99 protein-coding genes, 2 tRNA genes and 3 pseudogenes are annotated in these 114227 nt (G+C 38.0%); 69 read left to right on the top strand and 35 right to left on the bottom strand.

The window, feature by feature from the left end:
- Positions 1–275: 275 nt before the first annotated feature.
- Positions 276–458, top strand: a complete 183-nt coding sequence (locus tag I6E72_RS15240) for a hypothetical protein (RefSeq protein ID WP_010552629.1) — start codon at positions 276–278, stop codon at positions 456–458.
- A 39-nt stretch (positions 459–497) separates the two neighbouring features.
- On the opposite strand, the pseudogene I6E72_RS19935 reads toward I6E72_RS15240, so the two are convergent.
- A pseudogene (locus I6E72_RS19935) lies at positions 498–842 on the bottom strand (transposase); the annotation flags it as partial.
- A gap of 31 nt (positions 843–873) precedes the next feature.
- Here I6E72_RS19935 and I6E72_RS19930 point away from each other — a divergent pair.
- The 3 genes and pseudogenes from I6E72_RS19930 to I6E72_RS15230 form a co-directional block, all read left to right on the top strand.
- Positions 874–1004: pseudogene (locus I6E72_RS19930) on the top strand (transposase); the annotation flags it as partial.
- A 219-nt stretch (positions 1005–1223) separates the two neighbouring features.
- A complete protein-coding gene (locus tag I6E72_RS15235; protein WP_197112923.1) occupies positions 1224–1655 on the top strand; it encodes a hypothetical protein in 432 nt (143 codons plus the stop codon).
- A 108-nt stretch (positions 1656–1763) separates the two neighbouring features.
- A complete protein-coding gene (locus tag I6E72_RS15230) occupies positions 1764–2294 on the top strand; it encodes a hypothetical protein (RefSeq protein WP_197112922.1) in 531 nt (176 codons plus the stop codon).
- Positions 2295–2362: 68 nt separating this feature from the next.
- Here I6E72_RS15230 and I6E72_RS19765 read toward each other — a convergent pair.
- Positions 2363–2500, bottom strand: a pseudogene (locus I6E72_RS19765) (PQQ-dependent sugar dehydrogenase); the annotation flags it as partial.
- 179 nt (positions 2501–2679) lie between these two features.
- Between I6E72_RS19765 and I6E72_RS15225 the strand changes: the two are divergent.
- The gene (locus I6E72_RS15225; protein ID WP_197112921.1) at positions 2680–3099 is read left to right on the top strand and encodes a hypothetical protein; all 420 of its coding nucleotides are present in this window, start codon (positions 2680–2682) and stop codon (positions 3097–3099) included.
- Between the two features lie 117 nt (positions 3100–3216).
- Entirely contained in the window at positions 3217–3648 is a 432-nt protein-coding gene (locus I6E72_RS15220; protein ID WP_197112920.1) for a hypothetical protein, read from the top strand.
- 196 nt (positions 3649–3844) lie between these two features.
- Here I6E72_RS15220 and I6E72_RS15215 read toward each other — a convergent pair whose 3' ends face one another.
- Positions 3845–5035, bottom strand: coding sequence for a PQQ-dependent sugar dehydrogenase (locus I6E72_RS15215; protein ID WP_197112919.1), 1191 nt, complete (start codon positions 5033–5035; stop codon positions 3845–3847).
- Here I6E72_RS15215 and I6E72_RS15210 point away from each other — a divergent pair.
- A complete protein-coding gene (locus I6E72_RS15210) occupies positions 5020–5472 on the top strand; it encodes a hypothetical protein (RefSeq protein WP_197112918.1) in 453 nt (150 codons plus the stop codon). The two genes, I6E72_RS15215 and I6E72_RS15210, sit on opposite strands and share 16 nt — an antisense overlap.
- A 99-nt stretch (positions 5473–5571) precedes the next feature.
- Here I6E72_RS15210 and I6E72_RS15205 read toward each other — a convergent pair whose 3' ends face one another.
- From I6E72_RS15205 to I6E72_RS15190, 4 genes are all read right to left on the bottom strand, one after another.
- Positions 5572–6771, bottom strand: coding sequence for an Nramp family divalent metal transporter (locus I6E72_RS15205; protein ID WP_197112917.1), 1200 nt, complete (start codon positions 6769–6771; stop codon positions 5572–5574).
- A gap of 503 nt (positions 6772–7274) precedes the next feature.
- Positions 7275–8537 carry a valine--pyruvate transaminase gene (locus I6E72_RS15200; protein ID WP_197112916.1) on the bottom strand — a complete coding sequence of 421 codons (1263 nt, stop codon included), beginning with the start codon at positions 8535–8537 and terminating at the stop codon, positions 7275–7277.
- Positions 8538–8672: 135 nt separating this feature from the next.
- Positions 8673–9332 carry a glutathione S-transferase gene (locus tag I6E72_RS15195; protein ID WP_197112915.1) on the bottom strand — a complete coding sequence of 220 codons (660 nt, stop codon included), beginning with the start codon at positions 9330–9332 and terminating at the stop codon, positions 8673–8675.
- A 13-nt stretch (positions 9333–9345) separates the two neighbouring features.
- Positions 9346–11640, bottom strand: a complete 2295-nt coding sequence (locus I6E72_RS15190; RefSeq protein ID WP_197112914.1) for a peptidase U32 family protein — start codon at positions 11638–11640, stop codon at positions 9346–9348.
- 259 nt (positions 11641–11899) lie between these two features.
- Here I6E72_RS15190 and I6E72_RS15185 point away from each other — a divergent pair, with 259 nt between their 5' ends.
- The 6 genes from I6E72_RS15185 (at position 11900) to I6E72_RS15160 (ending at position 19437) form a co-directional block, all read left to right on the top strand.
- Positions 11900–13084 carry a phosphoribosyltransferase-like protein gene (locus I6E72_RS15185; RefSeq protein ID WP_197112913.1) on the top strand — a complete coding sequence of 395 codons (1185 nt, stop codon included), beginning with the start codon at positions 11900–11902 and terminating at the stop codon, positions 13082–13084.
- Positions 13085–13315: 231 nt separating this feature from the next.
- A complete protein-coding gene (locus I6E72_RS15180) occupies positions 13316–14386 on the top strand; it encodes a reverse transcriptase family protein (protein WP_197112912.1) in 1071 nt (356 codons plus the stop codon).
- A gap of 11 nt (positions 14387–14397) precedes the next feature.
- Positions 14398–14820, top strand: coding sequence for a hypothetical protein (locus I6E72_RS15175; RefSeq protein WP_197112910.1), 423 nt, complete (start codon positions 14398–14400; stop codon positions 14818–14820).
- 281 nt (positions 14821–15101) lie between these two features.
- Complete coding sequence (locus I6E72_RS15170; protein ID WP_197112926.1) at positions 15102–16211, top strand: endonuclease/exonuclease/phosphatase family protein; 1110 nt, start codon at positions 15102–15104, stop codon at positions 16209–16211.
- Positions 16212–16440: 229 nt separating this feature from the next.
- Positions 16441–18828, top strand: a complete 2388-nt coding sequence (locus tag I6E72_RS15165) for a tetratricopeptide repeat-containing diguanylate cyclase (RefSeq protein ID WP_197112908.1) — start codon at positions 16441–16443, stop codon at positions 18826–18828.
- 189 nt (positions 18829–19017) lie between these two features.
- On the top strand, positions 19018–19437 hold the full coding sequence (locus I6E72_RS15160; protein ID WP_002963227.1) for an MAPEG family protein: 420 nt from the start codon (positions 19018–19020) through the stop codon (positions 19435–19437).
- 130 nt (positions 19438–19567) lie between these two features.
- Here I6E72_RS15160 and I6E72_RS15155 read toward each other — a convergent pair whose 3' ends face one another.
- A complete protein-coding gene (locus tag I6E72_RS15155; RefSeq protein ID WP_101216234.1) occupies positions 19568–21415 on the bottom strand; it encodes an ABC transporter ATP-binding protein in 1848 nt (615 codons plus the stop codon).
- Positions 21416–21564: 149 nt separating this feature from the next.
- A complete protein-coding gene (locus tag I6E72_RS15150; protein WP_197112900.1) occupies positions 21565–22401 on the bottom strand; it encodes a hypothetical protein in 837 nt (278 codons plus the stop codon).
- Between the two features lie 411 nt (positions 22402–22812).
- Between I6E72_RS15150 and I6E72_RS15145 the strand changes: the two genes are divergently transcribed.
- Positions 22813–23280, top strand: a complete 468-nt coding sequence (locus I6E72_RS15145) for a GFA family protein (RefSeq protein WP_231620565.1) — start codon at positions 22813–22815, stop codon at positions 23278–23280.
- A 6-nt stretch (positions 23281–23286) separates the two neighbouring features.
- Here the strand turns inward: I6E72_RS15145 and I6E72_RS15140 are convergent, their stop codons facing one another.
- Positions 23287–24084, bottom strand: a complete 798-nt coding sequence (locus I6E72_RS15140; protein ID WP_101216237.1) for a hypothetical protein — start codon at positions 24082–24084, stop codon at positions 23287–23289.
- 149 nt (positions 24085–24233) lie between these two features.
- On the opposite strand from I6E72_RS15140, the gene I6E72_RS15135 reads away from it, so the two are divergent.
- From I6E72_RS15135 to I6E72_RS15125, 3 genes are all read left to right on the top strand, one after another.
- Complete coding sequence (locus tag I6E72_RS15135) at positions 24234–24626, top strand: hypothetical protein (RefSeq protein WP_024589167.1); 393 nt, start codon at positions 24234–24236, stop codon at positions 24624–24626.
- Between the two features lie 118 nt (positions 24627–24744).
- A complete protein-coding gene (locus I6E72_RS15130; protein WP_101216239.1) occupies positions 24745–26148 on the top strand; it encodes a M28 family peptidase in 1404 nt (467 codons plus the stop codon).
- A 117-nt stretch (positions 26149–26265) separates the two neighbouring features.
- A complete protein-coding gene (locus I6E72_RS15125) occupies positions 26266–26712 on the top strand; it encodes a DUF4826 family protein (RefSeq protein ID WP_007580192.1) in 447 nt (148 codons plus the stop codon).
- Between the two features lie 62 nt (positions 26713–26774).
- Here the strand turns inward: I6E72_RS15125 and I6E72_RS15120 are convergent, their stop codons facing one another.
- The 5 genes from I6E72_RS15120 to mnmA form a co-directional block, all read right to left on the bottom strand.
- Positions 26775–27233, bottom strand: coding sequence for a GNAT family N-acetyltransferase (locus I6E72_RS15120; protein ID WP_165722978.1), 459 nt, complete (start codon positions 27231–27233; stop codon positions 26775–26777).
- Between the two features lie 153 nt (positions 27234–27386).
- On the bottom strand, positions 27387–28544 hold the full coding sequence (locus I6E72_RS15115) for a ribosomal protein uL16 3-hydroxylase (RefSeq protein WP_169060879.1): 1158 nt from the start codon (positions 28542–28544) through the stop codon (positions 27387–27389).
- Between the two features lie 88 nt (positions 28545–28632).
- The gene (gene purB, locus I6E72_RS15110; RefSeq protein ID WP_010552649.1) at positions 28633–30003 is read right to left on the bottom strand and encodes an adenylosuccinate lyase; all 1371 of its coding nucleotides are present in this window, start codon (positions 30001–30003) and stop codon (positions 28633–28635) included.
- 31 nt (positions 30004–30034) lie between these two features.
- Positions 30035–30637: a high frequency lysogenization protein HflD gene (gene hflD, locus I6E72_RS15105; RefSeq protein WP_101216242.1), complete on the bottom strand. Its 603-nt coding sequence runs from the start codon at positions 30635–30637 to the stop codon at positions 30035–30037.
- Positions 30637–31737 (bottom strand): tRNA 2-thiouridine(34) synthase MnmA, encoded by a 1101-nt coding sequence (gene mnmA / locus I6E72_RS15100; protein ID WP_165722975.1) that lies wholly within the window; start codon positions 31735–31737, stop codon positions 30637–30639. Before mnmA ends, hflD begins: the two co-directional genes overlap by 1 nt.
- Before the next feature lie 360 nt (positions 31738–32097).
- On the opposite strand from mnmA, the gene I6E72_RS15095 reads away from it, so the two are divergent.
- On the top strand, positions 32098–33369 hold the full coding sequence (locus I6E72_RS15095) for a sensor domain-containing diguanylate cyclase (protein WP_101216243.1): 1272 nt from the start codon (positions 32098–32100) through the stop codon (positions 33367–33369).
- Between the two features lie 45 nt (positions 33370–33414).
- Here I6E72_RS15095 and I6E72_RS15090 read toward each other — a convergent pair whose 3' ends face one another.
- From I6E72_RS15090 to I6E72_RS15060, 7 genes are read right to left on the bottom strand one after another with little or no spacing between them, the layout of a single operon-like run.
- Positions 33415–33852: an NUDIX hydrolase gene (locus I6E72_RS15090; protein ID WP_197112898.1), complete on the bottom strand. Its 438-nt coding sequence runs from the start codon at positions 33850–33852 to the stop codon at positions 33415–33417.
- Positions 33845–34531 carry a pseudouridine synthase gene (locus I6E72_RS15085; protein ID WP_197112896.1) on the bottom strand — a complete coding sequence of 229 codons (687 nt, stop codon included), beginning with the start codon at positions 34529–34531 and terminating at the stop codon, positions 33845–33847. Before I6E72_RS15085 ends, I6E72_RS15090 begins: the two co-directional genes overlap by 8 nt.
- Positions 34531–34860 (bottom strand): TusE/DsrC/DsvC family sulfur relay protein, encoded by a 330-nt coding sequence (locus tag I6E72_RS15080; RefSeq protein ID WP_007580207.1) that lies wholly within the window; start codon positions 34858–34860, stop codon positions 34531–34533. Before I6E72_RS15080 ends, I6E72_RS15085 begins: the two co-directional genes overlap by 1 nt.
- A 3-nt stretch (positions 34861–34863) precedes the next feature.
- Positions 34864–35130, bottom strand: coding sequence for a DsrH/TusB family sulfur metabolism protein (locus I6E72_RS15075; RefSeq protein WP_007580209.1), 267 nt, complete (start codon positions 35128–35130; stop codon positions 34864–34866).
- Positions 35127–35483: a sulfurtransferase complex subunit TusC gene (gene tusC / locus I6E72_RS15070; RefSeq protein WP_002962696.1), complete on the bottom strand. Its 357-nt coding sequence runs from the start codon at positions 35481–35483 to the stop codon at positions 35127–35129. The genes I6E72_RS15075 and tusC overlap by 4 nt, the downstream gene beginning before the upstream one ends.
- Complete coding sequence (gene tusD / locus I6E72_RS15065) at positions 35480–35833, bottom strand: sulfurtransferase complex subunit TusD (RefSeq protein ID WP_165735216.1); 354 nt, start codon at positions 35831–35833, stop codon at positions 35480–35482. Before tusD ends, tusC begins: the two co-directional genes overlap by 4 nt.
- A gap of 55 nt (positions 35834–35888) precedes the next feature.
- Complete coding sequence (locus tag I6E72_RS15060; protein WP_007580214.1) at positions 35889–36554, bottom strand: Bax inhibitor-1/YccA family protein; 666 nt, start codon at positions 36552–36554, stop codon at positions 35889–35891.
- A gap of 251 nt (positions 36555–36805) precedes the next feature.
- On the opposite strand from I6E72_RS15060, the gene I6E72_RS15055 reads away from it, so the two are divergent.
- The 24 genes from I6E72_RS15055 to I6E72_RS14940 all read left to right on the top strand — a co-directional run bounded on the left by I6E72_RS15055 (position 36806) and on the right by I6E72_RS14940 (position 68303).
- Positions 36806–36896, top strand: a tRNA-Ser gene (locus tag I6E72_RS15055).
- 83 nt (positions 36897–36979) lie between these two features.
- A tRNA-Ser gene (locus I6E72_RS15050) sits at positions 36980–37070 on the top strand.
- Between the two features lie 383 nt (positions 37071–37453).
- Positions 37454–38338 (top strand): LytTR family DNA-binding domain-containing protein, encoded by an 885-nt coding sequence (locus I6E72_RS15045; protein ID WP_080671220.1) that lies wholly within the window; start codon positions 37454–37456, stop codon positions 38336–38338.
- A gap of 118 nt (positions 38339–38456) precedes the next feature.
- Entirely contained in the window at positions 38457–39269 is an 813-nt protein-coding gene (locus I6E72_RS15040) for a CPBP family intramembrane glutamic endopeptidase (protein ID WP_007586924.1), read from the top strand.
- A gap of 13 nt (positions 39270–39282) precedes the next feature.
- Positions 39283–39528, top strand: a complete 246-nt coding sequence (locus I6E72_RS15035) for a hypothetical protein (protein WP_197112894.1) — start codon at positions 39283–39285, stop codon at positions 39526–39528.
- A gap of 174 nt (positions 39529–39702) precedes the next feature.
- Positions 39703–40083, top strand: a complete 381-nt coding sequence (locus I6E72_RS15030; protein WP_007586920.1) for a hypothetical protein — start codon at positions 39703–39705, stop codon at positions 40081–40083.
- Between the two features lie 128 nt (positions 40084–40211).
- Positions 40212–40670, top strand: a complete 459-nt coding sequence (locus I6E72_RS15025; RefSeq protein WP_007586917.1) for a GAF domain-containing protein — start codon at positions 40212–40214, stop codon at positions 40668–40670.
- Positions 40670–40948 (top strand): hypothetical protein, encoded by a 279-nt coding sequence (locus I6E72_RS15020; RefSeq protein WP_002961910.1) that lies wholly within the window; start codon positions 40670–40672, stop codon positions 40946–40948. The genes I6E72_RS15025 and I6E72_RS15020 overlap by 1 nt, the downstream gene beginning before the upstream one ends.
- Before the next feature lie 15 nt (positions 40949–40963).
- Positions 40964–41614, top strand: coding sequence for an RNA chaperone ProQ (proQ, locus tag I6E72_RS15015; protein WP_007586916.1), 651 nt, complete (start codon positions 40964–40966; stop codon positions 41612–41614).
- A gap of 26 nt (positions 41615–41640) precedes the next feature.
- Positions 41641–43665, top strand: coding sequence for a carboxy terminal-processing peptidase (gene prc, locus I6E72_RS15010; RefSeq protein WP_007586913.1), 2025 nt, complete (start codon positions 41641–41643; stop codon positions 43663–43665).
- A 181-nt stretch (positions 43666–43846) separates the two neighbouring features.
- A complete protein-coding gene (nhaC, locus tag I6E72_RS15005) occupies positions 43847–45310 on the top strand; it encodes a Na+/H+ antiporter NhaC (RefSeq protein ID WP_007586912.1) in 1464 nt (487 codons plus the stop codon).
- Positions 45311–45357: 47 nt separating this feature from the next.
- A complete protein-coding gene (pepN, locus tag I6E72_RS15000; protein ID WP_101216250.1) occupies positions 45358–47952 on the top strand; it encodes an aminopeptidase N in 2595 nt (864 codons plus the stop codon).
- The gene (locus tag I6E72_RS14995; RefSeq protein ID WP_010552655.1) at positions 47953–48174 is read left to right on the top strand and encodes a DUF2835 family protein; all 222 of its coding nucleotides are present in this window, start codon (positions 47953–47955) and stop codon (positions 48172–48174) included.
- Between the two features lie 252 nt (positions 48175–48426).
- On the top strand, positions 48427–50526 hold the full coding sequence (locus tag I6E72_RS14990) for a DUF1302 domain-containing protein (protein WP_024607861.1): 2100 nt from the start codon (positions 48427–48429) through the stop codon (positions 50524–50526).
- 13 nt (positions 50527–50539) lie between these two features.
- A complete protein-coding gene (locus tag I6E72_RS14985; protein ID WP_101163782.1) occupies positions 50540–51904 on the top strand; it encodes a DUF1329 domain-containing protein in 1365 nt (454 codons plus the stop codon).
- 126 nt (positions 51905–52030) lie between these two features.
- Positions 52031–53026 (top strand): WD40/YVTN/BNR-like repeat-containing protein, encoded by a 996-nt coding sequence (locus I6E72_RS14980; RefSeq protein ID WP_165721953.1) that lies wholly within the window; start codon positions 52031–52033, stop codon positions 53024–53026.
- Positions 53026–55347 (top strand): efflux RND transporter permease subunit, encoded by a 2322-nt coding sequence (locus I6E72_RS14975; RefSeq protein WP_007586903.1) that lies wholly within the window; start codon positions 53026–53028, stop codon positions 55345–55347. Before I6E72_RS14980 ends, I6E72_RS14975 begins: the two co-directional genes overlap by 1 nt.
- Before the next feature lie 208 nt (positions 55348–55555).
- The gene (locus I6E72_RS14970) at positions 55556–60397 is read left to right on the top strand and encodes an NAD-glutamate dehydrogenase (protein ID WP_033027177.1); all 4842 of its coding nucleotides are present in this window, start codon (positions 55556–55558) and stop codon (positions 60395–60397) included.
- 120 nt (positions 60398–60517) lie between these two features.
- Entirely contained in the window at positions 60518–61528 is a 1011-nt protein-coding gene (gene pyrD, locus I6E72_RS14965; RefSeq protein ID WP_010552659.1) for a quinone-dependent dihydroorotate dehydrogenase, read from the top strand.
- A 117-nt stretch (positions 61529–61645) separates the two neighbouring features.
- Complete coding sequence (locus tag I6E72_RS14960) at positions 61646–62176, top strand: cell division protein ZapC (RefSeq protein ID WP_007586900.1); 531 nt, start codon at positions 61646–61648, stop codon at positions 62174–62176.
- A gap of 91 nt (positions 62177–62267) precedes the next feature.
- Complete coding sequence (gene rlmKL, locus I6E72_RS14955; protein WP_007586899.1) at positions 62268–64385, top strand: bifunctional 23S rRNA (guanine(2069)-N(7))-methyltransferase RlmK/23S rRNA (guanine(2445)-N(2))-methyltransferase RlmL; 2118 nt, start codon at positions 62268–62270, stop codon at positions 64383–64385.
- The gene (locus I6E72_RS14950) at positions 64378–64617 is read left to right on the top strand and encodes a glutaredoxin family protein (RefSeq protein WP_007586898.1); all 240 of its coding nucleotides are present in this window, start codon (positions 64378–64380) and stop codon (positions 64615–64617) included. Before rlmKL ends, I6E72_RS14950 begins: the two co-directional genes overlap by 8 nt.
- Before the next feature lie 15 nt (positions 64618–64632).
- The gene (uup, locus tag I6E72_RS14945) at positions 64633–66546 is read left to right on the top strand and encodes an ATP-binding cassette ATPase Uup (protein WP_024607750.1); all 1914 of its coding nucleotides are present in this window, start codon (positions 64633–64635) and stop codon (positions 66544–66546) included.
- Positions 66547–66557: 11 nt separating this feature from the next.
- Positions 66558–68303 carry a DUF3466 family protein gene (locus I6E72_RS14940; protein WP_024589193.1) on the top strand — a complete coding sequence of 582 codons (1746 nt, stop codon included), beginning with the start codon at positions 66558–66560 and terminating at the stop codon, positions 68301–68303.
- Between the two features lie 121 nt (positions 68304–68424).
- Here the strand turns inward: I6E72_RS14940 and I6E72_RS14935 are convergent, their stop codons facing one another.
- The gene (locus I6E72_RS14935; RefSeq protein WP_007586895.1) at positions 68425–68931 is read right to left on the bottom strand and encodes a DUF2062 domain-containing protein; all 507 of its coding nucleotides are present in this window, start codon (positions 68929–68931) and stop codon (positions 68425–68427) included.
- On the opposite strand from I6E72_RS14935, the gene I6E72_RS14930 reads away from it, so the two are divergent.
- The 7 genes from I6E72_RS14930 to tcdA are packed head-to-tail and all read left to right on the top strand — an operon-like array spanning position 68911 to position 76372.
- Positions 68911–71178, top strand: a complete 2268-nt coding sequence (locus I6E72_RS14930; protein WP_197112892.1) for a DNA internalization-related competence protein ComEC/Rec2 — start codon at positions 68911–68913, stop codon at positions 71176–71178. The two genes, I6E72_RS14935 and I6E72_RS14930, sit on opposite strands and share 21 nt — an antisense overlap.
- Positions 71179–71238: 60 nt before the next feature.
- The gene (msbA, locus tag I6E72_RS14925; RefSeq protein ID WP_033027175.1) at positions 71239–72984 is read left to right on the top strand and encodes a lipid A export permease/ATP-binding protein MsbA; all 1746 of its coding nucleotides are present in this window, start codon (positions 71239–71241) and stop codon (positions 72982–72984) included.
- Positions 72981–73961: a tetraacyldisaccharide 4'-kinase gene (lpxK, locus tag I6E72_RS14920; protein ID WP_197112890.1), complete on the top strand. Its 981-nt coding sequence runs from the start codon at positions 72981–72983 to the stop codon at positions 73959–73961. Before msbA ends, lpxK begins: the two co-directional genes overlap by 4 nt.
- Entirely contained in the window at positions 73951–74148 is a 198-nt protein-coding gene (locus I6E72_RS14915; RefSeq protein ID WP_002961789.1) for a Trm112 family protein, read from the top strand. The genes lpxK and I6E72_RS14915 overlap by 11 nt, the downstream gene beginning before the upstream one ends.
- Entirely contained in the window at positions 74136–74897 is a 762-nt protein-coding gene (gene kdsB / locus I6E72_RS14910) for a 3-deoxy-manno-octulosonate cytidylyltransferase (RefSeq protein ID WP_197102985.1), read from the top strand. The genes I6E72_RS14915 and kdsB overlap by 13 nt, the downstream gene beginning before the upstream one ends.
- Entirely contained in the window at positions 74894–75574 is a 681-nt protein-coding gene (locus I6E72_RS14905) for a TIGR01621 family pseudouridine synthase (RefSeq protein WP_024604817.1), read from the top strand. The genes kdsB and I6E72_RS14905 overlap by 4 nt, the downstream gene beginning before the upstream one ends.
- Positions 75575–76372: a tRNA cyclic N6-threonylcarbamoyladenosine(37) synthase TcdA gene (gene tcdA, locus I6E72_RS14900; RefSeq protein ID WP_024603405.1), complete on the top strand. Its 798-nt coding sequence runs from the start codon at positions 75575–75577 to the stop codon at positions 76370–76372.
- Between the two features lie 6 nt (positions 76373–76378).
- On the opposite strand, the gene I6E72_RS14895 is transcribed toward tcdA, so the two are convergent.
- From I6E72_RS14895 to I6E72_RS14885, 3 genes are all read right to left on the bottom strand, one after another.
- The gene (locus I6E72_RS14895; RefSeq protein WP_007586879.1) at positions 76379–76795 is read right to left on the bottom strand and encodes a SufE family protein; all 417 of its coding nucleotides are present in this window, start codon (positions 76793–76795) and stop codon (positions 76379–76381) included.
- Positions 76796–76828: 33 nt separating this feature from the next.
- Positions 76829–78055 (bottom strand): SufS family cysteine desulfurase, encoded by a 1227-nt coding sequence (locus I6E72_RS14890; RefSeq protein ID WP_197112889.1) that lies wholly within the window; start codon positions 78053–78055, stop codon positions 76829–76831.
- Positions 78056–78170: 115 nt separating this feature from the next.
- Positions 78171–79457, bottom strand: a complete 1287-nt coding sequence (locus tag I6E72_RS14885; protein WP_007586875.1) for a citrate synthase — start codon at positions 79455–79457, stop codon at positions 78171–78173.
- Between the two features lie 420 nt (positions 79458–79877).
- Between I6E72_RS14885 and sdhC the strand changes: the two genes are divergently transcribed.
- The 8 genes from sdhC to sucD all read left to right on the top strand — a co-directional run bounded on the left by sdhC (position 79878) and on the right by sucD (position 89744).
- Positions 79878–80255: a succinate dehydrogenase, cytochrome b556 subunit gene (gene sdhC / locus I6E72_RS14880; RefSeq protein ID WP_076914908.1), complete on the top strand. Its 378-nt coding sequence runs from the start codon at positions 79878–79880 to the stop codon at positions 80253–80255.
- Positions 80246–80593: a succinate dehydrogenase, hydrophobic membrane anchor protein gene (sdhD, locus tag I6E72_RS14875; protein WP_007586873.1), complete on the top strand. Its 348-nt coding sequence runs from the start codon at positions 80246–80248 to the stop codon at positions 80591–80593. The genes sdhC and sdhD overlap by 10 nt, the downstream gene beginning before the upstream one ends.
- Positions 80594–82366 carry a succinate dehydrogenase flavoprotein subunit gene (gene sdhA, locus I6E72_RS14870; protein ID WP_007375750.1) on the top strand — a complete coding sequence of 591 codons (1773 nt, stop codon included), beginning with the start codon at positions 80594–80596 and terminating at the stop codon, positions 82364–82366. It begins immediately after the preceding gene.
- A 10-nt stretch (positions 82367–82376) separates the two neighbouring features.
- Positions 82377–83093: a succinate dehydrogenase iron-sulfur subunit gene (locus tag I6E72_RS14865; RefSeq protein ID WP_007375751.1), complete on the top strand. Its 717-nt coding sequence runs from the start codon at positions 82377–82379 to the stop codon at positions 83091–83093.
- Positions 83094–83187: 94 nt separating this feature from the next.
- Positions 83188–86007 (top strand): 2-oxoglutarate dehydrogenase E1 component, encoded by a 2820-nt coding sequence (gene sucA, locus I6E72_RS14860; protein ID WP_010552673.1) that lies wholly within the window; start codon positions 83188–83190, stop codon positions 86005–86007.
- Positions 86008–86010: 3 nt separating this feature from the next.
- Positions 86011–87528, top strand: a complete 1518-nt coding sequence (gene odhB, locus I6E72_RS14855) for a 2-oxoglutarate dehydrogenase complex dihydrolipoyllysine-residue succinyltransferase (RefSeq protein WP_007586871.1) — start codon at positions 86011–86013, stop codon at positions 87526–87528.
- 177 nt (positions 87529–87705) lie between these two features.
- A complete protein-coding gene (gene sucC / locus I6E72_RS14850) occupies positions 87706–88872 on the top strand; it encodes an ADP-forming succinate--CoA ligase subunit beta (RefSeq protein WP_007586870.1) in 1167 nt (388 codons plus the stop codon).
- Positions 88872–89744 carry a succinate--CoA ligase subunit alpha gene (gene sucD / locus I6E72_RS14845; protein WP_010552674.1) on the top strand — a complete coding sequence of 291 codons (873 nt, stop codon included), beginning with the start codon at positions 88872–88874 and terminating at the stop codon, positions 89742–89744. Before sucC ends, sucD begins: the two co-directional genes overlap by 1 nt.
- Positions 89745–89804: 60 nt before the next feature.
- Here sucD and I6E72_RS14840 read toward each other — a convergent pair whose 3' ends face one another.
- A complete protein-coding gene (locus I6E72_RS14840; RefSeq protein WP_024592581.1) occupies positions 89805–90875 on the bottom strand; it encodes a DUF3083 family protein in 1071 nt (356 codons plus the stop codon).
- 218 nt (positions 90876–91093) lie between these two features.
- On the opposite strand from I6E72_RS14840, the gene glnS reads away from it, so the two are divergent.
- Entirely contained in the window at positions 91094–92752 is a 1659-nt protein-coding gene (gene glnS / locus I6E72_RS14835; RefSeq protein WP_165721945.1) for a glutamine--tRNA ligase, read from the top strand.
- A 305-nt stretch (positions 92753–93057) separates the two neighbouring features.
- Here glnS and fur read toward each other — a convergent pair whose 3' ends face one another.
- The 5 genes from fur to I6E72_RS14810 all read right to left on the bottom strand — a co-directional run bounded on the left by fur (position 93058) and on the right by I6E72_RS14810 (position 95595).
- Entirely contained in the window at positions 93058–93501 is a 444-nt protein-coding gene (gene fur, locus I6E72_RS14830; protein WP_007586857.1) for a ferric iron uptake transcriptional regulator, read from the bottom strand.
- Between the two features lie 186 nt (positions 93502–93687).
- Positions 93688–94215 carry a flavodoxin FldA gene (gene fldA, locus I6E72_RS14825; protein WP_007586856.1) on the bottom strand — a complete coding sequence of 176 codons (528 nt, stop codon included), beginning with the start codon at positions 94213–94215 and terminating at the stop codon, positions 93688–93690.
- Between the two features lie 14 nt (positions 94216–94229).
- Positions 94230–94508, bottom strand: a complete 279-nt coding sequence (ybfE, locus tag I6E72_RS14820; protein ID WP_002962928.1) for a LexA regulated protein — start codon at positions 94506–94508, stop codon at positions 94230–94232.
- Positions 94509–94510: 2 nt separating this feature from the next.
- Complete coding sequence (locus I6E72_RS14815) at positions 94511–94732, bottom strand: DUF2788 domain-containing protein (RefSeq protein WP_002962930.1); 222 nt, start codon at positions 94730–94732, stop codon at positions 94511–94513.
- A 95-nt stretch (positions 94733–94827) separates the two neighbouring features.
- The gene (locus I6E72_RS14810; RefSeq protein ID WP_007586854.1) at positions 94828–95595 is read right to left on the bottom strand and encodes an alpha/beta fold hydrolase; all 768 of its coding nucleotides are present in this window, start codon (positions 95593–95595) and stop codon (positions 94828–94830) included.
- Positions 95596–95815: 220 nt separating this feature from the next.
- Between I6E72_RS14810 and seqA the strand changes: the two genes are divergently transcribed.
- The 7 genes from seqA (at position 95816) to I6E72_RS14775 (ending at position 103797) form a co-directional block, all read left to right on the top strand.
- On the top strand, positions 95816–96412 hold the full coding sequence (gene seqA / locus I6E72_RS14805; protein ID WP_165721944.1) for a replication initiation negative regulator SeqA: 597 nt from the start codon (positions 95816–95818) through the stop codon (positions 96410–96412).
- A 9-nt stretch (positions 96413–96421) separates the two neighbouring features.
- Complete coding sequence (gene pgm / locus I6E72_RS14800) at positions 96422–98059, top strand: phosphoglucomutase (alpha-D-glucose-1,6-bisphosphate-dependent) (protein WP_007586850.1); 1638 nt, start codon at positions 96422–96424, stop codon at positions 98057–98059.
- 121 nt (positions 98060–98180) lie between these two features.
- A complete protein-coding gene (astE, locus tag I6E72_RS14795; protein ID WP_197112888.1) occupies positions 98181–99233 on the top strand; it encodes a succinylglutamate desuccinylase in 1053 nt (350 codons plus the stop codon).
- Between the two features lie 265 nt (positions 99234–99498).
- A complete protein-coding gene (locus I6E72_RS14790) occupies positions 99499–100713 on the top strand; it encodes a thiamine pyrophosphate-dependent dehydrogenase E1 component subunit alpha (protein WP_197112887.1) in 1215 nt (404 codons plus the stop codon).
- On the top strand, positions 100713–101690 hold the full coding sequence (locus tag I6E72_RS14785; protein ID WP_008171214.1) for an alpha-ketoacid dehydrogenase subunit beta: 978 nt from the start codon (positions 100713–100715) through the stop codon (positions 101688–101690). The genes I6E72_RS14790 and I6E72_RS14785 overlap by 1 nt, the downstream gene beginning before the upstream one ends.
- An 8-nt stretch (positions 101691–101698) precedes the next feature.
- Positions 101699–103282, top strand: a complete 1584-nt coding sequence (locus I6E72_RS14780) for a dihydrolipoyllysine-residue acetyltransferase (RefSeq protein ID WP_197112886.1) — start codon at positions 101699–101701, stop codon at positions 103280–103282.
- Between the two features lie 149 nt (positions 103283–103431).
- Positions 103432–103797 carry a DUF805 domain-containing protein gene (locus tag I6E72_RS14775; protein WP_024607762.1) on the top strand — a complete coding sequence of 122 codons (366 nt, stop codon included), beginning with the start codon at positions 103432–103434 and terminating at the stop codon, positions 103795–103797.
- A 68-nt stretch (positions 103798–103865) separates the two neighbouring features.
- On the opposite strand, the gene I6E72_RS14770 is transcribed toward I6E72_RS14775, so the two are convergent.
- Positions 103866–105041 (bottom strand): putative manganese transporter, encoded by a 1176-nt coding sequence (locus tag I6E72_RS14770; protein WP_197112885.1) that lies wholly within the window; start codon positions 105039–105041, stop codon positions 103866–103868.
- Between the two features lie 160 nt (positions 105042–105201).
- Positions 105202–106827 carry a M28 family metallopeptidase gene (locus I6E72_RS14765; protein WP_197112884.1) on the bottom strand — a complete coding sequence of 542 codons (1626 nt, stop codon included), beginning with the start codon at positions 106825–106827 and terminating at the stop codon, positions 105202–105204.
- Positions 106828–106940: 113 nt separating this feature from the next.
- On the opposite strand from I6E72_RS14765, the gene I6E72_RS14760 reads away from it, so the two are divergent.
- From I6E72_RS14760 to I6E72_RS14745, 4 genes are all read left to right on the top strand, one after another.
- The gene (locus I6E72_RS14760; RefSeq protein WP_024607764.1) at positions 106941–107753 is read left to right on the top strand and encodes a DUF3025 domain-containing protein; all 813 of its coding nucleotides are present in this window, start codon (positions 106941–106943) and stop codon (positions 107751–107753) included.
- Positions 107750–108538 carry an ABC transporter ATP-binding protein gene (locus I6E72_RS14755; protein ID WP_165735190.1) on the top strand — a complete coding sequence of 263 codons (789 nt, stop codon included), beginning with the start codon at positions 107750–107752 and terminating at the stop codon, positions 108536–108538. Before I6E72_RS14760 ends, I6E72_RS14755 begins: the two co-directional genes overlap by 4 nt.
- Positions 108531–109739, top strand: a complete 1209-nt coding sequence (locus tag I6E72_RS14750) for an ABC transporter permease (RefSeq protein WP_008171197.1) — start codon at positions 108531–108533, stop codon at positions 109737–109739. The genes I6E72_RS14755 and I6E72_RS14750 overlap by 8 nt, the downstream gene beginning before the upstream one ends.
- Before the next feature lie 321 nt (positions 109740–110060).
- A complete protein-coding gene (locus tag I6E72_RS14745; protein WP_033027746.1) occupies positions 110061–113072 on the top strand; it encodes an ATP-binding protein in 3012 nt (1003 codons plus the stop codon).
- 25 nt (positions 113073–113097) lie between these two features.
- On the opposite strand, the gene I6E72_RS14740 is transcribed toward I6E72_RS14745, so the two are convergent.
- Positions 113098–113931 carry a UDP-2,3-diacylglucosamine diphosphatase gene (locus I6E72_RS14740; protein ID WP_024607766.1) on the bottom strand — a complete coding sequence of 278 codons (834 nt, stop codon included), beginning with the start codon at positions 113929–113931 and terminating at the stop codon, positions 113098–113100.
- Positions 113932–114227: the final 296 nt, after the last annotated feature.

Below are 114227 nucleotides of genomic sequence, written 5' to 3'. Positions count from 1 at the left end.
GCAGCCAAAGCTTGGGCCTCACATTACCCGAACTTGGTTAAAGTATTAATTAATTTATGGGTTTATTATCCATACAAGCCCATCAAGCTGATTCGCAACGCTGTTGCAAAGAACAAAGGCGCAACAAATTGTGCCAGCACAGCTCACGGCTTATGGGAGCGTTAGCTGTATTGTCGTACTGTTGTGATTATATAATGTTACAGATTTGCCCTTGCTCAAAAAATATTCTGCACATATATTTAATTGGTACTTAATTGTTTTAATAAGAGGGATTTATGAAAATATTACACAAATGGATAATTTTGGCGGGTTTATTATTAGCCGCTCTTATTTCGTATGGCTACGGATTTTCTCAAGGCATAGTTATCTTTGTTGTTTTAGGTGTGGCTTTGGAACTTACATTTTGGTTTGGTGTTTTTGGTAAAAAGCAGCAATGTAACGAACACCCCCGCAACTAATCTACAGCTAACAACACGCCCTGAGGTGGACAGCAAGCGCTAAAGCTCACTTTCCACCGCAAATTTTAACAGCGGTGATCCTTTACTTTTCAATGCAGTTAAGTAAGTTGATTCATCGTATGGCGTATGTGTTTTCCAGCACCTAAATAGTATTCGTGTCCACTTAAACGTCAATGATTTGATGATGGTATTATGGGGCTTTCCTTTGGCTTCTTGCTGCCGATAATATGCTTTTGCCCAAAATGAATAGCGCACAGATAATCCTGCCCATTCCACAAACGTTTACCTTAACAACTTAGTGCATGATTACCGCCAGTGTATCCATTCCTTTTTGCCACTGCGTTCGGTTACTGGAGCAATGCCTGCGTATTGTTGTATGTCAGCGACGGAAAATTAATTAGACACCCATCCTAAAATTACTGTCAATAAAGACATGAATAAACTGGCCTTATGAGGTCAAACGAAAGTGAATACCTTTAGTTTACGCTGGGGCAACTGTATTGTATTGTTCATAATATAGAAAAACTGCAAAACACGATGCATTAAGAAGGGGAAGCCCTTTTAACCTAAATAAAAGCCACTCAACCACTCGTAATCACTTCCAAAACGCCAATTTAAACAACACCAAACACTTCTTTATATTCTGCGTAAAAATACAGTAATCAATTGAACCAAAATAGGAACTCAGCTATGGTTAATGCATCAATAAAAATAAATTTAAAACGAGTTAATCTACAGGCTCGTTAGGGCTTTCTGGAGTCACGGATGAAATTTAAACTACTTTTTATTTTCCTCGTATTTATTTCAACATTCGCGTATTCGAATGAAATTGATGAATTCTGGAATACAGAAGCTGCATATAAAAACAAAGCTGAAAGTTATATTTCTCTGCTGTACAGTAACAAGCCTGAACTTCTTGTTATTGAATTTTCTATTAAACGCAACCCAACGAAAATTGAATCTGAATTAGAGCACTATGTATTTTTTAAGGCGCTCGACAAAGCGAGTATCGTTGATACTAAAGATCCTGCTATTCTAGAATGGGCTAAATCTAATGGTACAAGTGCTAAAGATATAACCGTCTATGACGTAGTTTTCGAGTTGCCTAAAACTAATAATATCAGTCCAGTAATAATGTCAGTTGGGCAAGAGACTGGCATTTTAAACAACAAATGGGCAGAATTAATAAAACCCTAACAAGCATTTCAAACGGAACAAATACAGTTGGTTAGGTTCCGCTTCGATTCACATTTTAACCAACTATTTTTGTCCGCTTAAGTGGGCGTTTATATTGCAAGGATAAGTATGAAGCTAGCATCTAGATTTATGCCTGAATACAAACCGCAAAAGGGAGGGAAAATAGCTCTCTTTCTAACGGCTTGTTTATTTCTTGCTACATTTTATTATTCGCCAATTGTTTTGGTAGTTTTTGCAGGTATCGCGATTTTAGCGTTTGTCTGGAGTTACTTCGAACAATCAAAGATTGATGCTTACTTTGCAAAACTGTGCACAGACCGAAACGGTATTACTATTTGCAACTTCGCAAGAGAGTTCGATGCTCGCGAAGTAGATACTTGGATAATTCGCGCTACATATGAGGAAGTTCAACGAGCTATATGTTCTGATCAATTAGTACCGCTAAAAGCGACAGATCATTTATTCGATACGCTCAAGTTCGATGGAGATGATTTAGATTTGGATCTAATAGAAATTATAGCTCAGCGAACTGGTCGCAGTTTAGACGGATATGAAGAAAATCCATTTTATGGCAAAGTAACTACGGTTCGTAATTTAGTTCTTTTTTTTAATTACCAACCTGTGGTAAATGCAACATAACAACAAAATACCATGGGGTCAGGTCTTTCTTTTTGCCATTAGCTTTATTATTGGTTATTTCATGTAAATTAATTCGGTATCACCAATATAAGCTTTGAATCTTCCCCATCGGTTAATATAGCTATATTTTCCTCAGTTGTTACAAACACATCTCTTAATCGTCCTGCGGTCTCTGGGAATATGTGAGACTGCGTAAACTCACCATTAGGGCCAGATTAATTTACAATTGGAGTGGCTGTCTAGTTTAATGCGAGCTTTGATATCACGCGTAAACATTCAACAATCGATTGTACCCAGGTAGAAACCCGGCTATGGTTTGTTTATCAAGATAAATAAACCAGCTAATTTACATGTTCGTTATGTCTCACGGAGGTTTTATCGCTCTATGAATGTTTTTCTAATAATTGCAGGTACATTAAGTGCTGTTGTAGCAACTTTGCATTTGGGTTGTATCTATTTTGGAGGTTCTTGGTATCGGTTCTTCGGTGCAGGAGAGCAAATGGCATTACTTTCTGAGCAAGGAAGTATTAAACCAACTCTTATTACTAGTGTAATTGTTCTGATTCTATCAACTTGGTCATTGTATGCATTTTCAGCCGCAGGTGTTATTTTTAAACTTCCATTCATCCGCCTAGCTCTTGTATTAATAACTTTTATTTATTTAGCCCGAGGTGTTGCAGGGTTCTTTCTAATAAATAACCCTATGGGGCGTTCGCCTGAGTTTTGGATTTGGAGTTCTATTATTTGTTTATCTTTTGGTATTATTCACCTTGTTGGTTTAAAACAGCAATGGGCAAGCTTGTGAGTGAAGTGTAATCTAATAAAGAATCAAACAAGGGCTATTACAATTGGCTTTTGGTAAAGCATTATATTTATAGTTAACCACTGGTCGCTAATAATTGACGGAACAAGGAATATTAAAATGGATAAAATGTCAGTTCACATAACCTCTAAACCTTTAGATACTTACCCGCAAAAACAAATTTTAAAGGTGGTAGCTGATGAAGTAACCGAAAAAGCGACTGTGCACAAAGCAGCGGTTCAAAGTGACCAAGTGGATATATCCGAAGAAGGAAAAGAAAAAAGTCTGGAAGATCAAAATCGTGAAGCGTTACGTAAATTATCAGGCAATGAAGATGCAAGTCAGGCATCACAATCAGAAGGTGACCCTATTGATGAACAGATTGCTGAAATACAAGAAAAGATAGAAAAACTATTACAGGAAACTGCATTATTACGCAGTAAAGATGATGAAGAGTCGCAGGCTAAAGTGAGGGTACTAGAAGCAGAAATTACCGGGCTTAACACTCAACTTATTGAATTATTGAGACAGCAATTAGAATCGGGTAAATAACAAGCACAGTAAGTATATGCAAAGGCAATTGGAGACAAGAACGTTATTAATAACATAATGAAGACGCTCACCTTAATCTTAAAACTAAAGGGGTTAACCCCTGATCTTACTGATCAAATTACTTAATTAACCAAAGTGGCTTATTGAAAGCCGCTACTTACTTTAAAAGCGCAGCGGCTTTTATTTGCTTTATGAATTAGTTTGCTGTCATCAACATTAGCTTTGCCTCTTTACCGTCTGTTAATACTGCGACGTTACCTTTATCAGTTATAAACACATCTCTTAACCTGCCTGCGGCCTTGGGAAATACGTGAGACTGCGTAAATTCACCACTTACCAGATTAACGCTGTAGAGCTTTTTATCAACAAGAGTAGTGATAAGCACATGTTGTTGTAATGAAGGAAAAGCTGCATGTTTAGAGCCGTAATACGCCATGCCTGATGGCGCTATTGATGGCGTCCAATTAACACTTGGTTTTTGCATGCCTTTATATTCGGTAAAGGGTGAAATACGCGCTTGCGAGTAATCTTTGCCATAGGTGATTACCGGCCAGCCATAATTAGTGCCAGCGGTTAAATAGTTTAGTTCGTCACCGCCTGCAGGGCCGTGTTCGTTGCTAATAATTTGCTGCGTATCGTAATCATAAACTAAGCCTTGAGGGTTACGATGACCGAGTGAGTAAACAGCATGCGCATTTGGGTTTTTGTGATTAATAAATGGGTTGTCTATTGGAATGGTGCCATCTAGGTTTATACGTAATATTTTACCAAGTTGGCTGGTGATAACTTGTGCTTGCTCTCTAAAGTCAAACCCATCGCCCGTTGAAACTAATAACGTATTGTCGGGTAGGACAAGGGCGCGTCCTGCGTAATGTTGCGGTGTGTTTTTATCAGTCGCTACTTTATAAATAATGTTAGGTTTTGAAAAGTCAGTGCCATTAAACGTGGCTTTGGCAACAACAAGCCTGTTTGCGCTTGCACCACCTTGGGCATAAGTAAAAATAATTTCTTTTGAGTCGTTATAATCTGGTGATAACACAATGTCGAGTAAACCACCTTGGCCTGCTACGTATAAACCTGTTAGGTTTAATTTTACTCTTGATTGCACATTGTTTTTAACTATAACTACGTGGCCATCACGCTCTGTAATTAACCATGTGCCGTTTGGTAGTTCAACCATGCTCCACGGAGACTGTAATTGCGTAGCCAGTGTTTGTGTACTGTATTGCTCCTTTGGTAGCGCAGCATCTGCATTAACAGAAAACGAAAAAAGCGAAAGCAAAGTAAAAAAAGAGATACATTGTTTACGGAGCAAGCCTTTGCTAGCATGGCTTGCATAAGAGAAAAGCTTTATTTTAAGTTGAGATAACCATGTCGTTTTTAACACGTATATTGCCTTCATTTTTAGTTTCTTGGTTACTTACATTCACACTTGCTAGCTTGTTTCATAGCCAATACGTTGTCAATCAATTAGTTAATGTAGGTGTAGTGGTGGGCTTTAGTGATCGTGCTAGTTTAACGTTTGATGATTGGTTAGGCCTATTACCTACCTACGGCGCTATTATTGCCGTAGCACTTGCCATCGCTTTTTTTGTTACCGCAAAGCTTAATAAAAAGGTTCAAAAATACAGTACTCAGCTATTTGTTATTGCTGGCATTGTGGCATTTGCTATTGTGTTAATTGCCATTGAATCAATTATGAATATTCATATTATAGCGGGCGCAAGAGGCTGGGGTTTTTATGCTCAACTGCTTGCAGGCGCGGTAGGTGGTTTGGCGTTTTCGCAATTAGTTAAGGCAACTAAAGCCCAAAAAGAATATTAGATATGTGAATATAAGTACGACTTATGCGTTATTTGGTGATTAATAAAGGCCGCTGTTTATTATAAACAGCGGCCTTTAAATATGGTTTTTAGAGTTTAATTAAAAAATTAAACTAATTAGTTTGTAGCTACTTAGCCCAAAAATTAGGATTAAAACGGGTAGGGTGACTAGGTTTAAAGCCAAAGAGTTAGTGTAGTTTCCCATAACCCCTTTTTGATTAACCAGCCACACAAGGTAGGTGCTAACAATAGGGAGTAATAACCCGTTAGCCGCTTGTGCGAATATAATCACCGCTACTGGGTCTAAACCTAATGAGGCCACCGCAGCACCAAACAATAAAATAACAATAGCGACGCCTTTAAAGCGCGTGTTACCCATATCGTTTGACCAACCTAACATGCCACACACAGCATAAGCACCGGCAAGTGGCGCTGTAATAGCACTTGTTAAACCTGCAGCAAATAAACCAATAGCAAAAAAGTAATGAGCGGCGTCACCAAGCAATGGCTCTAGCTGCACGGCCATATTGGCCGCACTAATTTGCCCCGCATCGGTGCCATAAAATGCAACTGAAGCTGTAGATAAAATAGCTAAAGTGATCACACCGCCTAAAGTGATTGATAGGCCTGTATCAACATTTGTTTGTTTAATCACTTTTTGCATGTCGCTGTTACTGTCGTGTCTAGCAGCGAGCACGCCGGAGTGCAAAAATAAGTTATACGGCACAATGGTAGTGCCAACTAAAGCTAGTATGGTTGTAATCGAACCCTCAGGCATACTAGGAATAAAACCAGCAAATACATCACCCAGTGAAGGGGCTGCCATTACAAGTGTTGAGATAAACACTAAGCTCATTAAAATAACGAGTAAAATTAGCGCGTTTTCAACCACTTTATGTTTGCCGCTATATAGTAAAGCTGCACTTAAAAAAGCAATAAGTGGTGTCCATAGTTGAGGACTAACTTGAGGGAATATTTCAATTAATCCCATGCTAGCCCCACTTAAGTTACCCGCTTCATAAGCTGCACTGCCCACGCCAATGGCGCTAATGACTAAAAATATAGCTAAAGATTTAAATAAAGGCGTTTGAATATGTGCTCTGAGCGCTTGAGCTAAATCTTGCCCGGTAGCAACGCCAAGGCGTGCCGCCATAGATTGTAATAATATAGTGGCAACTACTGAAAACAGTAATGTCCATATAAGTGCAAAACCAAAGTTTGCACCTGCCACGCTGGCGGTAGTAATGGTCCCTGGTCCAATGAAGGCAGCGGTGACGAGTAGTCCTGGTCCTAATCGCATAATTGGCCTTAATAGTGCTATTGCATGTTGCTATTTAAAGTTACATCTAACGTTTAAAACCGATATTTATACGCGATGCCGATTGTGTTATTGCTGCCACTTAAACTAAGTGCCCTGCAGCGATAGTCGCCCCTTGACTGGTTCTTTTTTAATAAGCATATGTTATACCAATCCGAAATAATACTTAATCAATTTGAGGGATTAAATTTGACGCTAACTGCGTTAAAAATTTCTGCTATACGACTGCATGGATGCAGGAGGTAGAGCAATGCAGGAGCAATTAATGATAACAACTAAATAACGAAATTTTTGCCTGGTTATCGACACGATTTTCTCACCTCTGATAGATCACTTAATTAAGCGAATTGCTATTAAAAAAGGTTGCGTAGGATACCAACTTGTATATAAATTTAAAGGGGATACAGTGCGTTTGCATGAATTTTAAACGAATATATAAGCGAGTTAAATGACTTATGCCGATATTAATATCGGCATCAGTATATTTACTTTATTAAGTTTTTAATCGCTTCTAAGCCTTTTTTTAGGGTATCTGCATCGGTAGCATAGTTAATACGAATACACTCGTGCTTGTGCGCCCAGCTGTCGTCAATGCCGATAAAAAAGTTGTGACCTGGGATCACATACACGTCTTGCTCTTTAAGCTTTTGATACAACACCTCGCTTGTCATTTTTGCATCTTTAAACCACAGCCACATAAAAAATGCGCCTTCAACTTTGTGCAAATAAACAGGCAGTTCGGCAAATACTTCATCAAACAACTCAATCGCTATGTGTGCTTTATTACGATAAAAAGGCAGTACAACGTTGCGGCACAGTGGCAGTAGTTCGTTGTCGTTAATTAAGCGTGTCACTAAGCTTGGACCAATACTATTTGGCGATAACACCATGCTGCCATTTACGCGGCCAATTGCTTTAATAATCTCATTGTTTGCAACCACAATACCGCTGCGTAAACCCGGTAGGCCAAGTTTTGAAAGTGACATACATAAAATAATGTTTGAGTTCCACGTTAGGTTTGCGTCGGTGTAAATACAACCTGGGAACGGATCGCCGTACGCGTTATCAATAATGAGTGGAATGCCATATTGCTTAGCGAGCAAATCAAGGTGTTTTACTTCATCGTCAGTAATTACATTACCTGTTGGATTGGTAGGGCGTGATACGCACAGCGCGCTTATGCTGCTGTCGTTTGCTAGTACTTTTTCAACTGCTTTAAAATCAATTACGTATTTAAACTGTTTTGATGCGCTACCTGTATTTAAAATTTCGATATCAGGCTTTATGGCAATAAACATATCAGCCGATAAACCTTGATCGGCATAACCTATGTACTCTGGCGCAAGGGGAAATAAAATCTTTTTATGGCTGTCATCCGGCATTTCGCCTGCCAACATATTAAACAGTACAAAAAAGTTAGCTTGGCTGCCATTACCAAGTGCTACGTTATCGGCGCTAATATCCCATGCATACTCTTTATTTAGCTGGCCTGCTAATGCCGCTCTAAACTCGTCGTTACCGGTTGGGCCGTCGTAAAGGCCAAATACTTGCGATACCTTGTTACTGGCAACGAGTTTTTGTAATTCACTTAAAAAAACCTCATTTACTTGTGGTACTAATGCGGGGTTACCGCCACCGAGCATAACAATATTAGGATTACTGCTGTTTTTAGCACCCCCTAAATCTTCCATTAACTGAGTAATGCCGTTGGGTTGTGTAAATTTAGTGCCAAAGTTTGAGTAGTTCATAATGCATAGCGTTTGTTAGTAATGGGGAGGGCAGTATAGCGTAAATAAAAGGCTTAAATTCGATGATGAGAATAATTCAATGCTGAGATTTACAGGTAGCTATAGTAATGTAATTTCTTATAAAAAAAGGCTAAGTTAAGGTTTTTTAACGCCGTATAAAAACTCTTCGCCGCAGTCCATATACAAATCAAATTTGGTCATAACTTTGGTAAACATGGGGGCGTGCAAAAACTCGTTTAACCATGCGCGTACATGCGTGTATTCACTTTGTAAGTACCAGTGTTTATCTACGCGGGCAAACTGTCTAATAAATGGCAGCAGAGCATAATCGGCTAGGCTTTTTTCATTGCCTATTAGGTATTTATGGGTAGTTAGCTTTACTTCAAATTGTTTAATAAACTCTTCGCAGGCTTTTTGATAATAAATTTGTGCCATGTCTTTTGTGCGAGCATAAAATTTGTACTTTTCGAGCACTGGCTTAAATTGTGTGTCGTTTAGCTTAATTAATTCAAGCATGCGCTCAAGTGCTAATGGGTCTTGAGTATGCAGTAAATTATGCGGATCGTTTTGCTTTAAGACCCACAGCATAATATCTAGGCTTTCATCTATAACTTGATTATTCGGCAGTAATAAAACAGGCACCGTGCCTTTTGGCGATATTTGCAAAAGATGCGGTGGCTTATTTTTAGTTTTTATAGCGCGTAGAAGCACGTGTTGCTCTGCCATTAAAATACCCATTCGTGCGCGCATTGCATATGGGCAGTGTTGTAATGAATATAATAATGGCAATGTCATTTTAATACTTACCTTAGCTATTTAAGCCTTCAACATATTGCTGACGTGTTTTTACTTTTACCATGTGATTTAACTGATCAGCAGCGTGTGTTTGCCCGCTAATTAAATCCTGAAAATGCGCAAGTAACACCGCTTTATCGAGTTTTTCTTTATCGCCTGAGCCAATGTCGGTTAAATCAATCATAAACTCGTCAAACTTGTCGGCATAATCGGTCACAATATCCATATTTAAAAATTGCTCATGGTTATAGATGCTCGGGTAGCCGCCTTTTTGTTTATCAATAGCAAAGCTAATGCCTTTTACATTGGTAACGGTTGTTTCTTTTTTACAGCTCAACATACAGCTTGCGTCAATACGTGGTTTTTTACAGCCTACAGTTTGCTGGAAAAAACACTGACGGCTGGTCATCATTAGTATTGGATGATAAATGCTGTACATCATTTTAAAGTTGTTAGGGCGTTTAATACTACGTATTTGTGGTTTGTTTATTTCGTTTGAAATAAACGCGCCTTTTGCGTTTAAGTCTTCTTGTAGTGTTAGTAACGCATAAGAGTTTGTAGTGTTTAATAATGGACCGGCAATCCAGTCAAGACCCATTTGCACTGCTTTAAATGCAACGCCTGTGTTGTTACTAATAATAAGCTTAGGTTTTACAACCTCGAGCAAACGTACCGCTTCTTCAAAATCTTTACCAATTAACACCGCCGGAAACCACGGAATTAACTGCGGGTGCTCTAAAAATACGTTGATGTATTTATCGTTATCGGTTCTAAAGCTCTCAGGTAATTTAAAGTAAACATCGCCATCTGTTAAATCACATAGGTGAACGTCTTTTATGTCCGATATTAAAATAGAGAGTGTTGTTTTGTTTTTATCTGCTTTTTCGTGGTTTACTAGTTTAGGCAGTTCAACAGGCGCGAGTACATCTTTGCCTTCGTTTAATAAAAACGCGACTTGCTTTTTAATACGGGCGAGCTCTTTAAACGGAATGCTTAAGTTGTTGCCTAAGTTTGAGTAATCCATATTTTTAATTTCAAAATTAGCATTACTAAAGCTTTTAAAGCGTTTATCAATAGCAGCAATATCAACAACCGATTTATCGGCGGTTTGCATAGGCATTTGCGATTGAACTTCAAAGCGTAGGGGCTCTTTTTCGTTTTTATTCGAAAGCGTAATATCGTTTTTATCTTCAATAATTATGTTTACAGTGAATGGCTGATTTAATTGCCCTGTAAATTCTAATGTAAGCTCGCGCTTTGAAATATCTAAAAATTCAATTTTCTTTTTGACTAACGAATCAATTTCACTTTTTTGAGTGGAAAGCTCTTGCTGTGCATCGTAAATTTGTACTACCGAAATTGCGTTGTTTTTTTCATTTGCGTGATCAAAGCTATGGTCGCGCGGGTTATCGGTAAACATGTTTTTGGTCATGTCGCCGGTTAAAAACTTATTAGTAAAGTTACGGTTAAATACTTTGTATAAGCTTGAATCGTCTTCAATTAGGTTACCGGTTTGCACAAACGTGTCTATTTGTTTGCGCCAGCTATCAATAACCGTATGTACGTAGTTAGCGCCTTTAATACGGCCTTCTACCTTTAACGAATCAACACCTGCGGCTACAAGCTCTGGTAAATCAAAATAAGCTGAATTGTCTTTTAAGTTTAACGGATGTTTGTTACCCATCGCCGTTGGCTCGTATTCATCACGACAGGCTTGCGAGCAGCGACCACGATTTCCCGAGTTACCCACACTTACTGAGCTTGAATAACATTGCCCTGAAAACGCAATACATAATGCGCCGTGCACAAATACTTCGGTTAATACGTCGCACTTATGCGCTACGTCGGTCAGTATTTTAATTTCAGTTAAGTTAAGCTCGCGCGATAAATTTACGCGTGTAGCGCCAATGCGCGCTAAAAACTCAACCTGTGATTCGTTATGCGTAGTTAACTGAGTTGATGCGTGAATATGCAAAGTAGGAAAGTGCTTTTTAACTATATTGAATAACCCTAAATCTTGCACAATAATACCGTCGAGCGTGGTATTTACTAGCTGATTTAATAGCTTAAATAGCGCACCCATTTCGTGCTCTAATATAACTACATTTAGCGTTAAAAATATCTCACAGCCGTATTCATGGGCTAGGCGAAGTGCACCGTTAAGCTCATCAAACGAAAGATTAGACGCTCGGTTACGTGCATTAAAGGTATCTAACCCACAATAAACCGCATTAGCACCGGCTACAATGGCGGCTTTTACCGCGTTTACATCACCGCCTGGGGCTAATAGTTCAATCTTTCTACTCATGACAACTTCACTTCGCTCATATTTAATTGCCGCGAATTTTATCTGTTTAAGCACGTTAATGCTATTTATTGAGGGATATAAAGTATTATAAAATCTCTTACTGTCTATTGACCTAGGGTATGTAATGGGTAATTCTCTAAATATCGTGGTTAAATCAGTAGCTCAGATAAACTATTTAAAAACGAAAAATATATAAAGGTTTAAAAGAGCTAGTTATATACATTTTATAATAAATAGCCAAAATTTAGATGTGAGAAGTATGGTGAGTAGCATAAAGAAATCTAATTTACCTTCATGCCAAAGTTGGATAGAACAATTTAATCCGGAAGATAGGACTGATGCTAGGGACTTGATTGATGAATTGATTTATATAGAGACTAGTAGTGTAATTGATGATCTTACCAGTGAGATTAAAAAAATCATAAAAGATGAAGAAAAAGTTTCAATTATTCCAGTTAGAGAAGTTTCTAAAGATGAAGTTTCTTATTTTGACCTTATTGATAAAAGTAAGAACCCGGTTTTTAATATGCCAAACGAACCTTTAGGTAGTGAAGCGATAACATCGAATTTAGTAACAAGATTAAGGCGAGGTTATGGTAAGTCGGTGGTTTTAGAACACAATCAAAAGACTAAAACTTATAATACTCCATCACTTTCCTGCATGAGAGCAGAAAAAGTGAAAGCTATAATTTTAGTAGATGATGTCATTGGAAGTGGGAAGAGAACATTAGAGTTTTTTAACTTTGTCTATAAACATAAAACAATAAAAAGCTGGGTATCTAGTGGAGTAATCAAAATATATATTTTAAGTTATATGGCTACAAATAAAGGTATTACTTTTTTATCTGAAAACATAAATAAGAATTTAGTCAAAATAATAAAAATAAATAAGTGCCCTACATTTTATGACTCACTAAATAGTTCGAAATTCATTCAGCTATGTAAAAGATATGCGAACAAAAACGAATTATACCCGTTAGGCTTTAAAGATTCTTTTGTCAAAGTTTTCTTTGAACACTCAGCACCAAATAACATGCCTTCTATCTTACATAAAAATATTAAAATATATAAAGGAAAAGATGAAAATTTGTTGATGCTACCGAATCAGTGGAAAGCTTTGTTTCCTAGTAGAGGTATTCCAAGATCATTGATAGTAGAGTTATCATCATCTAAAAACACTAAAAATATGAAACAGGCTCTTAGAAGCTTACTTAAAATAATGATTAGTCTTGAAATCACTACCTTAGCTAACTTAATTAAGTTAACAAAAATAGAAAAAGTACACTTAAAACAGTACATCAAGATCTGTGTTGGTTTGGATATTTTAAAAGTTCAAGGTAACAACGTATCAATTACAAATCGTACAAAGAACGAATATAGTGCGTTATGCATAAGTAACAAAGGTATTGATATTAATGAAAGTTTTTATTACCCTAATCGATGAGTAGTGTTAATTGTACTTGATTTTAGTGTTCTTGCCGTATTTCGGCTTGGCATCTTTCGAGATGTTTCGGACTTTATGTGGGAAGTTTTACTTTCAAATATTTAATATCTTTAAATATTTTGAATTAGGTAAACATATGTCAGTTTTAAACGACTTTACTCCTAGTGCGATGACTTCGTCGTCGTAAAGTCTAAAGTCTAAAGATTAAAAGATAAAACTATAGGTATTATCATGACGATTAACTCTACTCACTCTTATATAGCCACCGGACTAAGTAAAAATATAGACTTAACTTTCCTCGAAAATATTATTTCAGAATCGAATAGTCAAAAGTTCAATAATCGTACTTATATTCATGGATTGAACCATATTAGCCATTTGACGGGCGTGGATTATTTTTTTCTACACGACATAATGACAAGGAAAGAAAACCCTTATAAAATTTTTTTCATTAGGAAAAATTTAGGGAATAGGGAAATAAAAGAACCGAATCAAAGATTAAAGTTGGTTCAAAGAACCATAAATCAACAAGTCCTATCTAAAATCCCCGTTCATTGGAGATGTTTTTCATATCATAAAGGAGCTTCTATAGTAAAATGTGCAAGTGAGCATTTAGGGGCAAAATCTTTAGTTAAATTCGACATATCAGACTTCTTTGGCAACATCAACGAGTTATTAGTTTACAAGTCATTGATAAAATTAAAATATAGTGGTTCCTCATCTTATGCAATGGCTCGATTGTGTACGCATCCAAATTCGGAAAATGATAATTTTGGAGTATTACCTCAGGGAGCACCAACAAGCCCAAGTCTCTCAAATTTAGTCTTCTTTGATGTTGATTGTAAATTACAAAGATTAGCGCATAAAAATAATTTAATTTATTCAAGATATGCTGACGATATAACATTTTCATCATTCAATGATTTGAGTAGACAAGAATTTTTGGATTTGAAATTATCAGTAGTTAAGATTCTAAAGTATCACAACTTCGAGCTGAATAGAGATAAAATAAAATTTATTTCGTCAAGCACTCCAAAATTTGTGCTTGGAATAAATGTTGGAGGAGAAACTTTAAAATTGTCTAAAAGATATAAGAATGATATAGATTGTCATATTTATGGACTTAAAAAGTATGGACTTGTTGAACATATGCGACATAGAGAATTCACTTCAGTATTTGGTATGATTCAGGAGTTATTTGGTAAAATAAATCATGCTAAAAGTGTCGAAGAAAGCTTCGGGCTTAGCCGAGAGTCGGAGTTAAGAAATTTTATTCAAACTAAAGGTTTGTTTTTTAATTAAAGGAAGTATTCATGGAACAACCAACTTTTTTAACGGCATTTTTGGCTGGTGGTATTTTTGGAACAATTCTTACAGCTTTTTCAAGTATTTTTATTGCTTATCTAACCCATAAGTTAACAGGTAAACGCGAACTAGATAAGTGGCGTTTGGCTGAAAAACACAAAGCATCTATCGAGATTCTTAATATACTTTTACAAAATCCAAAAAATGAAGATATAAATGACTGGACATATAAGCTACGAGGTTCTTCCATAAAGTTGCAACTTCTTTTTGAATCTGGTTCAGCTCCAAAGCCTTTAGAGGATAGTTTAGAGGCTGTATTCAAATTGGTTCAGTCAAAAAAAGATGGTGTAGAGCTAGCCGATTGGTCTATTCAATTGAGGGAAAACATAAAAATGCTAAGGTTTGAATTGGCAAGTTGTTGTCAGGGTTAGTATTTTTGTGAATTACTTAATTGTAAAATACATTGTCTTTTAAGTTGTTGATATTCCTACTAAATATAGGGTTGATTCAACAGTACTTTACACATCATCAAAAATAGTAAATTAACAGGTATAGTCTACATACCTTACATTTTAGTTAGGCTAATTTTATCCAAAAAATTGAATTTAAAATACAACGATTAGTTCAATTAACTAATCAAATAAACACAAGCACAGAAAGCAACGTTGCTCATTTCGTTAAAAACACCCAACTAAAAATAGCTACATTTAACCTGTTTAACTATCTTGAGCCACCCAATGCGTATTATGAGTTTGAGAAAATTTATACCGCGCAACAGTGGGCTAAAAAGCAGCGTTGGATTGCTGATTACTTAACAGAACATGCGCCTGATGTGATTGGTTTTCAGGAAGTGTTTAGTATTGATTCGTTAAAAAAGCTAGTTGCTGAGCAAGGCTATAATTACTTTGCAGTAGTTGATACGCCCGAGGTGATTGATGACTTTATTTATAAACGCCCCGTGGTAGCAATTGCCTCTAAATATCCCATAGTTGAAGTAGCAGCGGTTGAGCATGATAGTGAGCTTGCAAGTACGCTTGGCCTTAATAGTGAGTTTACTTTTAGTCGTAAGGTATTGAGAGCGACCGTTACTTTGCCGCACATAGGCAATACTGATTGTTATGTGGTGCATTTTAAATCTAAGCGCCCGATGATTAATGTTGATGAACACAACAAAGAGCTAGCGCCCGAGCAAAACATAATTGAGATTTTAAAAGCAAATGTAGCAGGAGGGTGGGGCTCAACTATTCAGCGTGGCAGTGAAGCTACATTGCTAATGATACAGATGATTACTCGCCGCGAAGCTACGCAACAACCCATGCTATTAATGGGGGACTTCAATAATGAACTTGCGGATGGCGTATTAAGCCATTTACTGACGAGTACGCTACGCTTTGCACCTGCGTTTGATGCTAAAACCTACTTAGCTAAATATTGTCTAAATGATTCATGGGATTTGTTTGTTAAGTCGCAGCTAAGTAATGATGAGGTTTTTAGCGATGAAGCAATAACAAACGATGAACAAAGTGATTGTGATCGCAATAACAGCGAGATTGTTGATTCAGCGGATAAAAGCCAAGTAAAAAATATAAATATAACAAAGACAGCACCGTTAAGGCCGCCAACACATTATTATGGCGCGAGCAGCTCTGTGCTTGATTACATTTTATTGTCGTGTGAGTTTGACGCTAGTTACGATGACAGCTTTTTTGAAGTAAGCGCTTATAACACTTACGACAGGCACTTAATAAACCCCGAGTATGAGCGTGATGATTTAACTACCGACCACGGTGTTGTATTGGTTACCCTTAAACTAAGAAGCTAGGTTTTCTCATTTAATAACTTACAGCGTACGATTAAGCTAAAAAAGAATTAAGCTGCAATATGCATAATTATGCTAAAATCATAAATTAACAATTACCCATATTGCAGCGAAACTTGACCTGCAGTCTTTATGTGTATATTTTATCGCCAGAATTTTTGCATTAAATTAATAACAAATCACTAAAATGGTAAATATGGAATTTTACACTTACTCGTATCACACGCGAAAGATGGACTTAACTTCGCAAGTACACACTTTCTTCGTAAATCGAATTTATAATTCTAAATTGTTAGTGAAAGCTTTGCTTTTTGCTTTGTTTATTAGTTTAAGTAGCGCTTACGCGCAAGAAACCACCTCATACAGTTTAATCAATGAATCTAATGCAGGGCTGCTAAAAAGAGCCGAATTACTTATGGATACTGACGTTATAACAAGTATCGAACTAAGTAAGGCGTTGTTGTTACAAGCGCAAAGTGCTGATGACACGTTACTCAGCGCAAAATTACATAACTTATTAGGTAAAGCGAATAAAAAAAATAACAATATTAATGAGTCGCTTCATCATTTTTCACAATCCTCGGCTTATTACAGTAAATTAAATGATTCACGCAACCAAATAAAGGCGTCTATTAATTATATAAAAATATTATCAGATGAAAAACGTTATGACGAACTTGCTAACCGCATTGAAACTTTATTACCAACAACGCTTGTGTATGGCGATGAGTTTTTTATAGCACAAGTACTCCTAACAAAGGGGGATTCGTTTTATGAACAAAAAAAATACAATGACGCGATCACGCAATATTCATCTGCTTTAAAATACCTTGTAAATAAAGACGAACAAATACAAAAACAGTTAGGTGAAACGTATAAAAAATTAGCTCAGTCGTATAAGCGCCTTGAAAATAGAGAGCAAACAGCTCATTTTTATACCAAAGCTTTAGAGATATATACTAATTTAGATGATTTAAAGTTGATGGCGCGTACATTAAATACACTAGCAGAAGCGCAGCGCTATTTAGACAACTTAGTTTTAGCCCTTGATTACAGCACTCGTGCATTAGAAATACATAAAGAAATTGACGATCCTGTGGGCTTGGCTAAAGCATTATTAGGTGCTGGTATTATTTATCGACATATCAACCTTTATGAAAAATCACTTAAGCATATAAATGAGGCATATTTATATTATAAAAAAGTAAATAACGTGCTTGGGATTGCTAAAACATCCAATCAAATGGGGCTGCTATACACACGATTAAAGCAGTTTGATCAGGCCGAGATTTTCTATCAAATAACCATTGATTTACCAAAAGGTGTGGTCGAGGAAAAAACGCTCGCGTCGGCCTTAAGAGAAATGGCTGTTATTAACTATGAGTCTGGCGACTTAGAATCAGCGATGAAATTTGCTCAGAAAGCTTACGTAACTTATAAAACCAAAAATCTTACATCCTACATTTCTATAACAGCGCGTATTATTGCTAATATCTATCGTGCCCAAGGGAATAAAAACAAGGCTATAGAGTATTACAAAGAGTCGTTGTCGTTCGCCAGAGAAACGGGCAGTAAGCTTTATGAGATAAAGTCGCTAACAGCGCTTGCGGCGATTTTAATTGGTATTGATACAAATGAGGCGATTTCTTTACTAAAAAGGTCACTCGCTTTATCAACCGAAATAGATGATAAGTTACATATGCTATACGCTTATCGTGAAATTCGAATAGCAGAAAAACAGCGTGGACGAATAAATGAATCACTACGTTACGCGGAAGAAGAAATAGCCCTGACCGGAATCATTCAATACGAAAGAGACGAAAGTAAGCTTGCTCTTGAAAAAGCACATTTGCATTCTCACAAAATGGAAATAGAGCTGGAGACGTTAAGAGAAAAAGAAAAACTCCATCAACTTGAGCTTGAAAAGAAAAACAATGAAATTGAAATATCAGGCCAAGCTAGGGTTATATCAGAGCTAGAGCTTGCAAAAAACAAATACGCGAGTATTGCGCTCGCATTTTTATTAGCCGCTTGTTTAGCTATTGTTTTATTGGTTTATCGAAGCTTTATTGCCTCTAAAAAACGTAATGAAGAGTTAGACTATTTGGCCGCGAGAGACCCTTTAACCAATTGTTATAACCGCCGCATTTTATTTGAGATTATGAATCGCGACTTTTTGAATTTACCTCAGATTGAAGAATATTGTATTTTAATGGTCGATATTGACCATTTTAAAAGTGTTAACGATACTTATGGGCACAGCATTGGCGACACCGTACTTTGTGGCGTTGCCAGTCTTTTACAAGCCAATATACGTACGAGCGATAGCGTTGCCCGTTTTGGTGGCGAGGAATTTTGTATTATTTTACCCAATACGACTCAAGAGCAAGCAATACGTATTGCTGAAGCTATTCGTATTAAAGTAGAAAAAGCGATATTTGATGATATTCCTGTTACGTGTAGTTTTGGGGTTACGTCTATTAAATTTAAAGCCAGAACACCTTCTGAGTTAATTGAACAGGCCGATTTAGCACTTTATGAGGCTAAGTCTTTGGGTCGTAATCAAGTTGTGTTGTGGGATTGTGCGTTTGAAGAGTTTAAGCTTTTTAGATCGGAGTAAATCCAGCAGTATACAGCTCAGTTTTGATGTTATTTTTAAAATCATAACAAGTAAACTTTATACAACGTCGTGAGTTACTTACACATGTAATCAGGCTTATTAAATTAACCCTTTAAATATCAGTGTATTAACTTAGGCTTTAAAATTGCATTCTAAACTAAGTTAAAAAACAAAATAAGGGATTTAGTAATGACTGAAGTTGCACTTTCGGCCTATTTGGCTTTTTACCTCTATTTAATTATGTTGCTTGTACAGTGGGCTGTGGCTACGTTTAGCAAAGCTAAAGAGCCAAATGCTGTACCAGGTAAAATTGACGAGGATTTATCGCACGATAGCTTTATATTTAGAGCGCATCGTACGTTTCATAATACGCTTGAAAACAGCGCATTATTTATAGGTACGGTGTTATTTGCGTTTGTAATTAATTATCAAAGCCCGATTTTTGCTATGTGTATTTGGGTGTACTTAATTGCGCGTTTAATTCACATGGCGCTGTACTACGCTATAGCAACGGAGAAAAACCCAAGCCCGCGTAGTTACTTTTTTTTAATCGGCGTACTTGCTAATGTGGTTATGCTGATAATGATAGGGTTAAGACTAATCTCTTAATTTATAAAAAAGTTATAAACTCTATTTATAACTTTAAACAAAAAAGCGAAGAGCCTTTAAGGCATCTTCGCTTTTTTGTTTAGGTAGCAGCAGAATATAAACCACGTCTACAGTAAGGTAATATTAATGGCTAATCGACGCCTATAAACCCGCCTGTTTGATGTGTCCACAGGGCTGCGTAAATCCCGCCCTTAGCGATTAGTTCTTCATGAGTGCCTTGCTCAACTACGCCGCCGTCATCAAGTACAATTAATCTGTCCATTTGTGCAATGGTTGAGAGCCTATGCGCTATCGCGATTACTGTTTTGCCTGTCATTAAATCATCAAGGCTTGCCTGAATTGCTGCTTCTACTTCTGAGTCGAGTGCGCTGGTGGCTTCGTCGAGTATAAGTATGGGTGCATTTTTAAGTAGCACACGTGCAATAGCAATACGTTGGCGCTGACCGCCCGAAAGAGTAACACCGCGTTCGCCCACTTGAGCATCAAAGCCTTTGTTGCCTTTGCTATCTACCAAGTCGTTTATAAACTCAAGTGCTTTGGCTTGTTTGGTGGCGTTGATCATCTCAGCTTGCGTTGCATCGGGGCGACCATACAAAATATTGTCTTTTACTGAGCGATGAAGCAGGGAAGTGTCTTGCGTAACCATCGCTATGTAGCGGCGTAGGCTTTCTTGGCTAACGTCAGTGATGTTTTGCCCATCAATTTTTATTGTTCCTGAGTCGGTATCGTAAAAACGCAGTAACAAGTTAACAAGTGTTGATTTACCTGCACCAGAGCGGCCGACTAAACCAATTTTTTCGCCAGGCTTAATGTTTAAGTTTAAACCGTCCATTACTGGGCTTCGATTAGTCTCGTTTGCAGCTTTTCCGTAGTTAAAGTGTACATTGTTAAACTCAATGGCACCTTGGCTTACGTTAAGCGTATCGGCATTTTGTTTATCGGCAACTTCAATAGGGTTAGACAGTGTTTTCATGCCATCGGCTACGGTGCCAATGTTTTCGAACAAGCTGCTTATTTCCCACATGATCCACTGCGCCATACCGTTTAATCTAAGCGCTAAACTAACAGCAACTGCAATGGCACCTGCGCTAATTGCACTAAGCGACCATAAATAAAGTGATACAGCGGTAACTGAAAATACTAATAAATAATTTAAGCTTTGAATAACAAAGTTTAGGCTGGTTACCAAGCGCATTTGTTTGTACACAGGCTGTAAAAATACATCCATGCTTTGTTTTGCGTATTGCTCTTCACGCTGGGTATACGAAAACAATTTAATAGTAGAAATATTTGTGTAGCTATCAACAATTCGACCGGTCATTTCTGAGCGCGCATCAGCTTGTGAGCTGGCAATTTTTTTAAGGCGAGGTACAAAATAAAGCTGTACACAAATGTATAAAACTAACCAAACCAGTAAAGGGATCATTAAGCGCCAATCAGCTTCGGCAACTAAAAAGACCATTGAGCCAAAATAAACCACTATGTACATTAATACATCGAGTAGTTTGGTCACTGTTTCGCGAACGGCTAAAGAGGTTTGTAATACTTTGGTGGCTATTCTTCCTGCAAACTCATTTTGATAAAAGCTCACACTTTGGCGCAGTAAATAACGATGCGCTAACCAGCGAATCGACATAGGGTAATTGCCCAGTAATGCTTGGTGCAAAATAGCAGAATGAAAAAATACGACTACGGGCAATACCAGTAAGAGCATAACAGCCATTTTGATAAGTTCTGACTTTTGCTCTACAAACAAGGTTTCGGGTGTGTAGGCCGTTAACCAATCAACAAGCTGCCCCATATAGCTAAATAAAGAAACCTCTAAAATAGCGAGCATGGCGGCGCTGATTGACATTAGCACCAACGACAGTTCCATTCCTTTGGTGTAGTGACGACAAAAAGCAAATAAAGTAGAAGGCGGCTGAGTAGGTTGATCCTCAGGAAATGCTTTTGTCATTTTTTCAAATAATCGATACATTTTAAAAACTTAAATGGCAAATAATGGTGGCTATTATACCATTTAAGTATTTTTAAATGCAGGTTTGTAAGGTATTAATTGTGAATATGCTAGAGCGTTATTAATATAAACTTATGTATAAAAGAACACCTAAAAACACTTCACTGACTTTATAGCATTGGGTTATTTAGGTTTGTACCTTTGCTCATGTATAAATCGTCATATCTGAGGCCACCATTTCCGTAAGGCTTTTTAATTGGGCCTGTATTACAGTTTGCTAAAAAATATATAAGAGGTTGTTCGCGCTTTATTCTAAATTGTGCATTTTTATACACCAGTGTTTGCTTGCTAAATTCACCACCTTTTACGTAAACATCATATTGCTGACCTTGCTCTGAGGCTGCTGCGTTATTAACAACGTACCATACGTCGTACCAGGTGTTTGTTAGCAGTGGCTTGGCCGATTGTTTGGTTGTGTAGTTTTGAATGTTGCTATACCCATTGCCGGTTTTAACCATTAATGCGCCATCATTTACAAGCCCGTTTGATTCTGTTTTATCGGTTACGCGAAGTGTAGGCTCAAACGCATCGTACGCATGTTTATTAATTAGCTCTGGCGTGAGGTTGCTTAATCCAAAAGCATGGTTATTAGGAAAAGCAGCCACGTTTATACGCATATAAAATGTGTAGGTGTCACCAACTTCAACCGCTTGTGGAAGTTTTGTATAAGAAAGCGCTTTGCGATTGCCGACAATACCATCGCGTGCAGGCTTTTTTAGTAAATAATGATTTGTTGATGCAGATGCTTGTTCTGGTTGTATAACTGTTATTTGTGGATTTTTAACCTGTGGTTTAGTTTCATTTTGCGTATCGACACTTTGCCAATTGTTAAGTGAATTTTCAAAATCATCAATAAGCAGCCAATCGCTCGACGTGTTTTTAGAAATGGTTGAACACGACGCTAGCGTGCTTAACAAACATAAAAGTAACGTGTGTTTAAAATGCATAATTGGATCTCGTAATATTATTGATATTTGGTTAACCAATTTAAATTTTGGCTATAGTTTTTATTGAGAGTTATGTAACCAATTTAATGTTTTTATGTCAATCATTAAAGCAATAGGTATGGTTTGATAGAGCTTGAAAATGTAATATAACCTTTGCATTCAATCAGCTCGGCAAGCTTTAGCTGAGTTTAAATTATTAGGACGTTTTATGTATACGGGTTCGTGTTTGTGTGGTGAGGTAAGGGTTGAAGTGTCGGGCAGTATAACTAGGGCGTGTTGATCTTTATGGATTGAAATTTGTTCAATCTAGGGGCGATTTAATCGCGGCGCAAGGTTTGTAACCTAGTGGGCTAAGTAAAAACCGAGCAACAAAGAGTCAATCGTCCCTAGAAAGAACCCAAAGGGCAGCGCATGTTTGGCATCTATGCTGCGTTATCGCCTATGTATGGGGAACAACCACATATCATAGGCTCTGCCTTGCCTAAATACCAAACACACTGCTGCAAATTCAACCACCAAAGAACAACACGCCCTACTATTATCCATTGTCATTGCTCATTGTGCAGAAAAAACAGCGGGACTGCATTTGCAACAAATGGCTTTGTAAATACTGAGGACTTTATAATAACTAAAGGACAAGAGCAGCTGAGTGAATTTAGTTTTAAACCAGGGCGCACTCGTTACTTTTGTAAATGTTGCGGCTCGCCGGTTTACAGTAGCAACAATGATGACAAAAGCAGAATACGAATTCGTTTAGGAATATTCGATACCGATATTACTGAGCAGGTTTTATCGCATAACTTTGTTACGTCTAAAGCTAACTGGGAGCAGCTAGAAACAAGCTTACCGTGCTATGAAAAACATGAACCTGGGCGGTAACGCGTTTTATTCAATGTGGTAAATGCTGTTAATACTTTTATAAAGGTTTGGCGCAAAATTTATAAACACCGGTGAGTTTTGTATTTCATCAACGTTTATGTGCATTAATGTTTGCTGGCTTAGTATGATCACTATATTTTTGTATTCGTTAAACTCTATTATCGCTAAGCACTTAAAATGTTGCCTTAAAAGTACTAAAAGCATTTGCAGCTCTTGGCCAGTTTGTGGGTTTAAATTAATGATTACTTGCGTATTTTGCTCACTGCAGCTATTTATATTTTGCCAAAAGCTATCGCTGGTTAAAAAAGGCTGGTGATATTCACCACTAAAAATATCGATAGTGATTACGTTAAAGTGATCAGTGCATTGGGTAATATATTGTTCGGCGCATTGTAAATAGGTGCTGTGCTTAATTGGTAACTTAAAGTGCTGGGCAGCAATTAAGGCAATGTTTGGGTTTATTTCTACCGTGTTAAATGTATTGATGGTGTTTATGTAAGGCGTACTACTTTGCAAGTGATACATAATTCGCTCAAACCCTGCAGTGCCTAAACCTAGATTTAATATATTTAGTGTATCTACCGGTTTAAGTAAAAATAACATCATACACTGGTTTACCGGTACTATTACTTGCTCAGGGTGTATAAGGTTCATAACGCCTTGAATTGTAATGTCTTCATTGGCTTTTTGTGCAAGCGTTAACCACCGGTATTCTTTATTTTGATACACGCATACGGGGCCGTATGCACTTTGCTGCGACTCAATAAGGTTACTTTTAACTGTATCTTCTTTTAGCTGACGCATAACTTAAACTATTAATATATAAACAATGACAGTGTGCCACGAAAAACACATTTTTTAATAGATTATTGTGTAACAAGGTTTGTAATTTAACCTCAAAATATAATATTGTATTAGCAATTAATTAGTTAGACGTTATTCAAGGATTGAAAATGAGAACATTTATTTGCGCTGTTCATTTTGTGTGTGCTCAGTGGATGAAAAAATTAGACTCAAGAAATAAAAATACGGCCATCAATGCTGCAGCATTGTTAGCCATGATATCTACTGTATATAGTTTTCTTTTAGCTATGACGTTTGACATTCACTACTTAGATAAAATAATCAGTACTTTTAAGCAAAACCCTTTACTTATTGGTGCTTTATTTTACGCAATCGTAATTGGAATTGTGTTTTTAATTTTGGGTGATTTTAACGGTTATAGAAGTAGAGTTAGATCTTGTATAAATAAAGGGAGCTTTAAAAAATATATTTTAGGAATAAAGCTGTGGATGTTTGGGTTAATTCCTATGACCGGTATTATGTTGATTGTACGACTCAATTAACTCTCTAAGTATTACTATAACTGCGCTTTAGCGTGCTCCTTTCTACATCTACCTCAAATGTATTGCCATAAAATCTTAGTTAAGTAATGGTTACACTATAATAATTAGGAGCTAATAGATGCTTAAAACACCTTTGAAAATCACAACAACGTTACTCAAATTTACTGCAATTGCAGGCGCTTGCACACTTGCATTATCAGCACATGGTGAAACGCAATTACAATATACCGACCAACAAAAGTTACACGATATAGCAAGTGAAGTGTCGGCTACCCGTATCGGTAGTGACATTCAAACGCTGGTGGATTTTGGTACTCGCCATACGCTTTCAGAGACTAAATCGGATACGCGAGGTATTGGTGCGGCTAGGCGTTGGATAAAAAAAGAATTTGAAAAAATATCTGTGCAGTGTGGTGGTTGTCTGGAAATTATTGAAGTAAAGGACACTATATCGGGCGAAAAACGCATTCCTAATCCTGTTGAAGTGGTTAACATAGTGGCTATTCAACGTGGGTCGAGCGAGCCGAATCGCATGGTGATGATGTCGGGTGATATAGATTCACGTGTAAGTGATGTTATGGACTTTACGAGTGATTCACCGGGTGCTAACGATAATGCATCGGGCGTGGCAGGAGTAATAGAAGCTGCTCGTGTTTTAAGTAAATACAAGTTTAATGGTTCGGTAGTTTACGCTGCGCTTTCGGGTGAAGAGCAGGGCTTGTTTGGCGGAAAAATATTAACGGCTTATGCACAAAAGCATAACTGGCAAGTTCATGGCGTTTTAAACAACGATATGATTGGCAATATTACTGGTATTAATGGGGTAACTAATAACACGACTGCACGTATATTTTCAGAAGGTACCCGTGTTGTAGAAACAAAAGAGCAAGCTAATACTCGGCGCTTTACAGGTGGTGAAGTCGATTCTGCGAGTCGTAATTTAGCTCGCTACATAGATACTATTGCTGACAGATACATTCCTAATTTAGATACAATGCTTGTATATCGATTAGATAGATTTGGTCGTGGTGGGCATCATCGCCCATTTAATGATGCAGGTTTTGCAGCAGTGCGTATTATGGAAACTAACGAGCACTACGATCGTCAGCATCAAGATTTACGCACTGAAAATGGTGTTGAGTATGGCGATACCATTGAAGGTGTTGATTTTGATTATACGGCTAAGTTAACTTCACTTAATGCGGTAACGATGGCGTCTATGGCGTGGGCACCCGCACCGCCAAAAGAAGTTAAAATAAAGGGCGCTGTTACAGCTGATACGTCGTTTTCATGGCAACAAAGCAGTGATGAAAATATTGCTGGCTATAAAATTTATTGGCGTTACACGAGCGAGCCGCAATGGCAGTTTAGTAAATACGTTGGTAAGGTTTCACAGTACACACTTAAAAACGTAGTGATTGATAATTATTACTTTGGTGTAGCCTCTGTTAGTAAAGACGGTATTGAGTCTCCAGTAGTTTTTCCGGGTGATGTAGGTTCGTTTGATCACAATATAAAATAATAGTTTGGCTAAAAACACAGCAAACAGAGCGCTTTAAGGTGCAAACGACCTTTTTATACTTGCACCTTATTTACTAAGCCCTTAGAGTGTTAAAAAAGAAGTAAAAGGTTATTAAAAATGCAACAACAAGAAAAAAAGCCGTTAACAGCAAAAGAGCAAGTTATAACTGATGAGCAAAGAATGCAGTGGCAACGCGAATGTTTTCAAGCAGCGCAAAAACATTTAGCCGAAAAGGGCATTATGCCAAAATCAGTAGTTGATAAAGACAGCCGATTTTTAGCACCACTTTGTGCAATGTGGAAATTTAAAGCCCAAAACGGTAAAACATATTGGGTAGTAACAGGGCGCTTACCTACAGATCATGCTGAAGTAAGTGCAGCTACAGATGCTCGCGATGCAATGCGTTATTTTTCTTTGCAGTGGCAATTAAAAGCGGATCAAATTATGAGTACAGGCGCGCGTGATAAAACGCAGGTAGATTTTGCTAACTTACTTATAAATAGAGCACATGGCTTGTACGAAATGTATGATAATGAACCGCTGTGGGCAAATGAACCAAAGTAACTACAGTTTGGGTTAAGTAACAATGTAGAGGGTGATAGCTTATTTATTGCCCTTTTCTTTATCTAATGGACAAGTGTGAAGGGGGTTGTATTAAACGCCGAAACAGAGCATTGCATACGTTGCCTAGGAATTCCCGCCTCCATAAAAACATTTCCTTGCTGAATAAAGCCATTTCGCTTAAAACGCTCTACCTCATTTAAAATACAATTAATGCTTACTTCTTCTATACCTTGGTTGGAAGCTAATTCAACAATAAAGTTGAGAAGCGATTTATATACTTTGCGATTACGGTGCTCGGGTAATACAGCTATTCTGCCGATTAAGCCATCTGTACACAGCCGACCTGTTGCAATAGGGCAGTTTGCATCGTCTGTAACAAGTACATGTGATGCAATTTTATCTAGGCTATCAAATTCGATGTGCTTGGGGATATGTAACTCGTAAACAAAAACTCGCTCTCGAATTTTTTGTAGCATATCTTTTTTTATATCCCACTCAACCTTATCAACCAGATAGCCCATTGCAAACTCCTATTGATAGCCAATTAAAATGAGTAAGCAATCACAGCAAAATTATTTAAGCCAATATCAGGTGAAAATTAAAAATTTAACTGACCTGTATACATAATATTTTACGCTGCAAAATGCTCACCATTATTAATAAAATTGGTATTATTACTCTTGGTCTATATTAAACCAAAGCCCCTCATTAACAAGTGTAGTAAAAGTTTGAGTAAAAACTAAACTTGGGTTTGTTAAATTTAATGCTGAACTTTCAAATTCAGTATTATCGGTAAGTAGTTTTACCGCCGCTAAGTCAGTTAATGGCATAGCGTAATTTTCACCGTTTACACTTAATAACACTTCGGTATCGAGCTGCTGATAAATAGCACGCGTGCCACCTAAACGCTCAAACACAGCTTCTTCATCACTTAAATCATCGCTTATTTGCTCAGGTGTAAATGGGGGTTCTACTGGTGCTAAATCCATTTCATGTTTTGGCTGACTAAGCGTTGAGCCTAACCATTGTTTAAATAAATCGTCATTTTCTAAAAGTGCCGCCATCAGTGTTTTAACTTTATCAACTTCAAGGTTTGTAAGTTCACCTTTTGATTTTCTTAGTGTGATGTTGTGATCGGTATAACGTTTTTGTCCGCTTTCGGTATCAATAATATGATCGGCAAAGCTCGACAATAAATCTTGTTGATTTGGCGCTCTAAAACCAACTGAATAATTTAGTGCGTTTTCTACAGCGTAACCTTCGTGAGGGCACCCTGGTGGAATATACAAAATATCGCCAGGCTCTAATATGCAATCGATTACGGCTTCAAATGCTTCTACTTGCAGTAATTTTTTGTTTTGAGCAAACTGCTTAAGTGTTGGGTCGGGTAAGCCTACGCGCCAATGACGTTTACCTTCGCCTTGAATAATAAATACGTCATATTGGTCTAAATGTGGGCCAACACCACCATTAGGCGTTGAATAGCTGATCATTAAATCATCTATGCGCCAGTTGGGAATAAACCTAAATGGCTCTAGTAGTTGTGCAGCATCGCTATGCCAGTGATCAACTGCTTGCACGAGTAAAGTAGAGTGATCGTCGGTTAACTGCTCAAAGTCTTCAAATGGACCTTGGTGCGTTTGCCAGTCATTTTTATGATTGGTGATAATACGTGACTCTATGCTTTCTTCCATTGCTAGGCCGGCAAGTTCATTAGCATCAAGCGGGTCTTGAAAATTAGCAAAACCTTGTTTGATTAAAAGCGGCTTTTTTTGCCAAAAATGGCTTAAAAACTCTTGCTCAGACAAATTATTTATTTTTAATTGATACATACATTATGCCTACTAGTTAGTGCAATGGGGTTAAAACAAAAAAAGCGAAAGGATGATCCTTTCGCTTTTTAAAAGAGCAATTTAGTTTTTAAACTAAATCATCAATAAACTCAACAGCACGACCAATGTAATTAGCAGGTGTTAGTTTTTTCATTTCTACTTTAGCGTGCTCTGGAAGGTCTAAACCATCGATGAAGTCAGCCATTATTTCTTGATTTACACGTTTGCCGCGTGTTAAATCTTTAAGTTTTTCGTATGGCTTTTCAATACCATATTTACGCATAACTGTTTGAATCGGCTCGGCTAGCAATTCCCAGTTTTGATCAAGCTCGTCAGCTAAACGTTGCTCGTTTACTTCAAGCTTACTTACACCTTTAAGTGTTGATTGGTATGCAATAATCGCATAACCCATACCTACACCTAAGTTACGCAATACGGTTGAATCAGTAAGGTCACGCTGCCAGCGAGAAACGGGTAATTTTTGTGCAAGATGAGCAAAAATAGCGTTTGCTAAACCTAAGTTACCTTCTGAGTTTTCAAAATCAATTGGGTTAACTTTATGTGGCATTGTTGATGAGCCAATTTCGCCAGCAATTGTTTTTTGTTTAAAGTGATTAAGGGCAATGTAACCCCACATGTCACGGTCAAAATCTAACAATATAGTGTTAAAACGTGCAATTGCGTCAAACAATTCTGCAATATAGTCATGCGGTTCAATTTGTGTAGTAAATGGGTTTAGTGTTAAGCCTAAACTTGATACAAATTTATCTGCATGTGTATGCCAGTCGTAATCAGGGTATGCGCTAAGGTGTGCGTTGTAGTTACCTACAGCACCGTTAACTTTACCTAGCATCTCTACTTGTGCAATTTGCCCGCGTTGACGCTTTAAACGCATATATACGTTAGCAAACTCTTTACCCATAGTTGATGGTGTAGCAGGTTGTCCGTGCGTACGAGTCATCATTGGGATTGTTTTGTATTCAATTGCTTTAGCTTTAATTGCGCTTAAAAGTTCATCGCAATAAGGAAGTAAAACATTTTTACGCGCTTCGCTTAGCATTAAACCATGAGATAGATTGTTAATATCTTCTGAAGTACAAGCAAAGTGAATAAATTCGTTTATTGCATGAAGCTCACTGTTATCGGCTACTTTTTCTTTTAGTAGGTATTCAACCGCTTTAACATCGTGATTTGTAGTGCGTTCTATATCTTTAACGCGTTGTGCATCAGCTTCACTGAAGTTATCTACAATGGCGTTTAGAAGTGCATTAGCTTCTTCGCTAAATGCAGGTACTTCTTTAATATCGCTTGCTGCAGCTAACGCTTGCAACCAACGCACTTCAACAATTACGCGGTATTTGATTAAGCCAAATTCGCTGAAAATACTGCGTAGTTCAGTGGTTTTGCTGCCGTAGCGACCATCCACTGGAGAGATAGCCGTTAACGCTGAAAGCTCCATAATAACTCCTAAATTTTAGTTTGAACGATAGTTAAATTTTTGTTTTAGCAATAGCGAGTATTTTTCTTTTTGCAAAGAAAAAGTGACGGCGTTTACCGCCCATTTGTCGCCATAATACTGCACTTCTAATGCCGGCTAATAATAACGCACGGATTTTATTTTGAGTGAGCTGCTGTTTTAATAACTCGGGTTTGCCATAAACCTGTATTCGGTGCCCAAGGGGGCTCAGCACCGACGAGTATATATCTGCTAAACCGGCAACAACGCTCTCATCGGTAATAGCAAAGTGGTCTAAACGACGATGAATATCATCAATTCGTTTACCTAATTCGTTTAAGCTTTTGCCGTTTGCACTTAGTGCTCGCTCAAGCTGCATTAAACCACCTACGTACTTTACAATTTCAACATCTTTTTGAGCGCCTGCGGTTAGCTGCGCCATTAATGTTTTGTAACCATCACGTAAGTTGTCAGTACCTTGGTAAACATCTTCTGGCGATGCCGGAGATGTTTGAATAATACTTGAAAGTAATATTTCTAAATCATGTTCGTTATTGTTGCCATATTGGGCAATTTTTTGAACTTGTTTAGCAGCCTGGCACATGGCGGCAAGCGCCATGACTTGGTGTTCATTCATTACTTAATCACCGAATCAATAATACCGCCACCTAAACAGATATCTTCTGCGTAAAATACGGCAGATTGACCAGGCGTCACTGCTTTTTGTGGCTCGTCGAACAATACGCGGGCCATGCCGTCTTCACCTACAAGTAGGGTACAGCTTAAGTCTTCTTGGCGGTAACGCGTTTTTACTGTGCAGCGAGTTGTGCCTTTAGGGCCAATACGGTCTACCCAGTGAAGTTGGTTTGCGTTAAGACCGTTGCTGTATAGGCGAGGGTGATCTTTACCTTGGCCCACAATAAGTACATTTCGCTCAAGGTCTTTATCTACTACGTACCAAGGCTCACCAGAACCTTCTTTCATTCCACCAATTAACAAGCCTTTGCGTTGTCCAAGTGTGTGGTACATTAAGCCTTCGTGTTCGCCTACGTTATTACCGTCTGTGTCTTCGATAACGCCAGGTTGTGCTGGTAAGAACTTTTGTAAAAAGTCTTTAAATTTACGCTCACCAATAAAGCAGATACCTGTACTGTCTTTTTTATCGTGAGTGATTAGGTCTTGTTCTTCTGCTATGCGGCGTACTTCTGGTTTTTCGATATCGCCTACAGGGAATAACGTTTGGCCAATATGTTCATGGCTTAGAGTATATAAGAAGTAGCTTTGATCTTTATTGTTATCAAGTCCGCGACACATTACGTATTTGTCATCGCGAAGCTCACGGCGAACATAGTGACCCGTTGCAATAAAGTCAGCACCGAGTGCTTGAGCAGCAAATTCTAAAAAGGCTTTAAATTTAATTTCTTTGTTACACATTATATCTGGGTTAGGTGTACGACCTGCTTTGTACTCAGCTAAAAAGTACTCAAATACGTTGTCCCAGTATTCTGCTGCAAAGTTTACTGTGTGAAGTTCAATGCCTAACTTATCACACACTGATTGTGCATCTTTTAAGTCATCAGCGGCAGCACAGTATTCATCATTGTCGTCTTCTTCCCAGTTCTTCATAAACAGGCCTTCTACTTGGTAGCCCTGTTGTTGTAATAAATATGCAGATACAGAAGAATCAACACCGCCGGACATGCCAACAATGACTTTAATGTGACTATTTTCGCTCATGAATAATTTCGCTTATACAGATTGCTGTTAACTTGGAAAGGCCGCGATTATAGCATGTATTTTGTTTGTGCTTAAAGAGACTAAGGGCGCAAAGAGGGGAATTAGTCAGTATTTTATTTATATAACAAATAGCAAACTAGACTTAAGCGCGTTATCAGGCTGTAACTTTAGTAATATTAAAGTGATCTTTACTAATAAATTAAGACTATAGAATAATTCATGTAGTTATTGAGTTTTATTAATAGTATTTTCTTTTAAAACTACTAGAGTAAATATACACTTAATAAAATAAAAATAGTGGTGAGTATATGAATGTAAACCACTTTAAGTCGCTTGATATATAGTCAATGGAATGAATATATGAATTACGCCTATCAAATAAACAAGATAAATTCTTTAGTTGAACACTACACAAACGAATCTGATTTTGTGGATAGTGAATTACTCTCCAGTAAAACGACAGAGTTTAAAAAGTCAGCCTATCACCTTTTTTATGAGTTAATAAAACTCAAAAACCCTCACATTTTCCAAGAACCAAATCATGTACATGAGTTATTTAGCTTAATTAAGGGCTCAACCGCTAAAAAGAACATTGAGCTAAAGGTGCTTGAGCGTGTAGAGCATTGGTGGCTTGAATGGTATTTTGCTTTAGAAATGGACGAAAAGCTTAGTATTGAAAAAAGTGATATGCCAATGAGTTACTTACCTCAAAGTACGCTCAACCCTATGCGCAAACATGAGATAAGTCATTACGCTAGATTATTTACCGTTTTGCCAATGCCGGTATGTAATGTGTGTGCCAAAACGGGTGATATTTTGAAAGTTAATCAACGCTTTGTAGATGTTTTTGGTTATACAGTAGAGGATGTACCTAATCTTAAATCGTGGTGGGAAAAAGCGTATCCAGATCCGCAATATAGAGCACTTGTAAAAGATCTGTGGCAAGACTCACTTGAAAAGGCGCTGAATAATAATAACGATATACCCGCAAATAACTATCGAGTTTCATGTCGTGATGGTTCACAAGTGATGATGGAAATTTCAGGGATTGATATAGGCGAAGAGTTTTTAGCTGTTTTTAATGATGCTACAGAGCGTTTAGAAGCAGAGGATATACTTAGGGATATGGCCTTTTTGGATGCATTAACCAAGATTGCAAATAGGCGTCGGTTTGATGAAAAACTAACGCATGAGTACGAACGAGCAAAAGAATGCGAAGGCATGCTATCGATGATTATTATCGATATTGACCATTTTAAACAATTTAATGACCGGTATGGGCATGTAGCGGGCGATACGTGTTTATATGATGTGGCTCAAACAATTGCTTCAACGGTTAGTCGCCCAGAAGATTTTGTTGCTCGCTATGGGGGAGAGGAGTTTGTTGTTTTATTACCTCAAACCGATAGGCAAGGGGCGTTGTTTATAGCTGAGCAAATACAAAAAGCCGTAGAAAACTTAGCTATTGCGCACCAGGATAGCTTTACCGGATTTTTATCTATAAGTATGGGTATTAATACCATCAGTGACTATACAAATAGTGATGAAATCAGCTTTGTAAAAGCCGCTGATAACGCCCTATATTATGCTAAAAAACAAGGGCGTAACTGTATAGCGCTAAGCTCCGAGTAAATAAAATAGAGTTAATTATTTTATTTAAGCTACTCCCCAATATAGCTAATTATAAATAGTTTCTAGGCTTAATACTGGTCGATTCAGGCTGTCGTTAATACACTTCAATACTAAAGGACTTCTAAGCGGTAGTGATTTTGTTTGCTCTAATGTATACCAGTTAGCGCTGATAATGTCGGTATCTATTGGCGTTGGCGCTTTTATATTATCAGGCGCTTTAAATAAGAAGCAGAATCGTAAATAGTGCACTCCATTTTCGGCATGCAAATTATACACACCTAAAAAGCCGACTGGCTCAAGCGCTAAGCCTGTTTCTTCAAGCAACTCTCGGCTTGCAGCTTGTGCAAGTGTCTCATTTTGCTCTAAATGACCCGCAGGTTGATTGTAACAAATTTGCTTTGTAAATTTATCGCGCTCTTTTACAAGTAAAAACTCATTTTGCTTTTTTACTATTGCTGCAACCGTGACATGCGGTTTATGCATCAACTACGCCCTTAATTACTTTGTATTCACCACAATTAATATCATCCAAGGTATAGTTGCCAATGCTATAACGAATGAGGCGAAGTGTAGGGTGGCCAATATGCGCGGTCATTCGGCGAACTTGTCTGTTTTTACCCTCGTTAATGGTAATACTTAACCAAGTAGTCGGGATTGCTTTTCGCTCGCGTACAGGCGGATTACGCGCCCAAATTGTAGGTTCATCAATTATTTTAACGTTAGCGGGGAGTGTAAGCCCGTCTTTAAGTTCTACGCCATTACATAAATCATTAATTGATTCGCTTGTTGGTTCACCCTCAACTTGTGCCCAGTAGGTTTTATTCGTCTTTTTATCAGGTGCCGTTAGGGTGTTTTGCAATTTTCCACAGTTTGTTAAAAGTAATAAACCTTCACTGTCTCTGTCTAATCTTCCTGCTGCGTAAACTTCTTTAATAGGTATAAATTCAGCGAGAGTTTTTCTGTCTGCGTCATCTGTAAATTGGCATAGCACATCAAACGGCTTGTTGAATAACACAATTTTTCTGTCTTTAGATGCTATTTGCGGCTTTATTTCTCTTTTACCAGATGGCGTTTTGTTAAGTGCACTGCGTGAATAAGTACGGCCTGTACTTCTTTTTGGCTTGGATTCAGTTACTTGATTATTGCCTGATTTAGATCTCATTATATGCACCTAGCTGGTTTTGGTAATCCGGCGATTTTTGTTGCTTGCTTAGCAGGGCCTTTAGGGAATAATTTATATAAATAAAGGCTGTTTCCTTTGTCTTCACCGAGTGCTTTTGCCATTGCTTTTACAAGCATCCGAATTGCTGGGCTGGTGTTATATTCAATATAAAAATCACGAACAAAGTTAATGACTTCCCAGTGTTGAACGCTAAGGGTAATGTTTTCTTGGATAGCAATTACAGGTGCAAGCTCCTTTGACCACAAAGTATGGTCAAGCAAGTAGCCTTGTTTGTCGGTTTCAATCTGTTGGTTGTTAAATTCAAGCATGAGTTACCACGTAATTGATTGATTAGTTGATAAAGTGAGTGCTACAAAGTCTTCATAGCTAATGGCTTTATCGTTATCTGTTAATTTTATTGCACGTACTTGCGCGTCTTGTTCAAGTATTAACAGTGTATCTGCAAATTGCCTAAATTGTTTTTTTGCAAAGCAGGCATCACCAACAAGTAGCACGTTATCGTCTGATAAAATTAAGTTCTCTAGCTGATTTGCCGAATAATAGTTAAGCGGCTTAGAAAAAATATGTAATGTACTCATAAATTCACCACATGTTGCTGCGCTTTAATTAATGTTTGCTGTTGGCTAAAGTTAAGAGCTTTTGCCTCTATGAGTAGATCATGTTTATTTAAACCATAATCAAGCAATGATTTTTCACACACGAAAATGTTTTCAACATCATAAATTTCGAGTGTTTTAATATTTTTAAAAAAATCTTTTAATCCAATATTGTTTGGTTGTTGATGCTTTTTTAAAGCCAAAACGGCGGGGCCGCTAAACAACCAACTCACATTTTGGTCAACGGCAGCAAATATCAATGTCATATCAAGTGCATCACGAATATTTAAATCGTCAAATGGACTGCACTGACTCATTACTAATACGTTTATCATTTAAATTGCACCCATTTATCAGCGTCGCTTGCAAGCATTGCAAATTCAGCTAGCCCTGCGACTGCAAATACACCTGTGTTTTTAATATCTAACCCGCGTTTTTCAGCGGCGGTAACACACAGCATTAAATTTAGTTTTCGATCGGCGAGTTGCTGCCAAAGTGCTGAAATTTGAAGTTCGTCTGAGGATAAATCAAAGTGGGTAGATGCATGATAAATACCTTGCTGGTATAAAAAAACAGCATCAATGGTGTGCCCTTGGGCTAAACATGCATTCGCAAACTTAACTAACCTTTGCGTTGTATCGTGATCGGATGGTGGTGTATGTAATGAAAGAACAAAACGTGACAAAACAATTCCAATAAAAAAGCCCCAATTAAGGGGCTATTTTAACAGAACTATTTAATTAGTCATCACTTGCGCCAAGTAGAGCAAGTAAAGACGTAAATAAGTTATATACGCTTAGGTATAAAGACACTGTTGCGCGAATGTAGTTGGTTTCGCCGCCATTAATGATTCGGCTTGTATCGAATAAAATCAAACCAGACATGATCAATACAACTGCCGCATTAAGCACCATAAACATAAGTGAACTGCCAACAAAAATATTAACGATGCTAGCTACAATCACAACGATTAAGCCAACCGTTAAAAAGCCACCCATAAATGAGAAGTCTTTTTTAGTGTTCAGTGCATAAGCAGATAAACCAAAAAAGATAAGCGCCGTAGAACCTAACGCTTGCATAATAAGCATTGGGCCATTAGGCATTGCAGCATAATGGTTAAGCAATGGACCTAAGCCAGCCCCCATTAAACCTGTGAAAGCAAACACCCAAAATACACCAGATGCTGTATCTGCTTTTTTATTTACAACAAATAATAAACCGAACGAAACAAGTGTAAACACAATTCCCATAAAGTAAGGTAATTGTAGTGCCATTGAAATACCGGCTGTAACAGCACTGAATGCAAGTGTCATAGCTAGTAAAAAGTAGGTGTTTTTAAGTACCTTGTTTGTTTCAATGGTAGACATTACCGGTTTCGCGGTATTGTACGATTGATTAAACGCCATTGTAGAGCTCCTTTAAGTGAAACGTGTGTGTTTCGATAATTTAACTAAAATTAGATTACCAACTCTTATATGTTTGGGCAAACCTTTGTAGATCAATAGAGTTAAATATTTAAATAAAAGAGTTTTGACGGCTAAATTAAAAACACTTTGTTCTAACTTTAGACAAATTAATTGTTTTTTAAGCACTTAAACAATTAATTTAAAAAAAAGCTTCACAAAAGGGATGGGTTTCCCTATTATGCAGGCCGTGCGGAGAGATGGCAGAGTGGTCGAATGCACCGGTCTTGAAAACCGGCATGGGTTTATAGCCCATCTAGGGTTCAAATCCCTATCTCTCCACCACTTATTTAATAAGTGTGTGGTAATTAAAGTATCATTCATTTAAATAGTTATTAGTACACTCTTACTTTTAACTTAGCAGTATCGGAGAGATGGCAGAGTGGTCGAATGCACCGGTCTTGAAAACCGGCATGGGTTTATAGCCCATCTAGGGTTCAAATCCCTATCTCTCCACCATATAACAAAATAGCCCGCTAATTTAGCGGGCTTTTTTGTGTTTGGAACAAAATCAGTGCACTTATACCAATCCGCAATAATACTTAATCATTTTGTGGGGCTAAACGTGTCGCTCGCTGCGTTAAAAAATTCTCATTTAGAACAACTAAATAGCGAATTTTTTGCCTAGCTATCAACACGTTTTTCCGCCCTCAAAATAGACCACTTAATTAAGCGAATTGGTATTACATGTTTTATCTCTCATTAGTAAAATCTTAAAAGCAGATAGAATTGCTCACACACCATCTTCTGCTGTTAAATAACGTTGATGTTCTCTTCCTTTTTTTGTTTTTAATAAAACTACCATCACAAAAAATTTTAAATGAGTTGGAATGCACATATTAATGTGTGCTATTTTTAAATATTGGTGGATTAAAGGTATGCAAAATAGGATGTTGTGGCTCAAAGATGATCTAGATTCGAGAAAGTTAGTTGTATATCGTGCCGTCATGTTTTCGTTTATAGCGCTTTTTGTACTTTTTGTATTTCAACCTTTTGGCACTTCAAGCGATACCGAGTCTTACAAGTTTCTGCGGCTTTTTGGCTATGGGATAGTAACCTTTTGTGCTTTGCTATTGTCAGGTTTCATAGAAATAGTGTTACTTAAGTTTAAGCTAAGTAAATTAAGCCGTTTAATTATTATTCCTATCACATATATTTTAATTACTGCGTTATTCAATCATGGGTATTTTGTGGTTGCTGTACTTGGGTCTTGGCATTGGCAGAATCAATTACTTTTTGTAGGGTATATTTTTTGTATTGGTGTATTTCCTCTTATTTTTTTACTTGTGGTAAATAGGCATGTAATAGATTTAACTAAGCCAAGTACAGTTAGCGTCGATCAAGAGCAGTTGAGAGAAGTTGAATTAAAGACAATTACTCTTAAAGGCGATAATAAAAACGACGAAATTAACACAGCTCATCACCATATTTTATTTATTAAATCTTCAGACAACTATTGTGAAATAACAATACTGGAAGGAGCTTCAACTTCACGTAAACTATTACGTGTATCTCTTAGCAGTTTATTAAAGCAGCTCCCAGAAAATACAATTATATTACGATGCCACCGTTCTTATGCGGTCAACCTGCAAAACATTCAGCACTACAGTGGTAATGCTGGAGGGTTGCAATTATCGCTGCATACAATTGATATTAAAATACCGGTGTCTCGTTCTTATGTAAAAGTAATAAAAGATGCTTTGTCATTAATCCCAAAAACATGTTAATCCCCCCTAAAACATGGGCTTTATACCTCGTCTTGTAATTGAGACCTAATAAGTCGCTTTGTATTTTTACTATTGCCAAGATTAAGTTGAAATTTACAACTTAACGAGGAAAGTAGATATGAAATACGCTATCAAGGCACTTGTAATAATTTCTATATTTGTATTTTGCCACTATGTAATGAGGCAGTTTTGGGGAGAAGGTTGGTCTAGCTGGTTGTCTGAACTTGATAATCTAACTGGCATTTTATTTACCCCCGCTAAATATACTTTTTTATATGGACCGTTAGTTATTGCGGCTATTATTTTGTTTAAACAAAGTGAGCCTTTTGAATCTATAGGGCTTAATTCTTCTGGTTTTATTAACTATGCACTCGCAGCAATTATTTGTTGTGCTCCTATGGCAATAGGTTATGGATTTTTGAGTGATGAACTTAACCTATCAATACCAGCAATAATCACCGGCTCAGTTTATGCGGGTTTTTTTGAAGAGCTAATTTTTAGGGCTGCATTGTTTGGTGTTTTATTTAAATATTGTAGATGGGGCTTTGTGCCTGCGGCATTGATTAGTTCAGTAATATTTGGCCTGGGCCATATTTATCAAGGTAATGATGCGATTTCTGCATTGATGGCGGTTGCGATCACTACTGTAGCAGGTACATGGTTTGCGTGGCTATATTGTGAATGTGGTTATCGTATTTGGTTTCCTATGTGGATGCATATTTTTATGAATGCAGCTTACGGAATATTTGGTATGTCGGGCGGCGCAGTAGGTGATCTACAAGGTAACTTATTTAAAGCAACAGCAATTGTACTAAGTATTGTGTATGTTGAGATGCTAATTCGACGAGGAAAGCAACGTGAAGTTACATTATCAAAATTATTTCAATGCACTAAAAGTGGACTTTATACGCAACAAGCTAACTTAAATTGATTGGGAAACGACCATGCTAGAACTATTTATTGTAATAATTATATTTAGCTCACCCTTTTTGATTCTTACTATTACTAAACGTTATTTCACCTATAAAACTACAATAATGGCAGCGCAAGCAAAATTTAAAGGACTGAATAATAATAAGATAACAAAATTAGAGGAACAAACAGCGATGTTGTACAAAAGATTGGCAGTGCTAGAGGAAATAGTAACATCTCGCCACTTTGAGTTATCAAATAAAATAGCTCAGTTATAAGCACTTTGATAAGTATAACCCAAACGTATGAGCCTATTAATATATTAATAGGCTCATACTGCAATAAGGTTTATTTTTAATCATAAATTACGACCATAGTCTCTATTTCTAAGCTTTAGATCTTGGTGCATGCTTAATACATTAAAATTTATACTCTGTATTAAGGATTATTAGATGAAACATCAACTCGCAAAAAGCGTCGCGCTTTCATTATTGTCCCCGGTAATTATTGGCAGCTTGTTAGGATTGTATTATGCACTAACGCTACAGGGTGATTTCTTATCCGTATTTTTTCAACTATTGATGACTGCTATCTCAAATGCACATATTGTAGGCTTAACGATGGCGGCCTTTGTTGTGCCAGGGTATTTACTAATGTTTAAGTATTCTAAAGTTAATTATTCAGGTGTATTAACGCTTGGTTTGTTAGGTGGCGCTATATTTAGTTACTTATTAAGTGCCTCAACTGGCGAGATATTTTTGATTAATAGTGTTATGTCAGCATTTGCAGCCGGACTGTTTTTATTTGGTCTTCGCAAATCGGTAAAAAAATAATCGCAGCATTATTAACCAAGCACGCTGATAAACGGTGCGATTTCCTTTTTTTTACCTCCAAAAGGTTCCAATTTTTCACGACAAAGAGTACCTTTAGCTACTGTATGTTTAATAAGAAGTAGTTTGGTATGCAAAAGCACGATTTTTACCAGTCATTAGTTAAGCAAACTGAATCGCTGATAGCTGGTGAATCTAATGTAATTGCCAATTTGGCAAACATAAGCGCGCTGTTATTTACCTCTTTAGAAGATGTAAATTGGGCGGGCTTTTACTTTATGGATTCTCCTACTGAATTAGTACTTGGTCCGTTTCAAGGTAATCCTGCATGCATCCGTATTCCCGTTGGGAAAGGGGTATGTGGAACAGCTGCGGCAACCGCTGAAACACAATTAATTGAAGATGTTCACGCTTTTGACGGGCATATAGCCTGCGATGCAGCGTCTAACTCTGAAGTGGTTGTACCTATCATGAAACATGGTAAAGTATTCGCAGTACTAGACATTGATAGTCCAAGTATTGGCCGATTTGATGCTGATGATAAAGCTGGCCTTGAAGCATTAGTGAAATGCTTAGAGGCGAGCCTGTAATGAAAGATTTGCTAAATGTTCAAGACTACCTATTTGCTGTGCAAGATGTTGGCGACTGGGAAGGCGAAGAAGAGCATGTAGCGGAAACGCTCAATGATTTAATTCATATTGCATGGGATCGTCTTCCAGATGATTCAGAATGTGAATTTATTGATGAAACAATTAATGGTATTTGGGAACACCTTCGGGGTGATATGGCTGTAATAGAAGCCGATTTCGAAGAGTTGGTCGACTGGGTAACACACTACGTCGATTCGTCCCTTGATGAAAAGATGTGAAAAATAGGTTCTAAAATGGAAACCACAAACAAGCTAAAAGATATTAATGAAGTGTTGGAATTTTTATATCAAGAATTCCCACAATGTTTTAAACAAAAAGATGGCATCAAGCCGCTTAAAGTAGGTATTTTTAAAGATATTGCTGAGCGTATTGAAGGGTCTGAAAAAGTAAGTAAGACTCAAGTTCGTCAAGCGCTTAGAAAATACACGTCTAATTGGCGTTATTTAGAAGCTGTGACAAAGTCAGAGTTTCGTATTGATCTTGATGGTAATCAAGGTGAAAAAGTTGAGCAAGAGCATATCGACCATGCACAAAAAGCATTGGAAGAAAGCCGCGCTAAAATGGCAAAACGCAAAAAACAACAGCGTCCTCGCCAAGATTCTGATTCTAAATCTTTCAAGAAAAAACCAGCTCATGCTAGCAAAGCAGGCGATAAAAACGCACCTGCAGCTAACAAACCTGCTAAAGCAGCGCCAGTTAAACGTTCAGGAAAAATTGAACCTTTACCAGCAACTGAGGTCAAGGTTAATAATAAGGTTAAGGTTAAACTTGGCCAAGCACTTGTAAATGCAGTAATCACTGAAGTGAACAAAGATGACGTTCATGTTGAATTAGTGACAGGTATGCAAGTTAAAACCAAAGCTGACAGCTTATACATCGTTTAAGTTGTAAATAAATTAAGGAGTTGTGTATGAGTAAAAAGTTTACGCTCATTCCGTTAGTTGCTGCCCTGTTTTCAGGTTCATTATTTGCTGCTGTAGAAGCCGTTACAATTGACGATTTACCCCAGCTTAAGCAAGAGAGTCAACATGGTACTGCTAGCAAACGAGTGGCCAGCTTATTTGCTCGTTCACACTATACACCGGTTCGATTTAACGATGAGCTTTCTAGTAAAGTGTACGATCGTTATATCGAATCCCTTGATTTTAATAAAAGCGTTTTCTTAGCCAGCGATATCGCTTCTTTTGAGCAATATCGTGATGACTTTGATAACGCTATTACTACCGGTAAATTAGACTTTACGTTTGATATTTTTAACTTAAGTCTTAAACGCCGTTTTGAACGTTACGAGTATTCACTTACTTTACTTGAAAAAGAAATGACGTTTGATAAAGAAGATGAATACTTTTTTGACCGTGAAGATTCAGCATGGCCTGTGTCACAAGCTGAGCTTGATGAAATTTGGCGTGAGCGTGTAAAGTACGACGCACTGCGTTTAAAAATGACGGGTAAAGATTGGGAAGGCATTAAAGAAGTGCTGACCAAACGCTATAAAAATGCAGAAAAACGTTTAGTACAATCTAATTCAGAAGATGCTTTTCAAATTGTTATGAATTCGCTAGCACGTAGTATTGAGGCGCATACGTCTTATTTATCGCCACGTCGTGCAGAGCAATTCAAAATGGATATGGACTTAGAGCTTGAGGGCATTGGTGCCGTACTAAGCCCAGATGAAGACTACACTGTTATTCGCAGCTTAGTGCCGGGAGGCCCTGCAGATAAAACAGATCAAATTAAAGCTGATGACCGCATTATTGGTGTTGCCCAAGATGGCGAAGAATTTGTAGACGTAATTGGCTGGCGTTTAGATGACGTAGTTGATTTAATTAAAGGTCCTAAAGGGACTAAAGTACGTCTACAGTATTTAAAAGGTGTTGACGCTCACGGCGCACCTAAAGTTGTTGAAATCACGCGTGATAAAATTCGACTTGAAGATAGAGCGGCTAAATCAGAAGTATTTGAAGCAAAATACTCTGATTTAACAAGTAAAGTTGGCGTGATTGAAATTCCAGGCTTTTACAATAATCTTTCGAAAGATGTAAAAGTTGAGCTGGCTAAGCTTAAAGAAGAAAAAGTTGATGGTATTATTATCGACTTACGCCAAAATGGTGGTGGTTCTTTATATGAAGCAACACAACTGTCTGGTTTGTTTTTTGACCAAGGTCCAGTTGTTCAAATTCATACCTTAAATAACCGTATTGAAGAGCAAAAAGATCGTGATGGTATAACTTATTACGACGGTCCTTTAACTGTTTTAGTTGACCGTTACAGTGCCTCTGCTTCTGAAATATTTGCAGCAGCTATGCAAGATTATGGTCGTGCAGTTATTATTGGCGAGCAAACTTTTGGTAAAGGTACAGTACAGCAGCACAAAGGCTTAGGCCGCGCTTACGATTTATACGATAATGCGCTGGGTAGCGTACAATATACGATTGCTAAGTTTTATCGTATTAACGGTGGTAGTACGCAACATAAAGGTGTGATCCCTGATATTTCGTTTCCATCAGCAATCGATCCTGCAGAGTGGGGCGAAAGTAAGCAAGATAATGCACTTCCTTGGGACAGCATTGTTAAAGCGAAATACAAAAAATTAGGTAATTTAACACCTATTATTACGTACCTTGAGAAACAACACGAAGTACGAATTAAATCAGAACCAGAATTTGGTTATGTATTTAATGACATTACCTTATACAACGAAGAGAAAGACCGTAAAACTATCTCTTTAGTTGAAGCTACGCGTATTAAAGAAAAAGATGAAGGTGAAGCACGTGCACTTGTACGTACTAACGAACGTCTTAAGCGTTTAGGTAAAGATCCGGTAGAAAACTTAGACGATTTACCTGAAGTAATTGAAGAGCTTGACCCATTTTTGGAAGAAGCTGCATTAATTACTCAAGATTATATTAATTATGGTCGTATAGCTAAGAAGTAACAACTGGTTTTACCTCTATAAAAAAGGCGCATTAGCGCCTTTTTTACTACCTAAAATTTACTAAATTGTTATAATATTTGATTACATAAAGTTGAGCTAGATCAATCATGCTCAATTAATGCGCTTTACGTGCTAAAAATAATAATTAAACACACAGTAAGTGTGTCTAGGAGTCTCTACTTTGAAGCTATTGGATGACAAACCAATCAAGCCCGCCTCGTTTTTTGATGCATTAATTCCTATCTCTGTATTAATTTGTTTACTTGGTGCTGCAGTTTACTTATTTGGTGATAACTCTTCATCAGGCCCTAACCAAATTGCACTTTTATTTGCTACTTTTGCAGCGGCTTTAATTGGGCTTAAAAACGGTTATACATGGAAAAAATTAGAACAAGCCATGATCGAAGGTATAACGCTTTCACTTGGCGCTATCCTAATTTTACTTATGGTAGGTGCGTTAATTGGCACTTGGCTACTTTCTGGAACTGTACCAACTTTAATTTATTATGGCTTGCAAGTTATAAACCCAAGTTGGTTTTATGCAGCGAGTTGTTTAATTTGTGGCATTGTAGCTATGAGTATAGGTAGTTCTTGGACTACTGCCGCTACGATAGGTGTTGCTTTATTAGGCGTTGCAACGGGTCTTGGACTTGAACAAACAGTTACAGCAGGCGCTGTTATATCTGGTGCGTACTTTGGTGATAAGTTAAGCCCGCTGTCAGAAACAACCAATCTAGCGCCAGCAGTTGTAGGCGCTGATTTATTTGAGCATATTCAACATATGCTGTGGACGACAGTACCAAGTTTTGTAATTGCACTGATTATATTTATATTCATGGGCTTTAACGCAACTGCTTCAAGCGAAGCGGGGCGCATTGATGAAATAACGGCTATTTTACAGCAAAACTTTAATATTGGTTTTGAAATGCTAATCCCGCTAATTGTACTTTTAGTTTTAGCGATTAAAAAAATGCCAGCCTTTCCTGCTATCTCTATCGGTGCTGTTGTGGGCGCTGTTTGGGCCATGTTGTTTCAATCTGATTTAATTGCTAGCCAAATTGATGTTTCTCAAGGGCAGCTAGTTGGCTATTTTAAGCTTGTTTGGACGACGTTTTTTGATGGTTTTAGCATAAGTACAGGCGATGACAAAATGGACTCCCTACTCAGTGGTGGCGGTATGTCCGGAATGCTTACAACCACATGGCTTATTATGACTGCACTGATGTTTGGTGCCATTATGGAAAAAACGGGCCTTTTGGATATTTTTGTTAAAAGCATACTTAAAATAGCTAAAAGTACGGGATCGTTAATTGCGGCAACAATAGCAACGTGTATTGGTACTAACGTGATAGCGGCCGATCAATATATTGCAATTGTTGTACCTGGTCGTATGTTTAAAGATGAATATGAAAAACGTGGTTTGAAGCCTGTTAACTTATCTCGTACATTGGAAGATGGCGGTACAATTACCAGCCCACTAATTCCATGGAACACGTGTGGCGCATATATGCAAAGCGTTTTACTAATAAATCCTTTTGATTATGCACTCTACGCTTTCTTTAACTTAATTAACCCTGTTTTAGCGGTGGTTTATGCCTACTTGGGCATTAAAATTTTACGTATTAAGCCAAAACAATCCGCCTAATTTTAAACAGCTCCTTTTAACTTAAAAGGAGCTGTTTTGGAGTATCTATGACTGAATCAAGTAAACCTCAAGCACAATATCTTAAAGACTATAAAGCTCCTGATTTTTTAATTGACCACACAGAGCTAACCTTTGACTTACAGCCATTATCAACCAAAGTAAGCTCTTTGCTAACGCTTACGCGTGTTGGTGATAAAAAAGCACCTTTAGTGCTTGATGGTATTGATTTACGCTTACTGTCTTTATCTATTGATACGGTTGATATAACTGATTATGAAATTATTGGCGAGCAGCTAATAATTAATAACCTACCGGATAGTTGCCAATTAAGTATTGTGACCGAGATATCGCCTGAGACGAATACTTCTTTAGAGGGTTTGTATTTATCTGGCGGTGCGTATTGTACACAGTGTGAAGCGCAGGGTTTTAGAAAGATCACCTATTACATGGACCGCCCTGATGTACTTGCCACGTTTGATGTAACTATTATTGCCGATAAAAAGTATCTACAACTTCTTTCTAATGGTAATCAAGTAGACAGTGGTGAAACACAAGATGGTCGTCATTTTGTGAAATGGCAAGACCCATTTAAAAAGCCGAGCTATTTATTTGCACTTGTAGCGGGCGATTTTGATGTTTTAAAAGATACGTACACGACTAAAAGCGGCAGAGATGTAGAATTAGCATTGTTTGTTGATAAAGGTAATTTATCTAAAACACCCCATGCTATTGCCTCACTCAAAAAGGCAATGCAGTGGGATGAAGAACGCTTTAATTTAGAGTATGACCTTGATATTTATATGATTGTAGCCGTCGATTTTTTCAACATGGGCGCGATGGAAAATAAAGGGCTAAACGTTTTTAACAGTAAATGCGTATTAGCTAATCAAGAAACAGCCACAGATAAAGACTACCATACGATTGAATCCATTGTAGGGCATGAGTACTTTCATAACTGGACAGGTAACCGAGTTACTTGTAGAGATTGGTTTCAGTTATCGCTAAAAGAAGGGTTAACTGTATTTAGAGACCAAGAGTTCAGTAGTGATTTAGGCTCTCGTGCACTTAACCGAATTGATGCGGTCAAAGTTATGCGTACGCATCAGTTTAGCGAAGATGCAGGCCCTATGGCTCACCCAATTCGCCCTGAGAAAGTTATTGAAATGAATAACTTTTATACAGTAACTGTATACGATAAAGGTGCTGAAGTTATCCGTATGATGCACACATTACTGGGTGAAACTAACTTTCAAAAAGGGATGACGCTTTACTTTGAGCGCCACGATGGGCAAGCAGTTACATGTGATGACTTTGTAAGTGCGATGAGCGATGCATCAGGTGTTGATTTAGAGCAATTTAAACAATGGTACAGCCAATCAGGTACACCGCGTTTAAATGCAATTCAAGAATTTGATAGCAGCTCAAATACATACACTTTGACAATCGAGCAAACAGCGCCAGCTAATCAGCCAGAGAATAAAAAGCTTCATATACCTTTTGCTATTGAACTACTTGATGCCAATGGACAAAGTATTGCTCTGCAATATAAAGGTAAAAAGCTAGATCATGTACTCGATGTAACTAATGCGACTCAAACATTTAGCTTTGATAATATTTTAGAAAAGCCTGTTGCGGTTTTACTCGAAGACTTTTCTGCTCCTTGTATTTTAAACCAGCAAACAACAGAGCCCGAACTATTGCATATTATGCGTTTTGCGCGCAGTGATTTTTCACGTTGGGATGCACAACAGCAGCTATTCATTAAGGCGATTAAATCTCAAATCACCGATGCAACGAATAGCGTATTAAGCAGCGAAATTATAAATGCGCTACGTGTACTTATAAACACCAAAGAGGGCGATTTAGCTTTAATTGCAGAGCTGTTTAAATTGCCGAGTTTTGACACGTTAGCTGCTGAATTTGATGTAATACCTGTAGATGACATTATTGAAATAACAGAAAAGTTTGAGCAACAAATTGCTGATGAACTTGCTGATGAGCTGCTTAGTTGTTACGAATCTCTTGAAGATGATGGCAGTATAAGTGCAAGCGCTGTTGCGAATCGTGCTTTAAAGCAAATATGTCTGCACTACCTTGCTAAAACACAAAGTCCAGAAGCTGTAACCTTTATTAAAGAAGCTGCAAGCTCGACTAATATGACTAATGTACTTGGTGCCCTAAGCGCTGTGGTAAAAGCTTCACACCCTGTTAGAGATGAGCTTTTGAGTCATTTTGATAGTCAGTGGCGTCATGATGTTTTAGTCATGGATAAGTGGTTTGCACTGCAAGCTATGCAATCAGGCAGTACTGCTATAGATGATATTAAGGCACTTTACGAACACCCGTGTTTTGATTTTTCAAATCCTAACCGTGTACGTGCACTTGTAGGAAGTTTTAGCCACTTTAATACAGCACAATTTCATCGAGCAGATGCTCAAGGCTATGCGTTATTAGGTGATTTATTAATAAAACTTAATGCAATTAATCCACAAAATGCATCTCGTATGTTAACACCGTTTATGTCGTGGAAGCGTTACGATGATGTACGCTCACAAGCAATGAAGCTGCAATTACAACGCTTAGCCAACTTAGATGGCCTAAGTGCTGACTTGTATGAAAAGGTTGAAAAAGCGCTCGCATAAATGATTGAGTATTATTTTACCTTAAGATTGAGCTATAACGAGTGCATGGATTACTACCATGGCCGTTTTAGCTCTTTACAAGTTGTAGAGGATGGCGGTAAAACAATTCGTTTTGCTGCTACGCATTTGAGGCCCTTCATTTCGAGCTTGGGTGTACGTGGCCGTTTTAGACTCTTATTAACCCCCGAAAACAAGTTCATCCGCCTAGAGCGAGTGGCCTGACACTCGGTTTTTATGTTATATATACATAAAAATATTGTATTTTTGTTAATTTCAATTTGTCCTATTGTTAAATTACGTGTATAAATTATCTGGTACGACGTCTTACCAATACGTAAGCGTTAACCAGAATAAGAAGTATATGACAGATTAGAGCGAGTATTTGTAATTTTACTGATTCGCTTCTATCGTTATGATTACACTAAAAACAATAACTTGATCACACAAAATGACCCGCGACAGGGGGGAACCAAAATGATAAGAAGATCGCTTTTTGTTAAAAATAGAATCGCTATAGGTTTAGCAGCCGCTAGCTTAGGTTTATCTGCAGCAAGTACTCAAGCTGTAACATTTGAAGCTGGAGGTTTTGATATTACCTTCGATTCAACCTTTTCATATGGGCAAAGTGTTCGCGTAGAAGATAGAGACTTTAACCTAATTGGCAAAAGTAATAATCCAGCCTTTGATTGGACAGGATACAACCCAGCGCTAAACAACACTATTTACTCATCTCAAGATGTATGGGCTCAACCTGGGTCTTATTCAAATAACGGTGACGCGGGTAATTTAAATTTTGATAGTGGTGACTCATTCTCAAAACTATTGAAGGGCACACACGACCTTTCAATAAATAAAGATAACTACGGTTTGTTCACTCGCTTCATGTATTTTTATGACTTTGCTTTAATGGATGGGTACCACGCTTATTCAAATCCTACATCAGGGCAGGGGGTTGACCCGTGTGACGATAAAGACACCAAAGCACAAAGCTGTGCCGACATTCGTTTATTAGATGCGTTTGTATGGGCCGATTTTGATTTAAATGATGGTAATAACCCTTTATCTGTCCGTTTAGGCCAGCAAGTAGTTAACTGGGGTGAAAGTACGCTTATATCTCATGGTATTAACGTAAACCCAGTTGATATAGATCGATTAAAAGCACCTGGCGCTGAGCTAAAAGAAGCATTTATACCAATCGGTATGCTTTGGGCATCGCTCGGTATTACTGAGAACATTACGCTTGAAGGTTTCTACCAATATCAATGGCAAGAAACACGTTTACCAGCAGCCGGTACATACTTCTCTACCAATGACTTTGCAGCAGAAAATGGTTATCAGCAGAATGTTCAATTAGGTTTTACGTCTAATCCTGATATAGATGTGGCTTTTTTAACAGATAGTTTGAATAACCTAACATCTGATTTTGCATTAGCAGCAGCTGCTCGAGGTATTGATCCTTCAAGTGCTGAAGGGAGTGCTTTATTAGCCCAAATGTATCTTGCTTACCCAACTAAGGTTGCGTTAAAAGGTAAAGGAGATAATGGTAAAAATGAACCTGAAGATGGCGGACAGTACGGTTTACGTTTAGGTATATTTTTACCTGAATTTAATGATACTGAAATTGCGTTATACCACGTGAACTACCATAGTCGTCGTCCACTTATATCTGGTCGTGTATCAAACTTTTCACAGGCAGCAATTGCTCAAGATTTAGCGATGATCATGACAACAGAAATTACGTCAGATAATGTTGCTGATTTAACGGCCTTCTCAAAAGCTGAAAACGACTACCCAGAAGATATTAAACTATATGGTTTAAGTTTTAATACAACTATTGGTGAAACAGCCTTTGCGGGTGAGTTTGCGTTTCGTCAAGATGAACCACTGCAAATTGATGACGTAGAGTTACTTTACACAGCTATGCCGGAGCAGTTAGCGCTTGCAGGTCTTCGTCCTGATTTTGCAGGTATTTCGCAAATGAGTTTTGGCGATGATATTAGCTCTGTTGGTGCGGGTGAAGTTGCTCAAGGCTATATAGAACGTGATACATCACAAATTCAATTCACGGCTACTCACTTATTTGGACCTTCATTAGGTGCCGATAGTTGGGCTGTTGTTGGTGAAGTGGGTGCTGTAAAAATTCATAACATGCCAGAATATGACGAAATGCGTTTAAATGTATCGGGTACTGGCCGTAGTGGCACAATTACAGGCCCTGGTACTACTGATTACTCAACATTGCAACTTGGTTTATCAAATGGCGCTGAAGAAAAATCATTTGCTACTGCGTCTTCTTGGGGTTACCGCTTAATTGCTAAAGGTGATTATTTTAACCTTTACAAAGGTATTAACTTCTCTCCACGTTTTGTATTTTCTCATGACGTAAATGGTAATACACCAGACCCTATGTTCTTATTTATTGAAGACCGTAAATCTTTAGGTGCAACCATGAACTTTAACTACCAAAATGCGTGGTCACTTGATGTGAGCTATAACTCGTTTTGGGGCGGCGGCGATATTAATACTTTCTCAGATCGCGATTACGTTTCTTTTAACTTAAAATATTCTATTTAGGGGTAACATTATTATGATTAAAAAACCTACCCTCATCGCTACAGCTTTTTGTAGCTTGTTTGCAAGCAGCGCAGCTTTAGCTAAATTAAACGCTGATGAAGTTGCTCAATTAGGTCAAAACTTAACGCCAATGGGCGCAGAAAAAGCAGCTAATGCTGATGGCTCTATTCCAGCATGGAATAATGGCATTACTTCTGCACCAGCAGGTTATGAAGCTGGTATGCATCACCTTGACCCATTTACAGCTGATAAAGTGCTTTTCACTATTGATAAAAGTAATATTGAAAAGTACAAAACCAATTTAAGTCCGGGTCAAATTGCTTTATTTGAAGCATACCCAGACACATTTAAAATGCCAGTATATGAAACACGTCGTTCTGCTTCTTACCCTCAGTTTGTGTATGATGCGACTAAAAAGTTTGCACCGACTGCTGAATTAATTGAAGGCGGTAACGGTATTAAAAATACGGCGATTGGTATTCCTTTCCCTATTCCTAAAACGGGTTTAGAGGCAATTTGGAATCACTTATTACGTTACCGTGGCCAGTCTATTGAGCGTTTTGGTGGTCAAGCTGCACCGACTGCATCTGGTTCTTATAACTATGTTGGCTTTGATGAGCAGTTATTAGTTAAATACTCAGACCCAAGCGCAACACCAGCAGAGCTGCAAGACTCAAATATTTTGTTTAAGTTTAAACAAAGCGTTACAGAGCCTGCTCGTTTAGCGGGTACTGCATTATTAGTTCATGAAACAATGGATCAAATACTAACGCCGCGCCAAGCATGGACCTACAACTCGGGACAACGTCGCGTTCGTCGTGCACCTAATGTTGCATATGATGCACCAGGCACAGCGGCAGATAGCCTGCGCACTACCGATGACTTTGATATGTTTAATGGCTCGCCAAATCGTTACAATTGGACGCTAAAAGGTAAGCAAGAGTTATATATACCTTACAACAGCTATAAACTTCATAGTGATAAGCTAGAGTACGATGATATTTTAATGCCTGGTCATATCAATCCGGAACATACACGTTACGAAAAACACCGTGTTTGGGTTGTTGAAGCTAACTTAAAAGACGATACACGCCATATCTATAAAAAACGTGTGTTTTACATTGATGAAGATAGCTGGCAAGTACAGGTTACTGATATTTATGATAACCGCGACCAACTTTACCGTGTAGCAATGGCTTATGGCCTTAACTACTACGAAGTACCTACACAGTGGAGTACGCTTGAGGTTTATCATGATTTGAATTCTCGTCGTTATTTAGCAATTGGTTTAGATAACCAAGAAAAAATGTACGATTTTTCACAGTCATTTAACGATAACGAATTTACTTCAAGCGCTTTACGTCGCGCAGGTAGATAGTATTAAACTAGGCACTTAACAATTTGTTAAGTGCCTTTTCCTTTCTCATCGCGTTTGTCTTACAGCGCGCAACGCTTTCCCCAGTAAAAAGACAAACAACTCTCTCGTACAAGGCGATTAAAATTTATGAAGTATTTGGTATATGCCAGCCTGATAATAAGCGGTGCGAGTGTTGCACAAGAAGCCCCTAACAATGCAATCAGTGCAACAAATGCAGCTAAAACCTTACTCACCGACATAACCAACACAGGCAATAGTCTAATTGCAGTAGGTAAACACGGTACTGTTATTAAAAGTATCTCGGGTGATAAATGGCAACAAGCTGAGCTAGTCCCAACTCAAGTGCTATTAACTGCCGTTGATTTTAGTAATGAAAATAATGGATGGGCGTGTGGCCACGATGCAACAATAATAAATACTACTGACGGTGGTATTAATTGGCAACTACAACAAGCACAACCAAAATTAGACAAACCATGTTTAGATATTCTATTTGAAGATGATTTAAAAGGTTTTGCAGTGGGCGCATATGGCATGTTTTATCAAACCACCGATGGTGGTAAACATTGGCAAAAACGCTTTTTAGATTCGCTATTATTTAGTGATGATCGTGATTACTTGAACGATTTAAAAGAAAATGACCCCGAAGGATACGAAGCCGAAACTGCTTCAATTTTACCGCACTTTAATCGAATCGAAAAAACAGATAATGGTTTAATGCTGGTTGGTGAGATGGGCTTGATGGCCAGAAGCATTGATGATGGTCAAACTTGGCAAAGGATAGAAGAAATTTATCCTGGTTCATTCTTTGCAGTTGCATCAGATAGCACACAAGAAATTGTGGCAGGGCTTCGAGGTAATGTTTTTGCAAAGCAAAATGGTGAACAGCAGTGGCAGCATTTCGAAAATGTAAAAACAGCGACGATTAACAACATTATTAATTATAATAACAAACAATGGCTTATGCTTGCCAATAGTGGCGTTATTTTTCATCTTCAAGATGGGTTACTCACCCACGAGCAGCTTGCTGACGGTAAAGCGATTCTTGATGGTGTAATTTTAGATAACAGGCTGATCATGGCTACAGAAGATGGCATTAAAGTGAAGGAGTTAACCCCTTAATGCATAAACTACTCGATTTTATTGAAAAGGCGATTTTTAGACATCGCTTAATTATGCTTATAAGTTTTGCACTTATAACCTGTTTACTTGTATTCAAAGCGACTCAAATTCAATTAGATGCATCGTTTAATAAAAATATCCCGTTAAACCACGATTATATGAAAGTGTATACCAAGCATGAAAAGCAGTTTGGTGGTGCAAACAGTATTTTGATTTCAGTGTGTGATGACAGTGGTGATATATTTAATCCAGAGTTCTTTACTCAATTAAAAGCGGTTCACGATCAGCTTTATTTCATTCCTGGCGTAAATCGTCCATTAGTTAACTCAATATTTTCACCCAGTGCTCGTTTTGTTGAAGTAGTGGAGGATGGCTTTGCCGGTGGCCCAATTATTCCTGCTAACTTTAAAGCAGATAAGCGTGGTTTAGGTGTAGTAAAGGAAAACATTGAAAAAGCAAAAGTTGTAGGACGTATGATTGCCAGCGATTATTCGTGTGCAATGGTAACTGCTCAACTTTTAGAAACTGATCCTCAAACACAACAAAAATTAGACACATTAGCTTTTGCGCAAAAGCTAGAAAGTGATTTAAGAGAGCCTTTAAGTACGGACAAAGTAAGTATTCATATTATTGGCTTTGCAAAAATGGCTGGTGATATAGCTGAAGGTGCAAAAGGGGTGGTTGTATTTTTTGCCATTGCTATCGCTTTTACCTTTATTATGGTTTGGCTATTTTGTGGCAGTTTAAAGCTGACTATTTTGCCTATTGCATGTTCCATTATTGCTGTTATTTGGCAATTAGGCCTGCTTTCAAGTTTAGGTTTTGGCCTTGATCCCATGTCTATTTTGGTACCGTTTTTAGTATTTGCTATTGGTGTAAGCCATGGTGTGCAGATGATAAATGCGATTGGTAAAAAAGTAGGTGAAGGTAAAACAACACGTATTTGTTGTCAGTCAAGTTTTAGGGCTTTATTAGTGCCAGGCGGTATTGCACTGCTTTCAGACACAGTAGGCTTCTTAACATTACTTACCATCGATATTGGTATTATCCGTGAACTTGCCATTACAGCGAGTTTAGGTGTAGCAGTAATTATATTTACAAATTTAATTTTATTGCCGGTCTGGGCTTCGTACATGAACTTTGAAAACAGTGTACATATTCAATCTGGTGATGCAGCAAAACCAAACATGCTCGATAAAATCCGCGACTTACTTGTTAAAGCGACTGATCCTAAAGTAGCTAAAATGATTATTGGTTTTACACTTGTTCTATTTGCTTTAGGTTACTGGCAAGCAGATAAAATGCGTATAGGTGACTTACATGCAGGCGCGCCATCACTGCATCAAGATGCTCGTTATAATCAAGACACGTTTTTAATATCAGACAAGTACACTATCTCGTCTGATATCTTAAAGGTAATTGTAGAAGCGTATCCTGCAGCATGTACTGAGCATGATGTGATGGAGCGTATAAGCCGTTTTCAATACAAAGTAGAGAATGTAGCAGGTGTGCAGTCTGCTGTAAGTTTGAGCTCTGTAGCTCAATCGGTTAACGCAGGCTACAACGAAGGCAATTTGAAATGGCAAAGCTTGCCACGAAATTCAGCAAGTTTAGTGCAGTCAACGTCTCGAGTTGAAACTAGTACAGGTTTACTTAACGGTGATTGTTCAGTTATGCCAGTGATTATATTTTTAGATGATCATAAAGCACAAACTATCGATACTGTAATTAAGAGTGTTAAGCAATTTGCGCAAGAAGAGGGCACTGATAAATTAGCATTTAAGTTAGCGTCAGGACCTGTTGGTGTAATGGCAGCCACTAATGAATCAGTTGCAGAAGCGCAAATACCAATGATGCTTTATGTTTATGGTGCCGTTATCATTTTATGTTTAATGAGCTTTAGAAGCGTAAAAGCAACGATTGCAGTGGTATTGCCGCTTTATATCGTATCAACACTTGCACAAGCACTTATGGTGCAATTAGAAATAGGCTTAACCGTTTCTACTTTGCCAGTTATTGCTCTAGGAGTAGGTATTGGGGTCGATTACGGTATTTATATACTGTCGTCGATGATGGGGCAGCTTAAGCAAAATGTACCATTAAGTGTTGCTTATCGAAATGCGCTTGTTGAACGTGGAAGTGCGGTTCTATTTACCGGTATTACACTTGCGATTGGTGTGAGTACGTGGATATTCTCAGATCTTAAATTCCAAGTTGATATGGGTATACTGTTAACCTTCATGTTTTTAGTAAATATGTTAGGTGCAGTGTTGTTATTACCCGCTATTGGTAGCCTTCTCTGGACTGACCAGAAAAAATAATGTGAATAATTTTGCTCCTAAATGGCCTGTAAAGGCCATTTATATCTACAATTTGTGAATAGATGACCAAATAGCTGAAATGCTTAAAATGTTTTCATCGAAAAGGCTGTTTATTAGCTGTAAAAGGGTTAGAATTTAATTGACTCCACGCTAATGAATAGCTGTACAAATTCCTGCTCCTGAGCAGTAATAGATTAAGGAACATACAATGACACGAAATGAAGGCCAAGCCTCGGTTATCCTAGATAATGTCTGCAAGCTGATCCAGAAAAAAGTTCGCGCTGATAATGTGTTACTCGTTGAGAAATTCGCCAAAGCCTTGTACAGCAATATGTCTAAAGAGGATTTGGCAAACCGCAACGATAGTGACCTATATGGCGCAGCATTAAGCCTTTGGAACTCGCTAGAAAAAAATACTACCGACGACGCTGTTATCCGCGTTTTCAACCCTGAAGTGGCAAAAGATGGCTGGCAGTCATCACATACAATCGTAGAGATTATTACTAAAGACATGCCGTTTTTAGTTGATTCTGTTCGTATGGCCATGACTCGTGAAAATATCGCCTCTCACTTATTACTTCACTGCCCATTAAAAATTAAGCGCGATGAAAACGCTAAAATTTCTGGATTATCAAATTTAAAAGCAGAGCAAGAATCCTCATCTACTAAAACAGTATTTTTTATTGAAATTGACCGTCAAACAGATTCTTCTGTGATTGAGTCTTTCAAGAAAGAGTTAGAGTCGGTTCTTGTTGATGTGTCAGTTGCTGTTGATGATTGGCAGCCAATTCGTAAAAAATTGATTGCAGTAACCAAAGAGTTACCTAAACGTCATCATAATAAAACGACAGAAGAAGTTTCAGAAACAACTGAGTTTTTAGATTGGTTAGCGAAAGATAACTTTACCCTAATGGGTTACCGTGAATATGAGCTAAGCCCAGTTCAAGGTGATTACCAATTAAAAGGTAAAATGGAATCAAGCCTTGGCTTGATGAAAAACTCTACTGAAGAACACACACGATTATTATCAGAATTACCAGAAGTTGCTCGCCAAGAAGCACGCAGCAGCAACCTACTGATCTTGACAAAAACAAACTCTGTTTCTCGCGTTCACCGTCCAGCCTACATTGATTACGTAGGTATTAAGCGTTTTGACGATGAAGGCAATGTAATTGGTGAAGACCGCTTTATTGGTTTGTTCTCATCAAGCTTTTACAATAATAGTGCTACTGATGTGCCTGTTTTAAAAAGTAAAATTAACCGCATTATGGAAATGTGTGATTTTGCTAAAGGTACACACGCTTACAAAGCTGTTTTAAATATTTTAGAAACCTACCCACGTGATGAGCTAGTTCAAGCGCGCGAAAGTGAGCTACTTGAAGTTGCTATGGGTGTTTTACAAGTACAAGAGCGCGATATGTGTCGCTTGTTTGTACGTAAAGATGCGTATGGTCGCTTTTTATCTTGCATGGTTTATGTTCCTCGCGAACGCTATAACACGGCTCTTCGTCGTGAAACGCAAGATATATTAGCTAATGCATTTAATTCTGACGATAAAGTCGAATTTACTACTTATTTCTCTGAGTCAACACTGGCGCGTACTCATTACACCGTTCGTGTGACCGACAACAAGATCGAATATAACGTGAAAGACATCGAAAACAATTTAGTAGAAGCTGCACGTACGTGGGAAGATAAACTTCAATCTGCACTTTTAGAGTCTGCGGGTGAAGCACGTGGTAACGATTTAAATCGTAAATACTGTAATGCGTTTGCACGCTCATACAAAGATGAAGTGCTTCCAAGTGCTGCGGTTGTTGATATTGAAAAGTTAGAACTACTTAGCGATGAAAACAAGCTAGAAATGCTGTTCTACCGTCCTCAAGAAGAAGCAAACAGTAATATTGTACGATTAAGCTTATTCCATAAAGATGAGCCAATTCACTTATCTGATGTTATGCCAATGCTTGAAAACTTTGGTCTGCGCGTTGTTGGTGAAACACCATATTCAGTTAAAACTAGCGATGGTCGTATTAACTGGATCATGGACTTCTCGATGCTTATTGACAGCAAAGGGATGGCAGACTTTGATAAAATTTCAGCACGTTTTCGCGCTGCATTAACAAATGTGTGGGGCAACCGCCTTGAAAATGATGGTTTTAACCGTTTAGTGTTAATGGGTGGCCTAACTGGCCGCGAAGCCTCTATTTTACGTGCTTACGCTAAGTACATGCGTCAAATTGGTGTAACGTTCTCACAAAGTTACATTGAAAGCACATTTGCAAATTATCCAAACATTGCAGCGCAAATTGTTAATTTATTTGCTAAAAAGTTCTCAGTTAAGAGCCCAGCAAGTGCTAAAACACTTGAAAAGTTAAGTACGCAAATTTACTTAGAACTTGAAAATGTAGCAAACCTTGATGATGACCGTATTATACGTTTATACGTAGATATGATTGTTGCGACGCTACGAACTAACTATTTCCAAAAAGATGATGCAGGTCAGTTTAAGTCGTATGTCTCGTTTAAAATACAGCCTAGCTTAATTCCTGATGTACCACTTCCACTTCCTGCGTTTGAGATTTTTGTATACTCTCCGCGCGTTGAAGGTGTGCATTTACGTTACGGTAAAGTAGCGCGTGGTGGTCTGCGTTGGTCTGACCGTCGTGAAGATTTCCGTACTGAAGTACTTGGCTTAGTTAAAGCTCAACAAGTTAAAAATACAGTAATTGTACCTGTTGGTTCTAAAGGTGGTTTTGTATGTAAACAATTACCTAGTGAGCGCGAAGCGTTTATAAAAGAAGGCCAAGAGTGTTACAAAATCTTTATCCGTGGTCTTCTAGATATTACAGATAACATAGAGCGCGGTGAAGTAGTGCCAGCTCGTGATGTTGTTCGCCACGATGAAGATGATGCTTACTTAGTAGTTGCAGCCGATAAAGGAACCGCTACTTTCTCTGATATCGCAAACGGCATAGCTAATGAATACAATTTCTGGCTAGGCGATGCATTCGCATCAGGTGGCTCGGTTGGTTACGATCATAAGAAAATGGGTATTACAGCTAAAGGCGCATGGGAGTCAGTTAAACGACATTTCCGTGAAATGGATATCGATTGTCAAACGACTGACTTTACGGTAGTTGCAATTGGCGATATGGCTGGTGATGTATTTGGTAATGGTATGTTGTTATCTAAGCATATTCGTTTACAAGTTGCCTTTAACCATATGCACATTTTTGTTGATCCTAACCCAGATGCTGCTACTTCTTACCCAGAGCGCGAACGTTTATTTAATATGCCGCGTTCATCGTGGGAAGACTACAATAAAGAGTTAATTTCTGCCGGTGGTGGTGTTTTCTCTCGTGCTGCTAAATCAATTACGCTCAGCCCAGAAATGAAAAAAATGTTGGGTACTAAAAAAGCAAGTATGACCCCAAATGAGTTAATGAAAGCTTCATTGATGATGGAGTTCGATTTACTGTGGAATGGCGGTATTGGTACATACATTAAAAACTCTAAAGAAACTGATGCAGATGTAGGGGATCGTGCAAACGATGCACTACGTATCAATGGTAGAGATTTAGGCGCTAAAATAATTGGTGAGGGCGGTAACTTAGGTGCAACTCAATTAGGTCGTGTTGAATTTGCAGCTAAGGGTGGTCGTGTTAATACTGACTTTATTGATAACGTAGGGGGCGTTGCCTGTTCAGATAACGAAGTTAACATTAAGATTTTACTTAATGGCTTGGTTGCTGAAGGTGACTTAACACGTAAACAACGTGATGAGCTACTTTATTCAATGACAGATGAAGTATCTGAATTAGTATTAAAAGACTGTTACCGTCAAACACATACTATTTCAATTACGCAGTCTAAAGGTACTTCAACGCTTAAAGAAAAGATTCGTTTTATTCATGCACTTGAAAAAGATGGCAAGTTAAACCGTGCTATTGAGTTTATTCCAAGCGATGAAGAATTGGCAGAACGTGCAGCCGCAGGTAAAGACTTAACTCGCCCTGAGCTTTCAGTGCTAGTGTCTTACGCAAAAATGGTATTAAAAGAGTCTTTAGTAAGTGATGAAATTACTGAAAACCCTTACTATCGCCAATTGCTTGTGAAGTCATTCCCACGTCCTCTACGTGAGAAGTTTAACGATGCGATGAACAACCATCCACTTCGTAAAGAAATTATTGCAACTAAACTTGCTAACAGTATCGTTAATGATATGGGTTTAAACTTCATGGTACGTATGCATGAAGAAACCGGTGCCAACGAAGCTGAAATTGCAATGTGTTACTCAATTGCTAGCGAAATATTTGAAATGCGCGATACATGGTCTTCTATCAGCGCACTGGATAATAAAATACCAGCAGCGGTACAAACTGAAATGCTTTACCAACTTCGTCGTACTGTTCGCCGTACTACGCGCTGGTTCTTACGTCATCGTAATAAGTCACAAACGATTGAACAAGGAATTGAATTCTTTGCGCCAACGTTTAAAGATTTAAGCGATAATTTAAATACATACATGATTGAAAAAGAAAATGACCGTATTGTAATTGAAGCTAATAAGTTAATTGATGCCGGCGTTCCTGCAGATATAGCTAAGCGTATTGTTTCGTTATCAAGCTTATTCTCTGTGATGGATTTAGCTGAGGTTGCTAATAATTCAGGTAAGAGTATTTCGATGGTATCGAATACTTACTTTAAACTAGGCGCGAGAATGGGTCTGCATTGGTTCTTAGAGCAAATAACTAAGCAACCAGTAGCAAATCATTGGCAAGCACTTGCTCGTTCATCTTACCGTGAAGAGCTTGATTGGCAGCAACGTACGTTATCTGAAGTGGTGCTAAATAGCTTTGAAGGTGACGAGAGCGATGTTGATAGTCAAATAGATGAGTGGATGGATAGCCAAGATTTATTACTTCAGCGTTGGAAACAAATGTTGGCTGAGTTTAAAACATCACAAAGCCATGACTTTGCTAAGTTCTCAGTTGCACTTCGTGAACTTATGTTATTAAGTCACAACTGTGATACATCAGGAAAATAATTTAGCTTTAATCAGTTATTTGTTTAGTAAATAAATAACTGATTGTTAAAATTGTTATACAATACCTTAGCCTTGTCTGAGGTATTTTTTTGTCTGAAATTTAAAAAGAGGATTATATTGATGTTTTATGATTTAGCTCGCCGTTTTATGTTTACCCGTGATGCGGAGTGGGCGCATGAGTTCGCACTTAATAATCTTCGTCGTTTTGCTAATACGCCTCTAAATATAGCTTGGTCACAAAGTGTTTCAGATAAACCCGTAAACTTTTTAGGTCTTGAATTTAAAAACCCAGTAGGGCTTGCCGCTGGCCTGGATAAAAATGCAGAATGTATAGATGCATTTAGCCAAATGGGATTTGGTTTTATTGAAGTTGGAACGGTTACACCGCGTCCTCAAGTTGGTAATGATAAGCCACGTATTTTTAGACTTCCAGAGTCAAACGCAATTATTAACCGTATGGGTTTTAATAATAAAGGTGTTGATAATTTAGTCGAAAATGTAAAAGCAGCAAAGTACAGTGGCATACTCGGTATCAATATTGGTAAAAATAAAGATACACCTAACGAGCAAGGTAAAGATGACTATATTCATTGTATGCGTAAAGTATTTGAGCATGCCTCATACATTACGGTAAATATTTCATCACCAAATACCCCAGGGCTTCGTGATTTACAATACGGTGCTGCACTTGACGATTTGTTGCAAAGTCTTAAAAATGAACAGTTAGATTTAATTGCAAAGCATAATAAGCAAGTTCCTATGCTTGTAAAAATTGCACCGGATCTCGATCAAATACAAATAGAGCAAGTAAGTGAATCACTTTTAAATAATAAAATTGATGGTGTAATTGCCACAAACACAACGCTTGAACGAGCCGCAGTCATGGGGCAGCAATATGCACAAGAGGCGGGCGGTTTATCAGGTCACCCTGTTAGAATGCGCTCTACAGAGGTAGTAAGTGAACTAAAACGCTTAACACAAGGTAAGCTACCAATCATCGGAGTCGGCGGTATTGATGATGCTACATCTGCAAAAGAAAAGTTAGATGCAGGCGCAAATTTAGTTCAGGTTTATACTGGGTTCATCTACAAAGGTCCACAATTGGTAAAGTCGATCGTTAACGGCTTATAAGGATCAGTTATCTAAGCTTTTGATCGTTAGCTAAATGTTCTAAGCAAACATTTTAAAAGTGGTCAAAAGCGGTTATACTCTGAGCAATAATTATTCAATATACCCAAGGAGGAGTAAATGTTACAAGCATCAAAGCAATGGCAGTGGATTACTTGTCCTGATAAAAATCGTTTGTTACTTGATTTAAATGACGACATGCAATTATGCACGCCTTATAAGTTAAGACAGCTCACCGATTCTGTTTTTAAAAATCCACGTTTTAGTCTCGAAGATGCTGCATTTTACGAACAAGTTTATAATTATCTGGATGGATTTGAATTGTGGTCTGCGGCTCAAATTTGTCAAATATCATTAAATGCAACTGCTGTTAAGTATCACTTAAAACCCGTTTTAGCAAAAAGTTGGTTTTTTGAAGAATACACAGGGACAGAGCCAAGCGTAGAGGCAATAGTAAAATTAACATCTAAAGCGCAGTCAGGTGATTTTTTAATTGTAGAGCATTGTCCTGATGCATCTATTTGTTTGAATTTAAGTGAAACCTTTAAATTAGACGAAAACTTATCTTTAGCGCAATTTGAAGTAATCCGTATTTTGAATAATCGAGTACACCCCATTCTAAATCAGCAATATCAAAGTCAAACCGCCTAACCAAATTTAAGCCTTAAGCGTGTCTTTATGGCGTGTTTGTCGCCCAACCTATGTTATAATCCTGCGCAATTAGCTATTAAGGGTTATTACTTTGCAATTTATCGCACTTACTTCTATCGGAATCGAAAATTTATTGGTTGATGAACTAACAGAACTTGGCGCAACCGTGTCTAAGCAAACTGTTGGTTCTGTTCGTTTTGAGGCTGACTCATTACTTGCGCAAAAGGTTTGTTTATCAACTCGTTTTGCAACGCGTGTGCTTATGCTTATTGAAGAAAAAGAAGGCGTAGATGACAAAAATAGCCTGTATAATTTTGCGCGCTCGCAACCTTGGCAAGAATGGTTTGGACCTACGCAAACATTCGCTGTCGACTTCAACGGTACCAATGACTCATTAAAAAACACGCAATTTTCGGGTCTTGTAATCAAAGATGCGATTGTTGACTATTTTAATGATTTATACGAGCAACGTCCTAACGTTGATAAGCAAGATGCTAACGTGCGCGTAGTTGCACGATTAAATCGTTACGGCGTATCGATGTATATTGACTATTCAGGTCCTCGTTTGTCAGAACGTGGTTACCGCCAAGGCCAAGGTAAAGCGCCAATTAAAGAGCACTTAGCTGCTGCATTAATTAAGCGAAGTGGCTGGCTTGAAAATGTAAAACAGCCTTTATTCGATCCATGTTGTGGTGCGGGTACTATTTTGATAGAAGCTGCCGGTATGGCGCGAAACGAAGCGCCAGGATTATTCCGTGAAGGTTTTGCTTTTGAGCGTTTACCCAGTTTTAGAGCCGCTAAGTTTAAAGAGCTTAAAGAAGAGTTACTCGCTAATATTACTGATCCTAAATTGTGGTTAATTGGCCACGATTACGATGAGCAAGTATTAAGTAAAGCAATTGATAATGCTAAACGAGCCGAGCTTGACGACGTGATTAAGTTTAAGCAAAGTGATGCAACTAAACTTACAGCTGTTGCAAAATTACCGGGTGTTGTAATTTCAAACTTACCTTATGGTGAGCGTATTGGCTCTATGGCTGAGCTTGTTGATTTACACCGTAATTTAGGCGTTGGCTTTAAAAAGCACTTCAATCACTGGAAACTTGCCTTATTGGGTATGGACGAGAGCTTATTTAAACTTTTAAAACTTGTGCGCCTCAAGCGTTATAAATTTAAAAATGGCCCGCTTGATGTAGAACTTAACTTATATCAATTAGATGATAAGCAAGTAAGTTTGACCACAGATGACAAAAAAGCACTCAATTTTGAAGGCTCAACGTCATTTGCAAATAGATTGAAAAAAAATAAGCAAGGCTTAAAAAACTGGCTTAAACAAAATAAAATAGATGCTTATCGCGTCTATGAAGCGGATATCCCTGAATACAATGTTGCTGTAGATATTTATGGCGACTCTGCTGTAATTTTTGAATATGCAGCGCCTAAAGAAATTGATGAAAAAACATCAGAAAAACGCCTGCAAGACGTAATAAGTTTAACGGCTCAACAGCTTGAGATTTCACCTGAAAACATTGCTGTAAAAGTACGTAAAAAGCAGAAGGGCGAAGATCAGTACACCGCTATGTCTAAACAAAACCGTACTATGGTTGTTGAAGAGTTTGGTGCTAAGTTCAAAGTTAATTTATTTGACTACTTAGACACAGGCTTGTTTTTAGACCATCGCTTAATGCGCCGTTATATTCAAGAAAATGCTAAAGATAAACGTTTCTTAAACCTTTTTGCATACACAGGTACAGCTTCTGTACATGCTGCTCTTGGTGGTGCCAAAGCCATTACTACAGTCGATTTATCAAAGACCTACTTAAAATGGGGCCAAGATAACTTTGATTTAAATGGTATTAGTAATACACGATACCGTTTTGAACAAGCAGATTGTTTAAAATGGTTAGAGCACGCAACAGCGCAATATGATTTGATATTTTTAGATCCTCCAACGTTTTCAAACTCAAAACGTATGAAAGACGCGTTTGATGTACAGAGCGATCACATTAAATTATTAACGTGGGTTAAAAAGATTTTAAGCCCATCAGGTACCTTAATTTTCTCTAATAACAAACGTGGCTTTGTGATAGATGAAGTTGGTCTGATTGGTTTAGGTTTAAAAGCCATTAATATTTCAGATAAAACGTTATCACCAGACTTTAAACGTAATAAAAAAATCCATAATAGCTGGTTAATCACACATGGCTAAATGGGTTTTATACCACACTGATGGTTGCCACTTGTGCGAGCAAGCTGAGCAACTTATCACTGAGGTACTTAGTAATACGAGTGAGTTATTACTAATCGATATTATGACTGATGAGCAGCTTATAGCTGAGTATCAAATTACTATTCCTGTATTAAAAAGTGAAAAAGGCGAGCAATTATTTTGGCCTTTTACTTTACACACTGTGCGCGAATTTTTAGCACAAGCAGAATAAGAGCAAATAAGAACTATGGATTTAATTAGAATTTTAAAAGCACAACTTGCTTTTGGTACGCATGCTTTGCTTAACAAAGCAGATGCCGTTATAGAAAGTGGCGAAAGAGTGTGTGTTGTTGGTCGAAATGGCGCGGGTAAGTCAACTCTATTAAAAGTGCTTGATGGCGAAGTTGTATTAGATGATGGTGAAATAAATCAGCTAGGCGGGATTAGAATTTCTCGTTTAGAACAAGATCCACCAAAAGGCGCAAATGGCACTGTATTTGATTACGTTGCGCAAGGTATGCCTGAGATTGCAAACTTACTAATTGATTTTCATCATGTAAGTAATGAGTTGCAAACAGTGTGTACTGATAAGTTATTAAACAAGCTTGAACGTTTATCAAATCAATTAGAAGCGGCTGATGGCTGGCGCTTTGATAGCCGAATTCAATTAGTGCTAACACAATTAGAATTAACGCCAGAAGCTAAACTTGAGTCTCTTTCTGGTGGTTGGTTACGTAAAGTAGCACTTGCACGTGCACTTGTTAGTGAGCCTGATTTATTATTACTTGATGAGCCAACAAACCATTTAGACATGGCAAGCGTCATGTGGCTTGAACAGTTTTTAAAAGAATTTAAAGGCGGTATTGTATTTATATCGCATGACCGTGCGTTTATTCGTGCTGTTGCTACGCGTATTTTAGATTTAGACCGTGGTAAGCTTATTTCGTACCCTGGTGATTACGCTACGTACTTAGAGCAAAAAGCCCATGATTTAAAAGTAGAAGAAAGCCAAAATGCATTGTTCGATAAGCGTTTAGCCGAAGAAGAAACATGGATCCGCCAAGGTGTTAAAGCGCGTAGAACGCGTAACGAAGGTAGAGTTCGTGAGTTAAAACAGCTTCGTACAGAGCGTAAGCAACGTGTTGACCAAGTTGGTAAAACTGACTTTAATATTGAAACAGCAGATCGCTCTGGTAAGTTAGTATTTGAAGCTAAGAATCTTTGTCATGCCTTTAAAGACAAAGTTATTGCTGATGATTTTTCTACACTGGTAATGCGCGGTGACAGAATCGGTCTAGTAGGCCCAAATGGTATTGGTAAAACAACACTATTAAAGCTAATGTTTGGTGATTTAGAACCAGATAGCGGCATAACTAAGCAAGGTGTTAATTTAGAGTTTGCTTACTTTGACCAATATCGTGAAAAACTTGATGAAGAAGCAACAGTTCAAGATAACGTTGCCGAAGGTAAACAAGAAGTGATGATGGGCGGTCGTTCACGCCATGTTTTAGGTTACCTGCAAGACTTTTTATTCCCGCCAGCACGCGCTCGAACCCCTGTTAAAGCACTCTCTGGTGGTGAAAAAAATAGACTGCTATTAGCTAAACTGTTTTTAAAACCATCTAATATACTTGTTCTCGATGAGCCAACGAATGACTTGGACATTGAAACGTTAGAGTTACTAGAGGACATCATTAATCAATACCAAGGTACAGTGCTGATTGTAAGCCATGACCGTGAATTTATTGATAATACATGTTCAAGTGTATGGGCGTTTGAAGGTAACGGTAAAGTTACAGATATTGTAGGTGGCTATAGCGACTATGAGGCTTACGTTAACTATTTAGCTGAACAAGAAAAAAAAACGCAGCAGCAACCAGTAAAAAAAGTTGAAAAAGTAGTCGCTCCAGTTGCTAAACCTGCAGCTAAAACAAATAAACTCTCTTACAAATTAAAACTTGAATTAGAGCAACTACCGAATAAAATGGAAAAACTAGAAGCTGAAATTGAAGCTCAACAAGCTGTAGTTAGTGACTCAGACTTTTTTAAACAAGAGAGTGATGTAACAACTAAAGCATTGAACCATTTGGCACAACTTGAGTCTGACCTTGAAGCTGCGCTTGAGCGCTGGGAAGAACTTGAAGAATTACAGAATCAGTAGTAAGGACTAAAATGAAATATAAATTACTCGCTGCCAGTATTTTAGCGACATTAAGCACTTCAGCAACAAGTGCTACGTACCAGTTAAGTGAATTAGGGACTCTTGAAGACGCTAAATATTCTTATGTAACAGATGTAAGCGAAAGCGGGCATATTATTGGTTTCGCAAATGGTTTATACAATTTACCTATTGATATCAGCTATATAGATTTTACTGAAAATATTATTGAAAATAGCTACGATAATACAGAGGCTGCATTTGATTTAAGTGATAAAGAGATTACCTTTACACTTGATGACATTGAAAATAATGATGCAGTACTTACTAATTCTGATGCACATACTTTCATGGTTAGTTTTTTATCTTCAATTTCTACAAATTTTGAATATCAAAAATTAAGCTCATTAGTTGGCATAAAGTACAATGACACACAAGTAACAGAGCAACCGTTATTTGATGTTGCATCTGTTGATTATGATGGCTTAACGCGTTCAACTATTAACCTTTTTAATGCTGTAAGTGAAGACGGCGTTACTGTTGGTTGGGGCGGTGCTCCTTACGATAAAGTGTCTTTTACACCTGATGGTGAAGATGATGCAGAAACGTGGTTCACACATGAGTTTATAGAACGTGGGATTGTAATAAGTGCTGATGGCAGTATAAGTGTTGAGTTAGAGCCTGAGTTTAATGAATACGGCGGCACAAGCCGCGCTAACGATATAGTCAAAACAAATAGTGGTTACACTGTTGTAGGTAATATCTCTACAAGTATTCCTGATGACAGACAAGATAATATTGATGATAACTGTGATAATGAAGACGAACCAACATCAGTGTGTATCAACTTATTAAATTCTAATATTTCACGAGGCTTATTTAATAAGCGTGCTGTTAAATGGGAACTTGATGAATCGTTAAATATTATTTCTGTTGAAGAGCTTGGTATGGCACTTACACCTGATGAAGGTGAAACGGAAGATGACGCATTTACGAGTACTGCTTTAGCAGTGAACAACAACGGTACAATTGTAGGTTCATCAAATACGCGTTATTACAAAAATGATGATACGATTCTTACAATGCCAGTCTATTTTAAAGACGGTGCAGTCACTGACTTTATTAATCAAGAAGACGATTGGCAGGCTGGTAAATCAATCGCTATTAATGATAATGATGTAATTACAGGTTATGCGACAAAGCGTATTGAAGGTACTCTTCGTAATAAATTCTTCTATCATGACATCGAAACAGGTAATACAGTTTTTCCAACTGATTATTTTTCAAGTTCAAGTTCTTATGGCAACGATATAAATAATCAAGGATATATTGTAGGCGAAGGTGAAGTGGGTGTATCTGATAGCTCACGACTTAAAGAAGCCTTTATTTACAAAATTGGTGAAGATAAAATCACTAATTTGAATGATTTACTGCCTTGTTATGACACTGATGGCGAAACTGACTACGCTTACTCAATGGTTGAAGCAACAGCTATCAATGAAAATAATGAAATATTTGGTACTGCGACTAAGACAGTTGAAAAACTTGATTCTTTAGGCGGTGTTGTAACTGATATCAATGGTGAAATTGAATACGAAAGTATTGCAGTTGCAGTTAAGTTAACGCCAATTGCAAATGGTGAAGTAGAAAACTGTGCTCCAGTAGAAGCAGAAGTGTATGAGCGTAACTCTGCTAGCTTTCCTTGGTATACATTATTGCTATTACCATTAGTTGGCTTAAGACGTATATTTCGCTTTTAAAGTTTACTAATATTGATTATAAAAAAAACCAACTTAATAAAGTTGGTTTTTTTTCGTCTATAATATTTTATAAGATTAGGATTGCCATGAATCTTATAATTATTATTTAGCTTTAACGCTACTAATTATTTCGCGATAACCATGCCTTTTTAACAGAACGGCGCCAAATAATATCAATACCAAAATAGCCGATAATTGATGCAATAGAAGCACATACTAACGAACCTAGTAAAAATGCAGGACCAATAGTTTCTATGCTCTCTAGAAACCAAGACCAACTAGCTTCAAATACAAAGTGTTGCTCAGGCTGATTAAGTATTAATGTACCCACTAAGTATGAGCCATAAAAAATAGGGGGCATAGTTAGAGGGTTTGTAAGCCATACTAATGCTACTGAGATAGGTAAATTAACTCTAAATAATATAGCGCCGGCTGCTGCTAAAACCATTTGAAAAGGAACAGGGATGAAAGCAAAAAATAACCCGACTGCAAATGCACCTCGAGCAGAACGTCTATTTAAATGCCAAAGATTTGCATCTTGTAAAAGGCGTCCAAATATTCTTAGTGATTTATGATGTCTAATTTTATTTGGATCAGGTAAAAATCTTTGGATCGTTTTTTTAGCCATTTAAAGCAACCATTTACATCAGTGTGGATAAGTCTTGGGTTTGTAATTGGCTGTATAGCAACCGTATTTTATTATCAAACTCTCGAATTTACAGTATTCACAATTTTCATTGTTATAGTGAGCGCTTATTTTAAGCCGTTTTTAAATGTATTGTTAGGCTTTATTTGTGCAATTTGCTTCGTTGGTCTGCATTTTTACGTTTTTTATAGTTTTGAAATACCAAAACCGGATGAAAAGTATGCACTTGATTCTACATTAATTGTTGAAGAGGTTATTTCTGACAAAAAACCTCAATATATTAAAGTTAAAATAGTGGCATTAGAAGGGAGTAATTTTTCGGATTTTAGAACACCCAAAGCAATGCTCAGTGTTAATTCTGCACAGCCTTTAATAGTAGGTGATGAATTTTCTGCTTTAATTCATTTAAAACATTTTCGTAGTAATAAAAATTTTAATGTATTTGATAATGAACGTTATGCTTTTATAAGTAGAATATTATTTAAAGGTAAAGTGCTTAATAAAAATCTTAATATTATAAATAGCGACAAACAAAGCATAATTTTAGATTATCAACACTTCCTTAAAAACACTTATACGGATACAAAACTACAGTGGCTCTATTATGCATTGCTTAGCGGTGAAAAATCTTTGATGAGCTACGCTGATAAACAATTAATGCAATCTCTTGGGCTAAGTCATTTACTTGCTATATCGGGGTTACATATTGGTTTGATTTTTAGCTTCGGTTATCTATTTACTCGATTCATTTTTGCAAAAATTAATTCTTCGATTGGGCAATCATTCAACCTGACTCTTTATTACAGTTCATGCGGATTTTTAGTAGCCTTGGTTTATGTGTACTTAAGTGACTTTTTAGTATCGGCAACGCGAGCGCTTATCATGCTGGGTTGTTATTTATTATTGTATTTTCTTGCTAAGCAGCCGCTGCGTTGGCGGAGCATTTTATTTGCCTTGGTTATTGTTCTTATTGTTAACCCATTTAATTTACTCAATCCAGGTCTCTACTTTTCATTTTTAGCGGTTGCTATCATTTTTACAGTTATTAATAAATTACCAATATTAAACACTCGCATAAAAAACAAAGTTATTTCACTGTTTGTTATTCAAATAGCGTTATTTATTGGTTTATTGCCACTTTCACTCTATTTTTTTAATGGGGTAAGTATTGCAGGTTTGATAATAAACTTAATTGCTATACCGCTGCTTTCAATCATTATCTTACCTTTTTTAATTGTTTTTACATTACTGAGTATTTTCTTAGATATAAGTATTTTAATAAACCTGTTTGATACAGGCTTATATGCGCTATTTAAATTGCTTAATGAAATACCAGGATCGTTAAGGTGGATAACGACTGGCAGAATTGACTCAATATTTGTCGTTTTTACTTATATTATTATGTTGATGGTTTATTTTCTTCCTTATAAATGGCTCGCTTTTATTCCCGCAATAACGCTTTTATTAAATTATTGGCTAACAGAAAAGTCTAAGTGGCAACTACATGTATTTGATGTTGGGCATGGACTTATGGCATTAATTGAAAAAGATAATCAAGTGCTTATTTATGATTTTGGCCCCAGTTATTTCAATCGCTTTAGCCGTACGCGAAGTATTTTATTGCCTTATATTAAAGCAAATAATTTAACAGTGAAAACGGCGATTCTAAGTCATGAAGATAATGATCACGCTGGAGGATTACAACATTTCATAGATGCTGGCTTTGGTGAAACATTACAACAATTTCATCCTAAAAATACACATAATGTATGTGAAGTCATAAACATTGATTTTGCTGGATTAAAAGTACAAAGCTTTAGTACAAAAGGGTTTGGAAATGAAAATGATGATTCATGCGTTGTTAGGGTATCAGATAATACCCATAGCGTGTTACTTACCGGTGATATATCAAAGGCGCGTGAAGCATCGCTATTAGCGGATAATAAATCGTTGAAAAGTACAGTAATGTTAAGCCCGCATCATGGCAGCGATACATCCTCAAGTGTTAATTTTATTAATAACGTGGCTCCTAAAGTAGTTATTCATTCAAGTGCCTATAAAGGGCAATGGGAATTCCCCAAGCCTCTTGTCGTCGAACGTTATAACCAAATAAACGCTCAGCAATTTACGACAGGCGTTGAGGGGCAAATCAGTATTAAATTTTATGCAAAGAATTTGTCTATAGAAACAGCAAGAGGGCAGGAAAGTTACTGGTTTATCAAAGATTGACGTTTAGTTTTATCTCATCGGAGGATACAATACAGATTGTTACTGTATTTAGAGAGTGTTATGGATCAAAGTACTACACAAATTTATAAACGTCTTGTCTCATATGTTGGCACCTACAAAAGCGTCGCATTTGTCGCAATTATTGGGATGATAGGCTATTCAGCAATGGATGCTTTATTTATTCAATTAATGAAGCCGTTTATTGATCAAGGTTTGAACCAGCGTAATACAGAAGTTTTAAAGTACGCTCCTTTTGTTGTTATCGCGTTAGTTCTAGGGCGTGGTGTTTTTAACTTTATGTCTTCCTACTGCTTAAGTTATGTAGGCTCCCAAGTTGTACGTTCTTTACGCCAAGAGTTATTTGAGCACATATTGCACTTACCCGTTTCTTTTCATGACAAAAACTCAACGGGAGATTTAATTTCAAAAATCACATTTGATACAGAACAAGTTCAACAAGCAATAACCAAAGCGTTGCTAATCGTGGTTCGAGAAGGTGCATTTGTTGTATTTTTACTTGCGGTAATGTTCTATACCAGTTGGCAACTATCACTGATATTTTTAGTGATCATCCCACTTGTTGCTATTATTGTCGCCGTCGTCTCTAAACGTTTTCGCCACATTTCTAAAAACATTCAATCTGCCATGGGGCAAGTTACCCGTAGCTCAGAACAAATGCTGAGCGGACATAAAGTTATTCATGGTTTTGGTGGTCAAGATCAAGAGATTAATCACTTCTCGAAAATTAATAATCATAATCGTCAGCAACGTATCAAAATGGACGCAACTAAAGCGCTTAGTGTGTCTATAATTCAAATTTTAGCGGCAAGTGCCATGGCAGTTATTTTGTGGGCGGTGTCGTTGCCATCAATGATTGATACGATTACATCTGGTGACTTCATGGCATTAATTGCCTCAATGATGATGTTACTTCGTCCGCTAAAACAACTTGCCAATGTGAATAGTGATATGCAACGTGGTATCTCTGCAGCGCAAAGTATATTTTTAGTTTTAGACGAAGAAATGGAAAAAGATACAGGCACTGTTTCGGTTGATAAAGTTAAAGGTTTAATTGAAGTTAAGAACGTAACCTTTAAGTACCCAACGAAAGATGAAGCCGTATTAAACGATTTGTCGCTAACGATTGAGGCGGGTGAAAGTATTGCTTTAGTTGGGCGCTCAGGCTCAGGTAAGTCGACAATTTCTAACTTGTTACCACGCTACTATGACTTAGAGTTACCGAGTGAAATTTTACTTGATGGCATAGCACTGCAGGACTATAAATTAACTGATCTGCGTCGCCAATTTGCTTTAGTCTCTCAGCAGGTTGTGTTATTTAACGACACGATTGCTAACAATATTTGTTATGGCATAAAGCACGATGTGTCTGTTGAAGAGTTAGAACAAGTTGCCAAACAAGCGCACGTGTGGGAATTTGTTAAAGACTTGCCAGAGCAATTAAACACCATGGTAGGCGAAAATGGCGTAATGCTCTCCGGTGGCCAACGCCAGCGAATAGCGATAGCGCGTGCAATATTAAAAGATGCACCTATTTTGATTTTAGATGAGGCAACATCAGCACTTGATACCGAATCAGAAAAGCTTATTCAGCAAGCGTTAGAAACGCTAATGAAAGATAAAACCTCTATTGTTATAGCACATCGCTTATCTACTATTGAAAACAGTGACCGAATTTATGTTATTGATAACGGTCGTGTGATAGAAAGTGGCGATCATAGTAGCTTATTAGCAAATGACGGTACTTATTCAGCACTTTGCAAAATGCAGTTTGGTGATCAGGCGTGAGCAAAATAGAGCAAAGCTGGTATAAACCATTTGGTCTAATTACTTTACTGTTATTACCATTAAGTGCTTTGTTTTGGGTTGTATCGTCATTTCGAAAATACTTATACAGCGCTAAAATACTTAAATCTTTTGAGTGCAAAACGCCTGTAATTGTAGTTGGCAATATAAGCGTTGGCGGTAATGGTAAAACGCCTTTTGTTTTGTGGCTGTATAGTCATTTAACACAGCAAGGTTTATCAGTGGGTATTATTAGTAGAGGTTATGGTGGGCAATCAGATAATTACCCGCTGTTAGTCACTTCAGTTGTTGACGCCCAACAGGCTGGAGATGAGCCTGTACTTTTATACCATCGTTTAAAGTGCCCAATAGCTGTTGGCCCTAATAGACAACACAATATCGATTTATTAGAAAAAAATCATACGCTAGATGTCATTATTTCTGATGATGGGATGCAGCATTATAAAATGCCTCGTAGCATTGAGTGTTGTATTGTTGATAGTGAACGCCGCTTTGGTAATGGTTTTGTTATGCCCGCAGGGCCACTACGCGAAACAACTAAACGCTTACAAAGTGTTGATATAGTAATTGAAAATGGCGGTCAGGCTAATAATAGCTACGTGCTGCAAGTAAGTAACCTTCGCTTAGTTAATTCAAGTGATGACGCAAAAAGTAACGTAAGCGAGGCACATGCAATAAGTGCAATTGGGAACCCTAAACGGTTTGAAAACTCATTAGAAGCACAAAATATTAAGCTATTGTCGACTCATCACTTTAGAGATCATTATGCTTATACAGCAGATGATTTTATTCAGTTTGGTGATGATTGCATTATAATGACCGAAAAAGACGCGGTTAAATGTAAGTCCTTTGCAAAACCTAATTGGTATTATTTACCTGTAGATGCAGAGCCTTCCGATAGCGTAATAAACACATTAAATTCATTATTAAAAGAAAAAGGAATACTCAATGGCCTTTGATACAAAATTACTCGAGATAATTGCCTGCCCAGTTTGTAAGGGTAAATTACGCTTTGATAGAGAAAACAACGAACTAATTAGTACTGCAGCTAAGCTTGCTTACCCCGTTCAAGATGATATTCCAGTATTGCTTGAAAACGAAGCACGTGAGTTATCTTTAGAAGAGGTTGAAAAGTGGAATTCGTAGTTGTAATTCCTGCACGTTTTGCATCAACCCGACTACCTGGTAAGCCGCTTGCTGATATTTGCGGTAAGCCAATGGTTCAACATGTTTACGAAAAAGCATGTTTATCAGGTGCAAGTAAAGTGGTTATAGCAACCGATCATCAAAAAGTGTTTGATGCAGTAAGTTTATTTACTAGTGATGTTGTAATGACTCGCGAAGATCACCAATCGGGTACTGAGCGTTTAGCCGAAGTAGTTGATTTACTTGATCTCGACAGCAATACAATTGTGGTTAATGTACAAGGCGATGAGCCCTTACTTGCGCCAGAAAACGTATCTCAAGTTGCTGCACTATTAAGTGATTCAACAGCACCAATGGCAACGTTAAGTGTTGCTATTGAAGAGCGTGATGAAGTATTTAATCCTAATGCCGTTAAAGTGGTTAGCGATATAAATAAAAATGCGCTGTATTTTTCTCGTGCAAGTATTCCGTTTGATAGAAGCACAATGATGAATGACAGCAGTGCTCTTAATTTAGCGCCATTTCAGCGCCACGTAGGTATTTATGCGTACAGAGCGGGTTTTATTAAACAATATATAGAATTGAGCGTATCGCCACTTGAGCTACTTGAATCGCTTGAGCAGTTACGTGTGTTGTATCATGGTTATAAAATCAAAATAGAACAAGCTCAAATAGCCCCTCATGCAGGTGTCGATACGCCCGATGACTTAGCGAAAGTGATAGCGCATATTAAAAGTACAAGCGCGTGAGTGAACAAGTAAGTAAAATATTAAAAATCGTTTTTACACATAACGATTTTTATATTTTAGAAAAGCCAGCGGGTCTTAATTTTCATTCGGAAGAGGGCCCCGGCTTTGTTGTGTTAGCCGAACAACAATTAGCGCAAAAGCTTTATGCCGTTCATCGTTTAGATAAAGTGACATCAGGGCTGATTATTTTAGCGCGAAACAAAGCCGCTGCGGCCAGCTTTACTGTTATGTTTACTGAGCATGCGATTGCTAAATTTTATTTAGCGATTAGTGACGCTAAACCAAAAAAGAAGCAAGGTTGGATTAAAGGCGATATGGCTAAATCTCGCCGTGGCTCGTTTAAGTTACTAACGAGTAAGCTTAACCCTGCAATCACCCGATTTTATTCGCTAAGTTATAAGCCGGGATTTAGAGGGTATATTTTAAAGCCTTATTCAGGAAAGACGCATCAATTAAGAGTGGCACTAAAAAGTATTGGCTCTGCTATTTTAGGCGATGCAATGTATTCAGGCACGCCATCAAATCGTACCTATTTACATGCATATGCATTGAGCTTTTTATGGCTAGGTGAACAAATACAGCTAACTTTATTACCCGATAATGGTGATGAGTATTTGGCGTTAATTAAACATCAAGATTTTCAAGCATGGCAATCGCCATGGCAACTGGATTGGTAAATGAGCGAAAAAGTTACAGATATACGTTTTGGTGGTATTAAACGTTTATATGGTCATCAACAGTTTGATTGGCTTCAAGAAGCACATTTTTGTGTAGTAGGGATTGGTGGTGTAGGGAGCTGGACAGCAGAAGCACTTGCACGTACTGGTGTTGGTAAAATAACATTGATTGATTTGGATGATATTTGCGCGACTAACGTCAATAGACAAATTCATGCGTTAACGGGCACTATTGGTCAAGCTAAAGTAGATGCAATGAAAGCGCGCTGCGAGCTTATTAATCCAGAGTGCCAAATTAATGTAATAGATGACTTTATTACGCTTGATAATATTCAAGAGCATATTCAAGGTTTTGATTATGTAATTGATTGTATTGATGCAGTTAAAGAAAAAGCAGCATTAATTGCTCACTGTAAACGTAATAAACTACCTATAATTACAACTGGTGGTGCTGGCGGGCAAACAGATCCTAGCCAAATAACGTTTGGTGATGTAGCCAAAACTACGCAAGACCCATTGCTTGCAAAAGTACGTTATATTTTGCGTAAGCAATATAATTTTAGTAATAATCCTAAACGTAAATTTAATATTGATTGTGTTTACTCAACAGAGCAATTGGTTTACCCAGGAAGCGATGGCAGCGTATGTCATGCAAAGCAAAGTGCTGATGGCTCGATGAATATGGATTGTAATAATGGTTTTGGATCTGTGACTATGATCACAGGAAGCTTTGGCTTTTTTGTTGCGGCAAAAGCGGTGCGTAAATATCTAGATAAAAAACAACGCTCGCAAGCTTAGTTTTTGCTAACTAAGCTTTTGTTGTGCCATGGTTTGTATTTTATCAACCATGGCTTTAATACCATTACCACGTGATGCGCTTAAGTGGCTTATAAGGCCGAGCTTTTCAAATTCTTCATACGCATTTTTATTCACTACTTGCTCTGGTGTGAGGCCATTGTAAAGCGCTAAAATAATGGCTAATAATCCTTTTACTATACGTGTATCTGAGTCACCAATTACAACAAGTGTATTTTCTGTTAAATCAAATTCAACAAACATCCATACTTTGCTTTCACAGCCTGGTACAAGTGCATCATCAGTCTTCAAAACATCAGCTAAAACAGGTAAAGTTTTTCCTAAAAGCATTATCTCACGATATTTTTGCTGCCAAGCGGGCGCATTTTTTATAGATTCTGTGACTTTGTTAAACGTATTTGTCATGAGTTATCCTAATTAATTCTATTAAAGTGACGTTTAGTCCAGTAAAGCGATACATTTTTTAAGTGAATCAATGAATATATCTACATCTTCATAGGTATTATAAAAACAAAAGCTCGCTCTTAGCGTTCCATTAAGCCCTAAATGTGTCATTAATGGCTGTGTACAATGGTGTCCACTCCTTACTGCAACCCCGTACCCGTCAAGTAAAGTTGCCAAATCATAAGGATGTTCATCATTTAAGTTGAAGCAGAGTGTACCAATATTGTCAGATAGGTTGCTATATATTGTAATACCATCAATCTTTACCAATTTTTGAGCGGCATAACTAAACAATTTTTGCTCATATTGCTGGATTTTTGCGTGATCTAATTCATTTAAATAGTCTAATGCGGCACCAAAGCCTAAAACTCCAGAGATATTTGGTGTTCCAGTTTCAAATTTTGCAGGCGCAGGACGATAAGTACTGTGAGTTAAGTACACTTTATCGATCATTTCCCCACCTGATTGGTAAATCTCAAGGGTATTTAATTGCTCATATCGACCATAAAGTACACCTAATCCTGTTGGACCGAGCATTTTATGGCTTGAGCAGACATAAAAGTCACAGTTTAATTCACGTAAATCGGGTTTTAAATGCAGTGCACCCTGTGCACCATCCACTAGAACAAGAGAATTGACGTCTTTTGCAGCTCTAATAAGTGGTTTTAAATCGGTGATATTACCCAGTGTGTTAGATGCTTGTGTAATAGCTAATAGGGTAGGTTTTGTTTCTTTTATAAATTCACAGCATTCTTTGGTGTTCAGCGTGCCATTTTTATTTAGTGGAAGCGCTATTAATTTAGCACCCGTTTGTTGACTCACTATTTGCCAAGGCACTATGTTTGCATGATGCTCAAGCGGAGATATCATTATGGTATGACTTTCATTTAAGCGCTTTTTTAATCCGTTAGCGACCAAGTTAATGGCTTCTGTAGCGCCTTTAGTCCATACAATCTCTTTACTAAATACATTGAAATACTCTGCAGTTTTATCCCGTACTTGTTCATATGCATAAGTTGCTTGCTCGCTAAGTGTATGGCGTCCACGGTGTACATTAGCGTTTTGAAACGTATAGAATTCAGTAATTGTATCTATAACTGATTGAGGCTTTTGTGAGGTTGCTGCTGAGTCTAAATAAACAAGCGGGCAGCCGTTTATTGTTTGATTTAATGTTGGGAAGTCGTTTCTAATTTTATTTATATCAAACTTTAAAGCAAGCATGGCTCATCTACATAGTGTTTTTAAGGCAGGAATTGTAATCGGTTTATGATAATTCTCAAGTGTTGTTAATAAAAAAGGCCGCAAAATGCGGCCTTTTTAAACTAACCAACGTTAATTAACGCTTGTCAGTTGATACGTAGTCACGTTGAGTGTAACCAGTATAAAGTTGACGAGGACGGCTGATCTTATGACCAGGTTGAGATAGCATCTCATCCCAGTGAGTGATCCAACCAACAGTACGTGCCATTGCAAAGATTACAGTGAACATGCTTGTTGGAATACCAATCGCTTTTAAGATAATACCAGAGTAGAAATCTACATTAGGGTATAGTTTTTTCTCTACAAAGTATGGGTCTTCAAGCGCAATTTGCTCAAGCTTCATAGCAATATCAAGAAGTGGATCTTGGATATTCAGCTCAGCTAAAACTTCGTGACACGTTTGACGCATTACTGTAGCGCGTGGGTCAAAGTTTTTGTAAACACGGTGTCCAAAGCCCATAAGGCGGAACGGGTCAGCTTTATCTTTAGCTTTAGCTACGTATTCATCAATACGGTCAACAGAGCCAATCTCTTCTAACATGTTTAAACATGCTTCATTAGCGCCGCCGTGAGCAGGGCCCCATAAAGATGCAATACCAGCTGCAATACATGCATACGGGTTAGCACCAGATGAACCAGCAAGACGAACTGTTGAAGTTGATGCATTTTGTTCATGATCTGCATGAAGCATAAAGATTTTATCCATCGCTTTTGCAGTTACTGGATTAACTTTATATTCTTCAGCAGGTACAGAGAACATCATGTGTAAGAAGTTTTCTGCGTAGCTTAAATCGTTACGTGGGTATACAAACGGTTGGCCGATATTTGTTTTATAAGCCATTGCCGCGATTGTTGGTAACTTAGCAACAAGCTTAACTGCGCTTGTTTTACGTTGTTCAGCATCAGTAATATCAAGGTCTTCATGATAGAAAGATGATAATGCACCTACTACGCCACAAAGCATTGCCATTGGGTGAGCGTCAAAGCGGAAACCTTGGAAAAAGTTAGCAATTTTCTCGTCAAGCATAGTGCTTGTAGTGATTTCATTCTTAAAAACTTCATATTGTTCTTTAGAAGGTAACTCACCATTTAAAAGTAAGTAACAAAGTTCAATGTAATTTGAGTCTTCAGCTAATTGCTCAATTGGGTAACCACGGTGAAGTAGTACACCTTTACCACCATCAATATAGGTGATTGCAGATTCACAAGAACCAGTCGACATGAAACCTGGGTCATAAGTAAAGTGACCGTGTGAACCTAACGTACGTACGTCGATTACATCTTGGCCAGCAGTGCCTTGATAAATTGGAAGTTCGATTGGATCTAGTCCATCAATTTGGACTGTGGCTTTTTTATCTGCCATCGTTATGTATCTCCTATTAAGATATCTATTCTGATTTTTAGATTTTAAAGTTCTGAAATCTGTTTTAAGCACATCTTCTCATTTTAACGTGAAAGAGGGGGTTAAAGTCAATTTTTATAAACATTATGCATATATGTATAATAAATATTCGGTATTAATTAAATATAATACTATTGGCTAATTCGCAAACATCTCTAAATAAACAAGAATTGTAAAAAGCCCTGTGGGTATATATACTAACGGTGGTTTTAAACCGTATTGTATTTGGGTAAACATATTCTTAACAGCTTAAAATTTACAGGTTTGTGAACTTTAATTGTTTTGGTACGTTTATTTTGATAGTTCCATCAGTAATATTTGGTGGGTTTTTAGAAAAACAAGTAGATGAGCTCCACTGTGAGCAAAGATGGGCAAGTAACTGTGAAAAAGCAAAGACCTGTAAATCTAGATCTAACAACTATATCTATGCCGGCAACGGCTAAAGCTTCAATTTTTCACCGCGTCACCGGTGTTGCATTATTTTTTGCTTTAACGTTTGTCATTTGGGCTTGGTCTGAGTCTCTCTCTTCAGCTGAAAGTTTTGAATTCGTCAAGGGTCTGTTTAACGGATTCATTGCCAAATTTATAGCTTGGGGCACTGTTTCTGTATTAGGTTATCACCTTATTGGTGGTATCCGTCATATGATTATGGATATGGGACATTGGGAAGAACTTGAATCAGGTAACCTCAGCGCTAAAGTTTCAATGGCTCTTGGTGTTGTGTTTGCCGTATTGGCAGGGGTGTGGATATGGTTTTAAATCAAGCAACTCTAAAACGTGATGGTGTACAAGATTTCGTATCTTTACGTACCACGGCATTAATAATCAGCGCTTACGCGATTTTTATTATCGGCTATTTTTTAGCGACGCCAGAAGTCACTTTCGAAGCCTGGACAGGCCTCTTCTCTAACCTAGCAATGAAAGGGTTTACGTTAATTACCCTTGTTTGCATTATGGTTCATACCCGCATTGGCCTTTGGCAAGTTCTTACAGACTATGTTAAGTGCGCAAAGCTTCGTGCAGTTTTAGGTTTTGTATTAAACCTAATGGCCGTTGCTTACGTAGCTATTGGTCTAATCGTATTATGGGGTGTTTAAGTGAAATATTCTGTTCGTGAATTTGACGCCGTAGTAATTGGTGCAGGTGGTGCAGGTATGCGCGCTGCTTTAGCAATTACAGAATCTGGCAAAACGTGTGCATTAATATCTAAAGTATTTCCAACGCGCTCACACACTGTATCTGCTCAAGGCGGTATTACGGTTGCGCTTGGTAATTCACACGAAGATAACTGGGAATGGCATATGTACGATACCGTTAAAGGTTCCGATTTTATCGGTGACCAAGACGCTATTGAATACATGTGTCAAACTGGCCCAGAAGCTATTACCGAATTAGAAAACATGGGTTTACCATTTTCTCGTTTTGAAAATGGCCGTGTTTACCAACGTCCTTTCGGTGGTCAATCGAAAAACTTTGGTGGTGAACAAGCCGCACGTACTGCAGCAGCTGCTGACCGTACTGGTCATGCTTTATTACACCTTCTATATCAACAAAACGTTAAAAACAAAACAAATGTATTCTCTGAATGGTATGCACTTGATTTAGTTAAAAACGATAATGGTGATGTAGTAGGGTGTACTGCAATTGAGATTGAGACAGGTGAAGTTACCTTCTTCAAATCTAAAGCTGTTGTATTAGCTACTGGTGGTGCAGGTCGTATATTTGCATCAACCACTAATGCTCACATTAACACTGGTGACGGTGTTGGTATGGCAACACGTGCTGGTATTTCTATGCAAGACATGGAAATGTGGCAGTTCCACCCAACGGGTATCGCAGGTGCTGGTACGCTAGTAACTGAAGGTTGTCGTGGTGAAGGCGGTTATCTTTTAAATAAAGATGGCGAACGCTTCATGGAACGTTACGCACCAAACGCAAAAGACTTAGCGTCTCGCGACGTTGTTGCACGTTCAATGATGACTGAAATCCGTGAAGGTCGTGGTTGTGATGGTCCTTGGGGTCCACATCTTAAGTTAAAACTTGACCATTTGGGTGAAGAAACACTTAACTTACGTCTTCCTGGCGTATGTGACCTTGCTAAAACATTTGCTCACGTTGACCCTGCAAAAGAGCCAATTCCAGTAATTCCAACTTGTCATTATATGATGGGTGGTGTTCCTACTAATGTAAATGGACAAGCGCTACAAATCGATGCTCAAGGCAACGAAACAGTAGTTCAAGGTTTATTTGCAGTAGGTGAGATTGCATGTGTATCTGTACACGGTGCAAACCGCTTAGGTGGTAACTCATTACTTGATTTAGTTGTGTTTGGTCGTGCTGCGGGTAACTTCTTAGGTAAGTACCTAAATGACGTTGAAATATCTAAAGCTGCTTCAGAATCAGACTTAGAAGCGTCTCTTGCACGTTACAATCGTTGGGAAAATTCAACGGCTGGCCAAGGTGAAGATCCAGTTCAAATCAAAAAAGACCTACAACAATGTATGCAGCTTAACTTCTCGGTATTCCGTGAAGGTGACTCAATGGCTGCAGGTCTTCAAGAACTTAAAGAAATTCGCGAACGTCTGCAACATGCTCGTCTTGATGATAAATCATCAGACTTCAATACGCAGCGTATCGAATGTCTTGAACTAGACAACTTAATGGAAACAGCTTACTCGACTGCAGTAGCTGCAAACTTCCGTACAGAAAGCCGTGGTGCACATTCTCGCTTTGACTACCCAGATCGTGATGACGAAAACTGGTTATGTCACTCAGTATTCAATCCTGTAACGGATGAAATGAGTAAGCGTGATGTAAACTATGCGCCTAAAACGCGTGAAGCTTTCCCACCTAAAGCACGTGTTTACTAGGAGATAGACGATGGCACAAGTACAATTTTCAGTTTATCGTTATAATCCAGATGTTGACAACGCTCCTCGTATGCAAGAATACACCTTGCAAACAGAGGAAGGTCACGACATGATGGTGTTGGATGCACTTATTCTTCTAAAAGAACAAGATCCTACATTATCTTTCCGTCGTTCATGCCGTGAAGGTGTGTGTGGATCTGATGGTGTTAACATGAATGGTAAAAATGGTTTAGCATGTATTACTCCTTTATCTACGCTACAAAAAAATGGCAAAGGTAAAATCGTAGTACGTCCATTACCAGGTTTACCTGTGGTTCGTGACCTTGTTATTGACATGAGTCAGTTCTACACTCAGTACGAAAAAGTTAAACCTTATTTAATTAATGATCAGCCTGCAGCAGGCGAACGTCTTCAAACTATTGAAGAACGTGATAAATTAGATGGGCTTTATGAGTGTATTTTGTGTGCATGTTGTTCAACATCGTGTCCTTCGTTCTGGTGGAATCCAGACAAGTTCATTGGTCCAGCAGGCCTTCTTCATGCTTACCGTTTCTTGGCTGATAGCCGAGATACAGCAACTGAAGAACGTTTAGCGGATTTAGACGATGCGTTCAGTGTGTTCCGTTGTCACAGTATCATGAACTGTGTTAGCGTTTGTCCTAAGGGTCTTAATCCGACCAAAGCAATTGGACAAATCAAATCTATGTTACTAAACCGAGCGGTTTGATAGCTTAGTAAAGGTAAGATGGCTAATATTAAATTATATTAGCCATCTTGTTATAATAACTATTAATTTCTGCGCTAAAAAAAAGGGCTTATAAATGCACGAAGGTGTGATGAAGGCATGGCTAGAATCTTCACATTTAAACGGCGGCAACGTTGCTTATGTAGAAGAGCTTTATGAAGCGTATTTAGACGATGCGACTTCTGTGCCAGACGAATGGCGAGAAGTGTTTGAACAATTACCTAAAGTTGATGGTGTGGATGTTGAAGTAAAACATTCAGAGGTTCGAGCACAGTTTGCACAGCTTGCAAAAAACAAGCATAGAGAAGTAGTGGTAGCAGAGGGTAGTGGCGGTGACCTTAAACAGGTTAAAGTTCTACAACTTATTAATGCTTTCCGTTTTCGTGGGCACCAAAATGCAAACCTAGATCCATTAGGTATTTGGCAACGAGAGCGTGTACGAGATTTAGAGCTAGAGTACCACGACCTATCTTCAAGTGATTTTGACCGCGAGTTTAACGTAGGATCGTTTGCCGTAGGGCGCGATACTATGCCTTTAGGTGAACTATACCAAGCACTAAAAACTACATATTGTGGTTCAATTGGCGCTGAGTATATGCACATCACATCAACAGAGGAAAAACGTTGGTTACAACAACGTCTAGAATCTGTCCAGTCTAGGCCTAAATTCTCAAAAGATGAAAAGCTACGTATCCTTAAAGGGCTTACTGCAGCAGATGGTCTAGAAAAATATTTAGGGTCTAAGTTCCCTGGTGCTAAGCGCTTTTCACTTGAAGGTGGCGATGCGTTAGTTCCAATGCTTAAAGAGCTTATTCACCGCGCTGGTGAAAGCGGCCAACAAGAAGCTGTTATTGGTATGGCTCACCGTGGTCGTTTAAACGTTTTAGTTAATGTACTTGGTAAAAACCCATCAGAATTATTTGATGAATTTGCTGGTATACATAAAGAAACGTTAGGTTCTGGTGATGTTAAATATCACATGGGTTATTCGTCTGACTTTGCTACCAAAGGTGGCAATGTACACATGGCGCTTGCGTTTAACCCATCTCACCTAGAAATCGTAAACCCTGTTGTAATGGGCTCTGTGCGTGGTCGTCTCGACCGTTTAGGTGATAAGTCAGGCATTAAAGCACTACCTATTACCATCCATGGTGATTCTGCTATTGCTGGACAAGGTGTTGTTCAAGAAACGTTTAACATGTCACAAACTAATGCGTTTAGTTGTGGTGGTAGTATTCGTATTGTTGTCAACAACCAAGTAGGTTTCACAACCTCTAAGCAAGATGACGTTCGCTCAACGCCATACTGTACTGACATTGCTAAAATGGTTCAGTCTCCAATATTCCATGTTAATTCTGATGATCCTGAAGCCGTTGCATTTGTTACTCAACTTGCTCTTGATTTTAGAAATCAGTTTAAGCGTGACGTAGTAATTGATTTAGTTTGTTACCGTCGCCATGGTCACAATGAAGCTGATGAGCCTAATGCAACTCAGCCTGTCATGTACCAAAAAATTAAAAAGCATCCAGTGCCGCGTTTAATCTATGCAGACCAACTGATTGCTGAAGGCTCTTTTTCTGAACAAGAAGTTAAAGCCTTAGCTGATGAGTACCGTGATGCACTAGATGAAGGCAGCTGTGTTGTTTCAGAAATACAGCCAGAGACGTCGCATTCTTCTGAGTGGGCCAAATATATTGGTCATGAATGGAATGTTGACTACGATGCTAGCGTATCTGTAGAGAAGCTAAAAGCTCTTGGTGAGAAAGTAGCTTCTTACCCAGAACAACATAAAGCTCAATCTCGCGTTAAAAAGATTTATGACGATCGTAAGCTAATGGCCACAGGTGAAAAACCACTTGATTGGGGTATGGCAGAGACTCTTGCCTATGCAACAATTGCGTCTGAAGGTACTGACATTCGTTTAACAGGACAAGACACAGGTCGAGGAACATTCTTTCATCGTCATGCTGTTGTTCATGGTCAATCCGATGGTACAACTTACACTCCTTTAGAGCATTTAAGTGAAGATCAAGGCACATTTGAAGTCTTTGATTCTGTTTTATCTGAGGAAGCTGTCGTTGCGTTCGAATATGGATATGCTACCGCTGAACCTAAGTCTCTCGTAATATGGGAAGCGCAATTTGGTGACTTCGCCAATGGTGCACAAGTTGTATTTGACCAGTTCTTAAGTTCTGGTGAGCAAAAGTGGGGCCGTTTATGTGGGCTTACAATTTTGTTACCTCATGGCTACGAAGGTCAAGGGCCAGAGCATAGTTCAGCGCGCTTAGAGCGTTTCTTGCAACTATGTGCTGATCACAACATGCAAGTATGTGTTCCTTCAACGCCGGCGCAAGTTTACGCTATGCTTCGTCGTCAATCAGTTCGACCACTTCGTCGTCCTCTGATTGTTATGACGCCTAAGTCGCTACTTCGTCACCCGCTTGCAACTTCATCACTTGAAGAGCTTTCACACGGTGTTTACCATAATATGATCGACGAAGTTGATGATATTAACCCTGAGAAAGTAGAGCGCGTTGTATTTTGTAGCGGTAAAGTTTACTACGAGTTACTACAAGAGCGTCGTAAGCTTGAGCAAGATAATATTGCAATTGTACGTGTTGAACAGTTATACCCGTTCCCACACGATGAAATGCAAACAATTATAGAGCGCTACCAACACGTAACTGATTTTGTATGGTGTCAAGAAGAGCCACAAAACCAAGGTGCATGGTACTGTTCACAACATCACTTTATTGATGCAATCCCACAAGGTGCTAAATTAAAATATGCAGGACGTAAAGCGTCTGCATCACCAGCGTGTGGTTACATGTCAGTACATACTAAAGAACAACAAGCGCTCGTTGCCGACGCGCTTACTATAGAAAATAAAGGATAAGCAATGAGCACAGAAATTAAAGTTCCTGTTCTTCCTGAGTCGGTTGCAGATGCTACCGTTGCTACATGGCATGTAAGTGTTGGCGACAAAGTAACTCGCGATCAAAACTTAGTAGACATTGAAACAGATAAAGTGGTTTTAGAAGTTGTTGCACAGCATGACGGTGTAATAACAGAAATATCACAAGAAGAAGGTGCAACCGTACTTGGCGACCAAGTTATGGGTTTACTTGGTGATGCTGATGCAGCGCCAGCAAGTGAAGGTTCAACTAAAGAAGAATCAGCACCAGCTAAATCAGAAGACGCGCCAGTGGCGCAATCAGCACCAGCATCAGAAGGTAAAGAAGTGGATATTAAAGTACCTGTACTTCCAGAATCAGTTGCAGACGCAACAATTGCTACATGGCATGTACAACCAGGTGACGCGGTAACACGCGACCAAAACTTGGTAGATATTGAAACAGATAAAGTTGTTCTTGAAGTAGTAGCTCAAGAAGATGGCATCATGGGTGATATCATTCATGGCGAAGGCGATACTGTATTAGGCGAGCAAGTAATTGGTTCGGTTAAAGCAGGCGGTGCACCAGCGGCTCCAGCTGCAAAAGCAGACGCAGCGCCAGCAGCAGATTCAAGCGAAAGTTCAGATGTGTTAACACCATCAGTTCGTCGTTTAATTGCTGAGAAAGGCCTAGACGCTTCTAAAATTAAAGGCACGGGTAAAAATGGTCGTGTAACTAAAGAAGACGTTGATACCTTCTTAAAAGCACCAGCACCAGCGGCTAAAAAAGCAGAAGCTTCTGCTCCAGCTGCACCAATGGGCGATCGTACTCAAAAACGCGTACCTATGACTCGTTTACGTAAAACGATTGCGACACGCCTTCTTGAAGCTAAAAACTCAACTGCAATGTTAACTACATTCAACGAAGTGAACATGGGACCAATCATGAGCCTTCGTAAGCAGTACCAAGAAACGTTTGAAAAGCGTCACGGCATTCGTTTAGGTTTCATGTCTTTCTATGTGAAAGCTGTAACTGAAGCTCTTAAGCGTTTTCCAGATGTAAATGCTTCAATTGATGGTGACGATATTGTTTACCATAACTATTTCGATATCAGCATTGCAGTATCTACTCCACGTGGCTTAGTTACTCCAGTACTTAAAGATTGTGACAAACTATCTGTTGCTGAAATCGAAAAAGGTATTCGTGAGTTAGCACTTAAAGGTCGTGATGGTAAGCTAACGCTTGCTGATATGACGGGTGGTAATTTCACTATTACTAATGGTGGCGTATTTGGTTCATTGCTATCTACACCTATCATTAACTTGCCACAGTCTTCAATCTTGGGTATGCATAAAATTCAAGACCGTCCGATGGCTGTAAATGGTAAAGTTGAAATACTACCTATGATGTATTTAGCACTTTCTTATGACCACCGTATCATTGATGGTAAAGAATCTGTTGGTTTCTTAGTAACTATTAAAGAGTTACTTGAAGATCCAACTCGCTTATTGCTAGATGTTTAATCTAGTTGTATGAAATGTAAGCTGTGAATGAACATTCACAGCTTTTTTTTTGCGCCTTTGGTCGTACTGGGGTTTTCATGTTAAGCCTTGGGATCTATACTAGGTGCGCAATTTGGGATAGTTGTTTATTTGAAAAAATATTCAGCTCTTTTAGTATAAAAAATTGGATAAAGCATCATGAATTTGCATGAGTATCAGGCAAAACAACTTTTTGCCGAATATGGTTTACCCGTTTCTACAGGTTACGCTTGCGATACACCTGAAGAAGCTGCTGCAGCTGCTGAAAAAATTGGCGGCGATATGTGGGTTGTTAAAACTCAGGTTCACGCAGGTGGACGTGGTAAAGCTGGCGGTGTAAAGCTAGTTAAAACTATCGAAGAAGTAAAAGCGTTTGCAGCTAACTGGTTAGGTAAAAACCTAGTTACTTACCAAACAGACGAGAAAGGCCAGCCAGTAGCTAAAATTTTAGTAGAAAGCTGTACTGACATTGCTAACGAATTGTACCTAGGTGCAGTAGTTGACCGTGCATCTCGTAAAGTAGTTTTCATGGCGTCTACTGAAGGCGGCGTTGAAATTGAAACTGTTGCTGAAGAAACACCAGAGCTTATCCACAAAGCAGAGATCGACCCGTTAGTAGGTCCTCAAGCTTACCAAGCACGTGAACTAGGTTTCAAATTGGGTCTTAACCCAGTACAAATGAAACAGTTTGTTAAGATCTTTATGGGTCTTGGTAAAATGTTCACTGATTTTGATTTCGCACTACTTGAAATCAACCCGTTAGTAATTACAGATGAAGGCAACCTTCACTGTCTTGACGGCAAAATCGGTATTGATGGTAATGCACTTTACCGTCAACCTAAAATCCGTGAATTCCACGATCCATCTCAAGAAGATGCTCGTGAAGCACACGCAGCAAGCTTCGAGCTTAACTACGTTGCTCTAGACGGTAATGTTGGTTGTATGGTTAACGGTGCAGGCCTAGCAATGGGTACTATGGACATCGTAAACCTACACGGCGGCAAGCCGGCTAACTTCTTGGATGTTGGTGGCGGTGCTACTAAAGAACGTGTTTCTGAAGCATTCAAAATCATTCTTTCTGACGACAATGTTAAAGCTGTTTTAGTAAACATCTTTGGCGGCATCGTTCGTTGTGACATGATTGCTGAAGGCATCATTGGCGCAGTTAAAGAAGTTGGCGTAACCGTACCAGTAGTTGTACGTTTAGAAGGTACTAATGCTGAATTAGGTCGTGAAGTTCTTAAGAACTCTGGTCTAGATATCATTGCTGCTGAATCACTAACAGACGCTGCTGAAAAAGTTGTTGCTGCTGCGGAGGGCAAATAATGTCTGTATTAATCAATAAAGATACAAAAGTTATCTGTCAAGGTTTCACTGGTGGCCAAGGTACTTTCCACTCAGAGCAAGCGCTTGAGTACGGTACACAAATGGTTGGTGGTGTTAGCCCAGGTAAAGGCGGTCAAACGCACCTTGGTCTTCCTGTATTCAACACAGTTCGTGATGCTGTAAAAGAAACTGGCGCAACTGCTTCAGTTATCTACGTACCAGCTCCTTTCTGTAAAGATGCAATCTTAGAAGCTATCGATGCTGGCATCGAGCTAATAGTTTGTATTACTGAAGGTATCCCTACACTTGATATGGTTGATGTTAAAATCAAACTAGATCAAACAGGTACTCGTATGATCGGTCCTAACTGCCCAGGTGTTATTACTCCTGGTCAAACTAAGATTGGTATCATGCCTGGTCATATCCACAAACCTGGTAAAGTAGGTATTGTTTCTCGCTCTGGTACTTTAACGTACGAAGCAGTTAAGCAAACTACTGATGCTGGTTTTGGTCAGTCTACGTGTGTTGGTATTGGTGGTGATCCAATTCCAGGTACTAACTTTATCGACGTTCTAGAAATGTTCGAAAAAGATCCACAAACTGAAGCAATCGTAATGATTGGTGAAATTGGTGGTACTGCAGAAGAAGAAGCTGCAGAGTACATCAAAGCTCACGTAACTAAACCTGTAGTATCTTACATTGCTGGTGTTACTGCACCAGAAGGTAAGCGTATGGGTCACGCTGGCGCAATCATTGCCGGCGGTAAAGGTACTGCTGATGAGAAATTTGCTGCATTAGAAGCTGCGGGCGTAAAAACTGTACGTTCACTTGCTGATATCGGTAAAGCACTTAAAGAGAAAACAGGCTGGTAATCGCTTGTTTTTCTTTGAAAAGGCCCGCATATGCGGGCCTTTTTGTTATTAGATGAAAATTTAGAACGGGTAACTAATATGCTGGAAAAAACGTACAGATAAGTCTTGGCGTTGTTTATTTATAGCCAGCTCATTACACAGAGTATAGATTGTTTTTTCTACTTGGTTCATAAATCGACCGTAGCCCATTTCATGTTTATCCTGCTGCGTTGCGACTACTACAAAATGCAGCGTTTCTACCAATTTACTTGCTTCATAAAAGTGCTTAATTTGATTTTCATTAGATTCAATATCAAAACTTAACTTTTGAAGTTCATCATTACCTTCACTTTTATCTATTTTACTGTTGCGTATAATAGGCGTTGCACCGTTAGCAACCATAGCGCCATGGTTTAAGTTATTATTTTGACACGCACGTATAAATGCATAAGCAAAGTAGTCATAAAATTTAGCATAATCGTTTGTGTTCATTAGTGTTTGAAACTGCGTTTTAATAGCGCGCGAAACCGGTATAGTAAAAGTGGCGTAAGTCATCTCTGCATAATCATTGGGTATGCTGCATTGTCTTGATTGGTAGCGAGGGTAGAGACTTCTTAATTTGTAACCATAGCTTTCCTTGTTGCCTTTTTCTTTAGCAAAGAGGTCATACGTTAAGTGTTGATGGTCGCGTAGTTTAAACTGGGGCTGATTTATTAAGAGTTGTCCTTGTAAAGTGTCTAACACTTTTTGGACTTTATTATGAAATTCTGCAGAATTGGCTCGTAAATCATCGCCTGTTGCTAAAAATAGAATGCGTATTTTTTTACTTGGTGTACCTTCAGTGTAATAAATCTTATGCGCTTCGTGATAACGGGGATTATAAAAAAAGAGCATTTGTTTATCTGTTTCTAATTGATAAGACTCATCATTAAATCTTACAACGGGTAGTTTATCATTCGCTAATAAGTGCACATTATAAAGCTCGTACTCATCACAAGAAGCAAACAGCTGGCGTGCAATACGTTCATAGCAGCAATTTATATCACTAAAGCTTTTATAAAAATCGTGATTAGGGGTTATTTCAGCTAAAAGGTAGTGGTTAGCGCGTGCATTAGTTGGAATATATACACGATGTTGATTAAGTGTCGCCATCTTTAAATCCTTATAATGTAGGTTATTTACCTACTATAAACTGTTTAGATGACTTAAATATTGCGTTAAAACAAATTTTATTCATAAACAATGGTTCAGCTGAATTAAAGTTAAGCAATATCAAAAATAAACCTTAATCTAGTGCTGTATGTTAGTGTATGTTTTTGTAATAATGCATTAGTTTTGTTATTACGTAATATTTAGAGGACTGCACTCCTATGGCGGAAATTGAGAATCGCCCAAGTAACTTTATTAGAACCCGAATTGATGAAGACTTAGCAAGTAAAAAGCATGCAACAACGCATACACGTTTTCCACCTGAACCAAATGGCTTTTTGCATATTGGTCATGCCAAATCAATTTGTTTAAATTTTGGCATCGCAAAAGATTATAACGGTTTATGTAACTTACGTTTTGACGATACAAACCCAGAAAAAGAAGACATTAACTACGTTAATTCTATAAAAGAAGACGTACAGTGGTTAGGTTTTAACTGGGATGGCGATATAAAGTATTCTTCTAACTATTTTGATACTTTATATGGTTACGCTGTTGAGCTTATAAATAAAGGCTTAGCGTACGTTTGTTTTTTAACAGCAGACGAAGCACGCCAATACCGTGGTACATTGAAAGAGCCAGGTAAAAATAGCCCGTACAGAGATACATCAGTTGAAGAAAACCTAGCGTTATTTGAAAAAATGCGTGCTGGCGAATTCAAAGAAGGCGAATGTGTCCTGCGTGCTAAAATTGATATGGCTAGCTCATTTATGGTGCTTCGCGATCCAATTATTTATCGCGTACGTTTTGCTCATCATCATCAAACAGCAGACAAGTGGTGCATTTACCCAATGTATGACTTCACGCACTGTATTTCTGATGCACTCGAAGGTATTACACATTCATTATGCACACTCGAGTTTCAAGATAACCGTCGTTTGTACGACTGGGTACTTGATAACATTAGTTTAGAGTGTCACCCACAGCAAATTGAGTTTTCACGTTTAAATCTTGAATACACAATTATGTCTAAGCGTAAGCTAAGCGATTTAGTGGTAAATAACCATGTAGAAGGGTGGGATGACCCACGCATGCCTACAATTGCAGGCCTACGTCGCCGTGGTTATACACCAGGTTCAATCCGTGAGTTTTGTTTGCGTATTGGTGTAACAAAACAAGAGAATATGGTTGAAATGGGTATGCTTGAAGCATGTATCCGTGAAGATCTAAACGAAAATGCACCACGTGCAATGGCCGTACTCGATCCTGTTAAAGTTGTTATTGAAAACTACGATGCAGACAAGGTTGAGGTTTTATCTGTGGCTAACCACCCAAATAAAGAAGAAATGGGTCGTCGTGATGTACCGTTTACTCGCGAAATTTACATCGAACGAGAAGACTTTAAAGAAGAAGCAAATAACAAGTTTAAACGTTTAGTGCTTGATAAAGAAGTACGTTTGCGTGGCGCTTATGTTATTAAAGCACAGCGTGTTGAGAAAGACGAAAACGGCGAAATTACAACTATCTTCTGTACTTACGATACTGAAACACTTGGTAAAAATCCAAGTGATGGACGTAAAGTAAAAGGTGTTATTCACTGGGTTTCAGCACCAGAGTGTATTACGGCAGAAGTTCGTTTATACGATCGTTTGTTTAGTGTTCCAAACCCAGCAGCCGCTGATGAGTTTGAAACAACATTAAATCCAGAGTCACTGGTTGTTTTATCAAACGCTAAATTAGAGCCATCGCTTGCTAATTCACAAGCAGAGCAGGGCTTTCAGTTTGAGCGTACGGGTTATTTCTCTCGTGATTCTAAATCAGAGAACGTTGTATTTAACCAAACAGTGGGTCTTCGTGATTCTTGGTCTAAAACTCAATAAGTAATATCTAAAAACCTGAACCCTGGATAATAAATCTATCTCGAGCAGCTATTTTCAGCGCTAACTGCGTTGAATTTACTTGCAATAGGTCAGCTATTGACGCGTGAATTCGCCTTGTTTTCACTTAAAATCTCTGGCTAGAGAAATAAATTTAAATATCACCATGATTCAATACGTTGGTAAATCTCTTAACCAGAGTACAGGTTTAATATCCCCAGTTTTTACTGGGTATGTTTATTACAACGTATTTTAGACACAAAAAAACCTGCACTTAGCAGGTTTTTTATTGCTTTTTAAAAGCGGTATTAGCTGTTAGCGTCGCTAAATTCTTTACACGCTGCTTTATCATTACACTCACCGTATAAATATAAAGAATGGTTTGTAAGTGTAATACCATTTTCTTCAGAAATTTCAAGTTGACGACGTTCAATCATCTCATCTTCAAACTCTACAACTTTGCCACACTTCAAACATACTAAATGATCGTGGTGTGTGCTTCCTGAAAGTTCAAATACTGATTTGCCACCTTCAAAGTGATGACGGCTTACAATACCCGCATCATCAAATTGGTTAAGTACGCGGTATACAGTTGCAAGACCAATTTCTTCACCTAGATCCAAAAGAATTTTGTAAACATCTTCAGCACTGATGTGTTGGTTATCTGGAGATTGTAAAATCTCTAATATTTTAATACGCGGTAAAGTTACTTTTAAACCGGCTTTTTTAAGTTCCAAGTTATGATCAGTCATTAAATCTGTCTCAATTTTATTTGGTTATACTAGACATCTTGCAAAGATGTACACGACACATTAGCAACAAACAGGATAACGTGCCTAAGCGTTAAGTGCAAAGAACAATTGATTTATATTGCCACTAAAGCTTAAAACGCTAACTGTTTGATAATTATTTAAACAGCTAGCGATATATGCAGTAAATTAGTCAGCTAATTCACTTAAACACATCTCTTCATATACTTGAGCAGACCATGCTTTAACACGTTGTTCTGTAAGCTCTGGTTGACGGTCTTCGTCGATACCCAAACCTACAAAATGCTTATCATCAGCCATGCCTTTAGATGCTTCAAAGTCATAGCTTTCGCTCGGCCAATGACCAACAACAATAGCGCCACGTTCAGTAACGATATCGTTGATCATGCCCATCGCATCTAAAAAGTACTCAGCGTAATCTTCTTGGTCTCCACAACCAAAAATAGCAACAAGTTTACCTTCAAAGTCTACTTCTTCAAGTTCTGGAAAAAAGTCATCCCAGTCACATTGTGCTTCGCCGTAGTACCAAGTAGGGATACCGAATAAGATTAAATCAAATTCAGCAATCTCTTCTTTAGAGCTTTTTGCAATATCATGAACAGCCACTAGCTTTTTACCCAATTCTTTTTGGATCATTTTTGCTACGTGTTCTGTGTTACCTGTGTCACTTCCGAAAAAAATGCCTACACTTGCCATGGATTTAAAACCTTTTATGTATCAATAGCCAATCTTTCTTGTAAAATCGTTTCAATCAGCGCACTGCGGCTAATATTTTGTGCATCTGCCATATCACTCAATGCTTGATATAACTGCGATGAAACTTTAAATTCAACACGCTTTAAGCCACGTGCTTTATCTCTTTTTATTTGATTACGTTTATTTACCTTTAACTGCATATCCCGTGAAAGGGGATTGGTTTTAGGTCTGCCTGGGCGTTTTTCGTATTCAAATAAATCGAGTGTAGTTCTATCTGTTTCTGACTTCGCCATGCTTAACCTACACCTGCGCCTTGCCAAAATACTTGAATAAGACCTTTAGCAATAAAGCCTGAACAACCTAAAAAGAGCACACCCCAGACAATGTATTGTCCGAACTTAGGCACATTGCCACTTTTTAGTACGTCTTTAATTGCCATGCCGATGAATATGAAAATACCGGCTAAGCCAAAATACAACCCTAGGGTATCAAATTCGTTAATTAACTGACTGACCATCAACGTATAACCTTTAAATTAAACGGCGCGTACTATAGCATATAATTATTCATATATTTAGTGCGCAAAATCAAAAACACGCGATTAAAATTGCTTTAAACCGCAGTTAAAAAGTCGTTTATCGCTTTATTTACGGCAAGTGGCTTTTGAGCATGAAGCCAATGGCCTGCGCCATGAATTATTTTAGCCTTGGTATTTTTAAAGCGGGCTTTAATTGCAGTACGATGCTCGGGCAAAATATAGTCAGAATCATTACCTTTAATGAAAAGAGTATCGCATAAACAAGAATTGTTTTCATTAACATTGGATGTAATTGTAGAATATTTTTCGTCAAGCACATTTAAATTAAATCGCCATGCAAAATGACCTTCCTCATTTTTAGCGAGGCTTTTAAGTAGAAACTGTCGAACTCCCAGTTCTTCTATGTAAGGCTGCATTAGAGCATCAGCTTGTTTTCTATCGTCAATTGATTGTGCTGAAACCGCTTTTAATGCCTGTAATATTTTTGTGTGCCGAGCAGGGTAACTAACAGGTGCTATATCAAGTACAACAAGCTTATTTACAAGTTCAGGATGTGTAAGCGCTAATTCCATTGCCACTTTACCACCCATAGAGTGCCCAACTAAATGTGCTTTATCTATGTTCAAATGTGCTAATAACTCAACAATATCTTGTGCCATTGCCGGGTAGTTCATTTCATCACTATGAGGAGAAAGCCCGTGGTTACGTAAATCAACGTTAATAACAGTAAAGTGTTCACTTAATGGTTTTGCTATTACATTTAGGTTTTCTAATGATCCAAAAAGCCCATGTATCAAAATAACATTAGGACCTTGCCCTTGTTGCTTGTAATTTAACTGCATACTCGCCTCCTGAAAATTTCGCCATAGTTTGCCGAGCATTGCTCTAAAAAGCAAAAAATACAGCGACTATTTATTAAATTGGGCTTTTGTTTGTTAAATCAACAACAATGAGGTAAATATTAATATGTTTACGGGAGTGCTTGTTGTAACTCGCATTTCTGATTGGTTTGGGTATAATCACACGGGAGAAAAAAATGTGACCCGTAATGACAGGAAGAACATGAAACAAATCGACATAGACGACGAGTTATATCAATATATTGCAAGCAATACGCAAAGTATTGGTGAAAGTGCATCCACTATTTTACGTCGTTTATTAAATCTGAGCGGCGAAAAAATTCAAACCGCAAACGTAGAACTAACTCAAAATAATCAAACTGCGACTACGTCTACCGCCACATTAAAAAGCTCAGAGCCATCTGCTGCTGAGACTTCAAAAAAACAAACGCCTGTAGCTCATGCACTCGTGAAGCAAAAAAGCGATAATGTTTTTAATGTATTAAATAAAGAAGAGCTGGCAATGCAAAAAGGTGTTGTTGGACGCTTTTTGTTTATTTTAAGTGCATTTTACCGCACACATAAAACTGATTTTTCTGCGGTATTAGACATAAAAGGGCGTGACCGTGTTTACTTTGCTACTAGTAAAGAAGCTTTAGTAAATAGCGGTAGTAGTATGAATCCTAAAAACATAACCGATAGTGAATATTGGGTTATGACTAATTCTAATACAACGCGTAAAAAAATGATGCTTCATGAAGTTGCTCTTTGCCTTGGATATAGTGCAGAGCAAGCTGAAAAAATTCGCGATTACCTGTAAGGAAATATAATGGCTATTCACTCAGGCGCAGGCAAAACTGCTCCACAATCGGCACTGGTTAACGTACCTAAATTAGTATCTGCGTATTACTTAAATGAACCTGATCTTGAACAAAATCCAGAGCATTGTGTTGCCTTTGGTACCTCAGGGCACCGTGGTTGTTCTTACGATGTTAAATTTAACGAGTCACACATTTTAGCGATTACTCAGGCTATTTGTGATTACAGAAAACAAAATGACATATTTGGTCCGTTATTTTTAGGCAAAGACACACACGCATTGAGTGAAGCCGCATTTAACTCGGCTATTGAAGTATTAGTTGCTAACGAAGTGCAAGTGATAACGCAAGAAGACGGTGATTTTACACCAACGCCAGTTATCAGCCATGCCATAGTGAGCCACAATAAGCTACACCCAAATGAATTAGCAGACGGGATTGTTGTTACGCCTTCGCATAACCCTCCTGAAGATGGTGGCTTTAAATACAACCCACCTAATGGCGGGCCAGCTGATACCGACGTCACTAAATGGATTGAAGACAGAGCTAATCAACTTTTACTAGAAGATTTAGTTGAAGTTGAGTTGTTCCCATTCGCTAAAGCATCGCGTTCTGGCTTTATCCGCTACGAAGATTTAATGACTCCTTATATTGATGACTTAGCAAATATCGTTAATTTAAAAGCAATTAGCGATGCAGGTATCAAAATTGGTATCGATCCACTAGGTGGTTCAGGTATTAATTTTTGGCCAGTCATTGCAAAAAAATATAATTTAGATTTAACCGTAGTTAATGATGTTGTTGATCCACGTTTTGCTTTTATGCCACTTGATAAAGACGGCAAAATTCGTATGGATTGTTCATCACCTTATTCAATGGCAAATCTTATTGCACTAAAAGATGATTTTGATGTGTCTATTGGTAACGACCCTGACTACGATCGTCACGGTATTGTAACGCCAGATGGTTTGATGAATCCAAACCACTTTTTAGCAGTGGCAATCGATTACTTACTTAAACACCGTGATTGGAATGAAACCGTAGAAATTGGTAAAACATTGGTTTCTAGCTCTATGATCGACAAAGTAGCTGCTCGTAACAACCGTAAGGTTAAAGAAGTACCAGTAGGCTTTAAATGGTTTGTTGAAGGCTTAAGCAAAGGCAAGCTTGCCTTTGGCGGCGAAGAGAGCGCTGGCGCTGCATTTTTACGTTTTGATGGCTCTGTATGGTGTACAGATAAAGACGGCTTCATTATGGGTCTACTCGCTGCAGAAATACTTGCTGTGACAGGTAAAACGCCATCAGCGCTTTATAAAGAATTAGAACAAGAGTTTGGTTCTCCAATTTATAAACGCCTAGATGCACCAGCCACAAGCGGTCAAAAATCACGTTTAAAAGCATTGAGTGCTTCTGATGTTAAAGCAGATACACTTGCTGGCGAGCCTATTTTGCAAAAATTGACTCATGCACCAGGTAACGATGCCGCCATTGGTGGTTTAAAAGTGGTTACTGAAAATGGCTGGTTTGCAGCGCGTCCATCAGGTACTGAAGATATTTATAAAATATACCTTGAATCATTTAAAGGTGAAGAGCATTTAGCGTTACTTGAAAAAGAAGCTAAAAAGCTTGTAGATTCAGTTATAAGCTAACTTAATCTAATAATTTTAAAACGGCTGATTTATTCAGCCGTTTTCGTTTCTATACCTTGTGTATTTATAAAAATATATGCATAAGAGTCTACTCTCACATTATTTTTAAAGGGCTTATTATATGTCAGCCAATCCATCTTACTTAAATGAATTAAAACACACTGGCGATTTTTTAACGCTTAGTCGTGACAACGAATGGCATTTAGATGCAGGTGAGTTTGTTTTAGATAATGGGACTCGTGTAAATATACACGATACCGGAGTCATTGAGTTTCAACCTGCTGTTACAACGTCAAAAGATGTAGTTTATTCAAGCGCTGTACACGGTAATGAAACTGCGCCAATTGAAATTTGTGATGCGCTTATTAAACAAATTATAAAAGGCGAGCTGATACTTAAGCAGCGTGTTTTGTTTATTTACGGTAATCCACAATCAATTAATATTGGCCTGCGTTTTGTAGAAGAAAACTTAAATAGATTATTTAATGGTCACCATACAGTTGAAGGTGTACCAATGAATAATGAGCGAAACCGCGCTGCAAAGCTTGAGCGATACGTAAGCGATTTTTATACACGTGGCGAGCAAGGCAGTAGCCGATGTCATTACGACTTGCACACTGCAATTAGAGGCTCTAAAAACGAAAAATTTGCTGTGTATCCATTTTTACATGGTAAGCCATGGAAAAAGTCGCAGCTACAATTTTTATTGAGTTGTGGTGTAAATACCGTGCTTATGATGAAATCTCCTGCAACAACATTTAGCTATTATTCGTCATTTATACACGGTGCTGATTCTTTTACGGTAGAGCTGGGTCAAGTTAAGCCATTTGGTCAAAACGATATGGCTCGCTTTGAAAAAACAAAGCAAACCTTAACTGCATTAATTAGTCAAAATGAAGTTAAATATCCTGAATTTAATGCAAACGATTTTGAATTATTTGCTGTCCATCGCACAATTAATAGAACGCAGAACGATTTTAGTTTTCCTTTTTCTGACGATGCCGAGAACTTTACTGGCTTTGCGAAAGGTGAACTACTTGCAACCGATGGTGATACAGCGATTTACGCTGACGTTGAAGGAGAGGCTATTATTTTTCCAAATGCGAGCGTAGCATTAGGGCAAAGAGCACTCCTTACTGTTATTCCAATGGATATTGATAGCAATTTCGTCTAATTTAACTCATCAGACCACTATTAACTTAAAGTTAACTATATGATTACTATAAATTAAAGTAACCGTATCGTTAACTTGCCACTTATTTAACCAGTATTTGCTTTTGTTTCGTCCTAGATCTGTTGAATAACACTTTACGTTAACGTAAAGTGTTGGTAGCTTTAATTAAAGATAGTGCAGATGTTGCAAAGTTTAACCAGCAACAATCACCCACAATAATAATTTAAAGGGGCACTGTTTTACCGACAACAAAAGAAGGTAGGTTATGAGTAATCCAAATAACGTATCGCTGAATATTAACCACGAGCTTGAATTTATTGATGGTCAAGCGCTTAATATTCCAACCCTTAGTATTTTAACTGAGGACGGCGACATTCATCCTAGTGCAACCGCACCTGACATTTCAAAACATACCGCTATTAAGTTATATGAAACAATGCGTTTTATACGTTTGTTAGATGAACGTATGCAAGGCGCGCAGCGCCAAGGCCGTGTTAGTTTTTATATGCAATGCCTAGGCGAAGAAGCCGCAGTTACAGCCTCTGCTGCTGCACTTGATCAAGACGATATGATCATGGCTCAATATCGTGAACAGGCAGCCCTGCATTATCGTGGCTTTACGCTTGATCATTTTATGAACCAAATGTTTTCAAATGAATTGGATTTAGGCAAAGGCCGTCAAATGCCAATTCACTATGGTTCTAAAGCGCTAAACTACATGACGATTTCATCGCCATTGGGTACGCAAATACCACAGGCAACGGGTTATGCATATGGCCAAAAAATAAAGCACATCGACGTTAAAACAGGCGAGCTTGCCAGCACAATTGATAATGTGACTATTTGTTACTTTGGTGAAGGTGCTGCATCTGAAGGTGACTTTCATGCCGGTTTAAATATGGCCGCTGTTCACAGAGCGCCGGTTATATTTTTTGCACGTAATAACGGCTATGCAATATCAACCCCTGCTGATGAGCAATTTAAAGGCGATGGTATTGCCTCGCGTGGTGTGGGTTATGGCATTAAAACAATTCGTGTTGATGGCACAGATGCACTTGCTGTTTATGCGGCAACTAAAAAAGCACGCGAAATAGCCTCAACACAAGGTGAACCTGTACTTATTGAATCGATTGCTTATCGTTTGGGTGCGCACTCTACGTCAGACGATCCAAGTGGTTATCGCTCTAAAGATGAAGAAGCGAATCATCAAACGTGTCCTATTGATAAATTTAGAAAATGGCTGGTCAAGCAAGACTGGTTAAACGAAGAAGACGATATAAAAGCAAAAGAGTTGATTCGTGAAGAAATTTTAGCAGCGCTTAAACGTGCTGAAGTTGTTGCAAAGCCCGCTTTAGAAGAGCTGGTATCAGACGTTTACGATACACCAATTCCATTATTGCAACGCCAGTACGAGCAACTAAAAGAACATATAAAACAGCATCCAGATGCTTACCCAGTAACCGCAGGGAGAATTAAGTAATGGCTAAAATGAACATGCTCCACGCAATTAACTCTGCTCTCGATATTACGATGAATGAACACCCTCAAGCCTGTATTTTTGGTGAAGATGTTGGTTACTTTGGTGGTGTATTTAGAGCAACATCGGGCTTACAAGAAAAGTATGGTAAACATCGTGTTTTTAATACGCCTTTAACCGAGCAAGGTATTTTAGGTTTTGCTAATGGTTTAGCTGCTTTTGGTGCGCCTGCATTGGCAGAAATTCAATTTGCTGATTATATTTTCCCAGCGTTTGATCAAATAGTAAATGAAGCCGCTAAATTTCGTTATCGCAGTGGTAATGAATTTAATGTCGGTAACTTAACTATTCGTACACCTTATGGTGGCGGTATTGCTGGTGGTTTATACCATTCACAATCACCCGAAGCCTATTTTGCACACACACCGGGTTTGAAAGTAGTTGTACCGCGTAACCCTTATCAAGCTAAAGGTTTATTACGTGCATCAATTAAAGACGATAACCCGGTCATATTTTTTGAGCCTAAGCGTTTATATCGTGCATCAATTGGCGAAGTGCCAGAAGAAGATTATAGTATTGAATTAGGCACGGCTGAAGTAGTGCAAGAGGGGGCTGATATTACGCTTTTAGCGTGGGGTGCTCAAATGGAGATTATTGAAGATGCAGCAAAGCAAGCAAGTGAGCAAGGTATAAGCTGTGAAGTTATTGACCTTCGTAGTATTTTACCATGGGATGTTGAAACGATTGCTAAATCGGTTATTAAAACCGGCCGTTTAATCGTGAGTCATGAAGCGCCTATAACCAATGGCTTTGGTGCAGAGATAGCCGCGACAATACAACAAGAGTGTTTCTTGCATTTAGAGTCGCCAATTTTACGTGTATGTGGTCTAGATACGCCATACCCGCTGGCACTTGAAAAAGAATACGTACCAGATGCACTAAAAGTGTTGGCTGCAATTAAACAATCAATGGATTTTTAGGGGTTACCATGGCTAAAGATTTTATATTACCCGATATTGGTGAAGGCATTGTTGAATGCGAAGTAGTTGAATGGCTAGTACAAGAAGGCGATACCGTATCTGAGGATCAGCCAATTTGCGATGTTATGACAGACAAAGCATTAGTACAAATTCCGGCAGTGCATGATGGCGTTATTTCAAAGCTATATTATCTAAAAGGTGAGATTGCTAAAGTACATGCCCCTTTATTCGCTATGGATGTAGCAGGTGAAAGCATTAGCAATGAAGTAGTACAAGAGCCAGTACAAGCTGAAAATAAAACTAATGATGCAGCTGATGTGGTTGAGGACTTTATATTACCGGATATTGGTGAAGGTATTGTTGAGTGTGAGATTGTTGATTGGTTAGTTGCTGAAGGCGACGAAATAGAAGAAGACCAAGCGGTTTGTGACGTAATGACCGACAAAGCATTAGTACAAATTCCGGCAAAATATACAGGCACAGTAAAAAAACTATATTACCAAAAAGGCGAAATAGCAAAAGTACATAGCCCGTTGTTTCAAATGACAATTGCAGGCAGTGCAGCAAAACCAAGTGTTGATATAAACCAAGCGGTCGTAAAGGCTCAAACTAATGCCGTCGCTGAAAAAGTTGCCCCTGTTAAAACGCAGCAAGCTGCTAAAGTTATCAATCAAAAAGCGGTTGCATCACCTGCGGTTCGTCGTAAAGCACGTGAACTAGATGTTGATTTAACCTGTGTACCAGGTAGTGGTAAAAATGGACGTATTTACAAGCAAGATATTGAAGAGTTTGTAAAAGGCGAAGTGCCAAATACTATTGATACTTCACCGCTTAATAGCGATGCTTCTCAAAGTGCAGTACAAAACCAAACACAGAATCAAAGCGGTGGCGTACGAGTAGAGCAAATTAAAGGCATTAAAGCGGCCATGGCCAAGCAAATGGTAGCTTCGGTTTCAACTATTCCGCACTTTACGTTTAGTGATGAAATAGACTTAACACAGCTTATAGCTTTGCGTAGCGCTTTAAAAGAGCAGTACAAAGCACAAGGCGTTAAGCTCACCATGATGCCATTTTTTGTAAAAGCACTCTCGCTAGCAATGAAAGAGTACCCTGTACTTAATTCTAAAGTGAACGATGAATGCTCAGAGCTTACCTATTATAACGATCATAATATCGGTATAGCGGTTGATTCTAAAATTGGCTTGTTAGTGCCTAATATTAAATCGTGCCAGAGTAAGAGCATTGTTGATGTGGCAAATGATTTAACCCGTTTAACTCATTCAGCGCGAGAAGGCCGTGTTGCACCCGATGATTTAAAAGGTGGGACAATTAGCATCTCTAACATTGGAGCTATTGGCGGCACTATTGCGACCCCTATAATTAATAAACCAGAAGTGGCTATTGTTGCGCTAGGTAAACTGCAGCATCTACCGCGTTTTGATGAAAGTGGGCAGGTTGTGAGTAAAGCTATTATGCAAGTGAGCTGGTCTGGCGATCATCGCGTTATTGATGGGGGCACTATTGCTCGCTTTAATAACCTATGGAAATCGTACTTAGAAAACCCATCGGCAATGATGATGGCTATGAGTTAATAGCTAAATTGTTAATATTTAATAAAAACCAGCTTTTAGCTGGTTTTTTGTTTTAATGTCAGCTGTTTTTAATTAAGATACAAATGTTACTAAAAAGTAATTAGATTAACCCCGTTAGGGAATATAAAAAATAACACTAAGGAAATTTCATGGAACATTATATGAACGCGTTGCGTAGCTACGCAGATTTTTCAGGCCGTAATCGTCGTAAAGCATTTTGGATGTTTATGCTAATTAATATTATTTTTTCGCTTTTAACAAGTGTTATAGATGGTATTACAAACACAATGTTCGTAAGCTCTATTTATAGCTTAGCGCTATTTATTCCTGGCTTAAGTATTGGCGCTCGTCGTTTACATGACACAGGCCGTTCAGGCTGGTGGCAGTTGCTTTGGTTAATACCAATCATTGGCTGGATAGTTTTAATTGTTTTTCTTGCGCAAGATTCGCACGAAGGTGAAAACGATTTTGGTCCAAATCCTAAAGAATTAGCAGCAGAACCAGCAACTGTATAAGTAAGAATAACTTAACATGTTAAAAGCTCAGCAATTGCTGAGCTTTTGTGTTTTTTAAATCTCATTTTTTAAATTTCAACAAAAAAATACAACCCATAACCAACTATTAATGCGGGAATAGACGTATAAAGTGTAGCTATAACTGCAGCTTTGGGCGCCATTGCTATTGCTGGAAATAACGCATCACCATCGTTAGAAATTGCGTTTCCTGCTAAAGCACTAAAGGGAATAATGCCTTGAATATAAAGCGTTGTAACAATTATTTGCGGACCACAGCCGGGTAAAAATCCAATAAGCACTGCAATTAATGGGGCCAAATAGGCGTAATGTACAAACCACGTTTTTAAATCAAGACCTGCAATGTTAACCAAAATCTCAAATAGCATAAAAGAGGCTACAACCCATGCCGTTACAAAATGGGTATCTTGTAATACTTTTATTATTTTAGAAGGGGGGTTACATGCATCGTCTTCTGACGTTACTTCTTGATAGCTTTCACCTCTTGACGAAAGTGCCCAAATACTCACAATAAATAAAGCCATTAATGCACCAAATAGCGTAATTAAAGTACTTGTGCTTGCACCAAACTGTGAAAAATCAACATTAAAGGCAATCAAAAATGCAATTATAAGGCTTGGGATAATTGCTACCATCCAAACCGGTTTACTGATTTTAATAATGTTAGTTGAGAGTATTTTAATTTGGTGCTTTTGTTCTTGCGCTGTTGGGCGTAAAAAGTCTTTTTTGTGTATCGTATTAACCAGTAAACCACTGAATGTACCCACAACTAACCCTATTCCCATAATTAACAAGCCTTCAGTAGGGCGGGTAGCAAGTAATAAAAATGCTGCATCTCCCATTGTAGCTGTTAGCACAGCAACAATAGCACCAAAGCTTGCTTGGCCTTTTGTATATTGAGTAACCACAATAATAGCGCCACCACAGCCAGGTAATGCACCTAAAACCGCTGCAAAGCTAATTTCTAAAATAGGGGACTTGGCACTTAAATAACTAAGCTCTAATTGAGGTAAGTGTTCTATAGCGTAGTAATAAATTAAAAGGGTAGCAGCAACAAACACACTCACTTGAAAAAATGCATCACTCAGTGCGGTCATTGTTATTTCGCGTAATTGCGGTATTGCGAGGCAAGTTAAAATAAATAAAGGCAGCAGTAAGCGTTTATTTTGGCTCAAAAATCGTTTTGAGGCAGGAGTAATAAAACCAATGTGAGGGAGTGAAATCATACAATGCGACCTAATAAATTAACTAGGTCACACTGTATATTCCAATTAAATGATAATCAATACCATTTGCATCTATTTAAATCGATTACTCTGTTTGAGTTTTTCGATAGCCAAATCTAAGTTAGTTTAAATTTGAATTAAAGGCTGTGATTAAATTGGGCTACTTACGCTGAAATTCAGAGTTTGTATTCCACGTTGGCCACTGATCTGTTTCAGAAATATCAAAACCTACTTTATAAAATAATTGTAAGTCTTGAACAGCACCCGATAAATCCCATTCATCACGGTAACGGTCACATGGTTGATGGTAACAACCGCGAAGTACTAAACTCATACGTTTACGGTAATTAGCCGTTTCTTCATCAGCAGCCACTGTGCCGCCACCTGCGTACATAGCCGGAATGCCCATGTTTGCAAATGCAAAGTGATCAGAGCGGTAATAGCCACCCGATGATGGTTTAGGATCGCCTGATATTGTTCTGCCTTGCTCTTTAGCCGCAGTTTCTAAAAACTCATCTATTTGTGATTTACCAATACCAACCACATTCATGTCTTTTACTTTGCCTAATAAATTTAAGCTATCCATGTTTATGTTAGCGACTGTTTTATTCCCTGCAATCACTGGATTTGCCGCATAGTATTTAGAACCTAATAAGCCTTGCTCTTCAGCAGTTACCGCTAAAAATGTCATTGAGCGGCTAGGGTGCTTTGGTAATTTAGTAAAGGCTTCGGCAACTTCAATTAGCCCAGCGGTACCCGTTGCATTGTCGTGAGCACCGTTATAAATTTGATCACCTTTACGTGTTTTGTCTGTACCTAAGTGATCCCAATGAGCCGAGTAAATAACATGCTCATCTGGTTGCTCGCTTCCTGGTAACGTAGCGATAAAGTTATACGACACCGATTTTTTAATCGTGTTTTTAATACTAACAGAAGCAGTTAAATCGCCCATATCAACATGGTAAGCACCTTTAGCAGCATTCGTTTTAACGGTATCAAAATCTAAACCTGCTTTAGTAAAGAGCTCTTTTGCTACGTCAGTTGTAACCCAGCCTTCAACAGCTACACGGTCCATATTGTTGTTTTCTTTTTGAAAACCAAACTGCTCGCCGCTCCACGAGTTTTCAACAACCGACCACGGGTAAGATGCAGGTGCTGTTTCATGAATGATAATTGCACCTGCGGCACCACGGCGACTCGCTTCTTCGTATTTGTATGTCCAACGCCCATAATAGGTCATTGCGTCGCCAGTAAATAAAGCAGGGTCTTTTGTTGCAAAACCCGGATCGTTAACCAGCATTACAACCGTTTTGCCCTTAACGTCTAAGCCTTCGTAATCATTCCAATTGTATTCAGGTGCATTAACGCCGTAGCCCACAAATACAAGTTCAGAATTTTCTATGCCTTCTTGTGCGCTTATGCGGCTGCTACCCATAACCATGTCTTTTTTGTATTGGTAGTCTTTACCACCAATACTAAGCACCATGTTCGAATCTGCTTCTAAAGAAACTAATGGCACTTCTTGTAAGTAACTGTCGCCATTACCTGGTTTTAAACCTAAAGCTTTAAACTGCGCAGTTAAATAATCAAGCGTTAGCTTTTCGCCTGGTGATGAAGGAGCACGACCACCAAATTCGTCCGATGCAAGTACTTTTACATGTTTAGCCAGTTCATCAGCTTGGATACTGTTATAACCATTTGTTACATCAGTAGGTGTAATACTTGTTGTTGCGCAACCTGCTAAAACAGCAGTGGCGAGGAGTGTGAGAGAGAAATAATGTTTCATGTCAGCTCTTTTTTTGTTTTAAGTTGTGATTAGTATATTAACTTCTATTAAGTAGAACCAGTTTTTGCGGTAAACTTCTCGTAAATTATAGGCATAAATAGTTAAAGGTTTAAATGAAGCGTTTTACTCCCCCCGAGCAGTGGCAAATCAGTAGTTTAGAAACAGGTGCATTTGCGCATTTACGTGAGCTGTTTAAAGTTAACGAACTAACAGATTGGCCGGCGCCGCAGTGGTTTTCTCCATTTTTAACCGCTATTAATGCGAATAATATTCCTATTACTTTTAAAGATGATGCAAAGGTAGACTTTGGCGATCGTTATTACGAACAAGTTATTTTTGAGACGGGTGTTGTACCTACACGCAGTGAGAATTGGCATGACTTATTTGGTGGCTTTATTTGGTGTTTATTTCCTAAAACCAAAGCACTTATTAACCAGCGTCATGTGCAAGATATAGCTGAACATGGATTACAACAGCGTACTAAGCATCGTAATGCGCTAACGCTCTTTGATGAATGTGGTGTTGTATTAGCTATAAGTGATAGTAAATGGCAGCAGTGGCTTTGCGATCATCAATGGAAAACAGCATTTGTTGAACACAAACATGAGTGGGGTAAAACAATAAAACCTTTTATGTTTGGTCATGCAAATTACGAAATGCTTACTAAACCTTATATAGGCTTAACAGGTAAAGCGTTATTTGTTTGTGTACCTAATGAAATATTTTGTAAAGATTTAGTAACTCAATACCAGTACCTTGACCAAGCCCTTTATGAGATGATTAATACAGATAACTGCTTAGCTGATAACAAACAGCTTTCACCACTGCCTTTATTAGGTGTGCCAGGCTGGCATGACGAAAACAAAGACGACTCTTTTTACAACAATACAGATTATTTTAGAGCGAAACGAAGGATACGAACATGATAGAAGTTGCTGGGCTTAAAAAGAAATTTAAGCTAACTAAAGATCACAAAAAAAATAAAATAGACGACATCGACCCTCGTGAAGATAAAGATTACTTTCACTCAGTACGAGACGTAAGCTTTAGCTGCGCGAAGGGTGAGGTACTTGGATTACTAGGACCCAATGGCGCAGGTAAAACAACAACACTTAGAATGATATCAACCGCATTAAAGCCCGATGAAGGTTCAATAACAATTGCTGGAAACGACATTGTAAAAAAACCGTTATTAGGGCGTAAGTCTATCGGTTTTTTATCAGGTTCTACCGGCTTGTATGGCCGCTTAACCGTAAAAGAAAACATAGAGTATTTTGCAAAGCTTCACGGTATGAGCAAAAGCGATATAGCAACGCGTTGTGATGAGCTATTTACATTGCTTGATATGCATAAATTTGTAGATAAACGCGCTGAAAATCTATCAACTGGTATGAAACAAAAAGCGAATATCGCTCGTGCTGTTGTACATCGCCCAGCAGTAGTGGTGCTCGATGAGCCAACAACGGGTCTGGATATAATGACCACGCAAACCGTTATTCAATTTATTAAGGGTTTAAAGGCGCAAGGTACTCCTGTTATTTTTTCTACCCATCATTTAGATGAAGTTGCACTTTTATGTGACCGAGTCGCTGTAATTAACGAAGGTATTAGCTGCTTCGACGGAACAGTAGATGAATTTAAACAAGCAGGTAATAGTGATGAGCTTAATCAAGCGTTTATGAACATATTAACGGAGAAACATGATGTTTGAGGTATTTAAAAAGGAATTAAGAGAGTTATTACGCGACAAAAAAACGCTATTATTTGTTGTTGCGCTCCCTGTCGCTATATTTCCGTTATTGTTTGCTGTAATGGCATTTATAAGCTCACAAGCAGCAATGGACGCAGAACAAAAAGTAAATACGTATGCCATTATCAATGGTGAATACGCACAAGAATTTACTGACAAAGTGTTTTATCACAAAAGTTTTGAGCTTTATAAAGGGGCTAAAACCTTCAATAACATTGAAGAGCTCAAAGCTGGCGTTATAGCTGGCGATATTGATATGGGTATTTATTTACCAAGCCATGCTGAGCAAACACTAGATAATGGTGAACAAAGTCAGTGGCAGGTTGTATTTAACGATTCAAAATCTATCAACTTTTTATTCGAACGCGTCAAAGAGCTCGCAAAAGAATACAGTGACGTGCTGCAAACTCAAAAGCTAATCAGTTTTGGTATTGAAGAGTCTGTTCAAAAATCCATTCTTAACCCAATTGAAGTCATTAAAGTAGATACAGCCGATAAACGTGAAAACCTTGGCGAAAAAATTGGCGGGTTTTTACCTTACTTACTTATACCATTAGTACTAATGGGGGCTACTTATCCCGCTATTGATTTAGGCGCTGGCGAAAAAGAACGCGGCACACTAGAAACACTCCTACTTACACCTATTACGCGTACAGAGCTGGTGCTTGGTAAATTTATAACTTTGTTAACTACATCCATTGCCTCCACAACCATAACGGTCTTGAGTATGGGCTGCTGGATAGCACTGGCGTTAGCATTTGCTGATCTTGATTTTATTAAAGCGGCATTTAGTACATTAGCGGTAACCGATTTACTGATGATATTTGTACTGCTACTACCTGTGGCTGCTATATTCTCAGCCTTAGCTTTGGCTATATCTATTTATGCACGTACGTTTAAAGAAGCGCAAAACTACATGGCTCCGCTTAGCATGGGTGTATTTTTCCCTATTATTATTTCAATAATGCCAAATATGGAGCTTACTGCTAAAACAGCATTCATTCCTGTTACAAACGTGGCTTTAGCGATTAAAGAAATAGTAAAAGGGACTGTTGATTACACATTTGTGGGCTTAATATTTTTAGCTACTGCAATCATTGCGGCTGGTCTACTGGCATTTTGCGTTAAATGGTTTAACAGAGAAGATGTACTATTTAGATAATATAGATTTAGCACTCTAAAAATATAAAAGGTAGCATTGGCTACCTTTTATATTTTAAAGGGATAATCGGTTGAAACAACTACTTTATAAGCTGCGTGAGTCAATACGGGAACGCGCATTCATTTATAATTCATATAGAGAGTGCGCTCTAAATAAAACTAATGATTTAGTCTTTTTATTATAAAAATTATAACGATAACTGATTAGTTAGATGGTCCAATTCTTTCGTTAATGCTCTATACTAATAACAATAAAAATTTATGGTGAAGGTAAATGTTGAAAAAGAATAATTTTTTGAATGTGACAAAAAATAATAGACTAATGCTCGTTGCAACAATAATATTTGTTCTTATAGCTTTACCATCTCTGTATTTGTTTGACCAAAAAGTAAGAAGTGATGTTTATAATTCAGCCCAAATAGAATTAAAACGTGAGCTTGAAACAAAAAGCCTTTCACTAAAAAACCATCTTAAAGATAGTGTTACCGCTATTCGCTTTTTAGACGCAACGCCCCCGATTAAAGGCATTACTCGCGCCACTGAAAACAAGAAAATAGATCCCTTGTTAGGCACGCACATTGACGTTTGGGAAGAACGCTTAGCGAGTATTTTTAGTGGTTTTATGCGCACAGATGACAGCATACTTCAGGCTCGCTATATTATTCTCGCAGATGGTGGACAAGAAGTTGTCAGGGTTGATAGAAACCAACTCGGAGAAATTAATCGACTGCAAGGCCTGCAATTACAAAAGAAAGGCCAACGCGATTACATGATAAAAGCGAGTATGCTCGATAATAAAAGTGTTTATATTTCTCCTATTAACTACAACCGTGAAAATGGGCAGATACAAGAACCTTATATAAGTACTTTTCGTGTAGCTAAGCCTGTTTTTGATGAAAAAAATAAAATTTTTGCAATATTAGTCACTAACTACTTTGCTGATAAATTAATAAAAAGTTTAACGGTTGAATCTCCACAAGGAACACAAATTTACCTAATGAATAATGAAGGTGAATTTTTATATCATCCAAACCCTCAATTACGCTTCGGTTTTGAATTTAATAAAGCACAAACATGGACTGAAGAATTTTCTACTGCAACCACAATGGCAGAGCAAGGCACTTTACCGCTAAGTAGTTACCCAATTGCTTACACGTTAAAAAAGCGTATTTCGCTTGATGGTGATATTGCCATGTTACCTTTAGAGCTTGGTGTAAGTGTTGATACTAAAACGTTGTTTGCAAAGGTGAACGAAAGGCGTCAAAACTTTATTGCAATGCTAGTAGTATTTTTTAGCGTATTTTTAGTTATTGCCTTTTTATACCAACGTTTTATAAACCGTAAGTTGTTAATTAATTCTCTAAAAGAGCAAAACAATAAAGTAATAGAAAATTCTCTGGATGCTATTTTTACAATTGAGCAAAACGGCGAAATTGTTCACTTTAATAATACAGCTAAAGAAATTTTTGGTAATTCAATCTCAGGCACTAGCCCTGACTTTGTTTCTTTATTTAACTTAAATGAAGCCGATAATAACTGTATAGAAGAGACTATTTCAAACGGAGCAAAAATGCCTTTTGAAGCTATCTACACAGATGGTTATGGCAACAAACAATACTTTTCAATTACGCTCAGTAGTATTTTTGATGTCTACAATAACCGTTATCAGGTAGCGGCTATTTTAAGAAATATTAGCTCATTAAAAAATACTCAATCAGAGCTTGAAGGCTTAAACAGTACTTTAGAGCTAAAAGTATCACAAAGGACTGTTGAGCTAGAGCGCGCAATTGATCAAGCATTAGCAGCGAGCCAAGCAAAAAGTGACTTTGTAGCAAATATATCTCACGAAATACGCACACCGATGAATGGCGTTTTGGGTATGCTTGAAATGCTCAAAGAAGATGGCTTAAGTGAACAACAATACCATTACTTAAAATTAGCTAATAGCAGTGCTAACTCTCTGATGAATTTGATTAACGATATTCTCGATTTTTCTAAAATAGAAGCGGGTAAGCTTGATATTGATAATCATACATTTGATGTTGTTACAGTATGTAGCGATATGATTAGCTCTTTAGCGTTACAGGGCCAGCGCAAAGGTCTTGAAGTGTTTTTAGATACAAAAGATGTAGTAGATAGAATGGTTATTGGCGACAGCCATCGACTTAAACAAATTTTAATTAACTTAGTTAATAATGCATTTAAATTTACTCACCGAGGTGAAGTAAGTTTAACTGTCGGCTCTAAGTACATTACCGACTCAAAGTTATTAATGAGCTTTACAATAAAAGATACCGGAATTGGTATAGCGCCAGAGAACATAGACAAACTATTTGAAGTGTTTACACAAGAAGATTCAAGTACAACCCGTCATTTTGGTGGTACAGGCTTAGGCTTATCTATATGTAAAAAACTTGCTCAGTTAATGGGTGGTAATATTACGGTTATAAGTGAAAAGGGTGCTGGTAGTACCTTTACCGCAACAGTTGAGCTACATGTAGCACAAGAGAAAAAGCTAAACACAGGTATTGAACTTGCTACAAGTATTAACGTAGCGGCATTAATAGCGCGCGATAACGTTTATAAAAACGTGTGCGATTTATTGCTACTAACCTGTAAAGTAAATGCAGAAAACATTGTAAGACTCGACTACTTTAGTGAGCATAAAGAGTTTGAAGCTGACTTATTATTGATTGACGATGAGCATCCTCAAATTGATGCGTTAATTGATTACTGTAAGCAGTTTAATAAAAAGTACGTCTTAATTTTACGCGACATGGTGACCGATAAACCGACTAAAATGATATTACCTGAGGGTAGCCACATTCTAAATAAACCGCTTACCCAAGATCAATTTAGCTATAAGTTAGCCAGCTTATTTGGTGCCAGCAATGATTGTATTATAGCGCCACCAAAAGGCTTAACAGAAGAACAAGTAGAGCCTGACTTATCTGCTTATCATATATTATTAGTAGACGATAATATGATTAATATTGAAGTTGCTAAGGCGATTTTAAAACGCACTAAAGTAAAAATCACCTGTGCATCAGACGGTGTAGAAGCATTAGAAGCATTGAGAGAAAACACAGAGCAAGCTTTTGATGTTATTTTAATGGATTGCCAAATGCCTAATTTAAATGGCTACGATACAACAAGTGAAATCAGAAATAGTAAGGCCGGGGTAGACTACACTTACATACCTATTATTGCTATGACAGCAAGCGCGATGGAAGGTGATAGAGAACGTTGTTTAACTGCAGGCATGAACGACTATATTACTAAACCAATCAAGCCAAGAACGCTGAAAGATAAGTTAATCACCTGGCTAAGTTAATCGTGATTAAATGAGAATCAGCTGCTTATGCAGCTGATTCTTTTGGTTTAGCATCCGTTGATATATTTAACTTTGTTATGTCGGCGCTATCGAGTACGGTTTGTGTGTCTGACCAATGTAGTAATTCAATTTTTCCATCTTGCTGCTCTACCAGCGCCGTACAACTCTCAATCCAGTCCCCATCGTTACAATACATAATTCCGTCATCTACTTTTATTTTGGGATGATGAATGTGTCCACAAATAATACCGTCTACGTTTTGTTTTTTAGCTTCATGAATTGCGGCATCTTCGAAGGCTTTAATCGCTTCACGTGCTTTGTGTACGCGAGCTTTTATCCATGATGCAAGCGAGTAGTAATTACCACCAAATAGCTTTCGAATACGATTGGTCCAGCGGTTTAAAAATAATAAAAAGTCGTACCCTGCATCACCCGCGATACTAATAAGTTTGTTATAGCGTGTCGCGGAATCAAAATCATCACCGTGTACGAGTAAAAAACGTTTATTAGCTTTAGTGGTGTGAATAAACTGCTGGTGGATTTCAATACCAAATAACGTTTGATTTATATAGTTTCTAAACGTTTCGTCATGATTACCGGGAATATAAATGACGCGTGTACCGCTAGCTGCTTTTTTTTGTATAGAGTTTAATACTTGATAATGCGAAGGGTGCCAATAAAACTGACGTTTCATTGACCATAAATCAATAATATCACCCACTAAATAAAGTGTGTCGGATTCTACCGAGTTTAAAAAATCGAGTAAGTAATCTGCTTTACAGTCTTTGTAACCTAAATGAACATCAGATATCCAAATAGCAGGGTAGTGTTGCTTCTTAGTGTTTGCGCCATTACTCATTTTCATTCCCTAAAGTATCGAGTGTAATAGTTAAATAACCAGAACTTTGGTTAAGAGATTTACTAAGGTATTGAATCATGGTGATATTTAAATTTATTTTCTCTAGCCAGAGATTTTCAGTGAAAACAAGGCGAATTTACGCGTCAATAGCGAGCCTATTGCAAGTAAATTCAACGCAGTTAGCGCTGAAAATAGCTGCTCGAGATAGATTTATTATCCAGAGTTCATATATGGTCTCCTCCAGTATTGCAAGGTGTCATTCAACGATAGCAGGGACAGGTTTGCTGTCATATATA

It is taken from the genome of Pseudoalteromonas sp. NSLLW24, from assembly GCF_015864725.1.
Lineage (GTDB): Bacteria > Pseudomonadota > Gammaproteobacteria > Enterobacterales > Alteromonadaceae > Pseudoalteromonas > Pseudoalteromonas arctica.
This window is presented reverse-complemented; position numbering and strand designations above follow the sequence as displayed.

Bases quoted from the DNA above. Each gene is read 5' to 3' on its own strand.
- I6E72_RS14960 (WP_007586900.1), top strand. From the start codon at position 61,646: ATGTTACAAGCATCAAAGCAATGGCAGTGGATTACTTGTCCTGATAAA.
- I6E72_RS14775 (WP_024607762.1), top strand. From the start codon at position 103,432: ATGGAACATTATATGAACGCGTTGCGTAGCTACGCAGATTTTTCAGGC.
- msbA (WP_033027175.1), top strand. From the start codon at position 71,239: ATGGATCAAAGTACTACACAAATTTATAAACGTCTTGTCTCATATGTT.
- I6E72_RS14785 (WP_008171214.1), top strand. From the start codon at position 100,713: ATGGCTAAAATGAACATGCTCCACGCAATTAACTCTGCTCTCGATATT.
- I6E72_RS14985 (WP_101163782.1), top strand. From the start codon at position 50,540: ATGATTAAAAAACCTACCCTCATCGCTACAGCTTTTTGTAGCTTGTTT.
- glnS (WP_165721945.1), top strand. From the start codon at position 91,094: ATGGCGGAAATTGAGAATCGCCCAAGTAACTTTATTAGAACCCGAATT.
- I6E72_RS14765 (WP_197112884.1), bottom strand. From the start codon at position 106,827: ATGAAACATTATTTCTCTCTCACACTCCTCGCCACTGCTGTTTTAGCA.
- I6E72_RS14975 (WP_007586903.1), top strand. From the start codon at position 53,026: ATGCATAAACTACTCGATTTTATTGAAAAGGCGATTTTTAGACATCGC.
- I6E72_RS15095 (WP_101216243.1), top strand. From the start codon at position 32,098: ATGAATTACGCCTATCAAATAAACAAGATAAATTCTTTAGTTGAACAC.
- I6E72_RS14865 (WP_007375751.1), top strand. From the start codon at position 82,377: ATGGCACAAGTACAATTTTCAGTTTATCGTTATAATCCAGATGTTGAC.
- I6E72_RS14915 (WP_002961789.1), top strand. From the start codon at position 73,951: ATGGCCTTTGATACAAAATTACTCGAGATAATTGCCTGCCCAGTTTGT.
- pgm (WP_007586850.1), top strand. From the start codon at position 96,422: ATGGCTATTCACTCAGGCGCAGGCAAAACTGCTCCACAATCGGCACTG.
- I6E72_RS15090 (WP_197112898.1), bottom strand. From the start codon at position 33,852: ATGCATAAACCGCATGTCACGGTTGCAGCAATAGTAAAAAAGCAAAAT.
- I6E72_RS15165 (WP_197112908.1), top strand. From the start codon at position 16,441: ATGGACTTAACTTCGCAAGTACACACTTTCTTCGTAAATCGAATTTAT.
- tusC (WP_002962696.1), bottom strand. From the start codon at position 35,483: ATGATAAACGTATTAGTAATGAGTCAGTGCAGTCCATTTGACGATTTA.
- I6E72_RS14840 (WP_024592581.1), bottom strand. From the start codon at position 90,875: ATGGCGACACTTAATCAACATCGTGTATATATTCCAACTAATGCACGC.
- I6E72_RS15200 (WP_197112916.1), bottom strand. From the start codon at position 8,537: ATGAACTACTCAAACTTTGGCACTAAATTTACACAACCCAACGGCATT.
- I6E72_RS15145 (WP_231620565.1), top strand. From the start codon at position 22,813: ATGTTTGGCATCTATGCTGCGTTATCGCCTATGTATGGGGAACAACCA.
- uup (WP_024607750.1), top strand. From the start codon at position 64,633: ATGGATTTAATTAGAATTTTAAAAGCACAACTTGCTTTTGGTACGCAT.
- I6E72_RS15150 (WP_197112900.1), bottom strand. From the start codon at position 22,401: ATGCATTTTAAACACACGTTACTTTTATGTTTGTTAAGCACGCTAGCG.
- I6E72_RS15130 (WP_101216239.1), top strand. From the start codon at position 24,745: ATGCTTAAAACACCTTTGAAAATCACAACAACGTTACTCAAATTTACT.
- I6E72_RS15175 (WP_197112910.1), top strand. From the start codon at position 14,398: ATGGAACAACCAACTTTTTTAACGGCATTTTTGGCTGGTGGTATTTTT.
- I6E72_RS14755 (WP_165735190.1), top strand. From the start codon at position 107,750: ATGATAGAAGTTGCTGGGCTTAAAAAGAAATTTAAGCTAACTAAAGAT.
- I6E72_RS14890 (WP_197112889.1), bottom strand. From the start codon at position 78,055: ATGCTTGCTTTAAAGTTTGATATAAATAAAATTAGAAACGACTTCCCA.
- I6E72_RS15060 (WP_007580214.1), bottom strand. From the start codon at position 36,554: ATGGCGTTTAATCAATCGTACAATACCGCGAAACCGGTAATGTCTACC.
- sucC (WP_007586870.1), top strand. From the start codon at position 87,706: ATGAATTTGCATGAGTATCAGGCAAAACAACTTTTTGCCGAATATGGT.
- I6E72_RS15025 (WP_007586917.1), top strand. From the start codon at position 40,212: ATGCAAAAGCACGATTTTTACCAGTCATTAGTTAAGCAAACTGAATCG.
- sucD (WP_010552674.1), top strand. From the start codon at position 88,872: ATGTCTGTATTAATCAATAAAGATACAAAAGTTATCTGTCAAGGTTTC.
- I6E72_RS15115 (WP_169060879.1), bottom strand. From the start codon at position 28,544: ATGTATCAATTAAAAATAAATAATTTGTCTGAGCAAGAGTTTTTAAGC.
- I6E72_RS14895 (WP_007586879.1), bottom strand. From the start codon at position 76,795: ATGACAAATACGTTTAACAAAGTCACAGAATCTATAAAAAATGCGCCC.
- I6E72_RS14990 (WP_024607861.1), top strand. From the start codon at position 48,427: ATGATAAGAAGATCGCTTTTTGTTAAAAATAGAATCGCTATAGGTTTA.
- I6E72_RS15140 (WP_101216237.1), bottom strand. From the start codon at position 24,084: ATGCGTCAGCTAAAAGAAGATACAGTTAAAAGTAACCTTATTGAGTCG.
- pyrD (WP_010552659.1), top strand. From the start codon at position 60,518: ATGTTTTATGATTTAGCTCGCCGTTTTATGTTTACCCGTGATGCGGAG.
- I6E72_RS14980 (WP_165721953.1), top strand. From the start codon at position 52,031: ATGAAGTATTTGGTATATGCCAGCCTGATAATAAGCGGTGCGAGTGTT.
- I6E72_RS15185 (WP_197112913.1), top strand. From the start codon at position 11,900: ATGGTGAGTAGCATAAAGAAATCTAATTTACCTTCATGCCAAAGTTGG.
- sucA (WP_010552673.1), top strand. From the start codon at position 83,188: ATGCACGAAGGTGTGATGAAGGCATGGCTAGAATCTTCACATTTAAAC.
- proQ (WP_007586916.1), top strand. From the start codon at position 40,964: ATGGAAACCACAAACAAGCTAAAAGATATTAATGAAGTGTTGGAATTT.
- I6E72_RS15045 (WP_080671220.1), top strand. From the start codon at position 37,454: ATGTGTGCTATTTTTAAATATTGGTGGATTAAAGGTATGCAAAATAGG.
- I6E72_RS15035 (WP_197112894.1), top strand. From the start codon at position 39,283: ATGCTAGAACTATTTATTGTAATAATTATATTTAGCTCACCCTTTTTG.
- I6E72_RS14760 (WP_024607764.1), top strand. From the start codon at position 106,941: ATGAAGCGTTTTACTCCCCCCGAGCAGTGGCAAATCAGTAGTTTAGAA.
- I6E72_RS15135 (WP_024589167.1), top strand. From the start codon at position 24,234: ATGAGAACATTTATTTGCGCTGTTCATTTTGTGTGTGCTCAGTGGATG.
- I6E72_RS15125 (WP_007580192.1), top strand. From the start codon at position 26,266: ATGCAACAACAAGAAAAAAAGCCGTTAACAGCAAAAGAGCAAGTTATA.
- purB (WP_010552649.1), bottom strand. From the start codon at position 30,003: ATGGAGCTTTCAGCGTTAACGGCTATCTCTCCAGTGGATGGTCGCTAC.
- I6E72_RS15225 (WP_197112921.1), top strand. From the start codon at position 2,680: ATGAATGTTTTTCTAATAATTGCAGGTACATTAAGTGCTGTTGTAGCA.
- I6E72_RS15230 (WP_197112922.1), top strand. From the start codon at position 1,764: ATGAAGCTAGCATCTAGATTTATGCCTGAATACAAACCGCAAAAGGGA.
- tcdA (WP_024603405.1), top strand. From the start codon at position 75,575: ATGAGCGAAAAAGTTACAGATATACGTTTTGGTGGTATTAAACGTTTA.
- I6E72_RS15085 (WP_197112896.1), bottom strand. From the start codon at position 34,531: ATGAGATCTAAATCAGGCAATAATCAAGTAACTGAATCCAAGCCAAAA.
- I6E72_RS14950 (WP_007586898.1), top strand. From the start codon at position 64,378: ATGGCTAAATGGGTTTTATACCACACTGATGGTTGCCACTTGTGCGAG.
- I6E72_RS14780 (WP_197112886.1), top strand. From the start codon at position 101,699: ATGGCTAAAGATTTTATATTACCCGATATTGGTGAAGGCATTGTTGAA.
- I6E72_RS15075 (WP_007580209.1), bottom strand. From the start codon at position 35,130: ATGAGTACATTACATATTTTTTCTAAGCCGCTTAACTATTATTCGGCA.
- pepN (WP_101216250.1), top strand. From the start codon at position 45,358: ATGACTGAATCAAGTAAACCTCAAGCACAATATCTTAAAGACTATAAA.
- I6E72_RS15155 (WP_101216234.1), bottom strand. From the start codon at position 21,415: ATGTATCGATTATTTGAAAAAATGACAAAAGCATTTCCTGAGGATCAA.
- I6E72_RS15240 (WP_010552629.1), top strand. From the start codon at position 276: ATGAAAATATTACACAAATGGATAATTTTGGCGGGTTTATTATTAGCC.
- I6E72_RS14810 (WP_007586854.1), bottom strand. From the start codon at position 95,595: ATGCAGTTAAATTACAAGCAACAAGGGCAAGGTCCTAATGTTATTTTG.
- I6E72_RS15180 (WP_197112912.1), top strand. From the start codon at position 13,316: ATGACGATTAACTCTACTCACTCTTATATAGCCACCGGACTAAGTAAA.
- I6E72_RS14750 (WP_008171197.1), top strand. From the start codon at position 108,531: ATGTTTGAGGTATTTAAAAAGGAATTAAGAGAGTTATTACGCGACAAA.
- prc (WP_007586913.1), top strand. From the start codon at position 41,641: ATGAGTAAAAAGTTTACGCTCATTCCGTTAGTTGCTGCCCTGTTTTCA.
- mnmA (WP_165722975.1), bottom strand. From the start codon at position 31,737: ATGAGCGAAAATAGTCACATTAAAGTCATTGTTGGCATGTCCGGCGGT.
- I6E72_RS15195 (WP_197112915.1), bottom strand. From the start codon at position 9,332: ATGACATTGCCATTATTATATTCATTACAACACTGCCCATATGCAATG.
- odhB (WP_007586871.1), top strand. From the start codon at position 86,011: ATGAGCACAGAAATTAAAGTTCCTGTTCTTCCTGAGTCGGTTGCAGAT.
- fldA (WP_007586856.1), bottom strand. From the start codon at position 94,215: ATGGCAAGTGTAGGCATTTTTTTCGGAAGTGACACAGGTAACACAGAA.
- hflD (WP_101216242.1), bottom strand. From the start codon at position 30,637: ATGAATGAACACCAAGTCATGGCGCTTGCCGCCATGTGCCAGGCTGCT.
- I6E72_RS15160 (WP_002963227.1), top strand. From the start codon at position 19,018: ATGACTGAAGTTGCACTTTCGGCCTATTTGGCTTTTTACCTCTATTTA.
- I6E72_RS14740 (WP_024607766.1), bottom strand. From the start codon at position 113,931: ATGAGTAATGGCGCAAACACTAAGAAGCAACACTACCCTGCTATTTGG.
- astE (WP_197112888.1), top strand. From the start codon at position 98,181: ATGTCAGCCAATCCATCTTACTTAAATGAATTAAAACACACTGGCGAT.
- I6E72_RS14995 (WP_010552655.1), top strand. From the start codon at position 47,953: ATGATTGAGTATTATTTTACCTTAAGATTGAGCTATAACGAGTGCATG.
- fur (WP_007586857.1), bottom strand. From the start codon at position 93,501: ATGACTGATCATAACTTGGAACTTAAAAAAGCCGGTTTAAAAGTAACT.
- I6E72_RS14815 (WP_002962930.1), bottom strand. From the start codon at position 94,732: ATGGTCAGTCAGTTAATTAACGAATTTGATACCCTAGGGTTGTATTTT.
- I6E72_RS15080 (WP_007580207.1), bottom strand. From the start codon at position 34,860: ATGCTTGAATTTAACAACCAACAGATTGAAACCGACAAACAAGGCTAC.
- I6E72_RS14790 (WP_197112887.1), top strand. From the start codon at position 99,499: ATGAGTAATCCAAATAACGTATCGCTGAATATTAACCACGAGCTTGAA.
- sdhD (WP_007586873.1), top strand. From the start codon at position 80,246: ATGGTTTTAAATCAAGCAACTCTAAAACGTGATGGTGTACAAGATTTC.
- I6E72_RS15120 (WP_165722978.1), bottom strand. From the start codon at position 27,233: ATGGGCTATCTGGTTGATAAGGTTGAGTGGGATATAAAAAAAGATATG.
- seqA (WP_165721944.1), top strand. From the start codon at position 95,816: ATGAAACAAATCGACATAGACGACGAGTTATATCAATATATTGCAAGC.
- I6E72_RS15190 (WP_197112914.1), bottom strand. From the start codon at position 11,640: ATGAGTAGAAAGATTGAACTATTAGCCCCAGGCGGTGATGTAAACGCG.
- I6E72_RS15040 (WP_007586924.1), top strand. From the start codon at position 38,457: ATGAAATACGCTATCAAGGCACTTGTAATAATTTCTATATTTGTATTT.
- I6E72_RS14970 (WP_033027177.1), top strand. From the start codon at position 55,556: ATGACACGAAATGAAGGCCAAGCCTCGGTTATCCTAGATAATGTCTGC.
- I6E72_RS14940 (WP_024589193.1), top strand. From the start codon at position 66,558: ATGAAATATAAATTACTCGCTGCCAGTATTTTAGCGACATTAAGCACT.
- ybfE (WP_002962928.1), bottom strand. From the start codon at position 94,508: ATGGCGAAGTCAGAAACAGATAGAACTACACTCGATTTATTTGAATAC.
- I6E72_RS14745 (WP_033027746.1), top strand. From the start codon at position 110,061: ATGCTCGTTGCAACAATAATATTTGTTCTTATAGCTTTACCATCTCTG.
- I6E72_RS15210 (WP_197112918.1), top strand. From the start codon at position 5,020: ATGTCGTTTTTAACACGTATATTGCCTTCATTTTTAGTTTCTTGGTTA.
- I6E72_RS15220 (WP_197112920.1), top strand. From the start codon at position 3,217: ATGGATAAAATGTCAGTTCACATAACCTCTAAACCTTTAGATACTTAC.
- I6E72_RS15030 (WP_007586920.1), top strand. From the start codon at position 39,703: ATGAAACATCAACTCGCAAAAAGCGTCGCGCTTTCATTATTGTCCCCG.
- I6E72_RS14935 (WP_007586895.1), bottom strand. From the start codon at position 68,931: ATGGCTAAAAAAACGATCCAAAGATTTTTACCTGATCCAAATAAAATT.
- I6E72_RS15205 (WP_197112917.1), bottom strand. From the start codon at position 6,771: ATGCGATTAGGACCAGGACTACTCGTCACCGCTGCCTTCATTGGACCA.
- I6E72_RS14770 (WP_197112885.1), bottom strand. From the start codon at position 105,041: ATGATTTCACTCCCTCACATTGGTTTTATTACTCCTGCCTCAAAACGA.
- I6E72_RS15235 (WP_197112923.1), top strand. From the start codon at position 1,224: ATGAAATTTAAACTACTTTTTATTTTCCTCGTATTTATTTCAACATTC.
- I6E72_RS14885 (WP_007586875.1), bottom strand. From the start codon at position 79,457: ATGGCAGATAAAAAAGCCACAGTCCAAATTGATGGACTAGATCCAATC.
- I6E72_RS15020 (WP_002961910.1), top strand. From the start codon at position 40,670: ATGAAAGATTTGCTAAATGTTCAAGACTACCTATTTGCTGTGCAAGAT.